Origin of the sequence: Pseudomonas sp. SAR267 (genome assembly GCF_052077595.1) — a bacterium.
In the GTDB taxonomy this organism is placed as follows: domain Bacteria; phylum Pseudomonadota; class Gammaproteobacteria; order Pseudomonadales; family Pseudomonadaceae; genus Aquipseudomonas; species Aquipseudomonas vlassakiae.
In genome coordinates this window covers 1453257-1564361 of the sequence record NZ_JBQIHU010000001.1, presented here as the reverse complement: position 1 = coordinate 1564361, position 111105 = coordinate 1453257, and the positions used below count along the sequence as shown (strand labels likewise).

107 protein-coding genes, 4 tRNA genes, 1 pseudogene and 1 riboswitch (2 of these 113 running past the window's edge) are annotated in these 111105 nt (G+C 63.5%); of the genes and pseudogenes, 60 read left to right on the top strand and 52 right to left on the bottom strand.

The annotated features are described in order from the left end of the window. Positions 1 to 459: the 5' portion of a Yip1 family protein gene (locus ACTORR_RS07630; protein ID WP_054885573.1), read on the bottom strand. 141 nt of this gene lie to the left of the window's left edge; only the first 459 of its 600 coding nucleotides appear in the window; the start codon lies at positions 457 to 459; its stop codon lies beyond the left edge, outside the window. Between the two features lie 263 nt (positions 460 to 722). Between ACTORR_RS07630 and ttcA the strand changes: the two genes are divergently transcribed. Together ttcA and ACTORR_RS07620 are read left to right on the top strand one after the other, a co-directional pair. Continuing rightward, the gene (gene ttcA / locus ACTORR_RS07625) at positions 723 to 1547 is read left to right on the top strand and encodes a tRNA 2-thiocytidine(32) synthetase TtcA (RefSeq protein WP_054885572.1); all 825 of its coding nucleotides are present in this window, start codon (positions 723 to 725) and stop codon (positions 1545 to 1547) included. A gap of 4 nt (positions 1548 to 1551) precedes the next feature. Continuing rightward, positions 1552 to 2223, top strand: a complete 672-nt coding sequence (locus ACTORR_RS07620) for a DNA-3-methyladenine glycosylase I (RefSeq protein ID WP_054885571.1) — start codon at positions 1552 to 1554, stop codon at positions 2221 to 2223. A gap of 84 nt (positions 2224 to 2307) precedes the next feature. Here ACTORR_RS07620 and ACTORR_RS07615 read toward each other — a convergent pair whose 3' ends face one another. The 3 genes from ACTORR_RS07615 to arsC are packed head-to-tail and all read right to left on the bottom strand — an operon-like array spanning position 2308 to position 3669. Further along, positions 2308 to 2721, bottom strand: coding sequence for a DUF2069 domain-containing protein (locus ACTORR_RS07615; protein ID WP_313364999.1), 414 nt, complete (start codon positions 2719 to 2721; stop codon positions 2308 to 2310). Next, a complete protein-coding gene (gene wrbA, locus ACTORR_RS07610; protein WP_054885569.1) occupies positions 2714 to 3319 on the bottom strand; it encodes an NAD(P)H:quinone oxidoreductase in 606 nt (201 codons plus the stop codon). Before wrbA ends, ACTORR_RS07615 begins: the two co-directional genes overlap by 8 nt. Continuing rightward, complete coding sequence (gene arsC / locus ACTORR_RS07605) at positions 3316 to 3669, bottom strand: arsenate reductase (glutaredoxin) (protein WP_262109538.1); 354 nt, start codon at positions 3667 to 3669, stop codon at positions 3316 to 3318. Before arsC ends, wrbA begins: the two co-directional genes overlap by 4 nt. A gap of 85 nt (positions 3670 to 3754) precedes the next feature. Here arsC and ACTORR_RS07600 point away from each other — a divergent pair, with 85 nt between their 5' ends. Further along, complete coding sequence (locus tag ACTORR_RS07600) at positions 3755 to 4219, top strand: TlpA disulfide reductase family protein (protein WP_054885567.1); 465 nt, start codon at positions 3755 to 3757, stop codon at positions 4217 to 4219. Positions 4220 to 4336: 117 nt separating this feature from the next. On the opposite strand, the gene ACTORR_RS07595 is transcribed toward ACTORR_RS07600, so the two are convergent. The 4 genes from ACTORR_RS07595 to ACTORR_RS07580 all read right to left on the bottom strand — a co-directional run bounded on the left by ACTORR_RS07595 (position 4337) and on the right by ACTORR_RS07580 (position 9027). Continuing rightward, positions 4337 to 4741: an META domain-containing protein gene (locus ACTORR_RS07595; RefSeq protein WP_054885566.1), complete on the bottom strand. Its 405-nt coding sequence runs from the start codon at positions 4739 to 4741 to the stop codon at positions 4337 to 4339. Next, positions 4738 to 5175 (bottom strand): hypothetical protein, encoded by a 438-nt coding sequence (locus ACTORR_RS07590; protein WP_054885565.1) that lies wholly within the window; start codon positions 5173 to 5175, stop codon positions 4738 to 4740. The genes ACTORR_RS07595 and ACTORR_RS07590 overlap by 4 nt, the downstream gene beginning before the upstream one ends. A gap of 31 nt (positions 5176 to 5206) precedes the next feature. Next, entirely contained in the window at positions 5207 to 6196 is a 990-nt protein-coding gene (locus ACTORR_RS07585; protein ID WP_054885564.1) for a 2-hydroxyacid dehydrogenase, read from the bottom strand. A 71-nt stretch (positions 6197 to 6267) separates the two neighbouring features. Continuing rightward, positions 6268 to 9027, bottom strand: a complete 2760-nt coding sequence (locus ACTORR_RS07580) for a response regulator (RefSeq protein ID WP_313365000.1) — start codon at positions 9025 to 9027, stop codon at positions 6268 to 6270. 191 nt (positions 9028 to 9218) lie between these two features. Here ACTORR_RS07580 and ACTORR_RS07575 point away from each other — a divergent pair, with 191 nt between their 5' ends. The 7 genes from ACTORR_RS07575 to ACTORR_RS07545 all read left to right on the top strand — a co-directional run bounded on the left by ACTORR_RS07575 (position 9219) and on the right by ACTORR_RS07545 (position 17521). Next, positions 9219 to 9935: a response regulator transcription factor gene (locus ACTORR_RS07575; RefSeq protein WP_441343604.1), complete on the top strand. Its 717-nt coding sequence runs from the start codon at positions 9219 to 9221 to the stop codon at positions 9933 to 9935. Positions 9936 to 9938: 3 nt separating this feature from the next. Further along, positions 9939 to 11306 carry a sensor histidine kinase gene (locus ACTORR_RS07570; RefSeq protein ID WP_313365777.1) on the top strand — a complete coding sequence of 456 codons (1368 nt, stop codon included), beginning with the start codon at positions 9939 to 9941 and terminating at the stop codon, positions 11304 to 11306. Between the two features lie 94 nt (positions 11307 to 11400). Further along, positions 11401 to 12300, top strand: coding sequence for a cysteine synthase CysM (cysM, locus tag ACTORR_RS07565; protein ID WP_054885560.1), 900 nt, complete (start codon positions 11401 to 11403; stop codon positions 12298 to 12300). Continuing rightward, the gene (rlmD, locus tag ACTORR_RS07560; protein WP_313365778.1) at positions 12301 to 13659 is read left to right on the top strand and encodes a 23S rRNA (uracil(1939)-C(5))-methyltransferase RlmD; all 1359 of its coding nucleotides are present in this window, start codon (positions 12301 to 12303) and stop codon (positions 13657 to 13659) included. It begins immediately after the preceding gene. A 96-nt stretch (positions 13660 to 13755) separates the two neighbouring features. Continuing rightward, positions 13756 to 15996, top strand: coding sequence for a GTP diphosphokinase (gene relA / locus ACTORR_RS07555; protein WP_054885558.1), 2241 nt, complete (start codon positions 13756 to 13758; stop codon positions 15994 to 15996). 125 nt (positions 15997 to 16121) lie between these two features. Beyond that, positions 16122 to 16955: a nucleoside triphosphate pyrophosphohydrolase gene (gene mazG / locus ACTORR_RS07550; RefSeq protein ID WP_313365912.1), complete on the top strand. Its 834-nt coding sequence runs from the start codon at positions 16122 to 16124 to the stop codon at positions 16953 to 16955. A 26-nt stretch (positions 16956 to 16981) separates the two neighbouring features. Then, complete coding sequence (locus ACTORR_RS07545) at positions 16982 to 17521, top strand: DUF2058 domain-containing protein (RefSeq protein WP_054885556.1); 540 nt, start codon at positions 16982 to 16984, stop codon at positions 17519 to 17521. 45 nt (positions 17522 to 17566) lie between these two features. Here ACTORR_RS07545 and ACTORR_RS07540 read toward each other — a convergent pair whose 3' ends face one another. The 4 genes from ACTORR_RS07540 to purM form a co-directional block, all read right to left on the bottom strand. Next, positions 17567 to 17749: a hypothetical protein gene (locus ACTORR_RS07540; protein ID WP_054885555.1), complete on the bottom strand. Its 183-nt coding sequence runs from the start codon at positions 17747 to 17749 to the stop codon at positions 17567 to 17569. A gap of 169 nt (positions 17750 to 17918) precedes the next feature. Then, positions 17919 to 18629: a DUF3108 domain-containing protein gene (locus tag ACTORR_RS07535; protein ID WP_054885554.1), complete on the bottom strand. Its 711-nt coding sequence runs from the start codon at positions 18627 to 18629 to the stop codon at positions 17919 to 17921. A gap of 8 nt (positions 18630 to 18637) precedes the next feature. Beyond that, a complete protein-coding gene (gene purN, locus ACTORR_RS07530; protein ID WP_186602157.1) occupies positions 18638 to 19291 on the bottom strand; it encodes a phosphoribosylglycinamide formyltransferase in 654 nt (217 codons plus the stop codon). After that, positions 19291 to 20349 carry a phosphoribosylformylglycinamidine cyclo-ligase gene (gene purM, locus ACTORR_RS07525; RefSeq protein WP_054885552.1) on the bottom strand — a complete coding sequence of 353 codons (1059 nt, stop codon included), beginning with the start codon at positions 20347 to 20349 and terminating at the stop codon, positions 19291 to 19293. The genes purN and purM overlap by 1 nt, the downstream gene beginning before the upstream one ends. 255 nt (positions 20350 to 20604) lie before the next feature. Between purM and ACTORR_RS07520 the strand changes: the two genes are divergently transcribed. From ACTORR_RS07520 to ACTORR_RS07500, 5 genes are all read left to right on the top strand, one after another. Then, positions 20605 to 21675, top strand: coding sequence for a DUF2066 domain-containing protein (locus ACTORR_RS07520; protein ID WP_262109545.1), 1071 nt, complete (start codon positions 20605 to 20607; stop codon positions 21673 to 21675). 12 nt (positions 21676 to 21687) lie between these two features. Beyond that, the gene (locus ACTORR_RS07515) at positions 21688 to 22761 is read left to right on the top strand and encodes an AI-2E family transporter (protein WP_054885550.1); all 1074 of its coding nucleotides are present in this window, start codon (positions 21688 to 21690) and stop codon (positions 22759 to 22761) included. Between the two features lie 153 nt (positions 22762 to 22914). After that, positions 22915 to 23622, top strand: a complete 708-nt coding sequence (hda, locus tag ACTORR_RS07510) for a DnaA regulatory inactivator Hda (protein WP_008092169.1) — start codon at positions 22915 to 22917, stop codon at positions 23620 to 23622. 127 nt (positions 23623 to 23749) lie between these two features. Next, a complete protein-coding gene (locus ACTORR_RS07505) occupies positions 23750 to 24388 on the top strand; it encodes a C40 family peptidase (protein ID WP_054885549.1) in 639 nt (212 codons plus the stop codon). 136 nt (positions 24389 to 24524) lie between these two features. Next, the gene (locus ACTORR_RS07500) at positions 24525 to 25058 is read left to right on the top strand and encodes a C40 family peptidase (RefSeq protein ID WP_054885548.1); all 534 of its coding nucleotides are present in this window, start codon (positions 24525 to 24527) and stop codon (positions 25056 to 25058) included. Positions 25059 to 25097: 39 nt separating this feature from the next. On the opposite strand, the gene ACTORR_RS07495 is transcribed toward ACTORR_RS07500, so the two are convergent. Then, a complete protein-coding gene (locus ACTORR_RS07495) occupies positions 25098 to 25676 on the bottom strand; it encodes a hypothetical protein (RefSeq protein WP_054885547.1) in 579 nt (192 codons plus the stop codon). 166 nt (positions 25677 to 25842) lie between these two features. Beyond that, positions 25843 to 26061, top strand: a riboswitch (cobalamin riboswitch). A 118-nt stretch (positions 26062 to 26179) separates the two neighbouring features. Here ACTORR_RS07495 and cobO point away from each other — a divergent pair. The 15 genes from cobO (at position 26180) to ACTORR_RS07420 (ending at position 38685) form a co-directional block, all read left to right on the top strand. Then, on the top strand, positions 26180 to 26791 hold the full coding sequence (gene cobO, locus ACTORR_RS07490; protein ID WP_099815818.1) for a cob(I)yrinic acid a,c-diamide adenosyltransferase: 612 nt from the start codon (positions 26180 to 26182) through the stop codon (positions 26789 to 26791). Continuing rightward, positions 26788 to 28083, top strand: coding sequence for a cobyrinate a,c-diamide synthase (locus ACTORR_RS07485; protein ID WP_313365037.1), 1296 nt, complete (start codon positions 26788 to 26790; stop codon positions 28081 to 28083). The genes cobO and ACTORR_RS07485 overlap by 4 nt, the downstream gene beginning before the upstream one ends. Continuing rightward, positions 28080 to 28730: a 5,6-dimethylbenzimidazole synthase gene (gene bluB, locus ACTORR_RS07480; RefSeq protein ID WP_054885544.1), complete on the top strand. Its 651-nt coding sequence runs from the start codon at positions 28080 to 28082 to the stop codon at positions 28728 to 28730. The genes ACTORR_RS07485 and bluB overlap by 4 nt, the downstream gene beginning before the upstream one ends. Next, entirely contained in the window at positions 28727 to 29635 is a 909-nt protein-coding gene (gene cbiB / locus ACTORR_RS07475; RefSeq protein WP_054885543.1) for an adenosylcobinamide-phosphate synthase CbiB, read from the top strand. Before bluB ends, cbiB begins: the two co-directional genes overlap by 4 nt. Next, entirely contained in the window at positions 29628 to 30620 is a 993-nt protein-coding gene (cobD, locus tag ACTORR_RS07470; RefSeq protein WP_099815820.1) for a threonine-phosphate decarboxylase CobD, read from the top strand. Before cbiB ends, cobD begins: the two co-directional genes overlap by 8 nt. Further along, entirely contained in the window at positions 30617 to 32071 is a 1455-nt protein-coding gene (locus ACTORR_RS07465; protein WP_262109547.1) for a cobyric acid synthase, read from the top strand. Before cobD ends, ACTORR_RS07465 begins: the two co-directional genes overlap by 4 nt. Before the next feature lies 1 nt (position 32072). Next, positions 32073 to 32594 (top strand): bifunctional adenosylcobinamide kinase/adenosylcobinamide-phosphate guanylyltransferase, encoded by a 522-nt coding sequence (gene cobU / locus ACTORR_RS07460; RefSeq protein WP_054885540.1) that lies wholly within the window; start codon positions 32073 to 32075, stop codon positions 32592 to 32594. Beyond that, entirely contained in the window at positions 32591 to 33646 is a 1056-nt protein-coding gene (cobT, locus tag ACTORR_RS07455) for a nicotinate-nucleotide--dimethylbenzimidazole phosphoribosyltransferase (RefSeq protein WP_054885539.1), read from the top strand. Before cobU ends, cobT begins: the two co-directional genes overlap by 4 nt. Next, a complete protein-coding gene (gene cobC / locus ACTORR_RS07450) occupies positions 33643 to 34200 on the top strand; it encodes an alpha-ribazole phosphatase family protein (protein ID WP_313365039.1) in 558 nt (185 codons plus the stop codon). The genes cobT and cobC overlap by 4 nt, the downstream gene beginning before the upstream one ends. A 1-nt stretch (position 34201) precedes the next feature. Further along, the gene (locus tag ACTORR_RS07445; protein ID WP_262109548.1) at positions 34202 to 34930 is read left to right on the top strand and encodes an adenosylcobinamide-GDP ribazoletransferase; all 729 of its coding nucleotides are present in this window, start codon (positions 34202 to 34204) and stop codon (positions 34928 to 34930) included. A gap of 212 nt (positions 34931 to 35142) precedes the next feature. Next, on the top strand, positions 35143 to 36255 hold the full coding sequence (locus tag ACTORR_RS07440) for a glycoside hydrolase family 5 protein (RefSeq protein WP_313365041.1): 1113 nt from the start codon (positions 35143 to 35145) through the stop codon (positions 36253 to 36255). Positions 36256 to 36297: 42 nt separating this feature from the next. Next, entirely contained in the window at positions 36298 to 36702 is a 405-nt protein-coding gene (locus ACTORR_RS07435; RefSeq protein ID WP_054885535.1) for a MarR family winged helix-turn-helix transcriptional regulator, read from the top strand. 63 nt (positions 36703 to 36765) lie between these two features. Continuing rightward, positions 36766 to 37968 carry an MFS transporter gene (locus tag ACTORR_RS07430; RefSeq protein ID WP_054885534.1) on the top strand — a complete coding sequence of 401 codons (1203 nt, stop codon included), beginning with the start codon at positions 36766 to 36768 and terminating at the stop codon, positions 37966 to 37968. Next, entirely contained in the window at positions 37965 to 38087 is a 123-nt protein-coding gene (locus tag ACTORR_RS07425) for a hypothetical protein (RefSeq protein WP_256218651.1), read from the top strand. The genes ACTORR_RS07430 and ACTORR_RS07425 overlap by 4 nt, the downstream gene beginning before the upstream one ends. A 46-nt stretch (positions 38088 to 38133) precedes the next feature. Further along, entirely contained in the window at positions 38134 to 38685 is a 552-nt protein-coding gene (locus tag ACTORR_RS07420) for a glutathione peroxidase (RefSeq protein ID WP_054885533.1), read from the top strand. Between the two features lie 588 nt (positions 38686 to 39273). Here ACTORR_RS07420 and ACTORR_RS07415 read toward each other — a convergent pair. After that, positions 39274 to 40227, bottom strand: a complete 954-nt coding sequence (locus tag ACTORR_RS07415; protein WP_441343603.1) for an IS110 family transposase — start codon at positions 40225 to 40227, stop codon at positions 39274 to 39276. A gap of 315 nt (positions 40228 to 40542) precedes the next feature. Further along, entirely contained in the window at positions 40543 to 40803 is a 261-nt protein-coding gene (locus ACTORR_RS07410; RefSeq protein ID WP_054887048.1) for a DUF2798 domain-containing protein, read from the bottom strand. A 114-nt stretch (positions 40804 to 40917) separates the two neighbouring features. Between ACTORR_RS07410 and ACTORR_RS07405 the strand changes: the two genes are divergently transcribed. Further along, positions 40918 to 41847 (top strand): LysR family transcriptional regulator, encoded by a 930-nt coding sequence (locus ACTORR_RS07405; RefSeq protein WP_054887047.1) that lies wholly within the window; start codon positions 40918 to 40920, stop codon positions 41845 to 41847. 43 nt (positions 41848 to 41890) lie between these two features. Here ACTORR_RS07405 and ACTORR_RS07400 read toward each other — a convergent pair whose 3' ends face one another. The 3 genes from ACTORR_RS07400 to ACTORR_RS07390 all read right to left on the bottom strand — a co-directional run bounded on the left by ACTORR_RS07400 (position 41891) and on the right by ACTORR_RS07390 (position 44259). Then, positions 41891 to 43156, bottom strand: coding sequence for an OmpP1/FadL family transporter (locus tag ACTORR_RS07400; RefSeq protein WP_054887046.1), 1266 nt, complete (start codon positions 43154 to 43156; stop codon positions 41891 to 41893). 146 nt (positions 43157 to 43302) lie between these two features. Next, positions 43303 to 43785 carry a hypothetical protein gene (locus tag ACTORR_RS07395; RefSeq protein WP_054887045.1) on the bottom strand — a complete coding sequence of 161 codons (483 nt, stop codon included), beginning with the start codon at positions 43783 to 43785 and terminating at the stop codon, positions 43303 to 43305. A 249-nt stretch (positions 43786 to 44034) separates the two neighbouring features. After that, complete coding sequence (locus ACTORR_RS07390; RefSeq protein WP_054887044.1) at positions 44035 to 44259, bottom strand: hypothetical protein; 225 nt, start codon at positions 44257 to 44259, stop codon at positions 44035 to 44037. A gap of 954 nt (positions 44260 to 45213) precedes the next feature. Between ACTORR_RS07390 and ACTORR_RS07385 the strand changes: the two genes are divergently transcribed. Together ACTORR_RS07385 and rmuC are read left to right on the top strand one after the other, a co-directional pair. Then, complete coding sequence (locus ACTORR_RS07385; protein ID WP_054887050.1) at positions 45214 to 45576, top strand: sel1 repeat family protein; 363 nt, start codon at positions 45214 to 45216, stop codon at positions 45574 to 45576. 151 nt (positions 45577 to 45727) lie between these two features. Further along, positions 45728 to 47101: a DNA recombination protein RmuC gene (rmuC, locus tag ACTORR_RS07380; RefSeq protein ID WP_262109553.1), complete on the top strand. Its 1374-nt coding sequence runs from the start codon at positions 45728 to 45730 to the stop codon at positions 47099 to 47101. Here rmuC and ACTORR_RS07375 read toward each other — a convergent pair. Both ACTORR_RS07375 and ACTORR_RS07370 read right to left on the bottom strand, forming a co-directional pair. Then, complete coding sequence (locus ACTORR_RS07375; RefSeq protein ID WP_054887042.1) at positions 47073 to 50549, bottom strand: hybrid sensor histidine kinase/response regulator; 3477 nt, start codon at positions 50547 to 50549, stop codon at positions 47073 to 47075. The two genes, rmuC and ACTORR_RS07375, sit on opposite strands and share 29 nt — an antisense overlap. Positions 50550 to 50719: 170 nt before the next feature. Beyond that, positions 50720 to 51898 carry an MFS transporter gene (locus ACTORR_RS07370; RefSeq protein WP_262109550.1) on the bottom strand — a complete coding sequence of 393 codons (1179 nt, stop codon included), beginning with the start codon at positions 51896 to 51898 and terminating at the stop codon, positions 50720 to 50722. Between the two features lie 149 nt (positions 51899 to 52047). Here ACTORR_RS07370 and ACTORR_RS07365 point away from each other — a divergent pair, with 149 nt between their 5' ends. The 3 genes from ACTORR_RS07365 to ACTORR_RS07355 all read left to right on the top strand — a co-directional run bounded on the left by ACTORR_RS07365 (position 52048) and on the right by ACTORR_RS07355 (position 55048). After that, a complete protein-coding gene (locus tag ACTORR_RS07365) occupies positions 52048 to 52779 on the top strand; it encodes a GntR family transcriptional regulator (RefSeq protein WP_054887040.1) in 732 nt (243 codons plus the stop codon). A gap of 139 nt (positions 52780 to 52918) precedes the next feature. Continuing rightward, positions 52919 to 54193: an MFS transporter gene (locus ACTORR_RS07360; RefSeq protein WP_054887039.1), complete on the top strand. Its 1275-nt coding sequence runs from the start codon at positions 52919 to 52921 to the stop codon at positions 54191 to 54193. A 21-nt stretch (positions 54194 to 54214) separates the two neighbouring features. Next, positions 54215 to 55048, top strand: a complete 834-nt coding sequence (locus ACTORR_RS07355) for an amidohydrolase family protein (protein ID WP_099815961.1) — start codon at positions 54215 to 54217, stop codon at positions 55046 to 55048. Between the two features lie 120 nt (positions 55049 to 55168). Here the strand turns inward: ACTORR_RS07355 and ACTORR_RS07350 are convergent, their stop codons facing one another. After that, positions 55169 to 56032 carry a methyl-accepting chemotaxis protein gene (locus tag ACTORR_RS07350; protein ID WP_371263270.1) on the bottom strand — a complete coding sequence of 288 codons (864 nt, stop codon included), beginning with the start codon at positions 56030 to 56032 and terminating at the stop codon, positions 55169 to 55171. Further along, positions 56024 to 57088 (bottom strand): annotated as a pseudogene (locus ACTORR_RS07345) (methyl-accepting chemotaxis protein); the annotation flags it as partial. The gene ACTORR_RS07350 and the pseudogene ACTORR_RS07345, both read right to left, overlap by 9 nt. A 266-nt stretch (positions 57089 to 57354) precedes the next feature. On the opposite strand from ACTORR_RS07345, the gene ACTORR_RS07340 reads away from it, so the two are divergent. Continuing rightward, on the top strand, positions 57355 to 59232 hold the full coding sequence (locus ACTORR_RS07340) for an MFS transporter (RefSeq protein WP_054887037.1): 1878 nt from the start codon (positions 57355 to 57357) through the stop codon (positions 59230 to 59232). Positions 59233 to 59241: 9 nt separating this feature from the next. On the opposite strand, the gene sugE is transcribed toward ACTORR_RS07340, so the two are convergent. From sugE to rdgC, 3 genes are all read right to left on the bottom strand, one after another. Beyond that, complete coding sequence (gene sugE, locus ACTORR_RS07335; protein ID WP_054887036.1) at positions 59242 to 59559, bottom strand: quaternary ammonium compound efflux SMR transporter SugE; 318 nt, start codon at positions 59557 to 59559, stop codon at positions 59242 to 59244. A 95-nt stretch (positions 59560 to 59654) separates the two neighbouring features. Further along, a complete protein-coding gene (locus ACTORR_RS07330; protein WP_054887035.1) occupies positions 59655 to 60620 on the bottom strand; it encodes a bile acid:sodium symporter family protein in 966 nt (321 codons plus the stop codon). A 183-nt stretch (positions 60621 to 60803) separates the two neighbouring features. Continuing rightward, positions 60804 to 61724, bottom strand: a complete 921-nt coding sequence (rdgC, locus tag ACTORR_RS07325) for a recombination-associated protein RdgC (RefSeq protein WP_099815954.1) — start codon at positions 61722 to 61724, stop codon at positions 60804 to 60806. A 215-nt stretch (positions 61725 to 61939) separates the two neighbouring features. Between rdgC and ACTORR_RS07320 the strand changes: the two genes are divergently transcribed. The 4 genes from ACTORR_RS07320 (at position 61940) to ACTORR_RS07305 (ending at position 62440) form a co-directional block, all read left to right on the top strand. After that, positions 61940 to 62015 (top strand) — tRNA-Val (locus ACTORR_RS07320). 13 nt (positions 62016 to 62028) lie between these two features. Then, positions 62029 to 62105: transfer RNA gene (locus ACTORR_RS07315), tRNA-Asp, on the top strand. A gap of 169 nt (positions 62106 to 62274) precedes the next feature. Then, positions 62275 to 62350: transfer RNA gene (locus ACTORR_RS07310), tRNA-Val, on the top strand. 13 nt (positions 62351 to 62363) lie between these two features. Next, positions 62364 to 62440, top strand: a tRNA-Asp gene (locus ACTORR_RS07305). 78 nt (positions 62441 to 62518) lie between these two features. Here ACTORR_RS07305 and map read toward each other — a convergent pair. Then, positions 62519 to 63295 (bottom strand): type I methionyl aminopeptidase, encoded by a 777-nt coding sequence (map, locus tag ACTORR_RS07300; RefSeq protein ID WP_212632729.1) that lies wholly within the window; start codon positions 63293 to 63295, stop codon positions 62519 to 62521. A 339-nt stretch (positions 63296 to 63634) separates the two neighbouring features. Between map and ACTORR_RS07295 the strand changes: the two genes are divergently transcribed. The 3 genes from ACTORR_RS07295 (at position 63635) to nirD (ending at position 70651) form a co-directional block, all read left to right on the top strand. Beyond that, complete coding sequence (locus ACTORR_RS07295) at positions 63635 to 67435, top strand: bifunctional nitrate reductase/sulfite reductase flavoprotein subunit alpha (protein ID WP_054887166.1); 3801 nt, start codon at positions 63635 to 63637, stop codon at positions 67433 to 67435. Positions 67436 to 67739: 304 nt separating this feature from the next. Continuing rightward, positions 67740 to 70289 carry a nitrite reductase large subunit NirB gene (gene nirB / locus ACTORR_RS07290; protein ID WP_262110264.1) on the top strand — a complete coding sequence of 850 codons (2550 nt, stop codon included), beginning with the start codon at positions 67740 to 67742 and terminating at the stop codon, positions 70287 to 70289. Further along, positions 70289 to 70651, top strand: coding sequence for a nitrite reductase small subunit NirD (gene nirD / locus ACTORR_RS07285; protein ID WP_212632689.1), 363 nt, complete (start codon positions 70289 to 70291; stop codon positions 70649 to 70651). Before nirB ends, nirD begins: the two co-directional genes overlap by 1 nt. Before the next feature lie 127 nt (positions 70652 to 70778). Here nirD and ACTORR_RS07280 read toward each other — a convergent pair whose 3' ends face one another. From ACTORR_RS07280 to ACTORR_RS07265, 4 genes are all read right to left on the bottom strand, one after another. Then, positions 70779 to 71729, bottom strand: coding sequence for a 2-hydroxyacid dehydrogenase (locus tag ACTORR_RS07280; RefSeq protein WP_212632688.1), 951 nt, complete (start codon positions 71727 to 71729; stop codon positions 70779 to 70781). A 25-nt stretch (positions 71730 to 71754) separates the two neighbouring features. Then, entirely contained in the window at positions 71755 to 72513 is a 759-nt protein-coding gene (locus ACTORR_RS07275) for an SDR family oxidoreductase (protein WP_313365538.1), read from the bottom strand. Positions 72514 to 72530: 17 nt separating this feature from the next. Next, positions 72531 to 73241, bottom strand: coding sequence for a fumarylacetoacetate hydrolase family protein (locus ACTORR_RS07270; protein WP_313365537.1), 711 nt, complete (start codon positions 73239 to 73241; stop codon positions 72531 to 72533). 219 nt (positions 73242 to 73460) lie between these two features. Next, positions 73461 to 74801 (bottom strand): MFS transporter, encoded by a 1341-nt coding sequence (locus ACTORR_RS07265; protein ID WP_054887256.1) that lies wholly within the window; start codon positions 74799 to 74801, stop codon positions 73461 to 73463. Between the two features lie 294 nt (positions 74802 to 75095). On the opposite strand from ACTORR_RS07265, the gene ACTORR_RS07260 reads away from it, so the two are divergent. The 6 genes from ACTORR_RS07260 to ACTORR_RS07235 all read left to right on the top strand — a co-directional run bounded on the left by ACTORR_RS07260 (position 75096) and on the right by ACTORR_RS07235 (position 79624). Beyond that, positions 75096 to 76025 carry a helix-turn-helix transcriptional regulator gene (locus ACTORR_RS07260; RefSeq protein ID WP_441343602.1) on the top strand — a complete coding sequence of 310 codons (930 nt, stop codon included), beginning with the start codon at positions 75096 to 75098 and terminating at the stop codon, positions 76023 to 76025. Positions 76026 to 76035: 10 nt separating this feature from the next. Further along, complete coding sequence (gene pcaQ, locus ACTORR_RS07255; protein WP_054887254.1) at positions 76036 to 76968, top strand: pca operon transcription factor PcaQ; 933 nt, start codon at positions 76036 to 76038, stop codon at positions 76966 to 76968. 375 nt (positions 76969 to 77343) lie between these two features. Continuing rightward, the gene (locus ACTORR_RS07250) at positions 77344 to 78099 is read left to right on the top strand and encodes an FKBP-type peptidyl-prolyl cis-trans isomerase (protein ID WP_027918134.1); all 756 of its coding nucleotides are present in this window, start codon (positions 77344 to 77346) and stop codon (positions 78097 to 78099) included. A 279-nt stretch (positions 78100 to 78378) separates the two neighbouring features. Beyond that, a complete protein-coding gene (locus ACTORR_RS07245; RefSeq protein ID WP_054886433.1) occupies positions 78379 to 78819 on the top strand; it encodes a YkvA family protein in 441 nt (146 codons plus the stop codon). Positions 78820 to 78920: 101 nt separating this feature from the next. Then, positions 78921 to 79259 (top strand): helix-turn-helix domain-containing protein, encoded by a 339-nt coding sequence (locus ACTORR_RS07240; protein WP_054886432.1) that lies wholly within the window; start codon positions 78921 to 78923, stop codon positions 79257 to 79259. Beyond that, a complete protein-coding gene (locus tag ACTORR_RS07235) occupies positions 79256 to 79624 on the top strand; it encodes a hypothetical protein (RefSeq protein ID WP_054886431.1) in 369 nt (122 codons plus the stop codon). The genes ACTORR_RS07240 and ACTORR_RS07235 overlap by 4 nt, the downstream gene beginning before the upstream one ends. On the opposite strand, the gene ACTORR_RS07230 is transcribed toward ACTORR_RS07235, so the two are convergent. Then, positions 79606 to 80601, bottom strand: coding sequence for an EAL domain-containing protein (locus ACTORR_RS07230; protein ID WP_313365187.1), 996 nt, complete (start codon positions 80599 to 80601; stop codon positions 79606 to 79608). The genes ACTORR_RS07235 and ACTORR_RS07230 overlap by 19 nt on opposite strands. A gap of 113 nt (positions 80602 to 80714) precedes the next feature. Further along, complete coding sequence (locus ACTORR_RS07225; protein ID WP_441343601.1) at positions 80715 to 82796, bottom strand: carboxy terminal-processing peptidase; 2082 nt, start codon at positions 82794 to 82796, stop codon at positions 80715 to 80717. A gap of 144 nt (positions 82797 to 82940) precedes the next feature. Between ACTORR_RS07225 and ACTORR_RS07220 the strand changes: the two genes are divergently transcribed. Continuing rightward, on the top strand, positions 82941 to 83903 hold the full coding sequence (locus tag ACTORR_RS07220; RefSeq protein WP_054886428.1) for an NAD(P)H-quinone oxidoreductase: 963 nt from the start codon (positions 82941 to 82943) through the stop codon (positions 83901 to 83903). Positions 83904 to 84016: 113 nt separating this feature from the next. Here ACTORR_RS07220 and ACTORR_RS07215 read toward each other — a convergent pair whose 3' ends face one another. The 6 genes from ACTORR_RS07215 to ACTORR_RS07190 all read right to left on the bottom strand — a co-directional run bounded on the left by ACTORR_RS07215 (position 84017) and on the right by ACTORR_RS07190 (position 89303). Next, positions 84017 to 84670: an HAD family hydrolase gene (locus tag ACTORR_RS07215; protein ID WP_313365185.1), complete on the bottom strand. Its 654-nt coding sequence runs from the start codon at positions 84668 to 84670 to the stop codon at positions 84017 to 84019. A 14-nt stretch (positions 84671 to 84684) separates the two neighbouring features. Continuing rightward, complete coding sequence (locus ACTORR_RS07210) at positions 84685 to 85674, bottom strand: ABC transporter ATP-binding protein (protein WP_054886426.1); 990 nt, start codon at positions 85672 to 85674, stop codon at positions 84685 to 84687. A gap of 1 nt (position 85675) precedes the next feature. Beyond that, positions 85676 to 86470 (bottom strand): ABC transporter permease, encoded by a 795-nt coding sequence (locus ACTORR_RS07205; protein WP_313365184.1) that lies wholly within the window; start codon positions 86468 to 86470, stop codon positions 85676 to 85678. Further along, positions 86460 to 87290 carry an ABC transporter permease gene (locus tag ACTORR_RS07200; RefSeq protein ID WP_054886424.1) on the bottom strand — a complete coding sequence of 277 codons (831 nt, stop codon included), beginning with the start codon at positions 87288 to 87290 and terminating at the stop codon, positions 86460 to 86462. The genes ACTORR_RS07205 and ACTORR_RS07200 overlap by 11 nt, the downstream gene beginning before the upstream one ends. Then, complete coding sequence (locus tag ACTORR_RS07195; protein ID WP_054886423.1) at positions 87287 to 88093, bottom strand: alkaline phosphatase family protein; 807 nt, start codon at positions 88091 to 88093, stop codon at positions 87287 to 87289. Before ACTORR_RS07195 ends, ACTORR_RS07200 begins: the two co-directional genes overlap by 4 nt. Before the next feature lie 145 nt (positions 88094 to 88238). Next, on the bottom strand, positions 88239 to 89303 hold the full coding sequence (locus ACTORR_RS07190) for an ABC transporter substrate-binding protein (RefSeq protein WP_054886422.1): 1065 nt from the start codon (positions 89301 to 89303) through the stop codon (positions 88239 to 88241). Between the two features lie 318 nt (positions 89304 to 89621). Here ACTORR_RS07190 and ACTORR_RS07185 point away from each other — a divergent pair, with 318 nt between their 5' ends. Continuing rightward, entirely contained in the window at positions 89622 to 90335 is a 714-nt protein-coding gene (locus ACTORR_RS07185) for a UTRA domain-containing protein (protein WP_054886421.1), read from the top strand. A gap of 100 nt (positions 90336 to 90435) precedes the next feature. Here the strand turns inward: ACTORR_RS07185 and ACTORR_RS07180 are convergent, their stop codons facing one another. From ACTORR_RS07180 to minC, 8 genes are all read right to left on the bottom strand, one after another. Next, complete coding sequence (locus ACTORR_RS07180) at positions 90436 to 92589, bottom strand: mechanosensitive ion channel family protein (RefSeq protein ID WP_054886420.1); 2154 nt, start codon at positions 92587 to 92589, stop codon at positions 90436 to 90438. A gap of 44 nt (positions 92590 to 92633) precedes the next feature. Then, the gene (locus ACTORR_RS07175) at positions 92634 to 92801 is read right to left on the bottom strand and encodes a hypothetical protein (RefSeq protein WP_165837385.1); all 168 of its coding nucleotides are present in this window, start codon (positions 92799 to 92801) and stop codon (positions 92634 to 92636) included. Positions 92802 to 92984: 183 nt separating this feature from the next. Beyond that, positions 92985 to 94339, bottom strand: a protein-coding gene (locus tag ACTORR_RS07170; RefSeq protein WP_441343600.1) for an IS3 family transposase whose coding sequence is annotated in 2 segments (ribosomal slippage) — positions 92985 to 93863 and positions 93866 to 94339 — 1353 coding nt in all. Because the reading frame shifts where the segments join, the coding sequence is not laid out codon by codon here. 101 nt (positions 94340 to 94440) lie between these two features. Continuing rightward, positions 94441 to 95730 carry a M18 family aminopeptidase gene (locus tag ACTORR_RS07165; RefSeq protein ID WP_441343599.1) on the bottom strand — a complete coding sequence of 430 codons (1290 nt, stop codon included), beginning with the start codon at positions 95728 to 95730 and terminating at the stop codon, positions 94441 to 94443. 168 nt (positions 95731 to 95898) lie between these two features. Beyond that, positions 95899 to 96534 (bottom strand): RluA family pseudouridine synthase, encoded by a 636-nt coding sequence (locus ACTORR_RS07160; protein ID WP_019472567.1) that lies wholly within the window; start codon positions 96532 to 96534, stop codon positions 95899 to 95901. A gap of 84 nt (positions 96535 to 96618) precedes the next feature. After that, positions 96619 to 96873: a cell division topological specificity factor MinE gene (gene minE / locus ACTORR_RS07155; RefSeq protein ID WP_003252572.1), complete on the bottom strand. Its 255-nt coding sequence runs from the start codon at positions 96871 to 96873 to the stop codon at positions 96619 to 96621. 3 nt (positions 96874 to 96876) lie between these two features. Further along, on the bottom strand, positions 96877 to 97689 hold the full coding sequence (gene minD, locus ACTORR_RS07150) for a septum site-determining protein MinD (RefSeq protein ID WP_054886417.1): 813 nt from the start codon (positions 97687 to 97689) through the stop codon (positions 96877 to 96879). A 100-nt stretch (positions 97690 to 97789) separates the two neighbouring features. After that, positions 97790 to 98554: a septum site-determining protein MinC gene (gene minC, locus ACTORR_RS07145; RefSeq protein WP_054886416.1), complete on the bottom strand. Its 765-nt coding sequence runs from the start codon at positions 98552 to 98554 to the stop codon at positions 97790 to 97792. Between the two features lie 111 nt (positions 98555 to 98665). Between minC and ACTORR_RS07140 the strand changes: the two genes are divergently transcribed. Then, on the top strand, positions 98666 to 99601 hold the full coding sequence (locus ACTORR_RS07140; protein WP_099814777.1) for a lipid A biosynthesis lauroyl acyltransferase: 936 nt from the start codon (positions 98666 to 98668) through the stop codon (positions 99599 to 99601). A gap of 128 nt (positions 99602 to 99729) precedes the next feature. Beyond that, on the top strand, positions 99730 to 100878 hold the full coding sequence (locus ACTORR_RS07135; RefSeq protein WP_099814776.1) for a patatin-like phospholipase family protein: 1149 nt from the start codon (positions 99730 to 99732) through the stop codon (positions 100876 to 100878). A gap of 115 nt (positions 100879 to 100993) precedes the next feature. Here ACTORR_RS07135 and ACTORR_RS07130 read toward each other — a convergent pair whose 3' ends face one another. Next, positions 100994 to 101737: an MlaA family lipoprotein gene (locus ACTORR_RS07130; RefSeq protein WP_371858381.1), complete on the bottom strand. Its 744-nt coding sequence runs from the start codon at positions 101735 to 101737 to the stop codon at positions 100994 to 100996. A gap of 76 nt (positions 101738 to 101813) precedes the next feature. Then, positions 101814 to 103112 (bottom strand): serine/threonine protein kinase, encoded by a 1299-nt coding sequence (locus ACTORR_RS07125; RefSeq protein WP_054886413.1) that lies wholly within the window; start codon positions 103110 to 103112, stop codon positions 101814 to 101816. Positions 103113 to 103301: 189 nt separating this feature from the next. On the opposite strand from ACTORR_RS07125, the gene ACTORR_RS07120 reads away from it, so the two are divergent. Beyond that, entirely contained in the window at positions 103302 to 103667 is a 366-nt protein-coding gene (locus ACTORR_RS07120) for a hypothetical protein (RefSeq protein ID WP_441343598.1), read from the top strand. Positions 103668 to 103805: 138 nt separating this feature from the next. On the opposite strand, the gene ACTORR_RS07115 is transcribed toward ACTORR_RS07120, so the two are convergent. Beyond that, a complete protein-coding gene (locus tag ACTORR_RS07115) occupies positions 103806 to 105371 on the bottom strand; it encodes a glycoside hydrolase family 17 protein (protein ID WP_313365761.1) in 1566 nt (521 codons plus the stop codon). A 196-nt stretch (positions 105372 to 105567) separates the two neighbouring features. Here ACTORR_RS07115 and ACTORR_RS07110 point away from each other — a divergent pair, with 196 nt between their 5' ends. The 3 genes from ACTORR_RS07110 (at position 105568) to ACTORR_RS07100 (ending at position 108642) form a co-directional block, all read left to right on the top strand. Continuing rightward, positions 105568 to 106428, top strand: coding sequence for a glycine betaine ABC transporter substrate-binding protein (locus ACTORR_RS07110; protein ID WP_054886410.1), 861 nt, complete (start codon positions 105568 to 105570; stop codon positions 106426 to 106428). A gap of 241 nt (positions 106429 to 106669) precedes the next feature. After that, entirely contained in the window at positions 106670 to 106981 is a 312-nt protein-coding gene (locus ACTORR_RS07105) for a DUF485 domain-containing protein (RefSeq protein WP_054886409.1), read from the top strand. Continuing rightward, complete coding sequence (locus ACTORR_RS07100) at positions 106978 to 108642, top strand: cation acetate symporter (protein WP_054886408.1); 1665 nt, start codon at positions 106978 to 106980, stop codon at positions 108640 to 108642. Before ACTORR_RS07105 ends, ACTORR_RS07100 begins: the two co-directional genes overlap by 4 nt. Positions 108643 to 108695: 53 nt before the next feature. Here the strand turns inward: ACTORR_RS07100 and ACTORR_RS07095 are convergent, their stop codons facing one another. Further along, positions 108696 to 108848, bottom strand: coding sequence for a DUF3309 family protein (locus ACTORR_RS07095; protein ID WP_012271016.1), 153 nt, complete (start codon positions 108846 to 108848; stop codon positions 108696 to 108698). A 271-nt stretch (positions 108849 to 109119) separates the two neighbouring features. Between ACTORR_RS07095 and ACTORR_RS07090 the strand changes: the two genes are divergently transcribed. Further along, a complete protein-coding gene (locus ACTORR_RS07090; protein ID WP_212632679.1) occupies positions 109120 to 109929 on the top strand; it encodes an SDR family oxidoreductase in 810 nt (269 codons plus the stop codon). A gap of 128 nt (positions 109930 to 110057) precedes the next feature. Continuing rightward, positions 110058 to 110240 carry a carbon storage regulator CsrA gene (gene csrA, locus ACTORR_RS07085; RefSeq protein ID WP_099814771.1) on the top strand — a complete coding sequence of 61 codons (183 nt, stop codon included), beginning with the start codon at positions 110058 to 110060 and terminating at the stop codon, positions 110238 to 110240. A 153-nt stretch (positions 110241 to 110393) separates the two neighbouring features. Here the strand turns inward: csrA and ACTORR_RS07080 are convergent, their stop codons facing one another. Both ACTORR_RS07080 and ACTORR_RS07075 read right to left on the bottom strand, forming a co-directional pair. Further along, entirely contained in the window at positions 110394 to 110621 is a 228-nt protein-coding gene (locus ACTORR_RS07080; protein WP_313365554.1) for a YheU family protein, read from the bottom strand. A gap of 55 nt (positions 110622 to 110676) precedes the next feature. Continuing rightward, positions 110677 to 111105, bottom strand: the 3' end of a protein-coding gene (locus tag ACTORR_RS07075) for an osmoprotectant NAGGN system M42 family peptidase (protein WP_054886404.1). 756 nt of this gene lie beyond the right edge of the window; 429 of the gene's 1185 nt are visible here — the last part of the coding sequence; the start codon falls outside the window, past its right edge — the gene reads right to left on this strand; its stop codon occupies positions 110677 to 110679.

Genomic DNA, 111105 nt, shown 5'->3' with positions numbered 1-111105 from the left:
CGGCAAGCCGACATACAGCAGGTACACGGTGTAGCAAATGGCAGCGGTCCCCACCAGCATGCCCAACCACAAGTGCGGATAGAGCGCCGCCAGGCCGCCGAGGAACAGCGGAGTGGCGGTGTAGGTGGCAAAGGCGATGCATTGCGCCATGGACGGGTTGGCGTCGTAGGTGCGGGCCATCCAGTGAATGAACGCCCCCATCACCGCAACCCCGGCGAGCATCGCCACGTATGACATGATGCTCATCCAGATCGCGCTATCCATGGTCAGCATCACCGCTGGCCGGCCACCGATCACCCAGCCCACCTGGGTTGTGCCGATAAAGGCGGAAATGGCGGGAATCGCCGCCAGGATGAGGGTATGGGTCAGGTACATGTGGCTGATGCTTTCTTCTTCGCCACGAATCTCCCGCCATTCCTGGTCGGGATGGGTAAACAGCCCCACAACGTGATGAATCATGCCGGTCACTCCTCTCAATGTTGCCAATCGCCCCCCACGTGGAGCGCAAGCGGCCCGAGGCCAAGGCACCGAAGCAGAACGGTAATGTGGCCTTATGTCGCAGTATAGGAAGTCAATTCCTGCACAAACCCTGCTTTTTAGAGCAAATTGCGCTGTCGAGGCCGCTGTTGATTACCTTGAAGTCTTTATCGGAATCCCTACAGGTGCGCGTGGTTTGTGCGTAAAATAGCCGGCTTTTGTCACACCTCGCGGATCCAAGCGCTATGGGCACCCTCTCGGTCAACCAGAACAAACTGCAAAAACGCCTGCGTCGCCTCGCCGGCGAAGCCATCACCGACTACAACATGATCGAAGATGGCGACAAGGTCATGGTCTGCCTGTCTGGCGGCAAGGACAGCTACACCATGCTCGACGTTCTGTTGCACCTGCAGAAGGTGGCACCGATCAAGTTCGAGATCGTCGCGGTGAACATGGACCAGAAGCAGCCAGGCTTCCCCGAGCATGTGCTGCCGGCGTACCTCAAGGAGTTGGGCGTCGAGTACCACATCGTCGAGAAGGACACCTACTCGGTGGTCAAGGAACTGGTCCCCGAGGGCAAGACCACCTGCTCGCTGTGCTCGCGCCTGCGCCGTGGCACGCTGTATACCTTCGCCGATGAGATCGGGGCGACCAAGATGGCCTTGGGGCACCACCGCGACGACATCGTCGAAACCTTCTTCCTCAATATGTTCTTCAACGGCGCGCTCAAGGGCATGCCGCCGAAGCTGCGTGCCGACGACGGCCGCAACGTGGTGATCCGCCCGCTGGCCTACTGCAGCGAGAAGGACATCCAGGCCTACTCCGACATGAAGCAATTCCCGATCATCCCGTGCAACCTCTGCGGCTCGCAAGAGAACCTGCAGCGTCAGGTGGTCAAGGACATGCTGGTGGAGTGGGAGCGCAAGCACCCGGGCCGGACCGAGAGCATCTTCCGCGCCCTGCAGAACGTGGCGCCGTCGCAGCTGGCCGACCGTAACCTGTTCGACTTCACCAGCCTGAAGATCGACGAGAACGCCACCCCGCGTTTCCTCGACGTGGTGAACATCTGAAGCCATGCGCGATTACCAGTGGCTGCACGAGTACTGCCTGAACCGCTTCGGCTCGGCCCAGGCGCTGGAGGCCTACCTGCCGCAGCCGCGCACGCCTGCGCAGTTGCGCGACATCGCTGACGACCGCTACCTGTCGACTCTGGCCCTGCGTGTGTTTCGCGCGGGGCTCAAGCACAGCCTGGTAGATGCCAAGTGGCCCGCGTTCGAACAGGTGTTCTTCGGCTTCGACCCGGAGAAGGTCGTGCTGATGGGGGCCGAACACCTGGAGCGCTTGATGCACGACGAACGCATCATCCGCCACCTGGGCAAGCTCAAGAGCGTGCCGCGCAATGCGCAGATGATCCTCGATGTGGCAAAGGAGAAGGGCAGCTTCGGCGCGTTCATCGCCGAATGGCCAGAGACCGACATCATCGGGCTGTGGAAGTACCTGGCCAGGCACGGTAACCAGTTGGGCGGGTTGTCGGCGCCGCGCTTCCTGCGCATGGTCGGCAAGGACACCTTTATCCCCACCGACGACATGTCGGCGGCGCTGATCGCGCAGAAAGTTATCGACAAGCAGCCGACCAGTCAGCGCGATCTGGCCCTGGTGCAGCAGGCGTTCAATCAATGGCACGCAGAGAGCGGGCGACCGCTGTGCCAGCTGTCAGTGATGCTGGCGCATACCGTCAACCATTGAGTTTTGTGTAGCCTTCTTCGCGGGCACGCCCGCTCCCACAAGGTCAGCGCGGTCCCTGTGGGAGCGGGCGTGCCCGCGAAGAAGCTAACGCCCTTCGCCCGCCATGCGCCGCTCGAACTGAAACTTCCAGCGCACATACAGCAGCCCGGCAATGAACAACCCCAGGCTCGCCAGCACTTCCACCCAGCCAAACACCGCCCGCGCCGGGTCGAACGCTGCCAGCACGCCCTTGATGAAGTAGATATTCACCACGAAGCAGGTCCAGGCATGCGCCCGGGCACTGCCCATCAGCATGCCCGGCAGCAGCAGTAACAGCGGCACCAGTTCGATTGCCAGGATCACTTCGACCCGCGCCCCATGCAGGTTGGCGAACCACAAGTTGTTCACCACCAGCAGCGCCATCAGGCCGAAGAACGACGCGAGGCTCAACGCCCGCGTCAGGCGCAGGCGCGGCGCCAGCCACTCGAGCGGCGGCAACACCTTGGGCTTTCTAGCCACGCGCGGCCTCCAGGGCCTTGGCCGTGGTCGCCAGGCGTTGGCCAAGGGCACGGCACAAGGCGATCTCGTGTGGGTCCAGTTCACGTTTGCCATCGGCGCCGGCGTGGTGGCTGGCCCCATAAGGCGTGCCGCCACCGCGGGTCTCCAGCAGCGCCGACTCGCTGTACGGCAGGCCCATCACCAGCATGCCGTGGTGCATCAGTGGCAGCATCATCGACAGCAAGGTGGTTTCCTGGCCGCCGTGCAAACTGGCGGTGGAGGTGAACACGCCGGCCGGCTTGCCGACCAGCTCGCCACCCAGCCACAGGCTGCTGGTGCCATCGAGGAAGTACTTCAGCGGTGCGGCCATGTTGCCGAAGCGGGTCGGGCTGCCCAGCACCAGGCCAGCGCAGTGGCGCAGGTCGTCGAGGGTGGCGTACAGCGCGCCGCTGGCAGGGATGTCCGGGGCTACCGCTTCGCATTCGGTGGAAATCGCCGGCACCGTGCGCAGGCGTGCTTCCATGCCGGCCAGCTCGATGCCGCGGGCGATGTGCCGGGCCATCTCACTGGTCGAGCCGTGGCGGCTGTAATACAGCACCAGGATGTACGGCGCACTCACGGCAGGATCTCCAGGACTTTCTCCGGCGGTCGGCCGATCATGGCCTTGTCACCGGCGACCAGGATCGGGCGTTCGATCAGCTTGGGGTGGTTGACCATGGCGTCGATCAGCTGCGCGTCGCTCAGTGCCGGGTTTGCCAGGTCGAGGGATTTGTATTCGTCTTCACCGCTGCGCAGCAACTGACGTGGGGCGATGCCCAGCTTGCCGAGCAGGGCCTTGAGGGTGGCGGCATCGGGCGGGGTTTCCAGGTAGCGCACGATGGTCGGTGCCAGGCCGCGTTGTTCAAGCAGTTCCAGCGCGCCGCGGGATTTCGAGCAGCGCGGGTTATGATAGAGCGTCAAGTCAGTCATGTCGGGTCGCATCCAGCTGGGTGTGGCAGCTATTCTAACCGCAGCGACTGACCTATTTGCTTGAAACTTCGAGAAGGATTGACCCATGGCAAGGCGTCTGGCAGCAGTACTGGCCATCACCGCGAGCCTTTTGCTCGGTGGTTGCGGTGCCGATTATGGCGTGGACCAAGATGGCAAGACGGTAAAGGCGGAACAGATCGACGGGCACTGGGTAGTGCTCAATTACTGGGCCGAATGGTGTGGCCCGTGCCGAACCGAGGTACCTGAACTGAACCAGGCGGCCAAGCAGTGGGCTGCCGATGGCATCAAGGTGGTCGGGGTGAATTTCGATGGCCTGCAAGGGCCTGAGCTGAAGCAGGCAGCCGAGGCCTTGGGCATCGGCTTCACCGTGCTGGCCCAGGACCCGGCCGAGCGTTATGACCTGCCACGCAGCGAGGCGCTGCCGGTGACCTACATCATCGATGACAAGGGCAAGGTGCGTGAACAACTGATGGGCGAGCAGACCCTGGAAGGGCTGCAGGCCAAGATCAAGGCCCTGAAAGGCGCCTGATGCCCTGGGGCCGCTTTGCGGCCCTATCGCGACACAAGGCCGCTGCCACAGGCGGTCGCGTTACTTGTAGGAGCGGCCTTGTGTCGCGAAAGGGCTGCAAAGCAGCCGCGGCAATCTTCAGCCTTCCTCGGGCCAGAAGCGCAGTGGTTTGCCTTCTTCAGGCCAGAAGCGCAACTGCTCGATAGGCGACACATCCCAGCGCTGTACCGTCTCCAGCGCCTGCAGGAAGCGCTTTTCCTGCTCCATCAACGCCGGGGCACACAGTTTGCGGGTCTTGCCGACCTTGCCGAAGCTCAGGTGCTCACCGTCCAGCGTGTACGGCGCAAACCAGTGGTTGCAGCCGGCATTGCCGTAGGCGCGGCCATCGCTGGCCAGGGTCAGGGTCAGGTGGCTGTAGTCGATCAGCGGACGTTCGCCGATCCACTCCAGCACGTAGCTGCGCTCCTGCTGCAGCTTCGAAGGTTCGGCAGCACAGCCGAGCAGGCCGGTGGCAATCAGCACGCCGGTCAGCAGATTCTTCACTCGGCGCTCTCCTGGCAACGCGGGCACAGGTGCTTGTCGCCACGGCTGGCCCAGCCCAGCTCGGCAACACGGGCGCTGGCAGCCGGCTGACGGGCCGCCTTGCCGAGTTTGGCGTCGACGGCGAACTCGAAGTCCAGCACCGCGTCGCAGCTGTCGCACTCGACCTTCCAGGTGAGGATTTCCAGCTCGTTGAACACCGGGCCGCTGGCCACGGCGACCCATTGGCCACGTGGGTTGATCAGGTGGCGCACGCTCTCGACGGTAAGGCGCATGGCCAGGTCCTTGCTGCCCTTGAGGGTCACGATCAGGACGTCGCCTTTGTGCATCGAGCCACCGTTGCCGGTCACCTGATAGCGGCCCGGAACCAGGGCGCGGCACTCGATCAGGGTGTGTTGCGGGTTGAAAAGGGTATAGCGGAAATCGTGCTCGACCATGGGTCCTCCAGAAATGCCGCGTATCCTAGCATCAACCGCTGACCAGATTCTGCGGATTACCCGCCGCCCAGCGGATGATGTTGTCCAGGGTGGTGGCGGCGATCGCGTCCAGGGCCTCGCGGGTCAGGAATGCCTGGTGCGCGGTGATGATCACGTTGGGGAAGGTCAGCAGCCGTGCCAGCACATCATCCTGCAGCGGCAGGTCGGAGCGGTCCTCGAAGAACAGCTGGGCTTCCTCTTCGTAGACGTCCAGGCCCAGGTAGCCGAGCTGGCCGCTTTTCAGGGCGTCGATCAGTGCCGGTGTGTCGACCAGCGCGCCACGCCCGGTGTTGATCAGCATGGCGCCCGGCTGCAGCTGGCCCAGGCTTTGCGCATTGATCAGGTGCCGGGTGTGCTCGGTCAGCGGGCAGTGCAGGCTGATGACCTGCGCCTCGCGCAGCAGGTCGGGCAATGCCATGTAGCGCGCGCCAAGGGCCAGCAGTTCCGGGTTGGGGTAGGGGTCATACGCCAGTAACTGGCATCCGAAACCGGCCATGATGCGGGCAAAGGCGCTGCCGATCTGGCCAGTGCCGACAACACCGACGGTCTTGCCATGCAGGTCGAAGCCGGTCAGCCCGTGCAGGGTGAAGTCACCTTCGCGGGTGCGGTTGTAGGCCCGGTGAAGGCGGCGGTTGAGCGCCAGGATCAAGGCCACGGCATGCTCGGCCACGGCATGTGGCGAATAGGCCGGCACGCGCACCACGGCCAGGCCAAGGCGCTGCGCCGCGGCCAGGTCGACGTGGTTGTAGCCGGCCGAGCGCAGGGCGATCAGCCGCGTACCACCCGCGGCCAGGCGCTGCAGCACCTGGGCGTCGAGCTCGTCGTTGATGAAGGCGCAGACGACCTCGTAGCCCTGGGCCAGCGGGGCGGTGTCGAGGGTCAGGCGGGTGGGCTGGAAGTGCAGGTCCAGGGCGCTGTCACGGACGGCCTGGGTGAAGCTTTCCTGGTCGTAGTGCTGGCTGCTGAACAACAGAACGCGCATGGTATGGGTCCTTTGCAGTGTATGTCTTGGGTTTTGTGGCGCCTGGGAGACCGAGCGCCGACTCTATCCAGTCAGGCACTAAGGCGCGCCTGCGCCACCAACCGATTGATCGCCGCGTCCAGCTCATCCAGCGCCTGCTGGGCCTGCGGGCTGTCCTGCTTGAGCAGTGTCTCGCTGCGCTGACACGCCGCCCGCAACTGCGGCACACCGCAGTAACGCGAGGCACCATTGAGCCGGTGCACCTGCTCGATCAGCGTCGTGCTGTCAGCTGCCTCGCGAGCGGAGCGAATCGCCTGGCGGTCGGTTTCCAGCGACGCCAGCAGCATGGCCAGCATGTCGGCTGCCAGGTCTGGCTTGCCGGCAGCCAGGCGCAAGCCTTCGTCCGGGTCCAGCACAGGTAGCTCATGGCCGTCACCCAGTGGCTCGCTGGCATGCTCCAGTGGCGACGCACCGAGGCTCAGCCCGGTCCACTTCAGCACTACCTGGGCCAACTGCCGCTCGCTGATCGGCTTGGTCAGGTAATCGTCCATGCCGCTGTGCAACAGAGCGCGTTTCTCGTTGGCCATGGCATGCGCGGTCAGGGCGACGATCGGCAGCGGGTTGCCGCTCTGGGTCTTTTCCCACAGACGGATCTGCTCGGTGCAGGCGCGGCCGTCCATGCCGGGCATCTGCACGTCCATCAGCACCAGGTCGAAAGGCTCAGCCTGGACCGCCTGCACGGCGGCAAGGCCGTTGTCTACCGCCAGCACTTCGGCGCCCAGGTCCTCGAGCAGCGTCTGTACCAGCAACAGATTGGCGGCATTGTCGTCGACGCACAGAATCTTCGCCCGGCGCTGGCCGCTGCCGGGCAACCCCGGTTCGGCCTGCAGCCGTCGCGGTTGTACCAATTCCAGCAACAGGCGGCGTAACTTGCGCGTGCAGGTCGGCTTGGACAGCAGTTGGCCATGGCCGTTGGGCAGGAAGGGGTGATACAGCGCCTGCTCGGTGGTCGGGCACAGCACCACGCACTGGCAGTGCAGGCGCTCCAGTTGCTGGTTGTACTGGCCGAGCTGTTCCGGTGAAAGCGTACCGAGGTTGGCACCGAGCACCGCGAACTCGAAGGGCATGCCGGCCTGGAAGCCGGCCTTCACGCCTTGCAGCAGCTGGTCGTAGGACGCGAACAGGCTGACGCTCAGGCCGCAATCCTCGAGCTGGTGCTCCAGGGCCTGGCGCGCCAGCTCATGGCCGTCGACGATGGCCACTCTGCGTCCCAGCAGCGGTTGCAGCGGCTGCTCCTCGATGTCGTCGTGTGCCTTGGGCAGGCTCAGGCTGATCCAGAACTGCGAACCCTCGCCCGGCGTGCTGTCGACACCGATTTCGCCGCCCATCTGCTCGATCAGGCGCTTGGAAATCACCAGCCCCAGGCCGGTACCGCCGGGTTGACGAGCCAGTGAATTGTCCGCCTGGCTGAAGGCCTGGAACAGCGTGCGCACGTCCTGTGGTGACAGGCCGATGCCAGTGTCCTGCACGCTGATGCGCAGCTGGGCGCTGTCTTCGTGTTCGTCGTCGAGCATCGCCCGGACGACGATGGTGCCTTCGCGGGTGAACTTGATCGCGTTGCTCACCAGGTTGGTGAGGATCTGTTTCAGCCGCAAGGGGTCGCCGATCAGCGAAATCGGCGTATCGCGGTAGATCAGGCTGAGCAGTTCGAGCTGCTTGGCGTGGGCGGCAGGGGCGAGGATCGTCAAGGTGTCCTGGACCAGGTCGCGCAGGTTGAACGGGATGCTGTCGAGCACCAGCTTGCCCGCTTCGATCTTGGAGAAGTCGAGGATCTCGTTGATGATCCCCAGCAGGTTGTCGGCGGACTTTTCGATGGTGTTCAGGTAGTCCAGCTGCCGCGGGGTCATCTCGCTCTTCTGCAGCAGGTGGGTGAAGCCCAGGATGCCATTGAGCGGGGTGCGGATTTCGTGGCTCATGTTGGCCAGGAATTCCGATTTGATGCGGCTGGCCTCCAGGGCCTCCTTGCGCGCCATGTCCAGCTCGATGTTCTGGATCTCGATGGTTTCCAGGTTCTGGCGTACGTCCTCGGTCGCCTGGTCGATGCTGTGCTGCAGCTCTTCGTGGGCGCCGTGCAAGGTCTCGGCCATGCGGTTGATGCCGCGGGCCAGTTCGTCCAGCTCATGGCTGCCCATGGCCGGCAGGCGTTCGTCGAGGTGGCCGTCCTTGAGCAGGTTGACCGTCTGCTTGATGCGTGCGATCGGGTCATTGATGGTACGGCTCATGCGCATCGCCAGCAGGCCACTGAGGGCCAGGCAGGCGAGGATCAGCAGCACACTGGTGAACAGGTTGCGGTAGCCACGCAGCAGCGTGCCGTCGTGGGACAGCTCGATCTCGACCCAGCCGAGCAGGCGCTCGGCTTCGGCCGGTACGGCATCGGTGGCCAGATCGCGGTGGTGGCCGAACACCGGCATCAGGTAACGGGTGGCGTCGTTGCCGGTACGCTGCAGCAACTGCGTGCCGGTACCGCCGCTGGGCGCCTGGTTGATCATGCTCGGGCCGGCATGGGCCAGGCGGCTGCGGTCGGGGGCGAGGAAGGCCACGGCACGTACGTCGGCCTGCTCCAGGGTCTGCGCGGCAATGCGCTCCAGCTGGGCAGGCGCCTGGCGTGCCAGGGCCGGTGCGGCCAGCGGGGCCAGTTGCTCGGCGAGCATCTTGCCGCGCTGCAGCAACTGGGTGCGCAACTGGTCTTGCTGCAGCCAGGTGAAATAGCTGCCCAGCACCAGTGCCATCAGGCTGGCAGGCAGCAATGCCAGCAGCAGCACCCGGCTTCTGATTCCCAAACGATCGAGCACACTCGCCTCCTGTGATGTGCCTGGATGCCGTCGTCGCTGCGGCGGCACAAAGCGGAAAGTTACTCCGCTGGCTGCGCTATTGCACTCTTTGAATGTCATTTCGTGGCGGGCCAAGGCACTGGTCGCAGGCAGTTGCCTGAAAGGAGAGCATGCACAATAATCGCGCAATTGAGAATGTATGGCAGTTGCCAATGAATCCTGTAACTAATTGCGCCTCGCGCATCCTGGCGATCGAGGACGATCCTGTGCTGGGGGCGTACCTGCACGAAGAACTGCAGCGTGGCGGCTTCCAGGTCACCTGGTGCCGCAATGGCCTGGATGGCCTGGAAGCAGCCGGGCGCCAAGCGTTCGACGTGGTCCTGCTGGACATCCTGCTGCCCGGCCTCAATGGCCTGGATGCCCTTGCCCGGCTGCGCCAGCGCAGCGCCACGCCGGTGATCCTGATGTCGGCACTGGGCGCCGAGGCCGACCGCATCAGCGGTTTCCAGCGCGGCGCCGACGACTACTTGCCCAAGCCCTTCAGCATCGCCGAACTGCAGGTGCGGATCGAGGCGATCCTGCGCCGGGTCGCTCTTGAGCGGCGTCATCAGCCGCAGCAGGCGGTGGCCGCAAGCGAGTTGTACTTCGACGAAAGCCGGTGTGATGTCAGCCTGAATGGCCAGCACGCCGGCATGACGCCGAGCGAATACCGCCTGCTCGATATCCTTCATCGCAATGTCGATGAAGTACTGAGCAAGCCCTTCCTTTACCAGCAGGTGCTCCAGCGCGGCTACTCGCGGCACGACCGTAGCCTCGACATGCATATCAGCCAGATCCGCCGCAAACTCAAGGGTATCGATTACCACGCCTGGCAGATCCGCACGGTGTGGGGCAAGGGCTACGTGCTCAGTGCCGGCGAAGCGGACTAAGTCATGCTTGATCGCCATTCACTGTTCTGGAAGCTGGCCACCCTGCTGGTGGGTTTCTGCCTGTTGATGATCGGCCTCAGCTACACCTGGGGCCGTCATATGGAAACCCGCAACGCCTTTCTCGACCCGCCGGCCCGCCAGGTGCTGCGCGACTATGCCAGCGACGCCGAAAGGGCCTGGCGCACCGGGGGACGCGAAGGGCTGGACCGCTGGGTGGCGGCGATGCACCAGCGTGAGCATGGCTGGATCGGTGTGCTCGACCTGAACCTGCGTCCCCTGGACAGCGCCATTCCTGGCCCTGAGATCATGCAGCGGCTGACCCGCCTGCGTGGGGTCGACTGGCCCATGAGCCGGCGCAGCGTCGACCAACCCTGGTTGCGCATTCCGTTCCCCGGTGCGCCGCAGCAGGGCATGCTGGTGATCGAGCTGCCGCAACGTTTCAACCCCGGCCAGTACCGCGTGTTCTGGCAGGTCGTCACCAACGGCATCATCCCTGGCCTGTTCACCTTGCTGCTGTGTGTCGGCTTGTACCGCATGCTGATCGTCCCGCTCAACCAGTTGCGCGAGCAGGCCAATGCCTGGCGTGCCGACCAGCTTTCGGCACGGCTGGATTCACGCACCACGGCCCGCCACGACGAACTGGGTGAACTGGCCCGAGCCTTTGATCAGATGGCCGAGCGCCTGCAAGGTACCGTGGCGATGCAGCAGCAACTGCTGCGCGACCTTTCCCACGAAATGCGCACCCCGCTGAGCCGCCTGCGCGTCGCCTGCGATGGCGAGACTGACTTCGCGCGCCTGCGTGAGCGCCTGGGCCGTGAAGTCGACTGCATGCAGCAGTTGGTCGAGAACACGCTGCAACTGGCCTGGCAGGATGCCGAACGTGCGCCGATGAACCTTAAGCCGATCCAGGTTCAGGCGCTCTGGGAGCTGCTGGCCGAGGACGCCAGCTACGAAAGCGGCTGGTCGCCCGGGCGCTTGCGCTGTGAACTGCCGGGCAATTGCTGGGTGCAGGGTAACCTCAACCACTTGGCCCAGGCCTTGGAGAACATGCTGCGCAATGCCATCCGCCATTCGCCGGAAAACGGCTTGGTACGGTTGGGCGGGCAGCGCGAAGGTGGCTACTGGCGTCTGTGGCTGGAAGATGAAGGCGGCGGTGTCGCCGATGAGGATCTGGAGCGCATCTTTGCGCCGTTTTCCCGGCTCGATGGTTCGCGGCCTGGGGACGGCGGTTTCGGCCTGGGGTTGAGCATTGCCCGCAGTGCCATTCAGCGCCAGGGTGGGACCTTGTGGGCCGAAAATGGCACGTCAGGGCTCCGGCTGTGCATGCGGCTGCCGTTTCATGTGCCGGCCTCTTCGGTGGCGCCGTTATAGCTGGTAGCTATAGCGTCCACAGATTGCGTGATATGGCCGGGAAAGGTTTGCCGGTATGATAGGCACCCCTGCCGTCCGGATTGTGAAATACACCATGACCTTGCAGTACCCAACCATCGCCGATTGCGTCGGCAATACGCCCCTGGTTCGCCTGCAGCGTATCGCTGGCGAAACCAGCAATACCCTCCTGCTCAAGCTCGAAGGTAACAATCCCGCCGGCTCGGTGAAGGACCGCCCGGCACTGTCGATGATCACCCGCGCCGAACTGCGCGGCCAGATCAAGCCAGGCGACACCCTGATCGAAGCCACCTCCGGCAATACCGGCATCGCCCTGGCGATGGCGGCGGCGATCAAGGGTTACAAGATGATCCTGATCATGCCCGACAATTCCACCGCCGAACGCAAGGCCGCCATGACCGCTTACGGCGCCGAGCTGATCCTGGTGACCAAGGAAGAGGGCATGGAAGGCGCCCGCGACCTCGCCGAGAAGTTGCAGGCCGAAGGCCGCGGCCTGGTCCTCGACCAGTTTGCCAACGGCGACAACCCGATCGCCCATTACACCAGCACCGGCCCGGAGATCTGGCAGCAGACCCAGGGCAGCATCACCCATTTCGTCAGCTCCATGGGTACCACCGGTACCATCATGGGATGCTCTCAGTACCTCAAGGAACAGAACCCCAACGTGCAGATCGTCGGCTTGCAGCCGATGGAAGGCTCGGCCATTCCGGGTATCCGCCGCTGGCCCGAGGAGTACCTGCCGAAGATATTCGATGCCACCCGCGTCGACCGCGTGATGGATATGTCCCAGCAGGAGGCCGAGGACACCACTCGCCGCCTCGCGCGCGAAGAGGGCATTTTCTGCGGCGTGTCTTCCGGTGGTGCGGTGGCAGCCATGCTGCGCCTGTCCCGCGAAGTGGAAAACGCCGTGATGGTCGCGATCATCTGTGACCGCGGCGACCGTTACCTGTCCACCGGCCTGTTCGACCCGAGCTAAATGTCCAAGAAAAAAAGCAACAGCGGCCTGCGCTTCCAGCCAGCCGGCGGCAACCGCACGCCCCAGGTCCCCGTGGGCAAGAAGCAGCGCCTGGCTATCGAGCGCCTGGCCGGTGACGGCCGCGGCATCGCCTTCCTGGAAGGGCGTACCTGGTTCGTCAGCGGCGCACTGGCCGGTGAAGCGGTCGAAGCGCGGGTGCTCAACGCCCGCGGCAAGGTCGTCGAGGCGCGTCTGGAGCGTGTGCTGCAAGCCAGCCCTGAACGCCGCCAGGCGCCCTGCCGCCACTACCAGCGTTGCGGCGGTTGCAACCTGCAACATCTGCCCCACGATGCACAGCTGGCGCTCAAGCAGCGCACCTTGGCCGAACAACTGCAACGGGTGGCCGGCGTGCAGCCCGAAGAATGGGCCGCGCCCCTGAGCGGGCCGGAATTCGGCTACCGCCGCCGCGCGCGAGTAGCCGTGCGCTGGGACGTGAAGGCCAAGCACCTGGATGTCGGTTTCCGCGCCGAGGCCAGCCAGGAAATTGTGTCCATCGATGACTGCGCCGTGCTGGTACAGCCTTTGCAATCTATTCTTCGCCACTTGCCGACCGTATTGCGCTCGCTGGGCAAGCCGCAGGCGATCGGCCATGTGGAACTGTTCAGCGGTACCGCCGAGGCCGTGCTGGTGCGTCACGTGGCGCCGTTGCCTGCGGACGACCTGGCGCGCCTGCAGGCATTCTGTGATGAGGCCAAGGCGCAGCTGTGGCTGCAGGGTGAAGGCGAGCCGGCAGCGGTGGATGCCGAGGCGAAACTGGGCTTTGCCCTGGAGCCCTGGCAGCTGGAACTGGCCTGGCGCCCGGGCGATTTTGTCCAGGTCAACGCCCAGGTCAACACGGCGATGATCGAGCAGGCCATGGCCTGGCTCGCTCCGCAGGCTGACGAGCGTGTGCTGGACCTGTTCTGCGGCCTCGGCAACTTTGCCCTGCCGCTGGCGCGCCAGGCACGTGAAGTGGTGGCAGTTGAAGGTGTACAGGCCATGGTCGATCGGGCCGCGGCCAATGCCCGGAACAACGATGTGCATAACGCCGCGTTTTTTCAGGCCGATTTATCGCAGCCTTTGGCAGGCGCCGAATGGGCCGCCGAGGGCTTTTCTGCGGTACTCTTGGATCCACCGCGCGACGGTGCATACGAGGTGGTGCAAGACATCGCCCGCCTCAAGGCCAAGCGCTTGGTGTATGTATCGTGCAACCCGGCCACGCTGGCGAGAGACGCCCAGGTGCTGGTCGGCCAGGGGTACCGGTTAAAAAGGGCCGGGATTATCGACATGTTTCCTCAGACGGCGCATGTCGAAGCCATGGCGTTATTCGAAGCGGGCTAGCGAGCTGGCCCCTTGGTGCGGCTTCCACGGAAGCGAAGCTGCACGGTGATAGCCAGTGCACCCGTGTGGTGCGCTGTATGGAAAGGTAAAACAAAGATGGTACAGGTGAGAGTGCACCAGCCGGTCAACACAGACGGCAGTATCAATCTCGAAGCATGGCTGGATCATGTGGTTAGCGTCGATTCGGCTCTGGATCGCGTGGCGCTTAAAGAAGCCTGCGAGTTCGCCCAGGAAATCGAAAAGAAGGGCAACCCGGCCAAGCATTCGTGGGCCGATGGTACGTCCAGTTATCAGGCTGGCCTGGAAATCGCTGAAATCCTTGCCGACCTCAAACTCGATCAGGATTCGTTGGTCGCGGCGGTGATCTATCGCTCGGTTCGTGAAGGCAAGGTGACCTTGGCCGAAGTCGGCCAGCGCTTTGGCCCGGTGGTGTCCAAGCTGATCGACGGCGTGCTGCGCATGGCCGCCATCAGTGCCAGCCTCAGCCCGCGCCAGTCGCTGGTGCTGGGGTCGCAGGCGCAGGTCGAGAACCTGCGCAAGATGCTCGTGGCCATGGTCGACGACGTGCGCGTGGCGCTGATCAAGCTGGCCGAGCGTACCTGCGCGATCCGTGCGGTGAAGTCCGCCGATGACGAAAAACGCCTGCGCGTGGCGCGCGAGGTGTTCGACATCTATGCGCCACTGGCCCACCGCCTGGGCATCGGCCACATCAAATGGGAGCTGGAAGACCTGTCCTTCCGCTACCTGGAGCCCGACCAGTACAAGCAGATCGCCAAGCTGTTGCACGAGCGCCGGCTGGACCGGGAGCGCTTCATCAGCGATGTGATGAACCAGCTGCAGAACGAGCTGTTGGCGACCGGTGTCAAGGCTGACATCAGCGGCCGGGCAAAACACATCTATTCGATCTGGCGCAAGATGCAGCGCAAGGGCCTCGAGTTCAGCCAGATCTACGACGTGCGTGCGGTCCGCGTGCTGGTGCCGGAGGTCCGCGATTGCTACACCGCGTTGGGCATCGTGCACACCCTGTGGCGGCATATTCCCAAGGAATTCGACGACTACATCGCCAACCCCAAGGAAAACGGCTATCGCTCGCTGCACACTGCGGTGATCGGCCCCGAGGGCAAGGTGCTGGAAGTGCAGATCCGTACCCACGGCATGCACGAAGAAGCCGAACTCGGCGTCTGCGCCCACTGGCGCTACAAGGGCACCGACGTCAAGCCGAGCTCCAACCACTACGAAGAGAAGATTTCCTGGCTGCGCCAGGTGCTCGAATGGCATGAAGAGCTGGGCGATATCGGTGGCCTGGCCGAGCAGCTGCGGGTCGATATCGAGCCTGACCGGGTCTACGTGTTCACCCCGGATGGCCACGCCATCGACCTGCCGAAGGGGGCCACCCCGCTGGACTTCGCCTACCGGGTGCACACCGAGATCGGCCACAACTGCCGTGGCGCCAAGATCAACGGGCGCATCGTGCCGCTCAACTACAGCCTGCAGACCGGCGAGCAGGTGGAGATCATCACCAGCAAGCACGGCAACCCGAGCCGCGACTGGCTGAACTCCAACCTGGGCTACGTCACCACCTCGCGGGCGCGGGCCAAGATCGTCCACTGGTTCAAGCTGCAGGCGCGTGACCAGAACGTCGCTGCCGGCAAGACCTTGCTCGAACGCGAGCTCAGCCGCCTGGGCCTGCCGCAGGTGGACTTCGAGCGCCTGGCCGAGAAGACCAACGTCAAGACCGCCGAAGACATGTTCGCCTCGCTGGGGGCCGGCGACCTGCGCCTGGCGCACCTGGTCAACGCCGCCCAGCAATTGCTCGAGCCCGAGCGCATCGAGCAGATCGAGCTGGTGCCGCGCAAGCCCACCGGGCCGCGTACCGGCAAGCGTGGCGATATCCAGATCCAGGGCGTCGGCAACTTGCTCACGCAGATGGCCGGCTGCTGCCAGCCGCTGCCGGGCGACGCCATCGTCGGTTATATCACCCAGGGCCGCGGCGTCAGCATCCACCGCCAGGACTGCGCCTCGGCGCTGCAACTGGCCGGGCGCGAGCCGGAGCGGATGATCCAGGTAAGCTGGGGGCCGATCCCGGTGCAGACCTATCCGGTCGACATCGTCATCCGCGCCTATGACCGCCCAGGCTTGTTGCGCGACGTGTCGCAGGTACTGCTGAACGAGAAGATCAACGTGCTGGCGGTCAACACCCGCTCGAACAAGGAAGACAACACCGCGCTGATGTCGCTGACCATCGAGATTCCGGGCCTGGATGCGCTTGGGCGCCTCCTGGGCAGGATTTCGCAGTTGCCGAACATCATCGAGACGCGGCGTAATCGTACCCCTTGAGACTGCGGCGCCTGCTTCGCGGGCACGCCCGCTCCCACAGGTAGAGTGCACATCTTGGAAATTGCACAATACCCTGTGGGAGCGGGCTTGCCCGCGAAGAAGTTGTCACTGAAGGACCTGCTTGAATGACCTACACCCTCGAAGACCTGCTGCACCTCATGGCCCGCCTGCGCGACCCGCAGTACGGCTGCCCATGGGACCTGAAGCAGAACTATGCGAGCATCGTGCAGCACACCATCGAAGAGGCCTACGAAGTCGCCGACACGATCGAGCGCGGCGATTTCGAACACCTGCAGGGCGAGCTCGGCGACCTGTTGTTCCAAGTGGTGTACTACAGCCAGCTGGCCCGGGAGGAGGGGCGTTTCGAGTTCGATGGCGTGGTCGATAGCATCACCCGCAAGCTGATCCGTCGTCACCCGCACGTCTTCCCGACCGGCGAACTGTACGCACCGCTCGACACCCCCAGCCTTGACGAGGCCCAGGTCAAGTCACGCTGGGAAGAGATCAAGGCCGAGGAACGCGCCGAGAAAATCACCCCTGAACAACTGTCGCTGCTCGATGACGTACCAACGGCATTGCCGGCGCTGTCGCGGGCGGCCAAACTGCAGAAACGCGCTGCCACTGTCGGTTTCGACTGGCCAGCGGCATTGCCGGTGCTGGACAAGGTGCGCGAGGAGCTCGACGAAGTGTTGCAGGCCATGGCCGACAACGACGCCGATGCCCTCGAGGATGAGGTCGGCGACCTGCTGTTTGCCGCCGTGAACCTGGCCCGGCACCTCAAGCAAGACCCGGAAAACGCCCTGCGCCGCGCCAACCGCAAGTTCGAGCGGCGTTTCCGCTTTATCGAACAGGCATTGCGCGACAGCGGTCGGCCGATTGAACATTGTAACCTTGACGAGCTGGATGCCCTCTGGGGTGAAGCCAAACGTCAGGAAAAGAACCTGCCCAGCTGCGGCTGAGCTGTTGCATAAGTGAGTGAACATTCATGAGCCTTTCCCTTCGCGACCAATTGCTCAAAGCCGGTCTGGTCAACCAGAAACAGGTCTCACAGACCAACAAAGCCGAAAAGAAACAGAAGCGCATGGAGCACAAGGGCCAGGTCGAAGTCGACGACAGCCAGCAGCGTATGGCCAAGGAAGCCATGGCCGAGAAGGCCAGGCGTGACCAGGAACTCAATCGCCAGCAACAGGAAAAGGCCGAGCAGAAGGCCCGTGTGGCGCAGATCAAGCAATTGATCGAAGCCACCCGCCTGCCCAAGCTGACCACCGAGGACTACTACAACTTCGTCGACGACAAGAAGGTCAAGCGCATTGCCGTCAACGCCCTGATGCGCACCCGCCTGAGTAACGGTGCCCTGGCCATCGTGTCGCATGCCGGTGGCTATGAAGTGATCCCGCGCGAGGCGGCGGTGAAGATTCAGGAGCGCGACGCGAGCCGCATCCTGCTGCTCAATACCCATGTCGAGGAGGCGGACGAAGACGATCCGTACGCGGCCTACAAGATCCCGGATGATCTGATGTGGTGATGCGAAAAACCCCGCCGCGGCGGGGTTTTTTATTGGAAGACCGGGTCATTGCGTGGTGCGCTGGTTTTCCAGGGCTTCGAGCTCGGCCCGATACTGGTGAGCTTCATGTTCCTGGTGGAACATGCCTACCAGCTGGCCTTGCTGGTGCACATCCCAGATCCGCACGCCAGCGGCCAGGCCTTCGTGGGACATTTTCGATTCGTCGCGTTCGGTTACTTGGACTGTCATCGGTAAACTCCACTGCTTGAGTTGGCTGCGACACTGTGTCGCACAACCCCTTTATAGAGTTTGTTAGCAGGCTAAGTAAATAAAACGGGCATGAAACAAGTTTCATGAAAGCCAGGCAAAAAGAAGCCCCGCACAAGGCGGGGCTCCGGATGCTGCGGGCTGTGGCGGATCAGTTACCCTTCACCGTCTTGCCATCGACCGTGCCATCCTGCAGCACGATCACGTACTCCTTGCCATCGGTCTCGACCTGGCGCAGTTGTACCAGCAGGTAATCCCAATCCTTGGCGAACCACAGCTCGGTGATGCGCTTGCTCTGGCTGGGGTCGCGCACGCGCTCGACTTTTACCGCCTCGACCTGGCCAGTCTTGGTGGTGACCTTCTCGGTGCCGAGTACGCGGAAGTCATAAGCGTCGATCTCGTCGCCATCGACCACCTGATAGGTCATGCTCTTCTTGCCGGCAGCCACATCGTGCTGCAGGGCCAGTTGATAGGACGACTTGTCCAGCACGCCGCGGTTGAGCGGCAGGTTGATGGCGTCCTTGCGGTCGGTACCGGTGATTTTCTTGGCGTTCCAGTCGAAGGTCAGGTCGACGGTCTTGGCCTTGCCCAGGCCGCCGCGCTCGAAGTGGTACTTTTGCGGCAGCAGGGTGTCGTTGTCCAGGCGCAGGGTACTTTGCTCGGTCAGGCTGGCGATCATCATGGAGGCCTTGAAATCAAGGTCCCAGCTGCCGTCCTTGTTCTTGACCAGGCTGCGCTCGGCGGTGCCGCTCATGGGCAGTTGCTTCCAGTCGGCGGTGTAGCTTGCCGAGAACGGCTTCAGGTCAGCTGCCTGGAGGGGCAGGGCGAGCACGGCGAGAGCCAATAGCAGGGCGCGACGCATAAATTCTCCTAGGGTCGGATCAAGTGACCACTGGCCGGCAGCGGTTGGTCATCCAGTAAGGCACCCTGTTCACCCAGGCGCAAGCGCCCTTGGGCAAACCAGTGCACCGCCAGCGGGTAGATCTGGTGTTCCTGATGGTGAACCCTTTGGGCCAGGCTTTCCACCGTGTCATCAGGCAGAACCGGTACTACAGCCTGTACGACCAGAGGCCCGCCATCGAGTTCCTCGGTGACGAAGTGTACGCTGCAGCCATGTTCGGCGTCGCCTGCTTCCAGTGCCCGACGGTGAGTATGCAGGCCCTTGTAGCGGGGCAGCAGCGACGGGTGGATGTTGAGCAGGCGACCGTGGTAGTGGCGCACGAAGCCGCCACTGAGGATGCGCATGAAGCCAGCCAGCACCACCAGGTCCGGGGTGAAACCGTCGATGTGCGCCATCAGCGCGGCATCGAAGGCTTCACGGCCGTCGAACTGGGTGTGGTCGAGCACCACGGTGTCGATACCGACTGCCTGGGCCCGCTGCAAACCATAGGCATCGGCACGGTTGGAGACCACCGCGGCGATGCGTACCTGGCTGTCCTGCGTGCGGCAGCTGTCGATCAAGGCTTGCAGGTTGCTGCCGGAACCCGACAGCAGTACCACTACATTGCAGGGCTTGCTCGGCATCAGTGTGCCTTGAGGTTCTGCAGTTCGACCTGAGCGGCGCCTTCGGTGGCCTCGGCGATATGGCCGATGACCCAAGGCTGTTCACCGGCGGCCCGCAGTTCGTTCAGGGCTGCGTCGACCTGATCCTGGGCCACGCAGATGACCATGCCGACGCCGCAGTTCAGGACGCGGTGCATTTCGTGCTCGTCGACGTTGCCTTTTTCCTGCAGGAAGTCGAACACTGCCGGGCGCTGCCAGCTGGCCACGTCAACCACGGCCTGGGCGTTCTTCGGCAGTACACGCGGGATGTTGTCGAGCAGGCCGCCACCGGTGATGTGGGCCATGGCCTTGACTGCGCCGGTGTTCTTGATCAGCTGCAGCAGTGGTTTGACGTAGATGCGGGTCGGCGCCATCAGCAGGTCGGTCAGCGGCTTGCCGTCGAGCTGGGTGTTTTCGATGTCGGTGCCGGACACTTCGAGGATCTTGCGGATCAACGAATAGCCGTTGGAGTGTGGGCCGGAGGACGGCAGGGCGATCAGCGCGTCGCCGGTGGCAACCTTGGAACCGTCGATGATCTCGGCCTTTTCCACCACGCCGACACAGAAGCCTGCCAGGTCGTAGTCTTCGCCTTCGTACATGCCCGGCATTTCGGCGGTTTCGCCGCCGACCAGCGAGCAGCCAGCCAGTTCACAGCCGGCGCCGATGCCGGTGACCACGGTGGCGGCCACGTCGACGTTCAGCTTGCCGGTGGCATAGTAGTCGAGGAAGAACAGCGGCTCGGCGCCGCAGACCACCAGGTCGTTGACGCACATGGCGACCAGGTCCTGGCCGATGCTGTCGTGCTTGTTCAGGTTCAGTGCCAGGCGCAGCTTGGTGCCGACGCCGTCGGTGCCGGAGACCAGCACCGGCTGCTTGTAGCCGGCCGGGATCTCGCAGAGGGCGCCGAAGCCGCCCAGGCCACCCATGACTTCAGGGCGTGCGGTGCGTTTTGCCACGCCCTTGATGCGTTCGACCAGTGCTTCGCCGGCGTCGATGTCTACACCGGCGTCCTTGTAGCTCAGGGAGGGTTGCTTGCTCATTGATCCAGGCCTTTAAGAGGGAGGGATTCGTAGAAACGACCATGACGGCCAAGGCCGGCTGGGAAGCGGCGGCTGCCTGAAACGTCTGTGGTCTGTGAAGGCGCGCGATTTTATCAGGGTTGCCGGGCAGCGGCCATCCTCAGGCCGACGGGCAGGGCGGTAAATTGCTGAAAAAGGTCTGCGGGTGGTTGATGAGCCACCTTCTGTATAAGCTGCAAGCCACAAGCTTCAAGCGCAATCGGACAGGAATACCCCATGCGACTATTCAATTATCTGGCAGCAGGGTGCCTTGCACTGGCCTGCATCACTGCGCAGGCTGAAACTGTCTCCGGGCTCTATCAGGTGCGCGAGCCGCTCGAAGGGCAGGGCGCCGAAGCGCGCAGCGCCGCCACTGGCAAGGCCTTCGATACCTTGGTGCTGCGCCTGACCGGCGACGCCAAGGCGGTGCAGAGCCCGGCGCTGGCCGCGTTGCGCAAGGATCCGCAACAGATCATCAACCAGGTCGGTACCGAGGCCGGGCCGCCAGAATCGGTGTTGGTCGAGTTCGACCCCGGCAGCACCGAACGGGCCTTGCGCAAGGCCGGGCTGGCGCTGTGGGGCAGTAACCGGCCCTCCATCCTCGGCTGGTGGCTCAACGACAGTGCCGAAGGCAGCAACCTGGTCGGCGACGGCCAGGCCAGTGCCCAGCCGCTGCGCCGGGCAGCCCAGCACCGCGGCCTGCCGCTGCGGCTGCCGCTGGCCGATCTGCAAGAGCAGCTGGTGGCCAATGCCCAGCAGCTCGAAGGCACTGATCCGGCCCCGCTGCGACAAGCCTCCGAGCGCTACGGCGCCGATGCCATGTTGGCGGTGCATGCCCACGAGGCCGATGGCAAATGGCAAGGTAAATGGCAGCTGTGGCTGGGCGACCAGCGTGAGCAGGGCAATGTCGAGGGCGCTGACCAGGCGGCCCTGGCGGACGCTGTCATGCTGGCGGTGAGCAGCCACCTGGCGCCGCGCTATGTGGTCAAGCCCGGCGCCAGCAGCCAGTTGCAGCTGCAGGTGCAAGGCATGAATCTGCAACGCTATGCCGAGCTGAGCCGTGTCCTCGAGCCATATGGCCCGCGCCTTGAGCTGGCCGAAGGCGGTACCTTGACCTATTCGGTCAGCGGTAACCGTGAGCAGCTGCGTGCCCAGCTGGGCCTGGCCAGGTTGCAGGAGGTGCCACCCGAGCAGGCACCGCCGACCCCGGCCACACCGGCGCCGACTCCGGGCGCGGCGCCTGACCAGCCAGGCACGCCCGCAGCCATCCCCGCCAAGCCGTTCGACGGCCTGCGATTCCGTTGGTAAGGGGCGCTATCGATGACTGACGTGCGTCGCTGGATCGGTTGGGGTGCTGCGCTACTGATCGCCGTGCTTCTATATAGCCTGCACAACATTCTCACACCGTTCCTGGTTGGCATCTTGCTGGCCTACCTGGCCGATCCTCTGGTCGACCGCCTGGAGCGCGTGGGCCTGTCGCGTACCTGGGGGGTGGTGGTGGTGTTCGGCCTCTTCACCTTGCTGCTGATGGCCTTGCTGCTAGTGCTGGTGCCGCTGCTGGCCAAACAGCTGCTGCGCCTGTACGAGCTGGCGCCGCAGATGCTCGATTGGCTCGAACATGTGGCGCTGCCCTGGGTGCAGGGTCGCCTGGGCCTGGCCGACGGTTTCTGGAAGTTCGACAAGATCAAGGCCGCCATCGGCGCGCACATGGGCCAGACCACCGATATCGTCGGTATGCTGCTGTCCCATGCCACCGCGTCGAGCCTGGCGCTGATCGCCTGGTTGGCCAACATGGTGCTGATCCCGGTGGTGGGCTTCTACCTTTTGCGCGACTGGGACCTGATGATGGCCAAACTGCGCGGCCTGCTGCCGCGTCAACGCGAGCCGCAGGTGGTCAGCCTGGCCGGTGAATGCCATGAGGTACTGGGTGCCTTCGTTCGTGGGCAGTTGATGGTGATGCTCGCGCTTGGCGTCATCTACTCGGCCGGCCTGATGCTGGTCGGGCTGGAACTGGGCCTGCTGATCGGCATGCTCGCGGGGCTGGCGGCCATCGTGCCTTACATGGGCTTCATCATTGGCATCGGCGCAGCGTTGGTGGCCGGTGTGTTCCAGTTTGGCGGTGACCTGTATCCGATGCTTGGCATCGTCGCCGTGTTCATGGTCGGGCAAGCCCTCGAAGGCATGGTACTCACGCCACTGCTGGTCGGTGACCGTATCGGCCTGCACCCGGTGGCGGTGATCTTCGCCATCCTTGCCGGTGGCGAACTGTTCGGTTTCACCGGCGTGTTGCTGGCGTTGCCAGTGGCGGCGGTGATCATGGTCCTGCTCCGCCATGTGCACGACTTGTACAAGGAATCTGACATGTACGCCGGCGATGTCGACCCGGATCTATGACCGCCAGCCTTGGTTGCGTCGCCCCGAAGTGGCGCAACTCGTTGATTTTGCTTGTGCAATCCGCCTGCACGATTGTGCGCTCTGCAATGCGGGTATAGACTTTGCAGATTGTTCACCAAAGGCCCCCCGCGGTCCTGCCGACCGCCCGCGAGCATGAAACCACCGATCCAGTTGCCCCTGGGTGTGCGCCTGCGCGATGACGCCACCTTCATCAACTACTATCCGGGCGCCAATGCTGCGGCGTTAGGCTATGTCGAGCGGCTGTGCGAAGCCGACGCCGGCTGGACCGAAAGCCTCATCTACCTGTGGGGCAAGCAGGGCGTCGGGCGCAGCCACCTGTTGCAGGCAGCCACCCATCGCTTCCAGCAACGCGGCGAACCGGCGGTATACCTGCCACTGGCGCAATTGCTCGATCGCGGCGTTGAACTGCTCGATTACCTGGCCCAGTACGAACTGGTGTGCATCGACGACCTGCATGTGATCGCCGGCAAGGCGGACTGGGAAGAAGCGATGTTCCACCTGTTCAACCGCCTGCGTGACAGCGGCCGCCGCCTGCTGCTGGCGGCCTCGGCTTCGCCCCGTGAACTGCCGATCAAGCTGCCAGACCTCAAGTCTCGCCTGACCCTCGCGCTGGTCTTCCAGATGCGTGGCCTGTCCGATGAAGACAAACTGCGTGCCCTGCAATTGCGCGCCTCGCGCCGTGGTTTGCACCTGACCGACGAGGTCGGCCATTTCATTCTCACGCGCGGTACGCGCAGCATGAGCGCGCTGTTCGACCTGCTCGAACGTCTCGACCAGGCCTCCCTGCAGGCCCAGCGCAAGCTGACGATCCCTTTCCTGAAGGAAACCCTCGGCTGGTAACGCCCGTAAACACTGGGCTCCGAGGCGCAAAACGAAAAAGTCACATCTTTTTCGATAAAATTTGCAAATGGCCATGATAGAGGGCATAGTTTCACCCTTCTAAAGGATTACAGACACGGTCGTGCCCATGCTCAAGCGCTTCGCACCCCTCGTGCCACTCGCACTCGTGACCCTGTTGTTTGGCTGCGCGGCCCACGGCCCGGCTTCCCAGCCCCAGGATCACACCCCGATTGCCTCGCAATCGGTCAACAATGCCAAAGCTTCGCCTTCGTCCGTTTTCGGCGAAGAAGAGCAGGCCACTGAAGATGACCTGGAGGCCTTCTCCAGCAGCAAGCCCTATCAGCTCCCGGTGCTGGCCGACAGCATCCTCGAGCGCGGCATGTCGCTGATCGGCACCCGCTACCGTTTCGGCGGTACCTCGGAAGCCTCCGGTTTCGACTGCAGCGGCTTCATCGGCTACCTGTTCCGCGAAGAGGCCGGCATGAACCTGCCGCGCTCGACCCGCGAAATGATCAACGTCGATGCGCCAAAGGTGGCTCGCAACAAGCTCAAGCCAGGCGACCTGCTGTTCTTCAGCACCAATGGCCGTGGCCGTGTCAGCCACGCCGGCATCTACCTGGGTGACAACCAGTTCATCCACTCCAGCAGCCGCCGCAGCGGTGGTGTGCGCATCGATAGCCTCGGTGATCGCTACTGGAGCAAGACCTTCATCGAAGCCAAGCGTGCCTTGGCCATGGCGCCGACCACCAATATCGCGCGCAATTGATATCAAAATGATATATCCTGCCACGGCGGCGTAGCTTAAAAAGCTCGCCGCCGTGCGCATTTACAGAAAGCGTCTAATCTAATTTCTCAACTCTTTTCGGCTGCGGCCGTTCGGTTTCAGACAGGAAGTTCTGGCCATGGCGATGATGGCGCGCTTCGCACTCCTTTCCCTGGTGGCACTGCTGGCCGCCTGCTCCAGCCGTGCCCCGGCACCGGCCCCTGTGGTGCAGCCACAGATCACCTACAACCAGCCCGAAGCCTCGCCGCTCGCCGACGACGTGTTGATGCGTGCGATCGGCCTGGTGGGTACACCGTATCGGTGGGGCGGCAACACACCGGATTCCGGGTTCGACTGCAGCGGCCTGATCGGTTATGTGTACCGCGATGCGGCGGGCATCAGCCTGCCACGTTCGACGCGCGAAATGCTCGTCATGCGCGCGCCCACCGTGGATATCAACTCGCTGCAGTCTGGTGACCTGGTGTTCTTCGCCACCGGTGGTGGTTCGCAGGTCAGCCATGCGGGTATCTACGTGGGCGAGGGGCGCTTCGTGCACGCGCCTCGCACGGGCGGTACGGTACGCCTGGATTACCTGTCCAACAGCTACTGGTCGAAGGCTTATTTGCAGGCCAAGCGGGTCATTGCGCAAGGTAACCTGGCGCAAAACCGTTGAGGCGAGCCGGGCATCCCTGCACCGGCTGCACCATCAGGCTCAGGCTTGCTTGAGCAGCAAGGCCACCCCTGGGTAGTACTGGCCCAGTTCGTTGTGCAACTTGCGATAGGCATACGGGAAGTACCAGGCGATGGCGCAGGCCGTATGCTTTTGCAGGTCATCGACCAGGTCCTGCAGTTGCTCCGGGCTGGCGTGTTGGCCTGCCTTCCAGGGCGTGACGAACAGCGCCCCGGCTTTCAGTTGGCTGGGGTAGGCCACGTGGCGGGCGAGGCTGGCGGCTTGCTGCAGGGCCGCTGCCATGTCCAGCTGGGCGATGCTTGGCCAGCGCTGGCTCACGCTCAGGTAGAGCACCTCGTCGGCGCTGCAGATCGACAGGTCGCAGCGCCCTTCCTGTTCACCTTCGTCACGCTGTTTCTTGCTGGCAAACTGTGGCAGCGCTGCCAGTTCCGCCTGCCAGGCGGCTGCGGCAAGCATGCCGATATTGGCCTGCGTACCATGCCAGTACGGCGCTTCGGCATCGCCGTTGAACTGGTTGAAGCGGTCGATGCAGTCGACCCAGCGTTCCAGAACCGGGCGGAGGAATTCCAGGCGCGGATTGTTGATGATCTGGCCTTGCATGCTGCGCACTCCTGTTGTCGTTGTAATGGCGTTCGGCGCGAAGTAGTGGCTATGTGATATCACCGCCTTCAGTGTGGCACAACCTGGCGGATCGGCCATTGACCCAGGCCAGTTTGCCAACGCCAATCGACGGCGTTCGATTGACGCTCCCAGTGCAACCCTCTAACCTTCGCGGCGTGTTTCAGGTGCCCTGCCAGCCTCGACTGGGCAGGGTGAAACTGGGAAGCCGGTGGTCGCCAGCATGGCGCGATTCCGGCGCTGCCCCCGCAACGGTAGGTGAGTAGCGGCCGCGCAGGGCCACTGGGTACGAACCCGGGAAGGCGCGCAGGCCAGGGCCGATTGCCCGCTCACGAGCCCGGAGACCGGCCTGAAACTGCCAACGGCATCACGGAGGGTGATGCGCGGTGCACCGTGGCTGCGGCCATGGCCCCTGCGCGTTCTCCGTTTGCCCGCCTATTACCTGTCGTCGCTTTCCTGCGGCGACAGCCTGCGGAGAACCCTTCATGAGCGAATCCACCGAACGCGACGAACGCCACCTGGCGCGCATGCAGCGCAAGAAGGCGGTCATCGACGAGCGTATTGCCAACTCCCCTAATGAATGCGGCCTGCTGCTGGTGCTCACCGGCAACGGCAAGGGCAAGAGCAGCTCGGCGTTCGGCATGCTCGCGCGCGCGCTGGGCCATGGCATGCAGTGCGGCGTGGTGCAGTTCATCAAGGGCCGCAACAGCACCGGTGAGGAACTGTTCTTCCGCCGCTTCCCCGAGCATGTGCGTTACCACGTGATGGGCGAGGGCTTCACCTGGGAGACCCAGGACCGCCAGCGCGACATCGCTGCTGCCGAAGCCGCGTGGGCGGTGTCGCGTCAACTGCTGCAAGACCCGGGTGTGCAGTTCGTGGTGCTCGATGAGCTGAACATCGCCCTCAAGCACGGCTACCTCGACCTCGACCAGGTGCTGAGTGACATTCAGGCTCGGCCGCCGATGCAGCATGTGATTGTCACCGGCCGTGCGGCCAAGCCCGAAATGATCGAACTGGCCGATACGGTTACCGAGATGGGCATGCTCAAGCATGCGTTCCAGGCCGGTATTCGCGCGCAGAAGGGCGTCGAACTGTGAGTGCAACGCGCAGCTGCCCGGCGGTGCTGATCGCAGCACCTGCCTCCGGTCAGGGCAAGACCACCGTGACGGCAGCCCTGGCCCGCCTGCACCGCAACCTTGGGCGAAAGGTCAGGGTGTTCAAGTGCGGCCCGGATTTCCTCGACCCGATGATCCTGGAGCGGGCCAGTGGCGCGCCGGTGTACCAGCTCGACCTGTGGATGATCGGTGCCGAAGAAAGCCGTCGCCTGTTGTGGCAAGCCGCAGAAGCGGCCGACCTGATTCTGATCGAAGGGGTGATGGGCCTGTTCGACGGCACGCCGTCAAGTGCCGATCTGGCTCGCCACTTTGGCGTGCCGGTACTGGCGGTGATCGACGGCACGGCCATGGCCCAGACGTTTGGCGCCCTGGCGCTGGGCCTGGCACGTTATCAGGCCGACCTGCCGTTCGCCGGTGTGCTGGCCAACCGGGTCGGTAGCTTGCGCCATGCGCAACTGCTCGAAGGCAGCCTGACCGAGGGCCTGCGCTGGTATGGCGGCCTGTCGCGGGAGCGCGGCATCGAGCTGCCCAGCCGCCACTTGGGACTGGTCCAGGCCAGCGAACTGAACGATTTGGATGCCCGCCTGGATGCGGCTGCCGAAGCGCTCGGCGCCAGCTGCGATGCTGCTTTGCCGCCGCCCGTGGTGTTTGCCGCGCCTGCATCGCAGCCGTGCGCCGGCTCGCTGAGTGGCGTGCGCATCGGCGTGGCGCGTGACGAAGCGTTCGCCTTCACCTATGGCGCCAACCTCGATCTGTTGCGCGACCTGGGGGCGCAGCTGTCGTTTTTCTCGCCCTTGCACGATTGTGAACTGCCGGCAGTGGACAGCCTGTACCTGCCCGGGGGGTATCCGGAGCTGCATCACCACGCGCTGGCCGCCAATGCGCCGATGTGCGAGGCGATCCGTGCCCATCACGCCCAAGGCAAACCCTTGCTGGCCGAGTGTGGCGGCATGCTGTATCTGCTCGAGGCGCTGACCGATGTCGCTGGCGAGCGTGCCGAGCTGCTCGGCCTGCTGCCCGGCGAGGCGACCATGCAGAAGCGCTTGGCGGCCCTGGCCCTGCAGGCCGTGGAACTGCCGGAAGGCACCCTGCGCGGGCACACCTATCACCACTCGCTGACCAGCACCGGGCTGGAACCAATTGCCCGCGGCCTGAGCCCCAACGGCGGGCGCGGCAACGAAGCGGTGTATCGGCTGGGCCGGCTGACCGCCTCCTACGTGCACTTCTACTTCCCGTCCAACCCTGACGCGGCGGCGGCGCTGTTGCGACCATGACTGATCACGCCTACAGCGCCGCCGAGCGCGCCGCGATCTACCGGGCGATCGGTGAACGCCGCGACATGCGCCACTTTGCCGGTGGCTCGGTCGCGCCTGAGCTGCTCGGCCGTCTGCTGGCCGCTGCGCACCGGGCGCCCAGTGTCGGCCTGATGCAGCCTTGGCGGTTCATCCGCATCAGCCAACGCGAGCTGCGCGGGCGCATTCAGGGCCTGGTCGAGGAGGAGCGGGTGCGTACTGCCCAAGCCTTGGGCCAACGCTCCGATGATTTCATGAAGCTCAAGGTCGAGGGCATCAGCGACTGTGCCGAAGTGCTGGTGGCGGCCTTGATGGATAACCGTGAGCCGCACATTTTCGGCCGCCGTACCCTGCCGGAAATGGACCTGGCCTCACTGGCCTGCGCGATCCAGAACCTGTGGCTGGCCGCCCGCGCCGAGGGCCTGGGGTTGGGTTGGGTGTCCCTGTTCGACCCGCAAGCCCTGGCCGCACTGCTGGGCATGCCCGCAGGCGCCAAGCCGGTGGCCGTGTTGTGCCTGGGGCCGGTCAGCGAATTCTACGCACAGCCCATGTTGGTCCAGGAAAACTGGGCCGAGGAACGCCCTTTGAGTGAAATGCTGTTCGAGAACCAATGGGGAGAACGCCCATGAGCGTGGCCTTGCTGACGGTGGCCGCCGTGGCCCTCGATGCACTGCTGGGCGAGCCCAAGCGCCGGCACCCACTGGTGGGCTTCGGTAACCTGGCGTCGAGCCTGGAGCGCCGCCTGAATGCTGGCGGACGCGGCTGGCGCAGCCACGGCGTGAGCGCCTGGTTCCTGGCCGTGGTGCCCTTGACCCTGGTGGCGCTGATCCTGTCCTGGCTGCCCTGTATCGGTTGGCTGGTGGATGTGCTGGCGCTGTATTGCGCCCTCGGCTTGCGCAGCCTCGGCGAGCATGTATTGCCGGTGGCCAATGCCTTGCGCCAAGGTGATCTGGAAGAGGCGCGGCGTCGTGTCGGCTATCTGGTCAGTCGGGAAACCCGCGAGCTTGATGAGCCCGCCGTGGCGCGCGCGGCCACCGAGTCGGTGCTGGAAAACGGCAGCGATGCGGTGTTCGCCGCGCTGTTCTGGTTTGTCGTCGCCGGTGCGCCGGGGGTAGTGCTGTACCGCTTGAGCAATACCCTGGATGCGATGTGGGGGTACCGCAATGAGCGCTTCGAGCGTTTCGGCTGGTGCGCCGCGCGCATCGACGATGTGCTGAACTACATTCCCGCCAGGTTGGTGGCGCTGACCTACGCACTGCTGGGCAGGACGCGCCTGGCCCTGGCCTGCTGGCGCAAGCAGGCGCCGCTGTGGGACAGCCCCAATGCCGGGCCGGTGATGGCCTCGGGTGCCGGTGCGCTGGGTGTGGAACTGGGTGGCCCGGCGGTGTACCACGGCGAACTGCACGAGCGCCCGCGCCTGGGTGAAGGGCCCATGGCCGATGCCGATGCCATCGAGCGCGGCTGGAGCCTGGTGCAGCGTGGTGTCTGGTTGTGGGTACTGCTGATTTGCCTGGGAGCCTATCTGAATGCTTGAACACGGTGGCCGCCTGCTGCGGGCAGTGCGGCAATACGGGATTGCCCGCGAGGACTGGCTCGACCTGTCCAGCGGCATTGCCCCTTGGCCTTACCCGATTCCCGCCATTGCGCCAGAAGCCTGGGCACGCCTGCCGGAGACCGACGACGGTCTGGAGGATGCTGCGCGGCACTACTACGGTGTGCGGCAACTGCTGCCCGTGGCAGGCTCCCAGGCAGCAATCCAGGCCTTGCCCCTGCTGCGCCCGCTGGGGCGCGTTGGTGTGCTGACGCCGTGCTACGCCGAGCACCCGCATGCCTGGCAGCGAGCCGGGCATCAGCTGATCGAGCTGGAGGAAAGCCAGGTCGAAGCGCAACTCGATCAGCTCGACGTGCTGGTGCTGGTCAACCCGAACAACCCGACCGGGCGGCTCGTGCCGCGCGAACGGCTGCTGGCCTGGCATGCGCGTCTTGCCGAGCGCGGTGGCTGGCTGCTGGTGGACGAAGCGTTCATGGACAACTCACCGCCACACAGCGTGGCGGATTGCGCCGAGCGCCCGGGCCTGATCGTGCTGCGTTCGTTCGGCAAGTTCTTCGGCCTGGCCGGTGTGCGGCTGGGCTGTGTAGTGGCTGAACCCTCCTTGTTGCGGCGCCTTGACGAATGGCTCGGGCCGTGGACCGTCAGCGGCCCGACCCGGGTGCTGGCGCAAGCCTGCTTTGCCGACCACGCGGCGCATCGGGCCCAGCTCGAACGCTGTGCCCTGGCCAGCCAGCGCCTGGCTGCACTGCTGCAGGGCTGCGGCCTGGCGCCCAGCGGCGGCTGCGACCTGTTTCAGTACGTACGCAGCACGCGAGCAGCCCAGTTGCATGACTTTCTCGCCCGCCGCGGCATCCTCGTGCGCCTGTTCGAGCAGCCCGCTGCCGTACGCCTTGGCCTGCCGGCAACTGCCGCCGACGAGCAGCGCCTGGCCCAGGCCCTGACTGATTACCAGAAGGAAACGGCATGACCACCCTCATGGTGCAAGGCACCACTTCCGATGCCGGCAAGAGCACGCTGGTCACCGCCTTGTGCCGTTGGCTGTTGCGCCAGGGCGTCGGCGTGGTGCCGTTCAAGCCGCAGAACATGGCGCTCAACAGCGCGGTGACCGCCGACGGCGGCGAAATCGGCCGCGCCCAGGCGGTGCAGGCCCAGGCCTGCCGACTGGCACCGCACATCGACATGAACCCGGTGCTGCTCAAGCCCAACAGCGACACGGGCGCCCAGGTGATCATCCACGGGCGTGCAGTCACCAGCATGAATGCGGTGGCCTATCACGACTACAAAGCCATTGCCATGCAGGCGGTGATGGCCTCGCATCAGCGCCTCAGCGCCGCCTATCCGGTGGTGATGGTCGAGGGGGCTGGCTCGCCGGCCGAGATCAACCTGCGTGCCGGCGACATCGCCAACATGGGCTTTGCCGAAGCGGTCGACTGCCCGGTGATCCTGGTGGCCGACATCAACCGTGGCGGGGTGTTCGCCCACCTCGTCGGCACCCTCGAACTGCTGTCACCGAGTGAGCAGGCGCGGGTCAAGGGCTTTGTCATCAACCGCTTCCGTGGCGACATCGCGCTGCTGCAGCCGGGCCTGGACTGGCTGGAGCAACGCACCGGCAAACCGGTGCTGGGTGTGCTGCCCTACGTCACCGACCTGCACCTGGAAGCCGAGGATGGCATCGACATCCGTCAGGGCGCCAAGCAGGCGCGCGTGCTCAAGGTAATCGTCCCGGTGTTGCCGCGCATCAGCAACCACACCGACTTCGACCCGCTGCGCCTGCACCCGCAGGTCGACCTGCAGTTCATCGGCCCGGGCCAGCCGATCCCGGCCGCTGACCTGATCATCCTGCCCGGCTCGAAGAGCGTACGTGGCGACTTGGCGCAACTGCGCGAACGTGGGTGGGACAAGGCCATCGAGCGCCACCTGCGCTATGGCGGCAAGCTGATCGGGATCTGTGGTGGCCTGCAGATGCTTGGCCGCGAGGTACAGGACCCGCTCGGCCTTGAGGGCGCCGCCGGTTCGAGTCCCGGGCTCGGCCTGTTCGACTACGTGACGGTGCTTGAAGCCGACAAGCAACTGCGTAACGTTGCCGGGACCCTGAGCCTTGAAGATGCGCCGGTCGCCGGCTATGAAATTCATGCCGGGGTCACTGCCGGGCCTGCCTTGGAGCAGCCGGCGGTGCAGCTCGCCGATGGCCGTTGTGACGGTGCCGTGAGTGCCGATGGCCAGATCCTCGCCACCTACCTGCATGGCCTGTTCGAGGGCAGCCAGTCGTGTGCCGCGCTGCTGCGCTGGGCGGGGCTGGAGCATGTGCAGACCATCGACTACGAGGCCCTGCGCGAACGTGACATCGAGCGCCTGGCCGATCTGGTTGAACAGCACCTGGATACCGCTCACCTGCGAACGCTTTGTGGAGTCGCCTGACATGCGCAACCTGATTCTCGGCGGCGCCCGCTCGGGCAAGAGCCGCCTGGCCGAGCAACTGGCCAGCAACTGCGGCCTGCCGGTTACCTACATCGCCACCAGCGAGCCGCTCGATGGCGAAATGAACGAGCGCGTGCGCCTGCACCGCCAGCGCCGGCCTGATGACTGGGGGCTGATCGAAGAACCCTTGGCCCTGGCTGCCGTGCTGCGCGCAGAAGCCGCCGCAGGCCGATGCCTGCTGGTGGACTGCCTGACCTTGTGGCTGACCAACCTGCTGATGCTCGAAGATCCGCAGCGGCTGGCCGCGGAGCGCGATGCGCTGCTCGACTGCCTGGAGCAGTTGCCTGGCACAATCATTCTGGTCAGCAACGAAACCGGCCTGGGCGTGGTGCCCATGGGCGAGCTGACCCGCCGTTACGTCGACCTGGCCGGCTGGCTGCACCAGGCCGTTGCCGAACGCTGCCAACGCGTGGTGCTGACCGTGGCCGGCCTACCTCTCATGCTCAAAGGACCCGCTCTATGAACCAAGCCTGGTGGCGTGATGCCTGCCAACCTCTCGACAATGCCGCCATGGACCAGGCCCGCGCCCGCCAGCAGCAGCTGACCAAACCTGCCGGCTCGCTCGGCCAGCTGGAGGGCTTGGCCGTGCAATTGGCTGGCCTGCAAGGCTGCGAGCGGCCTGTTCTGGATCAGGTCGCCATCAGCCTCTTTGCGGGCGACCACGGCGTGGTCGAAGAGGGCATTTCGGCCTACCCACAGGCAGTCACCGGGCAGATGCTGCGCAACTTCGTGGAGGGGGGCGCGGCGATCAGCGTGCTGGCCCGCCAACTGCAGGCCAGCCTTGACGTGGTCGACCTGGGCACGATCGATCCTGAGCTGGAACTGCCAGGGGTGCTGCACCTGCGCCTGGGCGCCGGCACCGCCAACTTCGCCCGCCAGCCGGCGATGACCGATGCCCAGCTGCAGGCTGCTTTGCAGGCAGGTCGTGACAGCGCCTTGCGTGCAGCGGCCAAGGGCGCTCAGTTGTTCATCGGCGGCGAGATGGGCATTGGCAACACCTCTGCCGCAGCCGCCCTGGCCAGCACGTTGCTGGCCTGCCCGGCACATGAGTTGAGCGGGCCGGGTACCGGCCTGGACAGCGCTGGTGTTCGCCATAAGGCCGACGTAATCGAGCGCGCCTTGGCGCTGCACGGCCTGCGCGCCGACGAGCCGCTGCGGGCGCTGGCCTGTGTCGGTGGCTTCGAGATCGCTGCGCTGACCGGTGCCTACCTGGCCTGCGCCCAGCAAGGTATCGCCGTGCTGGTGGATGGCTTCATCTGCAGCGTCGCGGCATTGCTGGCGGTGCGCCTCAATCCGCAGAGCCGTGACTGGTTGCTGTTTGCGCACCAAGGTGCCGAACCTGGGCACCAGGCCTTGCTCGCGGCGCTGCAGGCCCAGCCATTGCTGGCGCTGGGCCTGCGCCTGGGCGAGGGCAGTGGCGCCGCCCTGGCAGTGCCACTGATGCGCCTGGCCTGCGCCCTGCACGGGCAGATGGCGACCTTCGCCGAAGCGGCGGTGGCGGACCGCCCGGCATGATCCTCGACCTGCTGCGCCACGGTGAAACCGAACAGGGCGGCGGCCTGCGTGGCAGTCTGGACGATGCCTTGACCGTTAAAGGCTGGGGCCAGATGCGCGCAGCGCTGGCAGGCGCTGGCCCCTGGGATGTGCTGGTCAGTTCGCCATTGCAGCGCTGTGCGCGGTTTGCCGAGCAACTGGGCATGCCGGTTCAGCTCGAAGCCGATTTGCAAGAGCTGCATTTCGGCGAGTGGGAAGGGCGCAGTGCTTTGCAGATCATGCAAACGCAGGCCGACGAGCTTGGCCGTTTCTGGGCCGACCCGTACAGCTACACGCCGCCTGCAGGGGAGCCCGTTGCGGCCTTTGCCGAGCGTGTGCTGGCTGCGGTCGGGCGCCTGCATCAACAGCATGCCGGCAAGCGCGTGCTGCTGGTCACCCATGGTGGCGTCATGCGGCTGCTGTTGGCGCGTGCCCGTGGGCTGCCGAGGGCGCAATTGCTGCAGGTCGAGGTGGGTCATGGCGCTCTGATGCGTCTGGCGGTGGATGAACATGGCGCGATGCTCGAGGTGCTTTGACATGTTGCCGTTCTGGATTGCCCTGCAGTTTCTCAGCAGCTTGCCAGTGCGTTTGCCGGGGATGCCCGAACCGCGAGAAATGGGCCGGTCGTTGTTGTATTACCCGCTCGTAGGGTTGCTGTTCGGCCTGTTGCTGTGGCTGGCCAGCCATCTGCTGCAAGGTACTGCGGCGCCGTTGCACGCGGCGCTGTTGCTGACGCTGTGGGTGTCGCTCAGTGGCGCGCTGCACCTGGATGGCCTGGCTGACAGCGCCGATGCCTGGCTGGGTGGCTTTGGTGACCGGGAGCGCACGCTGCAGATCATGAAAGATCCGCGCAGCGGGCCGATAGCGGTGGTCACGCTGGTGCTGGTATTGCTGCTGAAATTCTGTGCGCTCTGGGTACTGGTGGAGCAGGGCGCGGGCATGGCATTGCTGCTGGCGCCGATTGTGGGACGGGCGGCGATGCTCGGATTGTTCCTCAGCACACCTTACGTGCGTCGCGGGGGCCTGGGGCAGGCACTCGCCGAGCACTTGCCGCGGCGTACGGCCGTGTGGGTTCTGCTGGCCAGTCTGCTGTCGTGTTTGCTGGCGGGGGGCACGCGTGTGATCTTGCCGATGCTGGTGGCGATCGCAGCATTCATCGCATTGCGCCGGCTGATGTGCAAGCGGCTGGGTGGGACCACGGGTGATACCGCAGGCGCCCTGTTGGAGGTTCTTGAATTGACTGTATTGCTGGGCTTGGCAATTTGAGAACAGTCCTGCAGATATCAGGGATATTTCTTACGGATAAAACGTGCCGTCATTTTTCGGAAAACTGCTGAAAAAATTCAGGAAATGACGCTTTTTATGCGGCTATCTATCCTCGCGGTTTCTCTTCCGCTGCGAAGGCATGGACAATGCGACGACTCCTGCTGGCCTTGTTACTGGTCACCGCTAGCGCCCCCGTTACGGCGGCCGACCTGATCGACTTCTGGAATACCCCGCGCCACGGCGGCAACAGCTTCAATCGCTTGCCGCCGGATCAGGCCTATTTCGATGCACTGCGTGCGTACGGTGCGAGCTGGGTACGGCTGTCCTACGACAAGTGGAAGCCGGCGCAGCGTGACTTCCTCCTGGGCAATGCGGACCGGTACGAGCAGCTGCCTGCCGCCGATCTCAAGCAACTGCGCGATACCCTGGATCGCGCGCACCGGGCGGGGCTCAAGGTGGTCATTGCACCGCTGTCGCTGCCTGGAATGCGCTGGTCACAGAATAACCAGGGGCAGTTCGATGACCGTCTTTGGCAAGGCAACGGTTACGCCCGGCAAGCGGTCAGTTTCTGGCGGGACCTGGCCCGGGCCCTTGAAGACCATCCTGCCATCGCCGCCTACAACCTGGTCAACGAGCCTGCCCCGGAGAAATTTGGCGGCCTGGCGGAGCACGCTTCGGCTGAGCGCATGCAGCAATGGTATGCCCACGCACGGAGTGGGGTGCGTGACCTGCCTGCGCTCTACACGCAGTTGATAGCGGCTATACGCGAAGTGGATGCCAAGACCCCGATAATGGTCGACGCGGGCTGGTACGCCAGCGCCGACGCTTTTGGTTACTGGCAAGTGCCCCTGCAAGATGATCGCGTGCTCTACAGCGTCCACATGTATGAGCCCTATTCGGCCACCAGTGCGCCGAACCTGTCGCGCAAGGTCCCAATCGATTACCCCGGCTTGGCGCCTTTCGCGGGTGAAATCCAGCAATGGGATGCCGAACGGGTTCGTCAGTATCTGGAGCTGCCGTTGGCCTGGATGGAGCGCATGAAGCTGCCACGTTCCCGGCTGGTCGTGGGGGAGTTCGGCTGCATGCGCCGGCTGCCCGGTTGCAGTGAGTATCTGGAAGATGTCCTCTCGGTCATGGACCGGCATCGGTTGCACTGGGCGTTCTACAGCTTCCGCGAAGACAACTGGGATGGCATGGACTACGAACTGGGATCGGCAAAGGTGCCGTGGCGGTATTGGCAAGCGATCGAGCAAGGTGCTCCCGACCCGTTGCCACGCAAGGCCACAGTGGAGTTCGAGCCGATTCGGCGGCGTTTGGCAAACTGAAACTTCTTGCAACAACCCTGGTGCGGGTATATACACCTATTGATGTTGACCAGTGAATGCATCTGCACCCATCTGCGTCGCGCCGCCCGCGGGGTGAGCCGGCATTACGACGAAGCCCTTGCTGGCTTCGGCATCAATGTCGCCCAGTTTTCCCTGTTGCGTCACTTACAGCGCCTTGATCGCCCCAGTATCACCACGCTGGCCGAGGCCATGGGCCTGGAGCGCAGTACCTTGGGCCGTAACCTGCGCGTGCTGGAGGCCGAAGGCCTGGTAGCCCTCGCCGATGGCGATGACCAGCGCAACCGCATGGTGTTGCTGACCGAGGCGGGGGCTGCACGTTTACAAGCGGCCCATCCTGCCTGGGAGCGGGCGCAATCGATGCTGGTCGGGCAGTTGGGTGAGGGGCAGCGTGACGAGCTGATACGTTTGCTGGAGCTGCTTGCCTGATTCATCACGATTAGAAGCGGGTATATACCCGTACAACCTTGCGATGTGCTGGAGATAACGACAATGACTTCGGTGTGGCGAACCAGCGGGTGGGTACTTGCGGGGGCGGCCTTTATCCTGGCGCTGTCCTTGGGTGTGCGGCACGGTTTCGGCCTGTTCCTGGCGCCGATGAGCGGCGAATTTGGCTGGGGCCGCGGGGTATTCGCCTTTGCCATTGCCTTGCAGAACCTGGTCTGGGGTCTGGCGCAGCCGTTTGCCGGTGCGTTGGCCGACCGCCTCGGTGCGGCGCGGGTCGTCATCATAGGGGGCATCCTCTATGCCGCTGGCCTGTTGTTGATGAGTACTGCCGATTCGGCCTGGTCGCTGTCGCTCAGCGCGGGCCTGCTGATCGGTATCGGCCTGTCTGGCACCTCTTTCTCGGTGATCCTCGGTGTGGTCGGCCGCGCCGTTCCAGCGGAAAAACGCAGCATGGCCATGGGCATTGCCAGTGCTGCCGGTTCCTTTGGCCAGTTCGCCATGCTCCCCGGTACCCTTGGCCTGATCGAATGGCTGGGTTGGTCGTCGGCGCTGCTGGTGCTTGGCTTGCTGGTGGCGCTGATCGTGCCCTTTGTCGGCCTGCTGCGTGATCGCCCGCTGGCCAGTCAGGGTGCGGAGCAGACATTGAGCGAGGCCCTGCGCGAGGCGTGTTCGCACTCCGGCTTCTGGCTGCTTGCGCTGGGCTTCTTCGTCTGTGGCTTCCAGGTGGTCTTCATTGGCGTACACCTGCCGGCCTACCTGGTAGACCAGCACCTGCCGGCAACCACCGGCACCACGGTGCTGGCACTGGTCGGGTTGTTCAATATCGTGGGTACCTACACCGCTGGCTGGCTGGGTGGGCGCATGTCCAAGCCACGCTTGCTGACGGCTTTGTATTTGCTGCGTGCCGTGGTGATTGCGCTGTTCCTTTGGGTGCCGGTGACTCAGTTCAGTGCCTACCTGTTCGGTATCGCCATGGGCCTGCTTTGGCTGTCCACGGTGCCGTTGACCAATGGCACCGTTGCCACTGTATTTGGCGTGCGCAACCTGTCGATGCTTGGCGGCATCGTCTTCCTGTTCCACCAGATGGGCGCTTTCCTTGGTGGCTGGCTGGGGGGCGTCGTCTACGACCAGACCGGCAACTATGACGTGGTGTGGCAGATTTCGATTCTGCTCAGTGTGCTAGCTGCGGGGCTTAACTGGCCGGTGCGAGAGCGGCCGGTCGCCCGCCTGCAGGTGCAGGCGGTATGAGCCGTTATCTGGCCCGCGGGCTGTTGCTGGCGGCGGCTGCGCTGCTGCTGGCGCTGGTGTGGTGGGGCTGGCAGCGGGGCGGAATGGCGTTGATGCAGTTGGGCATGAGCGTTTGTTAAGCGCTACCCTGCAAGTTCAAGGATTGTCTTGCAGGAGGAATGAATCATGCGTGCCCAATGGTTGACGATGCCGCTGCTAGCTTTGCTGGCAGCCAGTTCCAGCTGGGCTGCCGATTGCCCGGCGCTGTTGCAGGGGAGTTTGCCTGAGTTGCGTGGCAAGGGGCAGGTCGACCTGTGCCAGCGCTTCGGCGGCAAGCCGCTGGTGGTGGTCAATACGGCCAGTTACTGCGGGTTTGCGCCGCAGTTCGAAGGGCTGGAGGCGACCTACAAGGAGTACCACGAGCAGGGCCTGGAAATGCTTGGTGTGCCGTCCAATGACTTCAAGCAGGAAGACGCCGATAGCGAGAAGACGGCCAAGGTCTGTTACGCCAACTACGGTGTGACCTTTACCATGACCAAGACCCAGGCGGTTCGCGGTCAGGATGCGATACCGCTGTTTGCCGAGCTGGCGAGCCAGAGTAGCGCGCCGAAGTGGAATTTCTACAAGTACGTGGTGGATCGTCAGGGCAAGGTGATCGGCAACTTCTCGAGCTTGACCAAGCCCGATGATCCCGCCTTCAGGGCCGCGATCGAGAAGGCGATAGCCTCGCATCCCTAAGTGATGCTTTGTAAGGGGGAGGTGTTCGCGTGGAGGCTGGCAGGGGGTCGCCGATAATCATGCAGCGCCTGTGAGATCGAGCGCCGCCCGCGCGGCGCATCGCGGGCAAGCCCGCTCCCACATTTGTTTCGGGCCAATCACTCCTGTGCCGCCAACAGGGACCGCCTTGTTGGCATGGCGATGCAGCTCGGTGGAAGCTGACAGGGTCTGGCGATCCATCTCGGTGGAAGCTGACAGGGTCTGGCGATCCATCTCGGTGGAAGCTGACAGGGTTGGCGATGCATCTCGGTGGAAGCTGACAGGGTCTGGCGATCCATCTCGGTGGAAGCTGCCAGGGTCTGGCGATCCATCTCGGTGGAAGCTGACAGGGTCTGGCGATCCATCTCGGTGGAAGCTGACAGGGTCTGGCGATGCATCTCGGTGGAAGCTGACAGGGCCTGGCGATGCATCTCGGTGGAAGCTGACAGAGTCTGGCGATCCATCTCGGTGGGCGCTGATGCGACACAACCTGTCTCATGCACCAAGGCGGTCCCTGTTGGCTTCACAGGAGTGACTGGCCCGAAACAGATGTGGGAGATTCTATGGTTTTCAGCAAGCCAGTTTCCCACCTTTGGTGACGTATTCGTCCTGATTTTTCATCAGGGCGAATGCCACCCGCGCGAGCTTTCTAGCCAGGATTACCAGAGCTTGAGTTGTTCCTTTACCAGATTTCCGGTGCTGTTCATAAAGCCCTTTCCAAGCGGCCGATCTGCTGGCTGCCATCGCAGCGTTATGCAATAAGCGACGAATCTCTGAAAAACCTCGCTTGGTGAGACGACGCCGTCCATTTTTCTGTACAGAATCACTAACCCGTAAATCCATTCCCAAAAAGGCGATGTACGAGTCGCTACTTTTGAATTCGCCCCTCATAAAAGCCATCACCAATGCTGCGGCGGTGAGAAAACCAATGCCCTCTACTGCCTGACAGCGAGCGACTTGCTCCTGCAGCCCAGCTTCTCGCAACACTTCCTTGATCTTCTGTTGGATCAACTTGTCCAGCCGATCTATTGATTTCACAAAGGTTTCGAAGGCGGCTTGCAATAGGCTTTCATTAGCCCAGCTCTGGGTCATCGCAGTGCGAGCAGTCACCAAGGCGGCTCTGCGTCGCAGAAGGCTCTGAAGCTTGCCGTAGACCGCTGGAGGGGGGCTCCAAGGGCGAAGGTCCTCGCCTTCATTTTTCAGAAAACGGGACAGCAATCGAGCATCGGAAGGGTCAGTTTTAACCCGGCCTCCAACGCTTTTTCGGTAGTTGCTCAGTTGAAAGCCATCAATGACATAAACCTCGAAACCCAGGCTATGGGCCTGCTCAACCAAGTCCAGGTGGTAGACATTGGTCGCCTCAACAGCAATTGCAGTATTGAGGGGCTGCTGTTTCAGCCAGCGTTTGATTTCGGGTTTGGAGTTTTTCAGTCTGATAATTTCATCGCGATCATCGTGGTGGATAACCAGCTCAGCTTTCGCGACATCCGCACCCACGATCAACTTACCTGCCTGCATTGCCATGGGCGGCTCCTTACGTTATGGTTTTTCGGCTTGAAGGGGTTTCACCAAGAGGCGCTGGCTTGCTTCTATCGTCGCTTGCAAACGATGCATTCTTTATCGGCGCTTTGGTGGAAGGGGTGGGGCGATGTCTCCCACGGTCTGTACTGCTGCTAACAGTCAGAATCGGGCATTTAGTCCCACCACCCCTTCAAGTCTAACCATACAAGCGGGCTTGCCCGCGATGCGCCGCGCGGGCGGCGCTCGATCTCGCAGGCGCTGCAAGACTGTCGACGAGCACCTTTCAGCCCTCACCCAATTGCATTGCGGCTGCCTTTGTCAGTGTGGATGCACAGTAATCGCCACCAGCTTCACCACCACCGGCCTCACCATCAGCACGCACACAAATGCCACTGGCATCGCCAATTGGTAAGCCTTCAGCACATTGCTCAGGTAGTCCGGGTTCACCCCGGCATTCGCCGCCGTGATCACGAAGCACATCAGCAGCGCCATGATCGATGACATGTAAAACGCGAACACGTACGGCGTAGCGCTCGGGCGTAGTTTGCGCCGGCTGCGCGTGTGGGACAGATTGCTCATGCGATCTCCTGAAGGTTGACTGAGGGCGCAGGTTAGCAATGCCCCCGGCAGCGGCTGTAGACCCGCTGGATTGAGTTCTTTATAAAGAGATTCTTACGAATCGAAGAGCTTGCCATGGATCTGCTCAACGCCATCCGCAGCTTCATCAAAGTGGTCGAAGCCGGCAGCATCGCCGCCGGCGCCCGTAACCTCGGCCTCAGCCCGGCAGCGGTCAGCCAGAACCTGGCGCGCCTGGAAGGGCACCTGCACGTGCGCCTGCTCAGCCGTACCACCCGCAGCATGGCGCTGACGCCTGCCGGTAGCCAGTATTACGAACGGGTCAGGCACATCGAGCGCGACCTGGCCCTTGCCGAACAGGCGGTCACCACACCCGACAGTGAGCCACAAGGGCGCCTGTGCATCGCCTCGACTTCCGCTTTTGGTCGCCATGTGCTGGCGCCTCTGATCCCGGCCTTCAGCGCCCGCTATCCACTGCTTTCGATAGAATTGATAACGACTGATCGCAAGGTCAATCACGCCCGCGAAGATGTCGATGTCAGCCTGCGCATCACCCCGCAACTGGAAGACCAGCTGCTGGCGCGGCACATCGCCCGCATCCCGTTCATCTGCTGCGCGTCACCGGGTTACCTCGCCAGCGCCGGTTTGCCGACCAGTCCCGAGGTGCTGCGGGATCACCGCTGCCTGGTCTTCCGTTATCCGGTGGACGGCCGCTTCCTGCGTTGGGGCTTTGTGCGTGACGGCATGCGTTTCGAGGCGGAGTTCGGCAGCGTGTTGATCAGCGACGACATCGATGCCCTGACCCAGATGGCCCTCAACGATGGCGGCATCACCCGATTGGCCGAGTTCATCGTCAGGCCGCATCTGGCCTCGGGGGCACTGGTGCCGCTGTTCGAATACAGCGAAAGCGGCCAGGCCTACGCCCAGACCGAGCCAATGGATATCTACCTGTGCGTGGCCGATCGTTTCGCCATGACCGCAAAAGTGCGTGCGTTCATGGACTACCTGCGTGAGTCGTTGGGGGATGGCTGGCAAGTGCAGGCATGAAAAAACCGCCACGAGGGCGGTTTCTTGATGGGGCGGGTACGAATCAGAAGCGGTAGGTGAGCGAGGCACCGATACCGTGGGCGCTGTTCTCGTACTTGGCCTGGTAGCGACCCTTGGTGGGGCTGGCCAGGTTGACCTTGGTGTCCTCTTCCCACAGGTAGGAGTAGGCCACGTCGATGGTCATGTCGTCGGTTGGGCTGTAACCGGCACCGATGCTGATTGCCTTGCGATCACCCGTTGGGATGCGCGGCGAGCGGTCGGTGTTGTTGGTTGGCGACTGGTCGACAGAGAAGCCGGTACGCAGCACCCACTCCTTGTTCACCTTGTAGGAGGCGCCAATGGCGTGAGCCCAGGTATCGTGCCAGTTCTGCTCTTCGGTGATGGTGCCGAACTGGGCTCTCAGCGGTGCCGGGACGTCGTTGTTGACGGTGATGTTTTCCAGGCGGCTCCAGCGGGTCCAGGTGCTGCCGGCATACAGGGTCCACTGGTCGTCCAGTTCGTGGGTGACCGAGAAGTCCACGGACTCAGGTGTCTTGATCTTCAGCGTGGCGTCGAACTTGCTGCCGCTGAAAGGCCCGATCAGGGCGTTGTTGATCTTGGTGTCGCCTTCGAGTTTGTAGTCGACCATCGAGTGGTAGGTCAGGCCGACGCGGGTGCGGTCGGTGGCCTGCACCAGGATGCCGATGTTGTAACCGACGGCAGTGTCGTCACCCTTGATCTTCACTTCGCCATCGTTCACGCCTGGGGAGCGCGGGTTGATGGTGTTCGAGCCCAGCTCGCCCTTGATGCGGTTGATGGTCGGGCCGAAACCGATCGACACCTTGTCGTTGAAGGCGTAGCTGACGGTAGGCTGGAAGGTGATGACCTCGACGTGGCTCTTCTTGCCCCAGTAGCGAGCGGCGTCGCCGCTGCCATAATCGGTTACCAGGCCGTATGGCACGTAAACACCAAAGCCGACGCTCCAATGCTCATCGATCGGTTTCACGTAGTAGCCCATCGGGACGCCAACGGTCGGCACCATGTCACCATCGGTTTCGCCTGGCAGCGGGCGGCTGCCTGGGCCGGAAATGTCAGTCTTGGCGATTACGGCAGCTCCGCCCACGGTGACTTCCTGGCGTTTGAGGCGCGACATGCCTGCAGGGTTGCCGTACACCGTGCTGGCGTCCTCGGCAGAAGAAGAACGACCTGCAAAACCGGTACCCATGCCGCTGATGCTTTGTTCGTTAAGTGCGAAGCCGGCAGCGAACAGTTGGCTGGATGCCAGGGCAACGGCTACGCCGAGGGAGGTTTTGAGCATTGCTTTTTTCATTATTAGAAACTCCTTGTGATCTCCGGGGCGAAAAGCTACCAACAAATCACGCGCCGCGCTATAGCCTGAATTAAAGGAGATCGCGCTGTTTTGTAGGACAATCCGACCAAAATTCCATTTTTTCTAACAAAGATGTAGGACGCTTCTTAAGATGCCTGTGGCAATTTCTGCTCAACGCATAAATGCCAAGCCTGGGTAAAGTCGCGCAGGCGACCTTGGGGGTGGAAAATCTGCCGCCAGATTCGAGCCAGGCCGAGCAAGTCATCGGCCGCTGGCAGCGGCGTGGCTTGCTCTTCGACGAGCATCCAGGCGATAGCTGTGGAGTATCGCAGGTTCACCGTGAGTTCCAGGTGCGGCCCGCCGAGAAAGGCGTGCTGGCTGGCCAGGCCGCGAACCAGGCTGGCCAGCTCCGGGTCACGGGCAAGGAAATGATCCCAGATGGCTTGGTGCCGGCTTTCGCCAATGCGGTAGAGGCCGTGGCCACGGCGATCGTGCAAAGCCGAACCGAGTGCCGACTGGCTGGCCGCGATACCGAGCAGAAGGGCTTCGGCGCTGGCGCAATGGCGATTCAGATAGACCAGGGTAGGTCGGATCACATACTGACACAATTCATTCGCCGCGATACCCATGATGCCCTCGAGCAGTAAAGGGCCGACGGGCGCTGGAGCTTGGCAGCTGGTGATTTGGTCAGGCCCGCCGGAAGCGGTAAAGACCGCTCGAGTTGAAGTGTAGTGTGATAATCGTGGTGTAAAGGGCTGTTTTTAAATCGATTGCTGCCTGCCGCCCGTTGCCATATGCCTGGCGGCAATTAGCATCAGAACGATCAGGCAGCTTGCGACAGGCGCCATTCAGCTTGTGAATGCCCCGATATTCGCCGCTCACGCGGTGAGCGATTGACGGGTGCGGGCGATTACCGCCTGCAGGGGTTCCGAGTGGCTGTACTGTTCAGGGTACAGGCGTTCGGTGTGGCAGGCGATACCGTGCTCGTCCACCAGGGTGAAGCTGAAGCTGCCCTTGCGTGGGGCAACGATAAGGCACTTCAACGGCGAGAAAGCTTGGGAGAGGGTGCCAATGGCAGCCTGAATTTGATGATGAGTTTGCATGTTATTGGAGGTTCCTGCTTTAAACACGGGGATTATGATCCGTGCATGATAGAAACGTTCCAGTGACGCCTTTATTAAGGGACGAACGAACCTGACTGGAACAGGGCAGCCAGAGAGAGCGCAATCAAAGTGTGGGCGCTTGGGCTGACTGGTAGGTACTTCAGAAGGCAGGCAGCACACCGGGGCCAAGGTTCTAGGCCGTCGGGGTGGGATCCTGATCAATCTTCCGGTTGATTCGTGCTTGAACAGCGCTGGGCTGGCGAGAGAATCATCGAGGGGGCCGGTCCTGGTTTCAGCAGCGATCGTTCGGGAGAGCGATGGGCTGCAAGGACGCTTCTGGCCAGAATTGACTTTCAGCTTGGGTACTAACGTGCCGCACCTTAACGAAAATACGCGGCCTTTGCAAGCATTGCGTGTTTCTTCAGGCTAGCCGCGCAGTATGGCGTGTCTTCCTCCTTATGGGAAGAGGGGCCAACCGGCCTCCAACCGGCCCGATGGGCCAATTTCGTGCATCCAAACGCAGGCTTTCAGTGCACTTGTTCACATTCGAAGCATGACTTGTAACACGCGGGCAACAGCCCTCCTCATGCTCGCCAATGACTTGACTGGACCCTTAAGTCAATGAAAAAAAACACTAATTTTTGCTGGTGAAAAAATCGTCAGTTTGAGCGAAAGCCCCATTTTTCGGGGGTTTGCGGCCTCATTGGAGGGGTTGTCCACCGAGTTATCCACAGGAACTGTGGATTGTCCCGAGCGCTTGCTCTAGGACGGGCGTGCCAGCACCTCCGAGAACTGTCCGACAATCGTAAGGCACCTGCCGACCAGCCAGTCATCCACTCGGAAACGTCAAGAAAAAATCATCGAAAAAAATTGCAATCCGCCGGAAATCGACAGGCCATGCACAAAAAAAAGGAGTAGAGTTGCGCGCCCTTCGAATTGCCATCCCTGTCGGTCATGAAGTTTCGCGGTAAACCCCTCGCCAGCCCCGTTGTCGCCTCATCAGCCCCTTCGCCCAAACGCTTTTCCCTGAAAGTGGCCCTCTGGCTGCTCGACAGCCCGAGGCTGGGTGACAAGCCTCAGATCAAACACATTGCCGGGCACCTGCTCAAGCAGCCCGCGCGCGAAGGTGTGGTGGTGGCGCAGAGCCGCTTGGGGCAAATGCTCTGCCGTGATTGCGGCAATGCCCGGGACCGTCGCATCGGCCATGAACTGCTGCGTCAGGCGGCACGGGCCGGGGACCAACGGGCGCAGCAGGAGTATGCGCGGCTGCTCGAGGCCGATGCGGCGAAACAGGCGCCCGACGGGGCAGGCTGGTAAGCTGCACTCAACTCGCAATGGTGTGATCGGGGTACGCATGACAGTGGATCTGGCCAGCATTCTGCTGGGCTTGGTGGCAGGGGCTTTGCCTTGCCTGGGGTGGGTCATGCACGTGCAGCGCCGTCAGGCTGCGCGCCACGGCGAGCAGGCCCTGCTCGAGGAGCGCCTGAGCAGTGCGCAGTTGGCGCAGGCTGGCCTGCAGGCGCAACTGGATGCCAGCCGCGACGAAGTCAGCGACCTCAGTGAAGCCAACGCCGTCAAGCAGGCCCAGCTGGCCGCCCAGGGCCGTGAACTGGAACTGCTGCAGATCGACCGCGACAACGCCCGCGATGCGGCCCACGCCTGGCACATCGAACGCGCCACTCGCGAAGCAGAACTGCGTCGTCTGGAGGCCCAGGCCGCGCGCCTGGAGGCCGAGCTGCGCGAACAGCAGGACAGTCACCAGCAGCGCCTCGAAGACCTCCAGGAGGCCCGTGACACCCTGCGCGCCCAGTTTGCCGACCTGGCCACGAAAATCTTCGACGAGCGCGAACAGCGCTTCGCCCAGACCAGCCAGCAGCACCTGGGCCAGTTGCTCGACCCGCTCAAGGAGCGTATCCAGGCGTTCGAAAAACGTGTCGAGGAAAGCTACCAGCAAGAGGCCCGCGAGCGCTTCTCGCTGGGCAAGGAGCTGGAGCGTCTGCAACAACTCAACCTGCGACTGTCAGACGAAGCCACCAACCTCACACAGGCACTCAAGGGCCAGAAGACCCAAGGTAACTGGGGTGAGCTCATTCTTGAACGGGTGCTGGAACATGCCGGCCTGGAGAAAGGCCGCGAATACCAGACCCAGGTCAGCCTGAAGAGTGCCGATGGCGAGCGCTTTCAGCCTGACGTGCTGATCATGCTGCCCGGTGACAAGCAGGTGGTGGTCGACGCCAAGGTCAGCCTTACCGCCTACCAGCAATTTGTCGGCAGCAACGACGAAGCTGCCCTCAGGCAGCACGTGCAGTCGCTGCGCAACCACGTCAAAGGCCTGTCGAGCAAGGACTACAATCGCCTCGAAGGCCTGCACAGCCTGGACTTCGTGCTGTTGTTCGTGCCGATCGAGGCAGCCTTCTCGGCGGCGCTGCAGGCCGAACCCAACCTGTTCCAGGAAGCGTTCGACCGGCAGATCGTGATCGTCAGCCCGACCACCTTGCTGGCCACCCTGCGGGTCATCGACAGCCTGTGGAAACAGGAGCGCCAGGGCCAGAACGCCCGAGAGATCGCCGAGCGCGCCGGGTGGCTGTATGACAAGTTCGTGCTGTTCATCCAGGACCTGGACGAGCTGGGCAACCGCCTGCAGCAGGTCGACAAGGCCTACGCCGCCGCTCGCAACAAGCTGTGTGAAGGGCGCGGCAACCTGGTCAGCCGCAGCGAACAGCTCAAGCTGCTCGGTGCCCGCGCCAGCAAGAGCCTGCCGGCCGAGCTGCTCGAACGGGCCCTGTCAGACGAAGCGCTGGCCGACGAGGCGGTTACTGAACCAGGCTCAGATGGCGATTGAGCAGGGCGCGCAAGGCCGCCGGCTTCACCGGTTTGGCCAGGTAGTCCAGGCCTGCGGCATGCACGGTGGCCAGGGTTTCCTTGCTGCCGTCGGCGCTGATCACCACGCCGGGCACCGGCTCGCCCAGGCGTGCACGTAACCAGCCCATCAGCCCGGTGCCGGTTTCGCCGTCATCCAGGTGAAAGTCCACCAAGGCCAGGTGCGGGCGCATGCCCTTGGCCAGCAACGCTTCGCACTCGGCGCGGTTGCGCGCAGTCCATACCTGGCAGCCCCAGCGGCTGAGCAGGCTGTTCATGCCGATCAGGATGCTGTCTTCATTGTCCACGCACAGCACCTGCAAGCCCGCCAGCGGCTGGCTCGCGGTTTCTACCGGGGCGCTCGGCGCCGCTGCGGCCTGATGGGCAATCGGCACGTGGACGCGAAACACCGTGCCCTTGCCGGGCCAGGAGCGCACCTGCAAGCTGTGGCCAAGCACCCGGCACAGGCCGTCGGCGATCGCCAGGCCAAGGCCGAGGCCTTTTTCGGCGCGGGTCTGGTGGCTGTCCAGGCGCTTGAACTCCTGGAAAATCACCTGCAGCTTGTCGTCGGCGATACCCGGGCCTCGGTCCCAGACCTCCAGCCACAGGTGCTCGCCCTGGCGGCGTACACCCAGCAGGATCGGGCTTTTGCCGTAGCGCAAGGCATTGGTGAGGAAGTTCTGCAGCACCCGGCGCAGCAGTTTCATGTCGCTGTTGACCCGCAGGCGGCTGCCGCGCAAGCGGAACTCCAGGCCCTTCTCGGCGGCCAGCACCTTGAACTCGGCGCCAAGGGTGTCGAACAGTTCATTGAGGGCGAAGGGTTTGGCGTCGGGGGTGATCTTGCCGTTTTCCAGGCGCGAGATGTCCAGCAGGTCGCTGATCAGCTCTTCGGCCGAGCGCAGCGAGCTGTCCATGTGCTGCACCAGCTGCTGGGCCTCTTCGTTCATGCCTTCGGCCTGCTGCGACAGGGCGGCGGAGAACAGTCGCGCAGCGTTCAGCGGCTGCATCAGGTCATGGCTGACCGCAGCGAGGAAGCGGGTCTTGGACTTGCTCACCGCTTCGGCCTGGCTCTTGGCTTCCGACAGGGCCTGGTTGAGTTGCGACAGCTCGTGAGTGCGTTCGGCCACGCGCTGCTCCAGGCGTTCGTTGGCGTCGCGCAACGCCTGTTCGGCTTCGCGGAACGGCGTGATGTCGGTGAAGCTCATCACAAAGCCCCCACCGGGCATCGGGTTGCCGATCAGTTCGATGACCCGGCCATTGGGAAACAACCGCTCGGAAGAGTGGGCGCGGCCTTGGCGCATCCAGTGCAGGCGCCGCGCCACGTGGACTTGCGCCTCGCCCGGGCCGCACAGGCCGCGCTCGGCGTTGTAGCGGATGATGTCGGCGATCGGCCGGCCGACGCTGATCAGCCCCTCGGGGTAGTTGAAGAGCTCCAGGTAACGGCGGTTCCATGCCACCAGATGCAGGTTCTGGTCGACCACGCTGATGCCCTGGTTGATGTTCTCGATGGCACCCTGCAGCAACGCGCGGTTGAACTGCAGTACTTCGCTGGCTTCGTCGGCGATGCGCACCACGTCTTCAAGCTGCATGTCGCGGCCTTCGATGGCGGCCTTGACCACGGCACGGGTCGAGGAGGTGCCGAGCACACCGGCCAGCAGGCGTTCGGTGTGTTCGATCCAGTCGCCATCGGCGTTCTGGTTGGGGTTGAAACCCTTGCCCTGGCGGTAGGCGAAGCGGATGAAGCTTTGCCGCGCGCGCTCCTCGCCGACGAAACGCGAGGCGAGGGTGAGCAGGTCTTCGATCTGCACGGCCAGCAACGGTTTGCTGCTGGGCCGGGCGCTGGTCTGCTGGCCGATGAAGCGGCCTGCCTGCCAGTGCTCAGACACGCGGGTGCGCGACAACATCGACACCCATACAAACAGCGTGAAGTTGCCCGCCAGCGACAGCACTACCCCCTGGGTCAAGGGGCTGATCGGCAGGTCGAGCGGGTTGCCATGCAGCCAGGCCAGGCCCGGGAACAGACCCAGCGACAGGCCCAGGCTATGGGCGATGATCGGCAGCACCAGGGTGTAGAACCACAGGAAGATGCCCGCCGCCAGGCCGGCGAACACTCCACGGCGGTTGGCCTGCTTCCAGTACAGCGCGCCGAGCATGGCCGGGGTCAGCTGGGTGACGGCGGCGAAGGCGATCTGGCCGATGGTCGCCAGGCTTGCGGTGGAGCCGAGCAGGCGGTAGCTGACATAGGCCAGCAGCAAGATCACCACGATGGTCACCCGGCGTACCGAGAGCATCCAGTGGCGGAACGCTTCGAACGGCCGCTCGGCATTGTTGCGGCGCAGCAGCCAGGGCAGCAGCATGTCGTTGGAGACCATGGTCGACAGCGCTACCGCCTCGACGATGACCATGCCGGTAGCGGCCGAAGCGCCGCCGATGAAAGCCAGCAGGGCCAGGCTGGGGTGGGCTTCGGCCAGCGGCAGGCTGATGACGAAGGAGTCGGATATCACCGTGCCCGGCAGCAGCATCTGCCCGGCCAGCGCGATCGGCACCACGAACAGTGCAGCCAGCGCCAGGTACAGCGGGAACACCCAGCGCGCCAGGCGCATGTCCTGGGGTTCGATGTTCTCCACCACGGTGACATGGAACTGCCGCGGCAGGCAGATGATCGCCATCATCGCCACGGCGGTTTGCACCACCATCGACGGCCAGTTGATGGTTTCCTGCCAATAGCTGTCCAGTTGCACCGACTGGCGCGCCTGGCTGAGCAGGTCGTCGAAGCCGTCATACAGGTTGAACACCACGAACACGCCCACCGCGAGGAATGCCAGCAGCTTGATCAGCGACTCGAAGGCGATCGCCAGGACCATGCCGCGGTGGTGCTCGGTGACGTCCAGGCTGCGGGTGCCGAAGACGATGGCGAACAGCGCCAGCACCAGCGACACCACCAACGCGGTGTCCTGCACCCGGGTACCGGTGGCGTCGGCATTGGCGCCGATCAGCAGGTTGACGCCGAGCACGATGCCCTTGAGTTGCAGGGCGATATAAGGCAGCACGCCAACCAGGCAGATCAGCGCCACCACCACCGCCAGCGACTGCGACTTGCCATAGCGAGCGGCAATGAAGTCGGCGATCGAGGTGATGTTCTGCTGCTTGCTGATCAGCACCATCTTCTGCAGCACCCACGGCGCGAAAATCAGCAGCAGGATCGGCCCGAGGTAGATCGGCAGGAACGCCCACAGCTGTTCCGCGGCCTGGCCGACCGCGCCGAAGAACGTCCAGCTGGTGCAGTACACCGCCAGCGACAGGCTGTAGACCCAGGCACGCAGGCGCGGCGGCAACGGCGTGCTGCGGCGGTCGCCGTAGAAGGCGATGGCGAACATGACGGCCATATAGGCCAGGGCGACCACGGCGATCAGCCCGCTGGACAACGACATGAAAACTCCGGAGCAAGAAAGATAACGCGGTCCCGATCAATCAGTCTGGCACGCAGGCGGCGGTTCGTCAGCGCAGACGATGGTCGCAGCGGCGAGTCGTCGCAGGCTCATCGTTTGCCTGTACTGGCCTCTTCGCGGGCGTGCCCGCGAAGAGGCCAGTACAGGCAACATCATCCCCGACGAGTGCCCAGCCAGTAGAACACTCCCGCCAGTATCACCGACATCACCAGCAGGTAGAAGATCACCCCCGGCCACCACCGCCCCAGGGCAAACCCCACCAGCACCGGCCCCAGCGCTGCCCCGAGGTTGGACAGGTTCTGCGCCCCGTAATACACCCCGCGCAGGTGCTCCGGGGCAATCAGGTCGATGAACATGTACTCGGCGGGTATGACGATGATTTCACCGAGGGTGAACACCAGCATCGCCAGGCACCAGGCCACTATCGACCCGGCCATGGCAAAGCCGAGCAGCCCGGCGATGAACAGCGCCATGCCGGCCATCAGCCAGGGCATCAGCTGCTGGCGGCCGATGCGTCGACCGATCAGGTACTGCAGGGCTATCACCGTCACCGCGTTGGTGGTTACCAGGTAACCGACCAAGCGTGCCGCCTCGCTGGCGCTGCTGGTCACCACCAGGTACTGCGACAAGTAGGCGGTGAACTGGCCGAACACCACCGCGCTCAGCACGCCGCCCAGGGTAAAGCACACCAGCCGGCGGTCACGCGCCAGCCCCAGCGCAACCTGGCTGAATCCGACGCTCGGCTGCTCCTGGGCACTGGCCTGCAGCCCACGGTCGCCGAGCCGCCAGTAGGCCATGCACATGCCCAGGCCGGTCAGCGCCGAGGCAATGAAAGGCAGGTGGTTGTCCAGCTCCAGCATGGCCACGCCAAGCAACGGGCCGACGGCATAACCGACGTTGCTCAGGGTGTACTTGATGGCGAACACCTCGGCCCGTTGTTCCACCGGCAGCAGCGCGCAGAAGCCGGCCTTGGCGGCGATGTCGACCACCGCCAGGGCCAGGTTGATCAGCACCAGGCAGGTGAAGAACAGCCATACCGAACGGCTGGCGACGGCGACCATGAAGGCGAGAGCGAAGGCCAGCGTGCTGGCGCTGACCAGAGTGTGGTTGCGCACGGTGTCGACCAGGTGTCCGCCGTACAGGCTCAGCAGCGAAGCAACGATCAGCGCGCCACCGATCAGCAGGCCGATCTGGCCGACCGGCAGCTGGAAGTTGTCGGCCAGGTAGACCACCAAGTAGGGCAGGGTGAGGGCACGGGCCACCGTCAGGGTGAACGTTGTGGTCAGCAGCAGGCGGACGCTGGCGGGATAGCCTTTCAGGGCAGCGAGCATTACCACATCCTTGTCATGGGGATTTTCCGATGGTGAGGATAAGGGAGGCCAGCAGCGGCGACCAGCGGAGGATTGACAGCTCGGACCCCACGGGGAATACTCTCGGAAAATTCATATATATGTTTACATAACAAGACGAGAGCCGACCCATGCACCCACTGTCCGGTGATGCTCGACTACCCCGCTATCAACAACTGCGCGATCACCTGATCGAGCAGATTGCCAACAATCGCTGGCGCCCGGGCGAGGCCATTCCCACCGAAGCCGCCCTGGCCACCGAGTTCGACATGTCTGTCGGCACCGTGCGCAAGGCCGTCGACGTGCTGGTCGCCGAAGGCGTGCTAGAGCGTCAGCAGGGCCGCGGCACGTTCATCCGCCGCCCACAGTTCCAGTCTTCGCTGTTCCGCTTCTTCCGCTTCGAGAGCGCCACCGGCGAGCGGCTGATGCCGGAAAGCCGCATTCTCTCGATCGAGCCGGTATTGGCACCGTCGGCCGTTGCCCAGGCCTTGGGCCTGGCCGTCGAAGCCGAGGTCATCCGCATTGTCCGTACCCGTCTGCTCGGCGCACAGCCGGTGCTTGCCGAGGAAATCTGGCTGCCGCGCCAGACGTTCCAGCCACTGCTTGACGTCGAACTGGATAGCAAAGGCCCGCTGCTCTACCCCATCTACGAGGAGCTGTGCGGCCAGGTGGTCGCCTACGCCGAAGAGACCCTGACCGCCGAAGCGGTCGATGCTGCCCATGGCCGCTTGTTGCAGCTACCGGCCAACAGCCCGGTGGTGGTGATCGAGCGCCTGGCCCGCGATTACGCCGGCAAACCGCTGGAATGGCGCCGCTCGCGCGGCCACGCGCAACACTTCCGCTACCGCGTCGACATTCGCTGAGCCGTTAAACCGGCTGCTTCGCCCGTTACCCGTCTGCGCCGTTCTGCCACGGCGCAGTGGCTTCGCCTGCCCGGTCGCCAGCCTGCCAGAGCTTCGGCACGCCCGGCCGTAACACACACGACTAAGAAGGATAACAACCATGTTCAGCTGGTATCGCCAGATCACTTCACGGGAACGCAAGACGTTCTGGGCCTGTTTCGGTGGCTGGTCGCTCGATGCGCTGGAAGTGCAGATGTTCGGCCTGGCCATTCCCGCGCTGATCGCCGCGTTCTCGCTGACCAAGGGCGATGCTGGCCTGATCAGCGGAGTGACCCTGGTGACCTCGGCGCTCGGTGGTTGGCTCGGTGGCACCCTGTCGGACCGTTATGGCCGCGTGCGCACCCTGCAGTGGATGATCCTCTGGTTCTCCTTCTTCACCTTCCTTTCGGCGTTCGTCACCGGCTTCTACCCGTTGCTGTTCGTCAAGGCCATGCAGGGCTTCGGCATCGGTGGCGAGTGGGCGGCCGGTGCGGTGCTGATGGCCGAGACCATCAACCCGAAATACCGCGGCAAGGTCATGGGCACGGTGCAAAGCGCCTGGGCTGTAGGCTGGGGCCTGGCGGTGGGGCTGTTCACCCTGATCTATTCGCTGGTACCGGCCGAGTACGCCTGGCGAGTGATGTTCTTCGTCGGCCTGCTGCCGTCGCTGCTGATCATCTGGGTACGCCGCAACGTGCCGGAGCCAGACAGCTTCCAGCGCCTGCAGAAGGAGAAGGCCATTCCAGGCAGCTTCTTCAAGTCGATGTCCGGCATCTTCCGCCCGGAGCTGCTGCGCGTGACCTTGCTCGGCGGCCTGCTGGGCCTGGGCGCCCACGGCGGTTACCACGCGGTGATGACTTGGCTGCCGACCTTCCTCAAGACCGAACGCAACCTGTCGGTGCTGAACTCCGGTGGCTACCTGGCGGTGATCATATTCGCCTTCTGGTGTGGTTGCGTGGTCAGCGGCCTGCTGATCGACCGCATCGGCCGGCGCAAGAACATCCTGCTGTTCGCGCTGTGCTGCGTGCTCACGGTGCAGGCCTATGTGTTCTTCCCGCTGAGCAATACCCAGATGCTGTTCCTCGGCTTCCCGCTGGGCTTCTTCGCCGCTGGCATCCCGGCCAGCCTGGGGGCGTTCTTCAACGAACTGTACCCGGCCGACGTGCGCGGTGCCGGGGTCGGCTTCTGCTACAACTTCGGCCGCGTGCTGTCGGCGGTGTTCCCGTTCCTGGTCGGCCACATGAGCGAATCCATGTCGCTGGGTAGTGCGATCGGTATCGATGCCGGCATCGCCTACGGCGTGGCCATGCTCGCCGCGCTGTGCCTGCCGGAAACCCGTGGCCGCAACCTTGAGACCACGCCAGCGCCAGAAATGGCTGGCGCTGTCGCCAAGTAACCTGACTGTCCTGTGATGACCATGCCCGACGTTCCTGTTTCACACCTCACCGCCATCGACAGCCATGCCCACGTGTTCAGCCGTGGGCTGAACCTGGCCAGCGAGCGGCGTTACGCGCCCAGCTACGATGCGCCGCTGGGCGACTACCTGGGCCAGTTGCTGGCCCATGGTTTCAGCCATGGCGTACTGGTGCAGCCCAGTTTCCTGGGCACCGACAACCGCTACCTGCTCAGCGCCCTGCAAACCGCGCCGGGGCAACTGCGCGGGGTGGTGATGCTTGACCGGGACGTCGAGCGCGAGACGATGCAGGAAATGGATCGGCTTGGGGTCAGGGGCGTGCGTCTGAACCTCATGGGCCAGGGCCTCCCAGACCTGACGGGCGCCGAATGGCGACCCCTGCTGGAACGCATTGGTGAACAGGGCTGGCATCTGGAGCTGCACCGCCATGTCGCGGACACCCCTGCGCTGTTGCGGGCCCTGGAGCCTTATGGTCTGAACATTGTGGTCGACCATTTCGGTCGGCCCGATGCCCGTCTGGGGCTTGGGCAACCGGGCTTTGCCGAGCTGTTGACGCTGGGCGGCAAGGGCAAGGTGTGGGTCAAGGTGTCCGGCATTTATCGACTGGAAGGTACGCCGGAGCAGAATCTGGCGTTTGCACGTCAGGCCCTGTGTGCTCTGGAGGCCCATTACGGTGCTGAACGACTGATGTGGGGCAGCGACTGGCCGCATACCCAGCATGAGTCAGCGGTGAGCTTTACCACGGCGGTCGAGCAGTTCGAGGCCTTGGGCTGCTCGGCTGAATTGCGCCGGGCGCTGCTGGTGGATACTGCTCAGGCGTTGTTCGGGTTCGAGTGATGTAGCGACTGTGCCGGCCTCTTCGCGGGCGCGCCCGCTTCCACAGGATCACCGCAGTCTTGAAGACTGCGCAGTACCTGTGGGAGCGGGCAAGCCCGCGAAGAGGCCAGCACAGGAAAATCAGAACCGGAACCGGCTGATCATCTGCTGCAACTGCCCACCCAGCCGCGCCAGCTCCACACTGGACGCCGAAGTTTGCTGACTGGCCTCGGCGGTCTGTTCGGAAATATCCCGCACTGTCACCACGCTGCGGCTGATCTCTTCAGCCACCGCACTCTGCTGCTCCGAAGCCGCGGCAATCTGCTGGTTCATCAGCTCAATCGCCGATACCCGCTGGGTAATCCCCTCCAACGCCACCCCGGCCTCACGCACCAGCGCCACGCTGCTTTCGGTCAGGCTCTGGCTCTGCTCCATCAGCTCGCTCACCGAGCGGGTACCTTGCTCAAGGCTGCCGATCGCCGATTCGATCTCCAGTGTCGATGCCTGGGTACGCTGTGCCAGGCTGCGCACTTCATCTGCCACCACGGCGAAACCACGGCCCGCTTCACCGGCCCGGGCCGCTTCGATGGCAGCATTGAGCGCCAGCAGGTTGGTCTGTTCGGCCACGGCCTTGATCACGTCCATGACCTTGCCGATACGCTGGCTCTCGGTGCGCAGCGCGCCCATGGCTTCGCCAGTAGCGTCCACCTGGCTGGCCAGGCGGCTGATCTGGGCCACGGCGCGGTTGACCACGCTGTCACCTTCACGGGCTTCCTCGTCGGTGGCGCTGGCGGCGCTAGAGGCTTCGCCGGCATTGCGGGCGACTTCGTGGACGGTGGCAGCCATTTCCTGCATGGCCGTCGCCACCTGGTCGGTTTCCACCTTCTGGTTGTTGGCACCGGCACTGGTCTGCTCGGTGATCGCCGAAAGCTCCTCGGTAGCGCTGGCAATCTGCGAAATGCCATCGCGCACCTGGGCGATCAGCTCACGCAGGTTGCGGGTCATGCCCTGCAGGGCGTTCTGCAGTTGGCCGACTTCGTCGCGGCGGCGGCTGGCCGGTTGTTCGCTGAGGTCACCGGCAGCCACCTGTTCCATGGTTTTCAGTGCCTGGCGCAGCGGCTGGCTGATCTGCCGGGCGATGACCATGGCAGCCAGGGCGCCGAGCAGCAAGGCGAGCAGGGTGGTGGCGATCTGCAGGGTGCGGGCGAAGTGGCTGTCCTTGGCGACCAGCACCGCCTGGTCGTCCAGCAGTTGGCCAATGACACCGTTGAGGGTTTCGATATCGTTGGCCATGGCGGCGCGGTAGTCCACCAGGTGGCTGACCTCGCCACGGAACGCCTCCACGGCCTTCGCATAGGCCTGCACCTGCTGCTCCAGTTGCTGGAACTGCTGCGGGAAATTGCCGTTGAAGCGGGCGACCAGCCCCGGCAGATCGTTCACCGTGGTGGCGATCTGGCTGTTCATCAGTTTCTCGGTCTCGGCATTGGTATTACCGGTATAACCACGAACGTGGTAGCGCAGCAGGATCAGGTTTTCGCGTATCTGGTTGATGGCCTCGATGCGCACGAAACGCTGCTCGGCATCGGGCAAAGCGCGGACCTGATTGCGAATCTGCTCGATGCTGGCGAACGACTGGGTGGCCAGGGCGCCCATTTCCTTTTGCGCCGCGCGCATCTTTTCATAGGAGCGGAAACTGGCGGCCTGGTTGCCGCTGTAGCTCTGCAGTGCCTGGTCGGCGGTATTGATCAGCGCATGGGACTGCGCCCTGATCATCACCTCGCGCAGCTTTGCCAGTGTCGGCTTGAAGGCGTCCAGCGCAACTTGCAGCTGTTTGCTCTCGGCGGGGGCGCCGTTGGCCATGGCATGGCGCAAGCGCGCTTCGCGCAGGTCGCCGAGGGCGTCGTTGAGGCGCGATACGTCGCTGACGACCTCACTACGGCGTACCAGGCTGCCCAGGCCATCCCAGCTGATCAGCGACTGCACAAGTGTCAGGCACAGCACCAGGCCGAAACCGAGAAAGAGTTTGTGGGCGATCCTGAGGTCGCCAAACCAGGTAAACATTACTGCCGAGCTCCTTTTCTTATGCGTTGGAGGAGACCTGAGGTCTGTTCCTTCTGTCAGATATAGTCATCTATATGAATTATCGGCATGGGTAACAAAGTCTGAACAGTGGCTGGCGAAAAATTAATATCACTGTGATATCGAATTGTGAGCGGGTTCCTGAATTGTCCGGTGTTCCTTGCCAGGCGGTTGCTTTCCCATGCAGATTTGTGGCTTGCAGCGCTTCGCGTGCCTCCAATGACAAAAGACACTCAGGAACAAGGACGATGAGTCATCCCTCGCAATTCACCTTGCTCGGCAAGCGGCGTTTCCTGCCGTTCTTCGTCACCCAGTTACTGGGTGCCTTCAACGACAACCTGTTCAAGCAGTCGTTGATCCTGGCCATTCTGTTCAAGCTCAGCTTGGGCGACGGCGATCGATCGATCTGGGTCAACCTCTGCGCGCTGCTGTTCATCCTGCCGTTCTTTCTGTTCTCGGCGCTGGGCGGGCAGTTTGGCGAGAAGTTCGCCAAGGACGCGCTGATCCGCGCGATCAAGCTGGCCGAGATCGTCATCATGGCGGTCGGCGCCATCGGCTTCGTCACCAACCACCTCACGCTGATGCTGGTGGCGCTGTTCGGCATGGGCACCCACTCGGCGCTGTTCGGCCCGGTGAAATACTCGATCCTGCCCCAGGCCCTGCGTGAAGAAGAGCTGGTGGGGGGCAACGGCCTGGTGGAGATGGGCACCTTCCTCGCCATCCTGGTCGGCACCATTGGCGCCGGGGTAATGATGGCCAATGACAGCTATGCCACGGTGGTGGCCGGTGGCGTGGTCGGCACCGCCGTGCTCGGCTACCTGGCCAGCCGCTGGATTCCCCGGGCTGCGGCAGCGTCGCCGCAGATGGCGCTGGACTGGAACATCTTCAAGCAGTCGTGGGTGATCCTGCGCATGGGCCTGGGGCAGACCCCGGCAGTGTCGCGCTCGATCGTCGGCAACTCGTGGTTCTGGTTCGTCGGCGCCATCTACCTGACGCAGATCCCGACTTACGCCCAGGAGTGGCTGCACGGCGACGAGACTGCCGTGACCCTGGTGCTGACCTTGTTCTCGGTCGGTATCGCCGTCGGCTCGCTACTGTGCGAACGCCTCAGTGGGCGCAAGGTGGAAATCGGCCTGGTGCCGTTCGGCTCGTTTGGGTTGACCTTGTTCGGCCTGCTCTGGTGGTGGCATTCAGGTGACGTACCGGCCGGCGCCCAGCCGCACGACTGGCTGGCGCTGCTGGGCATGCACCAGGCCTGGTGGATCCTGGTGTCGATCGTTGGCCTCGGCGTGTTCGGCGGCTTCTACATCGTGCCGCTGTACGCGCTGATCCAGGCGCGCACTGCCGAAGACCAGCGGGCACGGGTAATAGCCTCCAACAACATTCTCAATGCGCTGTTCATGGTGGTCTCGGCGATCTTCACCATTGTCCTGCTGAGCGTGCTCAAGCTGAGCATCCCGCAGCTGTTCCTGGTGGTGTCGCTGCTGAACGTGCTGGTCAATGCCTACATCTTCAGGATCGTGCCCGAGTTCACCATGCGCTTCCTGATCTGGATGCTCAGCCATTCGATGTACCGCGTGCAGCACCGCGACCTTGAACGCATCCCCGATGAAGGCGCAGCGCTGCTGGTGTGCAACCATGTGTCGTTCGTCGATGCACTGCTGCTGGGCGGGGCGATCCGTCGGCCGATCCGCTTCGTCATGTATTACAAGATCTACAACCTGCCGGTGCTCAACTTCGTGTTCCGCACGGCGGGTGCCATTCCGATTGCCGGGCGCAACGAAGACCAGGCCACTTATGATCGGGCCTTTGCGCGTATCGCCGAGTACCTGGCAGACGGTGAGCTGGTGTGTATCTTCCCGGAAGGCAAATTGACCGGAGATGGCGAAATCGACGTGTTCAAGGGAGGCGTCAGCCGCATCCTCGAAGAAACCCCGGTGCCGGTGATTCCGCTGGCGCTGCAGGGCCTGTGGGGGAGTTTCTTCAGTCGCGACCCGGCCAAGGGCTTCTTCAAGCGCCTGTGGTCGCGGGTGACCATCGTGGCTGGCGCCGCCATCCCGGTGGAGGCGGCGCAGCCAGAGGCCTTGCGTGAGCAGGTCAGCCGCTTGCGCGGTGGCCTGCGCTGAGCAGGGTTATCAGCTGGCGCTGACTTTCAGGCCGATCAGGCCGGTAATGATCAGCGCCACGCTGACCAGCCGTACCAGGGCCATCGACTCGCCGAACAGGATGATCCCGGCGATCACCGTGCCGACGGCGCCGACGCCGGTCCAGATGGCATAGGCGGTGCCCAGCGGCAGTTCCTTCATGGCAAGGCCCAGCAGGCCCAGGCTGATGGCCATGGCGGCGACGGTGAGTACGGTCGGGAGCGGTTTGCTGAAGCCGTCGGTGTACTTCAGGCCGACGGCCCAGCCGACCTCGAACAGGCCGGCGAAGAACAGGATGATCCAGGACATGATGCTTCTCCATCGTTGCGAATGATGGGGCCGTCCCCGGAATGGTCACGCGGTGCGTCGTGAGGTCGTCCTCACAGTGGCCATCAGGGTACACATCAATGCCTGGCTGGCTCAACCTCTGCAGCCTCGGCCGAAGGTTCTTCCATCCGCCGGAAGCAGGTCGACAGCAGTGCTCCGGAGATGTTGTGCCAGACGCTGAACAGCGCGCTCGGCACCGCTGCCAGCGGCGAGAAATGCGCTGCCGCCAGCGCCGCGCCCAGCCCCGAGTTCTGCATGCCCACCTCCAGCGCCAGCGACTTGCGCTGGGCCAGCGGCAAGTTGCAGAGCCGGCCGGTGAGGTAGCCCAGCAGATAACCAAAGGTGTTGTGCAGCACCACGACCGCCATGATCAGCAAACCGGATTCGGCGATCTTGGCCTGGCTGGCCGCCACCACCGCACAGACGATCATCACGATGCTCACCACCGACACCAGCGGCAGCACCTGCACCGCCATCTGCACCCGCGCACCCAGCAAGCGCTGCGCCAGCACGCCGAGGACGATCGGCAGCATCACCAGCTGCAGGATCGACCAGAACATGTCCATGAAGGACACTGGCAGCCAGGCCGAGGCCAGGAACCAGATCAGTGCCGGGGTCAGCAGCGGGGCGAGGAGGGTGGTTACCGCGGCGATCGCCACTGCCAGCGCCAGGTCGCCCTTGGACAGCCAGACCATCACGTTCGACGCCGTGCCGCTCGGGCAGCAGCCGACCAGGATCACGCCCACGGCGATTTCCGCCGGCAGGTGGAACAACTGGCACAGCAGCCAGGCCATGCCCGGCATGATCACGAAGTGCGCCACCACGCCCAGGGCCACACGCCAGGGCTGGCGGGCGAGGGCGGCGAAGTCGTCGAGCTTGAGGGTCAGCCCCATGCCGAACATCACCAGGCCCAGCAGCGGCACGATGGCGACCTTGAGGGCGATGAACCACTGGGGCATCAGGAAGGCCAGCACGGCGAACACCAGCACCCACAGGGCAAAGGTGTTGCCGACGAAGCGGCTGAGAGCGGCGAGGGCACGCATGGGGCAATTCCTTTTCTATTTATAGCTTTATGAATTTCATGGGGCCTCTTCGCGGGCACGCCCGCTCCCACAGGTACGCCACAGAATCTGAAAACTGTGGCGTACCTGTGGGAGCGGGCGTGCCCGCGAAGAGGCCGGTCCTGGCCACAACAAAACCAGCCAGCACCGGTATTTCAAACCGAATCAGACCCCTTGAGGAATCTCCTCGCCACCGAGCACTTCGAACAGCGCCGGCAGGAATTCGGCAAAGGTCATCATCATCAGCTGGAAGCTGGCATCGAACTGCTGCGCGGCCTCTTCGCCACCGTCCTGTTCGGCCTGTTCCTGCAGCAGCTCTTCGAACTTCAGGCGCTTGATCACCATCTTGTCGTCAAGCACGAACGACAGCTTGTCCTGCCATGCCAGGGCAAGCTGGGTAACCACCTTGCCGGTGCTCAGGTGCAGCTGGATCTCCTCGCTGGTCAGGTCCTGGCGCTTGCAGCGCACGATGCCGCCGTCTTCGGCGGTGTCCCGCAGTTCGCACTCGTCCAGCACGTAGAAGCCTTCGGCAGCCTGTTGCGACTTGACCCAGTCGGTCATGGTCGCAGTGGGTGCGATCTTCACGGTCACCGGGCGCACCGGCAGCGAGCCCATCACTTCGCGCAGGGTCGACAGCAGGTCTTCGGCGCGCTTGGCGCTGGCCGAGTTGACCAGGATCATCCCCAGGCGCGGGGCGATGGCGGCGAAGATCATCGAGCGGCGGATGAACGCGCGCGGCAGGAAGGCCTGGATGATCTCGTCCTTGATCTGGTCGCGCTCTTTCTTGTAGACCTTGCGCATTTGCTCGGTCTCGATCTCTTCGACCTTCTCTTTCACGGCATCGTTGACCACGCTGCTCGGCAGGATGCGTTCTTCCTTGCGCGCGGCAACCAGCAGGAATTCGCCGCTGACGTGCACCAGGGGAGCATCTTCACCCTTGCCGAACGGCGCGATGAAACCGTAGGTGGTCAGCTCCTGGCTGGCGCAGGCGCGGGCTGGCTTGGTGGCCAGCGCGGCTTCCAGCGCTTCAGGCTCGAACGGTACTTCCTGGGTCAGGCGGTAGGACAGCAGGTTCTTGAACCACATGGGGGGCAATCTCTCCTTAATGCATAAGGCGGGCATTATTCTCCGAGCAGTGCTCCGAGGCCAACCCTGTCAGAGGGCCAGCAGGCCCGATAACGGAGGAAAAGCCCCGGCTGCGCTAGGTCTTTGAAAGGCTTGGAGTTTTTTTTGAAAAAAAATAAAAAAATGCTTGCCAGGGTAACAGCCCCTCCGTAGAATGCGCGCCACACCGAGACGAAGGGTGATTAGCTCAGCCGGGAGAGCATCTGCCTTACAAGCAGAGGGTCGGCGGTTCGATCCCGTCATCACCCACCACTCGATGTATAGCGCAGCGGTAGTTCAGTCGGTTAGAATACCGGCCTGTCACGCCGGGGGTCGCGGGTTCGAGTCCCGTCCGCTGCGCCATATTCCACTTCCTGGGCCCACTGAACACCCGGAAGTAACAAACAAAGCGACCTTAGGGTCGCTTTTTTTGTGCCTGAAATTTGCGCTGGGTGATTTTGCAAAAAAGTTGCTTCAATGGCTTGCCAGGCTGCTGGTTCATCCGTAGAATGCGCGCCTCACCGAGACGAATGGGTGATTAGCTCAGCCGGGAGAGCATCTGCCTTACAAGCAGAGGGTCGGCGGTTCGATCCCGTCATCACCCACCACTCGTTGATTAGCGCAGCGGTAGTTCAGTCGGTTAGAATACCGGCCTGTCACGCCGGGGGTCGCGGGTTCGAGTCCCGTCCGCTGCGCCATATTCCGCTTCCAGGGCCCACTGAACACCCGGAAGCCACAAAAAAAGCGACCTTAGGTCGCTTTTTTTGTTTGAGCGCTTACCGGCTACGCTCTTCATCCCGCAATGTCAGCACCTCGACCCCATCCTCAGTCACCGCCACCGTATGTTCCCACTGTGCCGACAGGCAGTGGTCGCGGGTGATCACCGTCCAGCCATCTTTCAGCGTCCGCGTCCCGCGCCCACCTTGGTTGATCATCGGCTCGATGGTGAACACCATGCCCGGTTGCAACTTCATGCCCATGCCACGCAGGCCGAAATGCAGCACCTCGGGCCCTTCATGCATCTGCTGGCCAATGCCATGGCCGCAGTATTCACGTACCACGCTGTAGCCAGCCGCTTCGGCATGAGCCTGGATGGCATGGCCGATGTCACCCAGCGTCGCCCCAGGGCGTACCTGCCCGATGCCTTCCCATAGCGCCTCATAGGTAATGTCGACCAACCGCTGTGCGTCTTCGCTGATTGGCCCGATGCTGTACATCTTCGACGAGTCGGCAATGTAACCGCCCTGTTCGAGGGTGATGTCGACATTGATGATCGAGCCTTCCTTCAGCACTTCATCGACTTTGGGGATGCCATGGCAGACCACATGGTCCACCGAGGTGTTGAGCGAGTAGGGGAAGCCGTACTGGCCCTTGCTCGCCGGGCGTGCCTTGAGGGTATCGACGATGAATGCCTCGGCGCGGTCGTTGATCTGCATCGTCGTCACGCCGGGGCGGATGAAGCTGTCGAGTTCGGCGAACACCTGGGCCAACAGCCGGCCGGCATTGCGCATCAGTTCGAGTTGGGCAGGGGTCTTGAGGATCACCTTGGACATGGAATGCGGGCTGTAGCTCTTGCTGGTAAGTGCCCCAGCATAGCGCCATGGGCCTTGTTGCTGCCACCGCATGGTGCGGTTGCCTGTACCGGCCTCTTCGCGGGCACGCCTGCTCCCACAGGACCTCCACAGGTTTGAAGACTGCGCAGTACCTGTGGGAGCGGGCGTGCCCGCGAAAGGGCCGGTACAGCTGGCCCACAAATTGCTGACTGACTGCTATCCAGGGCTATCAACGTCGACAGCCCAGAAACCTCACGACAAAGGCGCCGTGTTGCCCCGCTTGCTTTGCAAGCCCGGGCAGCCGGCGCCTTTTTGCGTTCCAGAAAGGGGAGACCGCCCATGGCCACAAGCGAAGTACGCAGCGTATGCCCCTACTGTGGCGTCGGTTGCGGCATCGTCATGAGCATCAAGGACGGCAAGGTCAGCAAGATCAGCGGCGACAAGCAGCACCCGAGCAACTTCGGCCGCCTGTGTACCAAAGGCCTCACCGCACACCTGCCACTGACCGCCGCCGGGCGCATGGAGCACGCCTTCGTCCGCCAGCAACGCAGCCAGCAGCCGGCGCGCAGCAGCATGGACCAGGCCATTGCCCAGGCCGGCGAGCGCCTGCGCGCTATCATCGACCAACACGGTGCGGACGCCGTGGCGCTGTATGTGTCCGGGCAGATGTCGCTGGAAGCCCAGTACCTGGCCAACAAGCTGGCCAAGGGCTTTATCCGCACGCGACATATCGAGTCCAACTCACGGCTGTGCATGGCCAGTGCCGGCAGCGGCTACAAGTTGTCGCTCGGCGCCGACGGCCCGCCCGGCAGCTACCAGGATTTCGAACGTGCCGAGGTGTTCCTGATGATCGGCGCGAACATGGCTGACTGCCATCCGGTGCTGTTCCTGCGCCTGCTGGACCGGCTCAAGGCCGGGGCCAGACTCATCGTGGTGGATCCACGGCGCACCGCCACGGCCGACAAGGCCGACCTGTTCCTGCAACTGCGCCCCGGCAGTGACATGGCGCTGCTCAACGGCCTGCTGCACCTGCTGCACCACAACGGCCACACCGACCCCGCGTTCATCGCCCGTTACACCGAAGGCTGGGACGAGCTGCCGGCCTTCCTCGACGATTACACCCCGGCGCGGGTAGCCGCCATCACTGGCTTGAGCGAAGCCGACATCCGCCGGGCTGCAGAATGGATCGGCACCGCCGGGGAGTGGATGAGCTGCTGGACCATGGGCCTCAACCAGAGCGTCCACGGCACCTGGCACAGCAACGCCTTGTGTAACTTGCACCTGGCCACCGGCGCCATCTGCCGCCCCGGCAGCGGGCCTTTTTCGCTGACCGGCCAACCCAATGCCATGGGCGGCCGCGAAATGGGCTACATGGGCCCGGGCCTGCCGGGCCAGCGTTCGGCGCTGGTGGCGGCGGACCGCGCCTTCGTCGAGCAGCAATGGCGCCTGCAACCGGGCAGCCTGCGCAGCGAAGCGGGTGAGGGCACGATCGCGCTGTTCGAGCAGATGAAGGCCGGCGAGGTGAAAGCCTGCTGGGTGATCTGCAGCAATCCGGTGGCCAGCGTCGCCAACCGGCAACAAGTGATCGACGGCCTGCGCCAGGCCGAGCTGGTAATCACCCAGGACGCTTTTCTCGACACCGAAACCAACCGCTACGCCGATATCCTCCTGCCCGCCGCGCTGTGGGCCGAAGGCGAGGGCGTGATGATCAATAGCGAACGCAACCTGACGCTGATGCCTCAGGCAGTTCAGGCGCCCGGCCAAAGCCTGGCGGACTGGCAGATCATTGCCCGGGTCGCCTGCGCCATGGGCTACGCCGAGGCCTTCGATTACCCGGATGCCGAGGCGGTATACGAAGAGATTCGGCGTTTCTGGAACCCGGCAACCGGCTATGACCTGCGCGGCATCGGCTATGAGCAGTTGCGCCAAAGCCCACGGCAATGGCCCTGTGCACCGGGTTGCGAAGATGACCGCAGCCCGCTGCGTTACCTCAACGACGGCAGCAGCCAGCCTCTGTTGCGCGATGCGCAAGGCAATGCGCCTGCCCTGGCATTCCCCACCGCCAGCGGCAAGGCGCGCTTCTTCACCCGGCCCTGGCTGCCGGCGCCCGAACTGCCCGACGCCGACTACCCGCTGGTGCTCAATACCGGCCGCGTGCAGCATCAGTGGCACACCCTGACCAAGACTGGCAAGGTGCCGGCGCTGAACAGGCTGGAGCCTGGGCCCTTCGTTGAAATCCATCCTGATGATGCCGCCCGCCTGGGCATCGTAGACAAGGATCAGGTCGCCATTCGCTCACGTCGCGGCCAGGCCGTGCTGCCGGCGCGCATCAGCGACCGGGTCATGCCCGGCAACTGCTTTGCGCCGTTCCACTGGAACGACCTGATCGGCGAGCAGCTGGCGATCAATGCCGTTACTTGCGATGCAGTCGATCCACTGTCGCTTCAGCCGGCATTCAAACATTGCGCCGTGGCCCTGGAGCGGGTCGCCAGTGCGCGCATCGATGCCCTGGAGCTGAACGGCGCTGTTATGCAGCCCGCCCAGCCAGTCGCAACGCCAGGCCTCGGCGGGCCGCGCCACCAGTTGCTGTGGGCTTCGCAGACGGGCACTGGCGAAGCGCTTGCCGAGCGCTGTGCCGAGCACCTGCGTGGTGCTGGCCTGGCGGTGCAGCTCAGTTGCATGGCAGCGGTCGACCCCCGGCAGCTGCAAGGCGCCGCCAGTGTGGTGCTGATCACCAGCACCTTCGGTGACGGTGATGCGCCCGACAGCGCCACGGCGTTCTGGCAGGCCCTGCAAGGTGAGCAGGGCGCTTGCTGCGCGGAGCTGCCGTATGCCGTGCTGGCCTTGGGTGATTCCAGCTACGAGCAGTTCTGTGGATTTGGCCGCAAGCTCGACCAGCGCCTGGCCGAACTGGGCGGGCGCCGCTTGTTGCAGCGGGTCGATTGCGAACCGGATTTCGATGAGGCCTTCGCCGCTTGGCTCGAAGCCCTGCTGGCGGAGCTCGGTTGCGCCAGCTCGCCACCACCGGCCAGCCAGTCGGCGCCAGTCGCGGGTTACAACAAGCAGCAACCGTGGTTGGCCCCGCTGCTGGAAAATCAGCTGCTCAACGGTCCGGGTGCCAGCAAGGAAACCCGCCAACTGGTGTTCGACCTGTCCGGCAGCGGTTTGACCTATGCCGCCGGCGATGCCCTGGGCGTGTGGCCGCGCAACTGTCCGGCACTGGTCGACGAACTGCTGGCGCTGACGCAGCTCGATGGCCAGGCGGTGGTGGAACTGAAGGGGCAGCCGCTGATGCCACTGGTCGAGGCTCTGGAAACCCGTCTGGAGATTGCCAAGGTCACGCCGCAGCAACTGCAGGTTTTCAGCGCGCATTACGCCGAGCTGCAGCACCTGCTGCAACCCGAGTGCAAGGCGCAACTGCAGGATTGGCTGTGGGGCCGGCAGTTGGTCGACGTGCTGCGGGCGTTCCCTCAGCAGTTGCCGCTGGCCACCTGGCTCGATCTGCTCAAGCCGCTGCAGCCGCGCCTGTATTCGATCAGCTCAAGCCCATTGGCTCATCCGGACCAGGTACACCTGACCGTTTCCACGGTGCGCTATGGCGAGCGCAAGGGTGTGTGCTCCACCTTCCTCGCCGATCGGGCGCAGTCACTGAAGGTGGCGATCTTCCCGCAGGTATCGAAGCACTTCCGCCTTCCCGAGGACAACGACGTGCCAGTGATCATGGTCGGTCCCGGCACCGGCATCGCGCCGTTCCGTGCCTTCCTCGAAGAACGTGAGGCACAGGGTGCCAAAGGCGGGAACTGGCTGTTCTTCGGCGAACAGTATGCGGCCACGGATTTCTACTATCAGGAGCAGCTTCAGGCCTGGCAGGCGAGCGGGCATCTGCGCCTGGACACGGCGTTCTCGCGGGACCAGGCCGAGAAGGTCTATGTGCAGCAGCGCATGCTCGAACAGGGTGCGCAGCTGTGGCAGTGGCTGGAGGCGGGGGCGTACTTCTATGTGTGTGGCGATGCGCAGCGCATGGCCAAGGATGTGGATGCGGCCTTGCGTGAAGTCATTGCCGTGCACGGAGGGGTGGATGCCGATGCTTATGTCGAGGCGTTGAGCAAGGCCAAGCGGTACCGGCGCGATGTGTATTGATGTGCTCCAGGATGGGGAGTGCTGCACTTGAAATGTGCATTGGCTGTGCTGGCCTCTTCGCGGGCAAGCCCGCTCCCCCAGGTTCACCTCGCTGCTGAACCCTGTGCGGTCCCTGTAGGAGCGGGCTTGCCCGCGAAGAGGCCAGTACAGGCAACCCAATTGGCACAGTCCCTGCTTTATCCCTGATACAACAAAGCCCACTGATCAACGGCGATCAACCCGGGCCACCCACCGTGATGAATACAGGCAAAGGCGCCTGGAGCTTCGGCTCCAGGCGCTTTTTTTTTTGATCGAGGATCGGCTTATGAAGGCAACAGCGAGCAGGCAACGAGAGCGACTGGTCATCGTCGGCAACGGCATGGTCGGCCACCACTGCGTGCAGCAGCTGGTCGAACGCGGCGCCCTTGAGCGGTTCGAGCTGCACGTGTTCGGTGAAGAACGTCAACGTGCCTACGACCGCGTGCACCTGTCGGAGTACTTCGCCGGCAGCTGTGCCGAGACCCTGGCCCTGTGCGGGCCGGACTACTACGGCAACAGCGGCGTGCACCTGCACCTGGGCGAAGCGGTGCTGGAGATCGACCGCGAACGCTGCGAGGTGGTGACTGCCGAGGGCCGCTACGGTTATGACCAGTTGGTCCTGGCCACCGGTTCCTACCCGTTCGTGCCGCCGATCGAAGGCTCCAGCGGCAACGCCCGCCTGGTCTACCGCACCCTCGACGACCTCGATGCCATTCGCGCCGCTGCCGGCCAGGCGCGCCGCGGCGTGGTGGTCGGTGGCGGCCTGCTCGGTCTGGAAGCCGCCAACGCGCTGAAGTCCCTCGGCCTGGAAGCACACGTGGTGGAGTTTGCCCCCCGGCTGATGCCGGTGCAGCTGGACGGCGAGGGCGGCGCCGCGCTCAAGGCGCAGATCGAAGCGCTGGGTGTGGGCGTGCACCTGTCGCGTGCCACCCAGTCGATCAGCGCGGGAGAAGCCTACCGCTACCGCATGAATTTCGATGGCGGCGAGCACCTGGAAACCGACCTGATCGTGTTCTCTGCCGGCATCCGCCCACAGGATGCCCTCGGCCGAGCCTGCGGCCTGGAGATCGCTGCACGCGGTGGCGTGGTGATCGACAACCACTGCCGCAGCAGCGACCCACGCATCTTCGCCATAGGCGAATGCGCCTCGTGGAACGGCAGCGTGTTCGGCCTGGTCGCCCCAGGCTACAGCATGGCGCGCAACCTGGCGGCGTTGCTGATGGGCGAAGCTGCCAACGCATTCACTGGCGCCGACATGTCGACCAAGCTCAAGCTGCTGGGCGTGGATGTCGGCTCCATCGGCGATGCCCACGGCGCCACGCCGGGTTCGCGCAGCTACCGCTTCATCGACGAGGCCAACAGCGCCTATCGCCGGCTGGTGGTGGATGCCAGCGGCAAGCACGTGCTCGGCGCAGTGCTGGTGGGCGACAACAGTTACTACGACACTTTGCTGCAATACGCCCAGAACGGCATTGCCCTGCCGGCCGACCCGGCAGCGCTGATCCTGCCGCAGAGTGGCGGTGCGCCTGCGCTCGGTGCCGACGCGCTGCCAGACAGCGCGACCATCTGCTCGTGCCACAACGTCAGCAAGGGTGCAGTGTGCGCGGCCATCGACAGTGGCTGCGGCGACCTGGCTGCGGTCAAGGGCTGCACCAAGGCGGCCACTGGCTGCGGTGGCTGCGCAGCGTTGCTCAAGCAGGTGTTCGAGCACGAACTCACTGCCCGCGGCGTGACCGTCGACAAGAGCCTGTGCGAACACTTCGCCTACACCCGTCAGGAGCTTTACGGGCTGGTGCGCGTGGAGGGTATCCGCACCTTCAACGAACTGCTCGAACGCCACGGCAAGGGCCATGTCGGCTGCGACATCTGCAAGCCCGCAGTGGGCTCGATCCTCGCCTCGTGCTGGAACCAGCCGATCATGGACCCGGCGCTGGTGCCGCTGCAGGACACCAACGACACCTTCATGGCCAACATGCAGAAGAACGGCACCTATTCGGTGGTGCCGCGCATTCCGGGCGGCGAGATCACCCCCGACAAGCTGATCGTGATCGGCCAGGTGGCGAAAAAGTACGACCTCTACACCAAGATCACCGGCGGCCAGCGCATCGACCTGTTCGGCGCCCAGCTGCACGAGCTGCCATTGATCTGGGGCGAACTCATCGAAGCCGGCTTCGAGACCGGTCACGCCTACGGCAAATCGACGCGCACGGTGAAATCGTGCGTGGGCAACACCTGGTGCCGTTACGGCGTGCAGGACAGTGTCGGCATGGCCCTGCGCCTGGAAGACCGCTACAAGGGCCTGCGCAGCCCGCACAAACTCAAGTTTGCCGTCTCCGGCTGCACCCGCGAGTGCGCCGAGGCGCAGAGCAAGGACATCGGCGTGATCGCCACTGACAAGGGCTGGAACCTGTACATCTGCGGCAACGGCGGCATGCGCCCGCGCCACGCCGAACTGTTCGCCACCGACCTGGACGACGAAACCCTGGTGCGCCTGATCGACCGCGTGCTGATGTTCTACATTCGCACCGCCGACAAACTGCAGCGCACCTCGGTCTGGCGCGAAAGCCTGGAAGGCGGCCTGGACTACCTCAAGCAGGTGATCCTCGACGACAGCCTGTGCCTGGCTGCCGAGCTGGAGGCGCAGATGCAGCATGTGGTCGACCAGTATGAATGCGAATGGGCCAACGCCCTCAACGACCCCGAGAAGCTCAAGCGCTTCCGCACCTTCGTCAACGACAAGCGTGCCGACCCGGACGTGCACTTCGTGCGCGAGCGTGAACAACGCCGGCCGGCTGCAGCGCTGCACCTGATTCCAACTGTCGAGGAAGCTGTCTGATGAACCTGTCCGATGCTGCTGTGAAAACCCAGGAGAACTGGCAGACGGTGTGCCGGGCCGATGACCTGGTGGCCGACTCCGGCGTGGTGGTGTGGCTCGATGGCGCGCAGGTGGCGCTGTTCTACCTGCCCGAGCTGGAGCAGAGCCTTTACGCGGTGGACAACCGTGATCCGCGGTCGGGGGCCAATATCATCGGTCGCGGGCTGGTGGGTAGCTTGCAGGGCGAACTGGTGGTGGCGGCGCCGTTGTACAAGCAGCACTTCAGCCTTGAAAGTGGGGCGTGCCTGGAAGATGCAGGGCAGCGGCTGCGGGTGTGGCCGGTGCGCTTGAATGGCGGGGCGGTGGAACTGGCGCTGGCCTGACATGCTTGCATCGCCATTACCGGCCCTTTCGCGGGCCCGCCCGCTCCCACAGGTACTGCGCAACCCTTAGGCATTGTGCGATCCCTGTGGGAGCGGGCGAGCCCGCGAAGAGGCCGGTACAGACCACTTAAATGACCAACCCCTGCGGCTTACGCCCGGCAAACACATCCACCAGGCTGGCCACCACCATCTCACCCATGCGCGTGCGGGTCTGCACCGTGGCACTGGCGCGATGCGGCTGCAGTACAACATCCTCGCGTTCGAACAACGCTTCGGGCGCCCGTGGCTCATCGGCAAACACATCCAGCGCCGCCCCCGCGATCTCGCCGGCCTCCAGCGCCGCAATCAACGCCGGTTCATCCACCAGCTTGCCGCGCGCGATGTTGATCAGATACCCCTCGGCGCCCAATGCCTGCAGCACTTCGCGGTTGACCAGCGCCTCGCCCTTGTCGGCCGCCGCCGCCAGGATCAGCGCATCGCTGTCCTTGGCCAGCTGCACCAGATCCGCCTCGAAACCATAAGGCACCTCCAGCGCCTGCAGATCGGTGTAGCGAATCGGGCAACCGAACGCCGCCGCCCGCTGCGCCACGGCGCGGCCGACTCGGCCCATGCCGACGATGCCCACGCGCATGCCCGACACCTGGCGAGCCAGCGGCAACGGTGCCAGCGGTGTCGCGCTGGTGGCCCAATGGCCAGCGCGGACGAAGCGGTCACCCGTGCAGATGCCACGGCACACGCCGATCAGCAGGCCCATGGCGAGGTCGGCGACATCCTCGGTGAGGGCGCCGATGGTCGCCGTCACCTGGATGCCACGGTCGCGGGCATAGGCCAGGTCCACCGCGTCGGTGCCGACGCCATTGACCGCTATCACTTCGAGGTTGGGCAGGCGCGCCATCAGCGCCTGGCTGATGCCGGTGTGGCCACCGGTGATCACGCCGCGGATGTTGTCGGCATGCTGGCTGACATAGGCGTCCTTGTCGGCCTGTTCGTAGTAGCGGTGCACGGTGAACAGCTGTTCCAGGCGCTCACGGATTTGCGGGATGAGGATCGGGCTCAGTTGCAGGACTTCAGGTTTCATCGGTCACTCCATCAGGAACAGGGGGTCAGCCGCGGCCAACGAAGGGCATGCTGCTGGCCATCACGGTCATGTTCAGTACGTTGGCGTCCAGCGGCAGCGCGGCGATGTAGCGCACTGCATCGGCCACATGGCGCACGTCGAGCATCGGTTCGGCGGCGATCTCGCCATTGGCCTGGCGTACACCACGGGTCATGCGCTCGGACAGTTCGGTCAGGGCGTTGCCGATGTCCAACTGGCTGCAGACGATGTCGTAGGGGCGGCCGTCCAGCGCCAGCGCCTTGGTCAGGCCCAGCACCGCGTGCTTGCTGGCGGTGTAGGGCGCGGTGAACGGGCGTGGGGTGTGCGCCGAGATCGAGCCGTTGTTGATGATTCGCCCGCCTTGCGGCTGCTGGCGGCGCATCAGGCCGAAGGCGGCACGGGCGCACAGGAACACACCGTCGACGTTGGTGGCGATGACGTTGCGCCAGTTCTCCAGCGGCAGCTCGTCGACCGGTACGGCGGGCGCATTGATGCCCGCGTTGTTGAAGATCACATCGAGGCGCCCATGTACCTCTTCGATGGTGGCGAACAGCTGTGCGACGCTCTGTTCATCGCGTACGTCGGTGGGTACGGCCAGGGCTTCACCACCCGCTGCCAGCGCTTGTTCGACGACGGCTTGCAGTGGCTCGGCGCGGCGCCCGGCGAGGACCAGGCTGAAGCCGTCTTCCAGCAGGGCGAGGGCAACAGCGCGGCCGATGCCGCTACCAGCGCCGGTGACCAGGGCGACTTTCTTGTTTTGGCTCATGTGGTGCTCCAGTAGATTCAGGCGGCGTTGGCCGCTTGCCTGGCAGGGCGAGGGCCGACGCGCAGGTGCAGTTCGCCGATGCCATCGATGCCGGCGTGGATCGTGTCGCCCGGGTTCAGCGGCGCCACGCCGGGCGGGCTGCCGGTCATGATCAGGTCGCCGGGGCGCAGCGGCAGCTGGCGCGACAGTCGGCTGATCACCTCGGCCAAGGCCCAGGTCTGCTGGCTCAGGTGGGCACGCTGACGCTCCTGGCCGTTCACCTGCAGCCACAGCGATGCGTCCAGCGGCAAGGCGCATTCGTTGGCAGGGACGATGGCGGTCATCGGTGCCGAGGCTTCGAACACCTTGGCGCCTTCCCACGGCAGGCCCTCGGCCTTGGCCTTGCGTTGGTGGTCGCGACGGGTCATGTCGAGGCCGGCGGCAAAGCCGAACACGTGTTCCAGGGCATGCTCCGGGGCAATGTCGGCGCCGCCCTTGGCGATGGCCGCGACCAGCTCGATTTCGTGGCAGAACTCATTGGTCTGGGGCGGGAAGGGCAGCTCGCCCAGCGCCTCGACCACGTTGCTCGCCGGTTTCATGAAGAACACAGGTTCTTGTGGGGCCGGGCCGTAGGACTCCGGCCAGGGGTAGTTGCGGCCCAGGCAGAACACCCGGCCGACCGGAAAGCGCGCAGCGCTGCCGCGGATCGGCAGGCTGACGATGGCCGGCGGGTTGAACAGGTAGGTCATGGATGGATCCTCCGTACTAAAGTGGCCAGCGTAAGCCAGGGGCTGGCCGGCAAAGTTGGACGAAAGCGGGGTCGGCTTGGACTATCCAAGTAACCTGTGCCGGCCCTTTCGCGGCTGAAGCCGCTCCCACAGGTACAGCGCTGCCCTCAGGTTTGGCACTCTCTCTGTGGGAGCGGCTTCAGCCGCGAAGAGGCCGGTACAGCCCATGCATTCCTCGAATCAGGCGGCAGTCTTCAGCTCGATCCGATACAGCTTCCCGAGCAGCAGCGAGTAGGACAGGGTGCCCATCAGCGCCACCCCGCCGATGAACCAGAACGCCATGGCGAACGAGCCGCTGGCATGCACGATCGCGCCAATCACGATCGGCGTGACGATGCCGCCGATGTTCGCCGCCAGGCTGGTGATCCCGCCGGTCAAGCCGATCAGTTCCTTGGGCGCGACTTCCGACACCGCCGCCCACGACGCCGAGGCGATGCCCTGGGCGAAGAAAGCCAGGGTGAGGATGGCGATGCACAGCACATTGGAATCGGTGAAGTTCACCAGCACGATCGACATGCCCAGCATCGAACCCACCACCAGCGGCAGCTTGCGGGCGAACGACAGCGAGTAGCCCTTGCGGATCAGCAGGTCGGAAACGATCCCCGCGAGGAGGATGCCGACCGTGGCACCAATGAAGGGCATGACCGCGAAGATGCCGACCTTGATCAAGGTCAGCTGGCGCTCTTCGATCAGGTAGGTGGGGAACCAGGTGAGGAAGAAATACAGCGCCGAGGTGCTGGCGAACTTGCCCAGGCAAATGGCCCAGATCTGGCGGTAGCGGAACAGCTGGGCGATTTGGCGCCAGTCGAAGCGGGTACGTTCCTGGCTGCTTTTGACCAGGCCGCCGCCTTGTTCGATGTAGGCCAGTTCCTCCTTGCTGACCTTCTTGCAGTTCAGCGGGTCGCGGTACAGCCACAGCCACACCACGCCGAACAGGATGCCGACCAGACCAGTGCTGTAGAACACATGGCGCCAGTCATAGGTGGTCGCCAGCCACAGCAGTGCGCCGGTGAATAGCGCGGTGCCCAGATACTGGCCACATACGTAGATACTGCTGGCCATACCGCGTTCGCGGGCGGGGAACCACACCGTGACCGCACGGCTGTTGGCCGGGAAAGCCGGGGCTTCCATGGCGCCCACCGCCAGGCGCAGGCCGAACAGCGAGGCGAAGCCGCTGGCCAGGCCCTGGGCCACGGTGACCGCCGACCAACTGATCAGCGACACGCCGTAGGTCAGGCGCGAGCCGAAGCGGTCGGCGATGAAGCCGGCGGGTACCAGGGCCAGGGCGTAGGTCCAGGCGAAGGCGGAGAAGATCAGGCCCATCTCGACCTTGTCCAGGGCCAGATCCTTGGCCATGAACGGCGCTGCGATGGAGATGTTCACCCGGTCGACGTAGTTGATGATGGTCGCCACCAGCAGCAGCGACAACATGAACCAGCGGCGGCGGGTGGGCAGGCGCTGGGCAGGGGCCGCGTCCAGCGCGTATGACGACGCGGCGCGGGGGGTAGGCGTGCTCGACATGAGTCGACCTCGTTTGTTGTTGTTGGTAGAGGTTGGGCTGCAGTCCCTTTTCTAAGGTGGTCGTACAACGAGTCGAATGCAATGGCGGTTTTAGACCGTTTTTTTTACAGAGGATGGGGTAGGTTGGTGCTGTCCAAGAAAATCCACTGTCAGGGTTTTGCCCGCAGTCCTTGCTGAATACCGCGTTTTTGGCGGGCTCTGTAGATTTGCTGTTGCGCAGGTTTTTGCAGAAGGGGTTAAATTGCAGAGTTTGGACATCGTACAACTAAAAGCCCTGCTACCCGGAGATTGCCCATGCCCCCCAAGCGCGAGGTCCCGACCTACGTCATGCAGCAGCGCAGCGAGCTGATGGATTTCTACATCCGCGACCAGCGCGGCCGCCCCGCCGAGACCGCGCCGCATCGTCACGAGTACTTCCAGATTCAGGTCAACTTCGGTGGCGACACGGTGCAGCACATCGGCAGCGTGCAGCGCCCCTTCAAGCGCAACACCTTGGCCTTCATCCTGCCGCACCGGGTGCATGTGATCCCGCATCCGGCCGACAGCGACTTCGTGGTGATCAATTTCTCCCAGACGTTCCTGCTGCCGCACCTGGCCTGCGACCCGATGGACCTGGAGGAGGTGTCGATCCTGCAGGCGCCGGAGCTGTCACCGTTCCGCTTCCAGGAGCACCTCGACTTCTGCCTCGACGAAGCCGACTTCGCCGAGGTACGGCAGATCCTCGATCGGATGCGCACGCTGGATGCCAATCGCCGCTTTGGTAGCCGCGAAATGCTCAAGGGCCTGCTGCTGCAGCTGATCGGCCAGGTCTGCGGCCTGTATGCCGAGCCGCTGCGCGAACTGGCCGACAGCAATGCCGCCCAGCTCAGCCGCCGCGCTGCGCTGGGGCGCATGAGCGAGTACTTGCGCCGGCATATCGATGACCCCGACTTGAACCTGCAGAAAGTGGCCGCCGCCACCTACATGTCGCCGACCTACCTGACCCACTGGCTGCGCAAGGAAATCGGCAAGACCTTCAGCGAGCTGGTGCTGGAGCGGCGGATGCACACTGCACGCAATTACCTGCTCAATGGCAGCCGCCCGGTGGGCGAGGTTGCGCGGCTTTGTGGCTTTGCCGATGAGGCCTACTTCTCGCGGCGCTTCCGCCAGATCCATGGCCTGCCGCCAGGGCAGTTCCGCCGCCAGCAGCGCGACCCGGATACGCCGCAGGTGGCGATGCGGTAAGCTTGCCGGCATGAACCTCGACACCCGTATCAAGTACCGTCACCTGCTGTGTTTCCTGGAGATTGCCCGGCAGGGCAGCCTGGCCAGGGCTGCGGATATCCTGGCGATCAGCCAGCCGGCGATCTCCAAGACCCTCAAGGAGCTCGAGGACCTGCTCGAAGCGCGCCTGTTCGAACGCAGCCGCCAGGGCGTCGAGCTGACCCCGGCCGGCACGCGGTTCATGCGTTACGCCGGGCCTAGCGTGCAGGCGCTGCGTGATGGCGTCAGCAGCTTGCGCGGTGAGGCGCGGGCACCGTCGCAGGTGCGCATCGGCGTGCTGTCGACGGTCGAGGGGCTGCTCATGCCCGAAGTGCTGTGCCGCCTGCATCAGCGCCACGAGGCCTTGGTGATCAGCGTGGTCACCGGGGTCAGTGCGCAGTTGCTTGGGCAACTGCACCTGGGTGAACTGGAACTGGTGGTCGGGCGCATGACCGAAAGCCCGCAGATCCAGGGGCTGTCATTCGAGCACCTGTACAGCGAGTCCATGGCCCTGGTGGTGCGCCCCGGCCATCCTTTGCTGGCAAGTGCACCAGTGGAGCGGCAGCGGGTCGGGCAGTACCCCTTGGTGCTGCCACCGCCGGGCACCACCATTCGCCAGCATGCCGACAGCCTGTTCGTGCAGTGCGGCATCCAGATGCCGGCGCAGCGCCTGGAGACCTTGTCGTTGGCGTTGAGCCGGCGTTACCTGCTGGGTAGCGATGCGTTGTGGGTGGCGCCGCGGGATGCGGTGCTGCTGGATTTGCGCCGGGGTGAGCTGGCCGAACTGGATCTCGGTGTGCGGGAGCCGGGCGGTTCGGTGGGTATCTGCCGGAATGCGGCATTGCCACTGAGCCTGCCGGGGCAGTGGGTGTGCGAGGTGCTGCGCGAGCTCGCTGAGCAGTATCGGGAGGGGCGGTATCCTTGAGGTGCATGCCGCAAGATTTTCAGCGCCTGTGAGATCGAGCGCCGCGCGGGCGGCGCTCGATCTCACAGGCGCTGAAGCTGTCGAGGCAGGCACTTGGTAGCCCTGGCACAAATTTAAATCCTGCCATCCTCAGCCTCCCAAACTCACCACTCGCCACCTCAGAACCCGCCGAAATAAAAAGCCACAAAAACCAGGAAAACCCAACACAAAGGGTCAATACTGGCAAATGGCTGTAAAGCTTCCATGAAGAAGCTTTTACCTACTGAACTTCCTTACGAAAACCCGCTCCTATGCCGGTAGCCATTGGTGATGGCCGCCTGATAAGCTCGCGGCTTTACCCTGATTGCCCTTATGGCGCATGAACAAGGAAATAGCATGAAACAGCATCGTCTGGCGGCTGCGGTTGCCCTGGTAGGCCTGGTACTGGCTGGCTGTGATCAACAAGCCAGCAGCCCCGAGCTGAAAACTCCGGCACAGAAAGCCTCCTACGGTATCGGCCTGAACATGGGCAAGAGCCTGGCCCAGGAAGGCATGGAAGACCTGGATTCGAAAGCGGTCGCTCTCGGCATCGAAGACGCTGTCGGCAAGAAAGAGCAACGCATCAAGGACGAAGAGCTGGTAGAAGCCTTCACCGCGCTGCAGAAGCGCGCCGAAGAGCGCCTGGCCAAGGCCAGCGAAGAAGCTGCCAGTGCTGGCAAGAAATTCCTCGAAGAGAACGCCAAGAAGCCTGGTGTGGTTACCACCGCCTCTGGCCTGCAGTATGAAGTCGTGAAGAAGGCCGACGGCCCGCAGCCAAAGCCGACCGACGTAGTCACCGTTCACTACGAAGGCAAGCTGATCGATGGCAAGGTATTCGACAGCTCGGTCGAGCGTGGCAGCCCGATCGACCTGCCCGTCAGCGGTGTGATCCCTGGCTGGGTCGAAGGCCTGCAGCTGATGCACGTTGGCGAGAAGTACAAACTGTTCATCCCGGCCGAACTGGCCTACGGCGCCCAAAGCCCGAGCCCGCTGATCCCGGCCAATTCGGTGCTGGTGTTCGACCTGGAACTGATCGCCATCAAGGACCCGGCCCAGCTGCAGGGTGGCGAAGCACCCGAAGCTGAAGCCCCGGCCGAAGCACCTGCCAAGTAACAACGGCTGGTACTTGCACAACGCCCCGTCCTGACGGGGCGTTGTCGTTTGTGAAGGCTCATTCGGCGAACCTCGTGCGGCGGCTATTGTCCGAGCAAGTGCAGTGTGAAGAAGCCGGAAGCTTCTGACGCATATCGTTTGCAGATCTGAAACGGCTGCGTAAAAAACGCCCGATCTGAGCGGGACCCTTGCCTTGTGGGCGCCCGCCGTCACAAACTTCGCCCTGTTCACAAGGTTATCCACAATAAATGTGGATAACCTTTACCTGCTGGAGGCTCCATGAGCGCACCCTGGAATTTCGCCCGTTTCCTGCCTCTGGCCGAGCGCCTGCTCAGCCGTGGCCGCTTGCCGGCCTTGCTGTTCGCAGTAGCCCGCAAAGGCCCGCGCATCGGCCAGCTGCGCGACGACGTCAAGTTGCTGCAGTCGCTGTGCCTGGCCTGGTGGCGGGGTGAATACCGCGCCATCAGTCCCAAGGCACTGGTGACCATCGTCGCCGGCCTGCTGTACTTCGTCAGCCCCATCGACGCCATTCCCGACTGGATTCTGGGTGTCGGTTTTCTCGATGACATCGCTGTGCTCGGCTGGGTCCTGAAGACCGTGGCTGATGAGCTGGCGCGCTTCAAGGCCTGGCGCGACAGCCAGGCGCCCGAGCGCCTGCGGGTAGTCGAACGCCTGCCCGACACCCCGGAAGCACTGCGGCTGGAGCGTAATACGCACTGAAATCGAGCAAGTCCCCACAGACTCCCGCGCTTGGTAATATAATTGGCATAAGCGTTATGCCTACGGATTACATGCGGTAATCCTTACGTAAGGGGGTTGTAATGGGTATTCAGGTTATTAGCCGGGACGGTCAACCCGAGTATGCCGTCGTGCCCTGGGAGCAGTACCAGGCCTTGCTCAAGGCAGCCGGGGAAGCGCCCGCCGAGGCGGTTGCCGAATCAGCGCAGCAAAGCGCGCCTGCAGCCAGCCTGCCAGCGTTCAGCGAAGTGGCGCAACTGCGCCAGGCCAAAGGCATCGCCCCTGAGCAACTGGCGCGTAATGTCGGGGTCAGCCCGGCTTACCTGGCCATGATCGAATCGGGTGAGCGCCAGCCGGATGCCGCGATCCGCCGCGCCCTGGCCTGGCATCTGGGGGTAGCCGGCTGGAGCGAGCCGTCATGAGCCAGGTCAGGATCAGCCGACAGCAATGGCAGAGCCTGCTGGACGAGCTTGACCTGGCCCGCCGTCAACGCCATCTGCTCACCTACCGTGCACTGATCGAGCGCCTGCAATTGCCCAGCCCGGCCATGCAGACCCTCACCGCTGCGCTGGAATACCTGGCGGTGCTCGATGCCCGTGCTGAGCAGCCCTTGCGCAGCTCGCTGGTGATCAGCCAGGGTGCCAGCCGTCTGCCGCGAACCGGCTTCTTCGAGTGTGTGGAGCGCCTGGGGCGTTTCGCGGGGCCTGTGGATGGCATGGAGGCGGCGTCCTGGCATGCCTCCGAGGTCGTTCGGGTGTTTGAGTACAGTTATCCCGAGCATGCCTGAACAGTGTGGGCTCCCTGTGCTGGCCTCTGCGAGACGTCGAACCGCCGCGAAGACGCCAGCACAGACAGAGCATCTCGATGGATCACGCCGCAAGGGTTGCCATCGGCATCCCGTACATCCAGTTCCTTCAGGTCACCATAGCGGCCAAACAAATCCATGACCTGGCCAAGCGTGGCATTCAGCCCCACCGTTGGCTGTTCGACCAAGGCCGCCGGCAGCACTTGAGCCATTAGCTGATCTTCTCGCACCCCCATATCCTGCGGCCGTCCCATCAGGTACCCCTGTACCAGGTCCACGCCCATCTCGGTCAATACCGCCAGCTCTTCCGGCAACTCGATCCCTTCGGCGATCACTTGCGCCTTCGAGGCCCTGGCAATCTGCAGGATGGAGCCGACGAATTCGCGCTTGAGCGGGTCGCGGTGGATGCCATCGATGAAGTGGCGGTCGATCTTCACGTACTCGGGACGCAGCTCCGACCACAGGCGCAGGCTCGAATAACCGGCGCCGAGGTCGTCCAGGGCGATGGAAAAGCCCATGTCGCGATAATGGTGCAAGGCGTTGGACAACAGCTGGAAATCGTCGGCAGGGGTCTGCTCGGTAAGCTCGATCACCACCCGACTGGGCGGCAACCCCACTTGTTCGAGGAGCTTGAGGGTGCGCCCGGAAGGATAGTGCGGTTCCAGCAGCGATTCGGGCGAGATGTTCAGAAACAGCTTGCCGTCGAGCCCCTGTTCGCTGAAGCGTCGGCACGCACTTTCACGGCACGCGGCCTCCAGTTCGGTCAGTCGACCGGCCTGGCGGGCGATGGCGAACAGGTTCAAGGGCGAATGCAGCGGGCTGTTGGAGGGGCCACGGCTCAATGCTTCATGGCCGAAGACCCGCCGTTCGCCGAGGCAGACGATCGGTTGGAACAAGCTGTGAATGCTGCGCTGAGCCAGAATTACACTCAATGCACTGAGCTGTTCGGCGATGGTCATGACGGTATCCTGAAAATGAAAGGGCCGGGCATTTGCATGCCCGGCCCCTCTATTTCACGAAAGTGCCATGACTGTTTGATGACGGATCACATTAATCTGCCATCATTGGTCGGTTACTTCTTGGCCATCTTGGTGCTTTCGCTCAGGTAGTCGATAAGGATGCGACCGGTCTCGGCCAGGTACGCATCATCTTCCGGCTTGGTCTTGTCATCCTCTTCCGGCAGGGCGTCCTCGTCGACTTTCTTCAGCTCCTTGAGTGGCTCCTCGCCCTTGGCCTTGCGACGAATGTTCTCCATGGCCAGCTGCTTGGCTTCGACCTCATCGTGGCGGGCACGTCGTTCTTGCTCGTTGAGGCTGACGGTCTTCTCGTCCATCAGCTTCTGGGTCAGGGCCAGGCGGTCACGGATGTAGGTGAACTCGGCGTCCTTGGCGCTGCGAGCGTCATGTTTGGCCTTGAGGTCGGCCAGGAACGGCTTGAATGGGTCGACTGCGGGCTTGACCACCGGGCGGATGGTGTCCCACGGCATCGCTTCCGGCAGGGCGCTCTCGCCGATTTCCTTGGTGTCGATGATCGATGGGTAGTCGATGTCCGGGAGCACGCCCTGATGCTGGGTGCTCTGCCCGGAAACGCGGTAGAACTTGGCCAGGGTCAGCTTCAGCTCGCCATGGTTGAGAGGCTGGATGGTCTGCACGGTGCCTTTGCCGAAGGTCTGGCCACCGATGATCAGCGCACGGTGGTAGTCCTGCATGGCGCCGGCGAAGATCTCCGAGGCCGAGGCTGACAGGCGGTTGACCAGCAGCGCCATCGGGCCTTTGTAGAAGGCGCCCGGGTTTTCATCCTCGAGCACATCGACGCGGCCGTCGCTGTTGCGGACCAGCACGGTCGGGCCTTTCTCGATGAACAGGCTGGTCAGCTCGGTGGCTTCCTGCAGGGAGCCGCCGCCGTTGTTGCGCAGGTCGATCACCACGCCGTCGACTTTCTCCTTCTGCAGCTCGGTGAGCAGTTTCTTCACGTCGCGCGTGGTGCTCTTGTACTCTGGGTCACCGGCGCGGTAAGCCTTGAAGTCCAGGTAGAAGGCCGGGATCTCGATGATGCCGAGTTTGTACTCACGCCCGTCCTGCTTGAGCTTGAGCACCGACTTCTTCGCAGCCTGTTCTTCGAGCTTCACCGCTTCGCGGGTGATCGAGACGATCTTGCTGGTCTGGTCGCTTGGCGCATTGCTGGCCGGGATGACTTCCAGGCGCACCACCGAGCCTTTCGGGCCACGGATCAGCTTGACCACTTCGTCCAGGCGCCAGCCGACCACGTCGACCATCTCCTTGTTGCCCTGGGCGACGCCGATGATCTTGTCGGCCGGTGCCACCTGCTTGGTCTTGGCGGCCGGGCCTGCCGGCACCAGGCGTACGATCTTGACCTGGTCGTTGTCGCTCTGCAGCACCGCGCCGATGCCTTCGAGCGACAGGCTCATGTTGATGTCGAAGTTCTCGGCGTTGTCTGGCGACAGGTAGTTGGTGTGCGGGTCGTAGGACTGGGCGAAGGTATTGATGTAGGCCTGGAAAATGTCTTCGGCCCGGGTCTGGTCAAGGCGCGCCAGCTGGTTCTTGTAGCGCTTGGTCAGGGTTTCCTGGATCTGCTTCGGCTCTTTGCCGGCGATCTTCTGGCGTAGCACCTCGTCCTTGACGCGTTTGCGCCACAGCTCGTCGAGCGCGGCCTGGTCCTTCTCCCACGGGGCATCCTTGCGGTCGATCAGCAAGGTTTCGCGGGTGGTGAAGTCGATCTTGTCGACGCCCTTGGCCAGCTCGGCCAGGGCGAAGTCCAGGCGCTGCTTGACGCGGTCGAGGTAGCGCTTGTAGATGGTGAAGCCGGGGTCGAGGTTGCCGCTCTTGAGGAAGTCGTCGAACTGCGTCTTCCACTTGTCGAATTCAGCGATGTCGGCTGCGGTGAAGTAGCTGCGGGCCGGGTCGAGCAGCTTGATATAGCTGTCGTAGATGATCACCGAGCGGGCGTCATCGAGCGGCGGCTTGCTGTAGTGGTGACGCTTGAGCAGCTCCACCACATTGAGGCTGGCGACGATTTCGTCGCGGTCCGGCTGCAGGCTGTCCCACTTGTTGGCGGCCGCCGCATTGCCGCCGAGCGTGAGGCTGCCCAGGCCAACCATCAGGGCCAGGGCGGTGCTGGGAAGGAAATGCTTCATGCTGATTCGACGTGGAGGCAATTGATCACGCATAGTAGGCCGTCTTATCCGTTCGCCGGTTCCATCAGAGCCGGGCAAATACTGCAAAAAAGCCTGAGGAGCGGGCTCCTCAGGCTCAGTCTGTGAATCAACTATGGAGGCACTGTGAAGGCATTGCAAGGCGTTGACGGACATGTGGCCTGGGTCGAGGCCGAACGCCCGGCCTGTGACGCGGGCCAAGTGCGCATTCGTGTGGCTGCAGCGGGGCTGAACCGCGCCGATCTGTTGCAGATGAAAGGGCTGTATCCACCGCCGCCAGGCGCGAGCCCATACATGGGCCTGGAGTGCGCCGGGGTGATCGAGGAGGTCGGTGCCGGCGCTGACTGGCGGGTGGGCGACCGCGTCTGCGCGCTGCTGGCCAGCGGTGCCATGGCGCAAGAAGTGGTGGTCGATGCGCGCCATGTGTTGCCGGTGCCAGAGGGCCTGAGCCTGCATGAAGCGGCGGCACTGCCGGAGGTGTATGCCACGGCGTGGCTGAACATCTTCCAGCTGGGCAAGGTGAAGGCCGGTGAGAAGGTGCTGGTGCATGCAGGCGCCAGCGGTGTGGGCTCGGCGGCGATTCAGCTGTGCAAGGCCTTTGGCAGCCCGATCTGGGTCAGTGTCGGTTCCCAGGACCGCCTGGACTACTGTGAGGCGCTGGGCGCAGCGGGTGGCGTGGTGCGCAACCAGAACCTCGACGCGCTGGAAGGCATTGGGCCGTTCGACGTGATTCTGGACCCGGTGGGTGCCAGCTACGGTGAGCTGAACCTCAAGCTGCTGGCGCGTGACGGGCGTTGGGTGATCATTGGCCTGATGGGCGGGCGCACGTTCGAGCTGGACCTGGCACAGGTGCTGGGCAAACGCCTGGAGATCACCGGCTCGACCCTGCGCAACCGCGATGATGGCTTCAAGGCCGAGCTGCTGCGTGAATTGCAGCAGCAGGTGTGGCCGCTGTTTGCCGAAGGGCGCCTGTCGCCGCAACTGGTCGATACCTACCCGGTGGAGTTTGCCCAGGCGGCTTATGCCGAGCTTGAGAGCAACCAGGTGTCCGGCAAGCTGGTGATGGTCATCGACCCGAGCCTGGCGTAAGCAGGCCAGGCCTTTTCGCGGGCACGCCCGCTCCCACAGGGATCACCACAAGTCCGAAAACTGTGGGGTGCCTGGGGGAGCGGGCGTGCCCGCGAAGAGGTCCACAGTAATCTTCAGGACCAGCTCAGGATTGGCCAGCCATTCTTCTCGGCATGCTCGCGCAATACCGCATCCGGGTTCACCACATGCGGATGATCCACCTTCAACAACAGCGGCAGGTCATTGCGCGAATCGGAATAGAAACTCGCCCCTTCTAGGTTCTCCTGCTCCTGATCCAGCCATTCAAGCAACCGGGTGATCTTGCCCTCGCGGTAGGTCAACACCCCATGGGTGTTGCCGGTATACACCCCGTTGACTGCCTCCAGTTCGATCGCCAGGTACTCATCAACCCCCAGCCGCGCCGCAATCGGCCCCACCAGGTGCGTGCCTGAGGCGGAAATGATCAGGACCCGGTCGCCTCGCTGGCGGTGCTCGGCAATGCAGCGGCAGGCGTCGCCGTAGATGATCGGCTCGATCACCTCCTCGACCCACGGCTCCACCAAGTGCTTCACCTCTTCCAGCGTGCGCCCGGCAATCGGCTCCAGGCTGAAGGCCATGTAGTCTTCCATGCGCAGGTGGCCCTTGCCGTAGGCCTCCATCAGTTCATGGTCGCGGCGCAGGAACGCCTTGCTGTCGACCCAGCCCAGCCGGGCCATCTGTTCGCTCCACAGCGACGCACAGTCGCCGTGGATCAGGGTTTCGTCCAGATCGAAAATTGCCAGTGCCATCTTGCTGATTCTCCTTAAGCCACTTCGCGCAACGCCGTGGGGTCGATCGACAGGGAGACCCGCTGGCCGTCTGCATGCAGGTCCTGTGGCGAGCGGTTGAGCACGTCGACCACCAGTTCCACCTCACGCACGTATACCCGGTAGCGGATGACGTTGCCGAGCAGGCTGTGACTGCGCACCTCGGCGTCCAGTTCACCGTCCAGGCCCAGGGTTATCGATTCGGGCCGGATTGCCAGGCGACCGGCCACCGGCCGTTGCAGCAGGCGGCTGGCGCTGTCGGCGTCGAGCAGGTTGTAGTTGCCGATGAAACCGGCGGCGAACAGGTCCACCGGCGCGGTGTAGAGGGTTTCGGCATCGCCGCTCTGGACGATGCGCCCCTGGTTCATCAGGAAAATGCGGTCAGACATCGTCAGCGCCTCCTCCTGATCGTGAGTGACGAAGATGGTGGTCAGCCCCAGTTCGCGCTGGATCGTGCGGATCTGCTCACGCAGGTGTTTGCGAATGCGCGCATCCAGCGCCGACAAGGGTTCGTCGAGCAGCAGCAGGCGCGGGCGAGTGACCAGCGAACGGGCCAGGGCCACACGCTGACACTGGCCACCGGACAGTTGATGCGGGTAACGCCCGGCGAAGCTGCCCAGCTCCACCAGCTCCAGTGCTTCGCGCACGCGCTGCTGGCTTTCATCGGCCTTGACCTTCTGCATGCGCAGGCCAAAGGCAACGTTCTGCTCCACGGTCATGTTGGGGAACAGCGCATAGCTCTGGAACACCATGCCGATGCCGCGCTTCTGCGGGCTTAGCGGCACGATGTCGTGGCCGTCGAGGAGGATCTTGCCGCCGTCTACCGGGGTCAGCCCGGCGATGCAACGCAACAGTGTGGATTTGCCGCAGCCGGAGGGGCCAAGCAGGGTGACGAACTCGCCGCGTTCGATCTGGCAGTCGATGTGCTCGAACACCGGGCTGCCGGCATAGCTTTTTTGCAGGTTCTGTACGCTGACGAAGCTCATGTCAGGTTTTGTCCTTGTTCAGGCGGTTGGCGACCCACGTCAGCACCAGCACGAAGGCGAAATACGAAATCACCAGCGCGCTGTTGAAGTGGCCACTGCTGTTGCGCATGTTGTTCAGGTACACCTGCAAGGTCTCATAGCGAGTGCCGACCAGCAGGTTGGCGAACACGAATTCGCCGAACAGGAACGAGAACGACAGCAGCAGCGCCACCAGCAGGCCTTTGCGCAGGTTCGGCAGCACCACCAGCAGGGCGGCCTGGCAGGTGCTGGCGCCGAGCAGTTGGGCGGCGTCCATCAGGTCGCGCAGGTTGATTGCCTGCAGGTTGTTGGTGATTGCCCGGTACATGAACGGCAAGGCGATGGTGAAGTAGCAGCCGATCAGGATCCACGGCGTGCCGACCATCGCCAGTGGGCCGCTGCCGTAGAGCTGCAGCAGGCCCACCGAGGACACCACCGGCGGTACCGCAAAGGGCAGCAGGATAAGGATGTTCATCAGTGCGTCGAGTTTCGGGAAGTGGTAGTGCACCACGAACAGCAGCGGCAGGATCAGCACCACCGACAGCAGCAACGCGCCCACGCACACCAGCAGCGACTGGCCGAACGCGGCCAGGAAGCGTGGCTCGCTCCACAGCGCGACATACCACTTGAAAGTCAGGCCGCTGGGCAGCAGGCTTGCCGACCAGCTGGTGGCCAACGAGTAGAGCAGGGTGCCGGCCAGCGGTAGCAGCAGGATCAGGAACAGCAGGTACGCCACCAGCCGATGGTAGAGCCCGGCGGAGGTTTTTTCAGCGCGCATGGTAGCTCCTCTTGAGCAGCCATTGATGAACCACCGTCACCAGCGTCATCAGCCCCACCAGCACCATCGCCAGGGCGCTGGCCAGGTTCGGGTCGAGGCTGATATCACCAGCCACCAGGCCGGCGATGCGGATCGGCAGTACGTTGAAGTTGCCGGTGGTCAGGGCGTACACGGTGGCGTAGGCGCCGAGGGCGTTGGCCAGCAGGATGACGAAGGTGCCGAGCAGCGCCGGGGTCAGTACCGGCAGGCCGATATGCCGCCAGAACTGCCAGTGGCTGGCACCGAGCAGCGCGGCCGACTCGCGCCAGTCTTCGCGCAGGGCGTCGAAGGCGGGGTAGAGCAGCAGTACGCCAAGCGGGATCTGGAAATAGGTGTAGACCAGGATCAGCCCGCTCTTGGAGTAGATGCTGAAGTCCTCCAGCAGGCCGATCTGTTTCAGCAGCAGGGTCAGCGCGCCGTTGAAGCCGAGCAGGATGATGAAGGCGAAGGCCAGCGGCACCCCGGCGAAGTTGCTGGTCATGTTGGCGAAGGCGCTGACGAAGTCGCGCAGCTTCGAGTCGACCTGGCGCAGCGAATAGGCGCCGAGGGTGGCGATGACGATACCGAACAGGCTCGACCAGAAGCTGATCTCCAGGCTGCGCTGCAGCGCTTGCAGGTAGAACTTCGAGGCGAACACCTTGCTGAAGTTGTCCATGCCCCAGCCTGCTTCCGATTGCAGGCTGTTGATCGCCACCCAGGCCAGCGGGGCGATCTGGAAGATCACGAAGAACACGGCGAACGGCAGCAGGCAGAGCAGGGCCAGGTAGCGGCCACGGTTCACTTGAGCAACTCCCGGCAAACCGACTTGTCGTGCGCCGCCCCGAGCAGCTCGCAGATGGTCCCGCACAGTTCGGTCTGCAGCGGTTTGGCAGCCGGGTCGAGGCTGAAGGCGTCGCCGAACACGAACAGCGGCACTTCACGCTCTTCGGCCAGCAAGCCGTTGTGCGAGCGGTCGTTGTTCATGCCATGGTCGGCGGTTACCAGCACCTGGTAGCCCTCTTCCAGCCAGAGCGGCAGGTAGTCGGACAACAGGATATCGGCGCTGCGCGCGGCATTACGGTACTGGCTGCTGTCCAGGCCATGGCGGTGGCCGACGTCGTCGATGCTCATCGGATGCACCAGCAGGAAATTCGGCGCATGGCGGCGGCGCAGGTATTCGCCGTCGGCCAGCAAGTGTGAGTCGGGATAGCGGTCGTCCCAGTAGAACAGGCCGTGCTGGATCGGCAGCTTCGGCGCGTGGGTGTGGCGGTCGCGCTGGGGGTCGAAGGGCGAGCGGTTGTACAGCTCGCTCATCCAGTGATAGGCCGCCGCGGCAGTCCCCAGATTGGCTTCGCGGGCGTAGTGGAACACGCTGCGCTGGTTGGACAGGCGGTTGACGTTGTTGTGCACGATGCCGCTGTCGATCGGTGCGACACCGGTGAGAATGCACTCGTACAGCGGCCGTGACAGCGACGGCAATTCGCATTCCATACGGTACAGCGCGGCGCGGTCGGCCTCGACGTAGGCGTGCAGGTGGCCCATGGCATGGTGCGCGACCTGGTAGTTGAGGCCGTCGAGCAGGACCAGAATGACGTTGTGTTGCATGGTGGCTCCAGTCAAATCCGCGTTGGCTTCTTCGCGGGCAAGTCCGCTCCCACAGGTACAGCACAGCTTTCAAGGCATGTGCAATCCCTGTGGGAGCGGGCGTGCCCGCGAAAGGGCCAGATCAGGTACTACAAAAGCTAGCCCTTTATTCCATCTCGATGATCACTTGCTCCTGCCACATCTGTGGCAGCTTCTTCGAAGTCGCTTCCCACACTTCGGCATTCTTGATCGGCTGCGCGGCCTTGTATTGCTCGTTGGGCAGCAGCTTGGCCTGCACATCCTCCGGCAGTTTCAGGTGCTCGGCACGGATCGGCCGCGCATGGCCCTTGGCCAGGTTGATCTGCCCGGCGTCGCTGAAGATGTACTCACGTGCAAGCTTGGCCGCGTTCGGGTGCTTGGCGTATTTGTTGATGATGGTGGTGTAGCCCGAGATCACCGTACCGTCCGATGGGATCAACACTTCGAAACGCTTGGGGTCGATCTGCTCGCGGTAGCTCAGGCCGTTGAAATCCCAGACCACGCCGACCTCGACCTCGCCCTTCTCGATGGTCTGGATGGTCGGGTTGGCCAGCGACAGGCGCTTCTGCTGGGCCAGCTTGGTAAACAACTGCAGGCCCGGGGCCAGGTTGCCTTCATCGCCCTTGTAGGCGATGGCCGCAGCCAGCACGCCATTGGCAGCCTGGGCGGCGGTGCTGACGTCACCGATGGCGACCTTGTACTTGCCTTTTTCAAGGTCGTGCCAAGTGGTCGGGCGATCGCCTTCCTTGACCAGGTCCTTGTTGATGATGAAGGCGATGGTGCCGGTATAGGCCAGCGCCCAATGGCCGTCCTTGTCCTTGGCCCACTCCGGCACCTGGTCCCAGGTACTTGGCTTGTAGGGTTGGGTCACGCCCTTGCTGGCGGCGATCGGGCCGAAGGCGGCACCGACGTCGCCGATGTCGGCGCTGGCGTTGTCCTTCTCGGCTTCGAACTTGGCGATTTCCTGGGCCGAACTCATGTCCGTGTCGCTGTGCTTCAGGCCGTATTTGCTGGCCAGGTCTTCCCAGGTGCCCTTCCAGTTGGCCCAGGCATCCGGCATGCCCACGCTGTTGACGTTGCCTTCCTTGCGGGCGGCGTCTTCCAGGGCTTTGAGGTCGGGGCCTGCGGCCATCGCCGAGGTGCACAGGGTAATGGCCGAACCGAGCAGTGACGCCATGAACAACTTTTTCATCCGAAGCTCCTTGGGTGGGTGCCTTTAGCGATCGTTGTTATGAGTGAAGCGGTTTTTGCTGACCGTTGGTCTAGGTCAGCAAAGCTTGAGCCAAGGTAGGCCGCTTGCATGACAGTTTGATGTAGGGCAAAGCCTGCACAAGGCCTTGACGCTACAGCGTAGACCACCCGATGGCCCCGGATATGCTGGCCTGGCGCGTTTCTGGCAGTACCCGGCCGAGGCCTTTGTCACAGGATGTTCATCAGCCCTGCCTAGGCTTGCACTATTCTCCAGAGGCCTCGTTATGGGGCTGGACTAGTCCAGATAGGTAACCTTTTGATGCAGTCGACGCCCCCGCGCGCGGTAACAGCCATCTGCCATGCCCTGCAGGAGCAGATCGAGCACGGCCTGCTGGCACCGGGCGGCAAGCTGCCGGCCGAACGCAAGCTCAGCGAGGTGTTCGCCACCACGCGCATCACCCTGCGCGAGGCGCTGGTGCAGCTGGAAGCCCAGGGCCTGATCTACCGCGAAGAACGGCGCGGCTGGTTCGTCGCACCGCAACGTCTGACCTACGACCTGATCGAGCGTAGCCACTTTCATGCGATGGTGCGGGACCAGGGGCGGGAGGCCAGCACCGAGCTGCTCTCGGCGCGTCTGCAGCCGGCTTCGGCGGCAATCTGCGCGCGCCTGCAACTGCCGGCGCTGTCCAGCGTGGTGCGAATATGCCGGTTACGGCGCATCGATGGGCGGGCGGTGCTGTACGCCGAGCATTACCTGAACCCGAGGTATTTTCCCGGGATCCTCGAGCAGGACCTGGCGCAGTCGCTGACCGAGATCTACGGGCGGGTGTACGGCATCCGCTACGGGCAGGTGTGCTTCGAGATCCTGCCGACCGCCTTGCCGGTGGAAGCGGCTGCTGCCCTCAAGGTCTCTACGGGAAGCCCCGGGTTGCATATCACCCGGGTCAACAGCGACCAGCATGGGCGCCTGATCGACTGTGACCTTGAATACTGGCGGCACGATGCCATTCGCATCCGCGCGCAGGCGGGCTGAGGTGTTGGATTCTTCGCGGGCTTGCCCGCTCCCACAGGTAACGCGCAGGTTTCAATACCAGTGAGCACCCTGTGGGAGCGGGCGAGCCCGCGAAAGGGACTTAGCTGGAAGAACCGGATTCCGCCATTTGGCCACCTCCGGCAGTCACCACCTGCACCGACAGCCGCGGCGTGGCCAGGTCCAGCCCGGCTTCATCGAGCTGGCGCTTGAGCGCCAGGTTGAACGCCCGCGACACTTCCCACTGCTTGATCGGCGCGGTCTTGAAGCGTGCCCGCAGGATCGCCGAGCCTGACTCGAAACTCTCCACCCCCTGCAGCTCCAGCGGCGACCAGATATTGCGGCGCATCAGCGGGTCGTTACGCAGTTTCTGCCCCACTTCGCGGATCAGCGTGATGGCCTGGTCGATGTTCATGCTGTGCGGGATGGCGACGCGGAAGATCGCGTAGCCGAACTCACGTGAGTAGTTCTTGATGCTCTTGATCTCGCTGAACGGGATGGTGTGCACGATGCCGTCGATATCGCGCAGGCGTACGGTACGGATGGTCAGGCCCTCGACCGTGCCCAGGTGGCCGCCGACATCGACATAATCGTCGATCGCCAGCGAGTCTTCGATGATGATGAACAGGCCGGTGATCAGGTCGGCTACCAGCGACTGCGCGCCAAAACCGATGGCCAGGCCGATCACGCCGGCACCAGCCAGCAGCGGCGTGACGTTCATGCCCATGTTGGCCAGGGCGACTATCACCGCAATGATGAAGATCACCACGAACATCACGTTGCGGATCAGCGGCATCATGGTCTGCGCACGGGCGTTGGCCAGGCCCCGGCGCGAGCGGACCAGGGCATGGTGTACGGCGGTGTCGGCAAGGATCCATACCAGCCAGGCGACAATCAGCGTGCCGGCCAGGCCCAGCAGGCGCAGGCTCACTTCATGGCCTTCGCCCTCGGCGAAGCCGATCATCGACAGGCCCCATACGCGCAAGCCCAGTTCGATGAATACCAGCCAGATGAACAGGTGCACCAGCAGGTAGGCAAAATTGCGCAGGCGCTCGGCGTACACCGCCTGGCGCTTGTTGGCGCGTTTGGGGTTGGCGGCGTGGCGGCGGACCAGCCCGTTGAGCACCATGCATACCACCACCAGCACGGTGCACATCAATGACTGGCGCAGGGCAGTGCTGGTGTCACCGGCGGAAATGAAGGTGGCGAACAGCGAAATGGCGACCAGGATCAGTGCCGGCACGAACCAGAAGCTGCCGAGGATCTCGATGGTGTCGCTCAGGGTGCGTCGGGTCAGGCGCCGGGCCAGGGGCTGGTTGCGGATCAGGTGGGCGATCGGCCGGCGGAAGCGCAGGATGAACAGGCCCGACGACAGCGCCGCGATGACATTGGCCAGGGTCGCCAGGGCGTGGGCCAGGTGGGTACCGAGTGCGACCTGCATGCGCGGGTCGCTCATGGCCTCGCCAAAGGCGGCGAAGCTGCCGATCAGCCACAGCGGGCGGAAGGCCTGGTGGCGCAGGATGTGCAGGGCGCGGTGGCGATGGGGGCCGTCGAGCAGCGAGAAGGCAATCACGCAGATGGCCGAGAAACAGGTACCGACCACCAGTGCATAGGCCAGCACCATCGCCAGCGATTTGCCCAGCGACGGGGGCAGGGCAAAGCTCAGGTACACAGTGAAGATCAGCGCCACCATCCACGGCCCCAACTTGCGCAGGGCGAAGCGCACCAGGTCCCAGGTACGGGGGTGTTGCGGCAGCTCCTCGGTCAGGCCGAAACGCACCCGCACGCGGTGGCCAATCCAGTTGAAGGCATAGGCCAGCAAGCTCCACACCGCGATCACCGCGGCAAAGCCGAACAGGATGGCCGGCCACTGATGCACCGGTACGATCAGTTCGGCCAGTTCGGCCTGGGCCTGTTCGATTTCCTGCGACCAGCGGTAGAACGGGCTGGAGTCACCGCTGAACTGCTTCTCGAAGTCGTGCAGGGCGCCGCCGATCAGGCCCAGGACGCCCTGTTCGACGGTAGGTTGCGATTGCCTGGTGGCGTCGCGCAGCTTCTTCAGGTCGGCCAGCAGCTTGGTGCGTTGCTGGTCGTTTTCGAGGTTCTTGATCACCTCGTCCAGTGAATTGGCCAGCGGCTCGGTGGCCTCCGGCTGAGCGGGGGCGCTGGAGCCCAGCAAGCTGGGCAGGCCGGCCGCGTGGGCCGGGGACAGGAAGATGAATAGCAGCAGGGCTAGGCAACGAAGGAAGGCTGGCACCGGGAAATCTACCTCAGGTCAAACGATTGACCGAGTGTAGAGGTTTATGTGGGCAGTTTCTCCAGGATCGTCCAGCAGGTGAGGCCAAAGATGCCCAAGGTGCCGATCCACATCATCAGTACGCCGATATTGCGCTCGCGCATGCTGAAACCGATGGTCAGCAGCATCAGGAACAGGAATACCGGCACGAACAGTGAAAGAAAGGGGGACATGTGCAGCGGTCCTTCTGCTTAAGGGGCTATACAACAATCATAGCGGGTTGGACAGAAGGGGGATTGATCCTGGGCATCTGTTTGCAGGCCCGGCCTCTTCGCGGGCACGCCCGCTCCCACAGGTATCGCACAGGATTTGAATCTTGTGGAGGACTTGGACTGCCCCCTAAAAGTTGGACAGTTCTATGCTGCAGCCTGAGCCCTGTACTCAACAGGGCTCAGGCCATTGAGCTTCAGTTTGATGCGGTCATGGTTGTAGTAGCGGATGTACTCGTCCAGGCCCGCTTTCAACTCATCGACACTCTCAAAGCGCTTCAGGTAGAAAAATTCAGACTTGAGCGTACCGAAGAAGCTTTCCATGGCCGCGTTGTCCAGGCAATTGCCCTTGCGCGACATGCTCTGTTTCACGCCTCGCCCACGGAGCTTGTGACGATACTGAGCCTGCTGGTAATGCCATCCCTGATCTGAATGCAGCACAAGCTTCGGCTTCTCTCCCAAGCAGTCGAGGGCCTTGTCGAGCATGTTCCCAACCAGGCTGTAGCAAGGACGTTTGGCCGTTTCGTACGCCACGATTTCACCGTTGTACAAATCCATAACCGGCGAGAGATAGAGCTTCTGTTGCGCCACCTTGAATTCAGTCACGTCGGTCACCCACTTCTGATTAGGTCGTTGGGCAACAAAATTTCGCTCTAGCAAATTCGCCGCCACCTTGCCGACAACACCACGATAGGAACGGTATTTCTTAGGCCGTACCACTGACTTCAACCCTTGCTCAGCCATCAGTCGTTCAACGACCTTCTTGTTCACCAGCTTGTCCTTTCTTATCACGAGCGCAACGCGGCGATAGCCGTACAGCCCTTTGTGCTCGTGATAGACACGATGTACCAGTTCTTTGAGCGCCGCATGCCTGTCCGGCTTCTGCTGAGCCTTGAGCTGATAGTAGAAGGTGCTGCGCGCCAGCCCGACTACCCGCAGGAGGTCAGGCAAAGGAAATCTGCGCTTGAGTTTGGCGACGATTAAGACTTTTTCGTCCGTGTTCGCTCCTGTTCCTCGCGCATGGCCTTGAGCTCCTTTAGGACAGCGTTCTCCATGCGCAGGTACTCAAGCTCAGCCATCAGCTGCTCTCGAGGCTTTTGCGCATCGTCGGTATTGGTGGGCTTGGCTGGCTTGATTTTTTTCGACACGTTGATTGGCTTTCTTTGCTTGATGACAGTAGGCGAGACAGGACTGCCACTGTAGTACTGCCGCTGCCAAATGCCTATCTGAGATGATTGTCCCAGGTCAAAGTGCGCAGCAGTTTGGCGCAGGGAAAGGCGATGCTCATGCATGTAACTCAGCACCTGCCGCTTGAAGTCCTCGGTATAGCGCCGTGCATGTGAGCCTGGGCTGATGCTGCGTCTCAACTGGTAGCTGGCAACCCAGCGTCGCAACAGGCTGAAATCGATGCCAAAGTTTCGAGCTACCGTACGGAAACCGTTGCTGCCATCCAAATAGGCAGTGATTGCTGTGAGCTTGAACTGCTCAGTGTACTTGGCCATGAATCCCCCAAGGGTTGGATTGGTGTCCAACTTCTTGGGGGCAGTCCAGACTTGTGGGAGCGGGCTTGCCCGCGAAGAGGCCGGACCTGCCTACATCAATCTCAGGGCAGCTCGCGGCTACGGTAGAAGGCCGAAAGCACTTTCACCAGGTGCGCCAGGTCATGGCTGCCACACAGCTCGCGGATCGAGTGCATGGCAAAGGTCGGCAAACCGATATCCACCGTGCGCACCCCCAGATGGCTGGCGGCGATCGGCCCGATGGTCGAACCACAGCCCATGTCGCTGCGCACCACGAAGCTCTGCACCGGCACTTCCTCGGCCATGCACAGGTGCCGGAAGAACCCGGCGGTTTCGCTGTTGGTGGCGTAGCGCTGGTTGTTGTTGACCTTGATCACCGGCCCGGCGTTGAGCTTGGGCCCGTGGTTGCCGTCGTGCTTGTCGGCATAGTTGGGGTGCACGCCGTGGGCGTTGTCGGCCGAGACCATCAGCGAGCGCTGGATGGTGCGCACATAGGCATCGCCATCCGGCAGCAGGCGCTGCAGGGTCTGTTCGAGCATCGGGCCATCGGCGCCACAGGCCGAGCAGCTGCCGACTTCTTCATGATCGTTGCACACCAGCACGCAGATCTCGTCGCTGTCGGCACCCAGCAGCGCCTGCAGGCCGGCATAGCACGACAGCAGGTTGTCCAGGCGGGCGCCAGCGATGAAGTCGCCATTGAGGCCGATCAGCGCAGCGTCCTGGGTATCGTAGAAGCTCAGCTCGTAATCCAGCACCACGTCGGCGTTGAGGTCGTGCTCGCGGGCCAGTTGCTCGGTGAGCACGGCGCGGAAGTCGATGCGCTCGTCACCGGCCACCTGGGCGAGAATCGGCGGCAGTTCATTCTGCGGATTGATCTGCCAGCCTTCGTTGGCGGTGCGGTTCAGGTGGATCGCCAGGTTGGGGATGATCGCGATCGGCAGCTTGAAGTCGATCAGCTGGCTTTCTACCTTGCCGTCACGGCGGAAGGTGACGCGCCCGGCCAGCGACAGGTCGCGGTCGAACCACGGCGCCAGCAACGCGCCGCCGTACACTTCCACGCCCAGTTGCAGGAAGCCCTGGCGCTGCAACTCAGGCTGCGGCTTGACCCGCAGGCAAGGGCTGTCGGTGTGCGCGCCGACCATGCGGATGCCGTTGTGCAGCGGCGACTGCTTGCCCAGCTTGATCGCGATGATCGAGGAGTCATTGCGGGTAAGGAAGTAACGGCCACCGGGCACCGTAGCCCAGCTGTCACGCTCGTCCAGGCGCTGGTAGCCGGCCGCCTCCAGGCGCTGGGCCAGGCTGGCGGTGGCATGGAAGGGCGTCGGGGAGGCCTTGAGGAATTCGATCAGGCCGGTATTCAGTGCTTCGCGCATAACTCACTCCAGACAGCAGTGGCGCGAGTTTAGCCTATTGAGTCGATAATTTGTGTCTGCCTCTTCGCGGCTAAAGCCGCTCCCAAGGGATATCACAGGCCTTGCGGCTGGCACCGTCCCTGTGGGAGCGGCTTTAGCCGCGAAGAGGCCGGTACAGGCCCTGCAGCATCAGAAGGGGGCAGGGCACTCGAACTTCAAGCGCTCGCCGCTGACCGGGTGGGTGAAGCTCAACATCGAGGCATGCAGGCACAGCCGTTCATGGGCCGCCAGCGCCTCGGGGTTGGCATACAGGCGGTCGCCCAGCAACGGGTGGCCGATCGACAGCATGTGCACGCGCAACTGGTGCGAGCGCCCGGTGATCGGGGTCAGCTCGACCCGGCAGTGATCCCCGCATCGCTCGACGATGCGCCAGAACGTCAGTGCATGCTTGCCCTGTTCATGGTCCACCACATGCCGTGGCTTGGTTGGCGGGTCGTAGCGCAGGGGCAGGTCGATGCTGCCGCTGTCCAGCGCCGGCTGGCCCCAGCACAACGCGGTGTAGGCCTTTTCGGTTTCGCGATCATGGAACTGGCGCGACAACTCGCGGTGGCTGTCGGCATCGCGGGCCAGCAGGATGATGCCAGAGGTTTCCCAATCCAGGCGGTGCACGATCAGCGCGTCCGGGTAGCCGTTTTCCTGCAGGCGGGTGATCAGGCAGTCCTTGTTGTCCTCGGCACGGCCGGGCACCGACAGCAGCAGGGTCGGTTTGTTGATCACCAGGATGGCGGCGTCTTCATGGAGGATCTGGATGTTCGACAGCGGCATTGCGGGTTCTCTGTGAAAATGACAAAAACCACTGGGGCTGCAGTGCAGCCCCAGTGGTTTTCGCCTGTGCCTGAAACGCCTGAATCAGCGATCAGGCAAGGTGATGTTCAGTTCCAGAATCGAGCAGCTGCCCTGGTTTTCCAGCTCGATGTGCACATCATCGTTGCCGATGTTCACATACTTGCGGATCACTTCCAGCAGTTCTTTCTGCAGCGCCGGCAGGTAGTCCGGTTCGCTGCGCTGGCCGCGCTCATGCGCCACGATGATCTGTAGACGCTCTTTCGCTACCGACGCGCTGGTCTGTTTCTGTCTGCCACGAAAGAAGTCAAAAAGGTTCATGGTTTACTTGCCTCCAAACAGGCGCGCGAAGAATCCTTGCTTCGGCACTTCGACGAAACGCAGGGGTTTCTCTTTGCCCAGGAGGCGGTCGACGGTGTCGCTGTACGCCTGGCCGGCATCGCTCTGGTCGTCGAGGATGACCGGGATACCCTGGTTGGAGGCCTTGAGCACGGCCTGCGACTCGGGGATCACACCCTTGAGCTTGATCGCCAGGATCTCTTCGACGTCGGCGATGCTGAGCATTTCGCCCTTTTCCACGCGCTCGGGGTGGTAACGGGTGATCAGCAGGTGTTCCTTGATCGGCTCTTCGCCGTTCTCGGAGCGGCGCGACTTGCTCGACAGGATGCCCAGCATGCGGTCCGAGTCACGCACCGAGGACACTTCAGGGTTGGTCACGACAATGGCTTCGTCGGCGAAGTACATCGCCAGGTGCGCGCCTTTCTCGATACCGGCCGGGGAATCGCAGATGACGTAATCGAACTGTTCTTTCAGCTCCATCAGCACCTTTTCCACGCCTTCCTGGGTCAGCGCGTCCTTGTCGCGGGTCTGGCTGGCGGCCAGCACGAACAGGTTCTCCAGGCGCTTGTCCTTGATCAGGGCCTGCTGCAGGTTGGCTTCGCCGTTGACTACGTTGACGAAGTCGTACACCACACGGCGCTCGCAGCCCATGATCAGGTCGAGGTTACGCAGGCCCACGTCGAAGTCGACGATGACAGTCTTGTGGCCGCGCAGTGCGAGGCCGGTGCCGATGGCGGCGCTGGTGGTGGTCTTGCCCACACCCCCCTTGCCGGAAGTAACGACGAGAATCTTGGCCAAGGTGTTTCACCCCTAAATAAGTCGGGACAGGTGTCCCAGCAATATGCAAATAAACGGCAACAGATGAAAAAGTTGCTCTAAAAATGACGGCAAGTATCCGTTAAAGACGGGTGATGTTCAACACGTCACCGGACAGGCTGACTTGCACGCCAGCGCCCCACAGCGGGTCGCGGCGCAGGTCTTCGCACACTTTGTACTGGCCGGCGATCGAGACCATTTCAGCGGTCATCTGCTGGCAGAAGATACGCGCCTTGGTATTGCCTTTGATCCCTGCCAGGGCGCGGCCGCGCATGGCGCCGTACACATGGATGTTGCCATCGGCGAGAAGTTCCGCACCCGGGCTGACCGAGGCGGTGACCACCAGGTCGCCACCCTGGGCATAGATCTGCTGGCCGCCGCGCACGGGGGCGGTGATGATGCGGGTCGGGCGCACCTCTGGCACAGGCGCAGGCTCTGCTGCCGGGGCAGGTGCAGGCTCGGCCTTTTTTACCTCGGGTTCGGGCTCCAGCGGCCGCTCACGGGCGCCGGACGGCGGCAGTACCGGCAGGTCGATGGCGATCGCCGCCGCGATGTCCTCGATGCGGTTGGCGCGGATCGCCAGGGTACGCAGGCCATGATGGCGGCAGATACGCATCAGCCCGGGCAGGTCGATTGCCCCTTCGTTGGCGGGCAGCTTGTCCAGCGCCAGCACCAGCGGCGTGTTGCTGAAGAAATTCGGCGCCTGGGCCACTTTCGCCGCCAGCTGGCGGTCCAGGGCTTCCAGGTCGTTACGCCCCAGTTCCAGCACAGTGATGGCGAGCATGCTGCCCTTGAGCTGGAACACGGAGGCGGTGTCGGGTGTGGGGTTTGGGCTCATGGTCTGCATAGACGGCTTGTTGCGAAAAAAGTGCCCTGACTTATAACGATAAGACCGGTTGGCCGCAACCGGTGCCGATCCGATGTAGAATGCTCGGCCTTTGTCTTGCCGGAAGCTTCAATGGAACGCCCGCGTTTTCGACCCTATTTCCTCCACCCGCGATTCTGGGGCCTGTGGCTGGGCCTGGGCCTGCTGTGGCTGGTGGTGCAGTTGCCCTACCGTGCCCTGCTATGGCTCGGCGCTGCCCTGGGCGCGCTGATGTATCGCGTGGCCGGTGAGCGCCGGCGCATTGCCGCGCGCAACCTCGAGCTGTGCTTCCCGGAGCTGTCCGACGACGAACGGCAGCGCCTGCTCAAGGCCAACTTTGCCTCGACCGGTATCGCCTTCTTCGAAATGGCCATGAGCTGGTGGTGGCCCAAGGCTCGCCTGGCGCGCCTGGCCCACATCGAAGGCCTCGAGCACCTGCAGGCTGCGCAGCAGGCCGGGCAGGGCGCGATTCTGATGGCGGTGCACTTCACCACCCTGGAGATCGGCGCCGCGTTGCTTGGCCAGGCGCATACCATCGACGGCATGTACCGCGAGCACGGCAACCCGCTGTTCGACTTCATCCAGCGCAGTGGCCGTGAGCGGCACAACCTCGATTCGCTGGCCGTGGAGCGTGATGACGTGCGTGGCATGCTCAAGCTGCTGCGCTCGGGCCGGGCGATCTGGTATGCACCGGACCAGGACTACGGCGCCAAGCAGAGCATCTTCGTGCCGTTGTTCGGTATTCCGGCAGCCACGGTCACCGCGACCACCAAGTTCGCCCGCTTGGGCAAGGCGCAGGTGATTCCCTTCACCCAGAAGCGCCTGGAGGACGGCAGCGGCTATCGTCTGGTGATCCACCCGCCGCTGGAGAACTTCCCCGGTGAAAGCGAAGAAGCGGATTGCCTGCGTATCAACCAGTGGGTCGAGGGTGTGCTGCGCGAGTGCCCGGAGCAGTACCTGTGGGCGCACCGGCGCTTCAAGTCGCGGCCTGAGGGCGCGCCACGGCTGTACGACAAGAAAAAACGCTAGACCGTTTGTTGCCTGTGCCGGCCTCTTCGCGGGCACGCCCGCTCCCACAGGGATTGCATAACCCGTGGGAGCGGGCGTGCCCGCGAAGAGGACAGGCCTGAAAGCACATCAACCCCAGGAAGGAATCCATGGCACCACCCCCGGTAACTGGTCTGATCCTCTCTGGCGGCGGTGCCCGCGCCGCCTATCAGGTCGGCGTCCTTGCCGGCATCGCCGAACTGCTGCCGCCCGGCGCACATAACCCGTTCCCGGTCATCGTCGGCACCTCGGCCGGTGCCATCAACGCCGTTACCCTGGCCAGTGGCGCCACCCGCTTCAACGATGCGGTGCAGCGCCTCACCACGTTCTGGCAGAACTTCCGCAGCCGCCTGGTGATCCGCAGCGATTGGCCCGGCGTCGTGCGCCAGGCCAGCCGCTTCGTTGGCCATAGCCTGCTGGGCCTGGGCGGCCAGGTGCCGGTGGCCTTGCTCGACAGCAGCCCGCTGCGGGGCCTGTTGCAGTCGCACCTGGACCTGGATGGCATCGGCCATTCCATCGCCGCCGAACAGCTACGGGCAGTCGCCGTGACCGCCTTCGGCTACGAAAGCGGCCAAGCGGTGACCTTCTACCAGGGGCGCGGCACCATCGATGCCTGGCTGCGCCACCGCCGTATCGGCGTGCCCACACCGTTGACCATCGATCACTTGCTGGCCAGCGCGGCGATCCCGCTGCTGTTCGCCCCGGTGCGCCTGGGTGACGAGTACTACGGTGACGGCGCGGTGCGCCAGTCGGCACCGATCAGTCCAGCCCTGCACCTGGGCGCCAGCCGGGTGCTGGTGGTCGGGGTCAGCGGCAACCCGCAGCGCCCGGCTGCGCCGTTGCCGACCCAGCGCGTGTTCAGCGGCCAGCAGCCGAGCCTGGCGCAGATTGGCGCGCACATGCTCAACAGCACGTTCATCGACAGCCTGGAAGACGATATCGAGCTGCTGCAGCGGCTCAACCACCTCAGCCGGCTGCTGCCGGCGCACCTGGATGCACGGCGCCTGGGGCTGGCGCCGATCGAGGTGCTGGTGGTAGCGCCCAGCCAACCGCTGGACGAGATTGCGGCGCGGCACCGGCGCGAGTTGCCGGCGGCGTTGCGCCTGTTCCTGCGCGGCCCGGGGGCGACCCGGACAAGCGGAGCAGGGGTGCTGAGCTATCTGCTGTTCGAGGCCAGTTATTGCAGCGAACTGATCGAACTGGGGCGGCGCGATGCCCTGGCGAAGAAGCGCGAGCTGTGCCAGTTCCTGGGGATTTGATGTTGCCTGTACCGGCCTCTTCGCGGCTAAAGCCGCTCCCACAGCGATCACCTCAGGCCTGAGACCTGCACAGTACCTGTGGGAGCGGCTTTAGCCGCAAAGAGGCCGGGCCTGCCTACTCGGCGATCTGCAGCTTGCGCGCCTGGGTGTACACATAACGCACCTTCTCATACTCGAACGGCGAGTTGAGCTGCCCATAGCGGAATTTGGTGGTGTAGCGCTTGTCCACCACGCGCAAGGCGAAGATCTCCGGGTGATGCTCGCTGGCTTCGGCCACGTTCAGGTAATTGACCGCCTGCTCGCCGGCATAGTCCACCACCAGTCCGGTCGTGTCGCGCAGGTTCGACGGGCCAAGTACCGGCAGCATCAGGTACGGCCCCTCCGGCACGCCATAGAAGCCCAGGGTCTGGCCAAAGTCCTCGCTCTGGCGCGGCAGGCCCATGCTGGTGGCCGGGTCCCACAAGCCGCCCACGCCGATGATGGTGTTGAACATCAGCCGCGCGGTGATTTCCGCCGAGCGCTTGGCCTTGAGCTGCAGCACGCTGTTGAACAGGTTCGGCACGTCACCCAGGTTGTTGAAGAAGTTGCTCACCCCGGTGCGCACGAAGCTGGGCGTGACGTACTGGTAACCGCTGACCAGCGGCAGCAGCACCCATTGGTCAAGGCGGTAGTTGAAGTGGTAGATGCGCCGGTTCACCGACTCCAGCGGGTCGTACACGTTCAGCGCTTCCAGGGTCGAGCGTTCGAATTCGCGCTGGTCCAGCCCTGGGTTGAATTTCAATTCGCGCAGCGGGTCGATGAAGCCGTCGGCCTCTGGTGTCAGCGGCGCCTGGGTGACTTGCGGGTCGGCTTCGACCACGCTGGCCCGTGGTGCGGTTTCGGCTGCCAGGGCATTGCCGGCGGCGACGAGCAGCGCGGTGGCGAGGAGGAATTGGTTAGCCACGGAAGAACTCCAGCATGGCGTCGCTGTTGACGCGGTAATTGAGGTTGCCGCAATGGCCGCCATGGGGGTAAAGGGTCAGCCGGTCGCCGAACACCTTGCGCAGGAAACCGATATCGCCGGGGCCGAGGATGACGTCGTCGGCGTTGTGCATCACGGCGATCTTGTCACTGTTGCGCAGGTAGTCTTCCAGCGCATACAGGCTGACCTGGTTGACCAGTTGCAGGATGCTGTTGCCATCGGTACGCGCGCGCCACATCGGGATCACCTGTTCGGTCATGTAGCAGTCGAAGTCGCATTGCAGCGCCCGTTTGAAGAACGGCGTCAGGCTGCTGCCCTCGGTGATCGGGAACTTCGGCGGAATGATCAGGCCGCGGCGGTTGATCAGGTCGGAAGTGAAGGCGATGTCGGCCGCCGAGAAGCGGAACGAGGTACCGATGAGCATGGCCATCTGTTCATTGGACAGGTGCTGTTTCGACTGCTGGAAGTCGTACAGCAGGGCGTCGTTGAGGTCGATGTAGCCCTTGTCCTGGAAATAGCGGGTGAGCTTCGCCAGCATCAGTTCGTAGAAGGTGGTGCTGCGGTCGATGCCCTTGACCTGGGTCTGCACCAGTTTGTCCAGGTTGTTGATCGAGGTGTACAGATTGACCGGCGGGTTGAGCAGCAGCACGCGCTTGAAGTTGAAACTGCGGCGGGTTTCGTCGAGGTGGCTGACGAAGGCAGCGTCCAGCGCGCCCAGGCTGTAGCCGCTCAGGTAGTACTCGCTGACCGGCAGGCGCGGGTGTTGGGCACGCACGGCCTGCATCACCCGGTACAAGTCCTCGGCGTCCTCCTGGCTGACCCCGGGGGTGGCGAAGCGCGAGGCGGCGCTCATGAAGTCGTAGCTGGTCGGCGACGATAGTTGCACCACGTGGTAGCCGGCCTGGTAGAACAACTTCTTGAGGTACTCGTTGATGCTGCTGGAGTAGGGCGCACCGGTACCGGCGATGAGGAAGATCAGCGGTGCCTCGTGGTCCTGGCGGGCCAGGCGGTACTTGAGCTTCTTCACTGCCCAGAAGTTGTCGGGCAGGGTGAACTCGCGCTCGGGGCGCAGGTTCAGGCTGTAGTCGGACTGGTCGATGTCATCGTCGCTGGGCAGGGTCGGGCGCTGCTCCGGCGGCGTGGTGGCGATGGTCGCCTCGAACGGGTTGGTCAAGGGGTAGCCGTAGCTGGCGGCGTCGATATCCCGCGCCGAAGCGGCCGCAGCCATGAGCAGGCCGCCAAGAAGGGCGGCAAGGCGCCAAGATCGAAGCATGTGTTCCCCCAGAAGGATCAAGGTCGTGCAGTACGCAGGCTAGGACCACGGTTGCCTGGGCAAAGTTGCCGAGCGCGGTGGCCTTTGGTGCGCTTGTTATCTGCAACATAGCTGCAGGGTTGTGATTTTGCCTTACAACAGGGCTTGGGCGATCATGGATGATTTCGATTACCGCTATTGGAGAACGGGATGTCTCGAACGCTGCCGGGCGCTCTACTGCTGATGTTTCTGGCCATCTGGCTTGCCGCCAGTTATGGCGTGCGCTATGGCTTGATGGAAGATGGACAGTGGGTGGGGCTGTGCGCAGTGCCGGGCGACCACTGGCAGTGCCAGGTACGTTCGTTGTTGGGGCTGGGCATTCACTTTCAGGTGATGGCCTGGGCCGGGTTGGGGCTGGCGTTGCTTGCCCAGGTCATTACCAGTCGTGGCGGTTGGTGGCTGGCGGTGTTGGCGCTGGTGTTCGGCGTTCCCGCCCTGGTGTTGTATACCGCCAGCATCGCGGTGTTCGTGGTGGTGCTGGCGGGCTTGCGCCTGGTACGGCAACGTGCAGCCTGAAAAACTACACGGTCTGTGTAGGAGCGGCCTTGCGTCGCGAAAGGGCTGCGTAGCGGCCCCAAGATTTCAGCATTCTGCCGAGATTGCTGGGGCCGCTACGCGGCCCTTTCGCGACGCAAGGCCGCTCCTACAAAAAGCTTATCGCCTTATAGTAATTCGCAGGCTTCGCCACAGGGCTGCGGTCATCAGCACGCTGACTACCGCCCAGCTCCAAGCCTGCTGGTTCTCCCAACCTTCCCGAAACAGTTGCGGCAACACCCCGGCGCCGACGATGAAGGCCAGCAACGCCACCTCCGCTCGCCGCGCCGCCACGGGCCTGAGCAGGTACACCAGCGCCGGCAATGCCAGCGCCACGCTGGGGAAGCTGCGGTAGCGCGGGTCGAACACCATCGCCAGCATGCTCACCGCCGCTGCAAAACCGGCCGCGAGCAACAGCCAACCGGCCCGAGCCTGCATATAGTCGAACAGCCGCCGACGCCAGCCGTCGCGGCGTGCCAGGGCAAGGGCCGCATGCATCAGCACCAGCAGGTTCAACCCAGCAAGCACCACCGCCCACACCCACTCCCCGGCAAACCGCGCATGGGTGCGCATCAACTCGCCCCACAAGCCCAGGCAGCCCGCAGCGAACGCGGCCAGCACTGGCAACAGCAGGGCTGCCAGCGGTGTCGCGGGTCGCCCGGCCATCAGCAGCGTGGCCGCCATCAACAGCGCGCTCGCCAGCAACCACTGCGGCCAGTAATGCAAGTTGCTGACCGGCCCTTCGAGCACGCCTTTGTCCTGCCGGTCGGCATCGTACAGCCCCCAATAGCCGCCCACGGCACCTTCACTGGCTCGCTTCCACGGCTGGTCGAAGGCTTCGATCAGGTTGTAGTGCCAGCCATTGGCCTCGGCCATGCTGACGAAACCACGTATGAAGCGCGCCTCGTTGGCCCGGCTGGGCACTGCGGTCTCGCGTTGGCGACCTTCGCTGGGCCACCCGGTTTCGCCGATGAAGATGTCTTTGGGCGCGAATCGGTTGCCGAACACTTGGCGCACATCGGCAACATGGGCCAGGGCATCGTCGATGCCGCGTGGGTCGTCTTCCCAGTAGGGCAGCAGGTGGATGGTCAGGAAGTCCACGGCCGGCGCCACCTGCGGGTGCTGCAACCAGAACTCCCAGACATCGGCATAGGTCACCGGCACACTGACCTGGCTTTTCACCTTTGCGATCAGCGCGGCCAGCTGCTCGCCGGTCACTTCCTTGCGCAACAGCGCCTCGTTGCCGACGATGACTGCGCTGACCACGTCCGGGTTGGCATTGGCAGCGGCAATCAGCGCGTCCACTTCCTTGCCGGTGTCGACCGGGTTGGCGTTGACCCAGGCGCCAAGCATCACCTTCAGCCCATGCTTGCGCGCCAACGCCGGGATTGCCTCAAGGCCGGTCATCGAATAGGTGCGGATGCACTGGAATCGCTCGGCCAGCAACGCCAGGTCGGCGTCCATGCGCGCCGGGCGCAGTCGGAAAGGCTGGTCGAAGGGCGACTGGTCCTTGTCGAACGGGGTGTACGACGCACACTGCAATTTATGCGTGGGGCTGGCCGCGTCGGGCAACTGCACCGGCTTGCCCAGCCCGTACCAGAGCGCTCCCAGCCCGAGCAGGGCGAGCAGGCAGGCGAGCAGGTACAACGGCAGCGGGCGGGAGGCATCGGGCATCGGGCGGTCCATCGTCAGGCGCAAAACGTTAGATAGTAGCCTGACGCCAAACCTTTGGCATGCAAGGATCGCGCAGGGCGCTGTAGCTCGATGCCGCTAATGGCACAGTGCTGTCGCCTATGGAGTGGTACAGGTCGCAGTGGGAGCAGGTCGCGCTTTGTTGCAGGAAGATGATGCAATCTCCAAGACCTGACGAGGGGATGCTTTGATGGCTACTTTTACAAGAATGCGCCGTTTCCTGGGGGTGGGCACCGCCCTGGTATTGGCCATGAGCGCTGCACAGGCCATGGCCAAAGAAGTCAGCATCGGTTACGTGGATGGTTGGGCTGACAGCGTGGCGACCACCAACGTCGCCGCAGAGGTGATCAAGCAGAAACTCGGTTACGACGTGAAGCTGCAGGCCGTGGCCACCGGCATCATGTGGCAGGGTGTGGCCACCGGCAAGCTCGACGCGATGCTCTCGGCCTGGCTGCCGGTCACCCACGGTGAGTACTGGACCAAGAACAAGGACAACGTGGTCGACTACGGCCCGAACTTCAAGGATGCCAAGATTGGCCTGATCGTTCCCGAGTACGTCAAGGCGGTGAGCATTGCCGACCTCAAGACCGATACCAGCTTCAAGCAGAAGATCGTCGGTATCGATGCAGGTTCGGGGGTGATGCTCAAGACCGACCAGGCCATCAAAGACTACGACCTGACCGGCTACAAGTTGCAGGCCAGCTCCGGCGCGGCCATGACCGCCGAACTGGGCCGCGCGTATGCCAAGCAGCAGTCGATTGCAGTGACCGGCTGGGTGCCGCACTGGATGTTCGCCAAGTGGAAGCTGAAATTCCTCGAAGACCCGAAAGGCGTATATGGCGCGGCTGAGACCGTGAACAGCATCGGCAGCAAGGAACTGGGCACCAAGGCGCCGGAAGTGGCGGAGTTCCTGAAGAAATTCCAGTGGCAGTCCAAGGATGAGATTGGCGAGGTGATGCTGGCCATTCAGGAAGGGGCCAAGCCTGAGGCAGCGGCCAAGGACTGGGTGGCCAAGCACCCTGACCGCGTTAAAGAGTGGACTGGCAAGTAATTTTTAGAGCATGGGGCTGCTCTGCAGCCCTTTCGCGACACAAGGCCGCTCCTACAGATGTGTGCGATCTCCTGTAGGAGCGGCCTTGTGTCGCGAAAGGGCCGCAAAGCGGCCCCGCTTTTTTGCAGATTCTGTAAAACACCGTTGCATCTAAGACTAAGGTCGTCTGGTTGGCGTCCAACAGCTGCATAAAGTAAGGGTGTGGGTTCCATCCCCTACCTGTGCTGCTAGGACAAAAACAATGAACGACAGCATTTACCTCTCGATACAAAACAGCCCGCGCTTCAAGGAGCTGGTCAGCAAACGTGAACGGTTCGCCTGGATTCTCTCGGCGATCATGCTCGGCCTCTACTGCGCCTTCATCCTCCTGATCGCCTACGGTCCGCAGATTCTGGGCACCAAGCTCAGCCCTGGCTCGTCGATTACCTGGGGCATTCCCCTGGGCGTCGGCCTGATCGTTTCGGCATTCGTCCTGACCGCCATCTACGTGCGCCGCGCCAACGGTGAATTCGATGAGCTGAACAAGGCCATCCTGAAGGAGGCGCAACAATGATTCGCCACGCCAAAGCCCTGGCCATCATGGCCTGCGGAGCCTTTGCACCCGCCGTGTGGGCCGCCGATGCCCTGACCGGCGAGGTGCAGAAACAACCGCTGAACGTGCCGGCGATCGCCATGTTCGTGGCCTTCGTCGCCTTCACCCTCGGTATCACCTACTGGGCCTCCAAGCGCAACAAGTCGGCGGCTGACTACTACGCCGCCGGTGGCAAGATCACCGGCTTCCAGAACGGCCTGGCGATTGCCGGCGACTACATGTCGGCGGCCTCGTTCCTGGGTATTTCGGCCCTGGTGTTCACCTCTGGCTACGATGGCCTGATCTACTCGATCGGCTTCCTGGTCGGCTGGCCGATCATCCTCTTCCTGATCGCCGAACGCCTGCGCAACCTCGGCAAGTACACCTTCGCCGACGTTGCCTCGTACCGCCTCGGGCAAAAGGAGATCCGCACGCTGTCGGCCTCCGGTTCGCTGGTGGTGGTGGCGTTCTACCTGATCGCGCAGATGGTCGGCGCGGGCAAGTTGATCGAGCTGCTGTTTGGCCTTGATTACCACGTCGCGGTGATCCTGGTGGGTATCCTGATGTGCCTGTATGTGCTGTTCGGCGGCATGCTGGCTACCACCTGGGTGCAGATCATCAAGGCCGTGTTGCTGCTGTCCGGTGCCAGCTTCATGGCGCTGATGGTGATGAAACACGTCGGCTTCGACTTCAATACGCTGTTCTCCGAAGCGATCAAGGTGCACGCCAAGGGCGAGGCGATCATGAGCCCGGGTGGCCTGGTGAAAGACCCGATCTCGGCGTTCTCCCTGGGCCTGGCGCTGATGTTCGGTACCGCTGGCCTGCCGCATATCCTGATGCGCTTCTTCACCGTCAGTGACGCCAAGGAAGCCCGCAAGAGCGTGCTGTACGCCACCGGCTTCATCGGCTACTTCTACATCCTGACCTTCATCATCGGCTTTGGCGCGATCCTGCTGGTCAGCACCAATCCGGACTTCAAGGACGCCGCTGGCGCCCTGATCGGCGGCAACAACATGGCGGCGGTGCACCTGGCCGATGCCGTGGGCGGCAGCGTGTTCCTCGGCTTCATCTCGGCCGTGGCCTTCGCCACCATCCTGGCGGTGGTTGCCGGCCTGACCCTGGCCGGTGCCTCGGCGGTTTCCCACGACCTTTATGCCAGCGTCTGGCGCAAGGGCAAGGCCAACGACAAGGACGAGATCCGCGTGTCGAAGATCACCACCATTGCCCTTGGCGTGCTGGCGATCGGCCTGGGTATCCTGTTCGAGAAGCAGAACATCGCCTTCATGGTTGGCCTTGCGTTTTCCATTGCCGCCAGCTGCAACTTCCCGGTACTGCTGCTCTCGATGTACTGGAAGAAGCTGACCACCCGCGGCGCCATGATCGGCGGCTGGCTGGGCCTGGTGAGCGCGGTGACGCTGATGATCCTCGGCCCGACCATCTGGGTGCAGATCCTTGGTCATGAGAAAGCCATCTACCCGTACGAGTACCCGGCGCTGTTCTCGATGATCATCGCCTTCATCGGGATCTGGTTCTTCTCGATCACCGACAAGTCCAAGGCAGCGGATGACGAACGTGCCAAGTTCTTCCCGCAGTTCGTTCGCTCGCAGACCGGCCTGGGCGCTTCCGGCGCGGTTTCGCACTGATCCACCGGCCATGAAAAAACCGCGCCTTGGCGCGGTTTTTTCATGGGCTGCGGCTAGATCATGCCTAGCAGCAATAGCACCAACAGAATCACCAGCACCACGCCAACGATGCCGGACGGGCCGTAGCCCCAGCTGCGCGAGTGCGGGAAGACCGGTAAGCCACCAATCAGCAGAAGGATCAGGATGATGATGAGAATCGTGGTCATGACGGAGTCCTTGCATGGTTGAAGGTCAAGGGCCTCGGACTGCTGGCCTCTTGTAAATTCGGACCGGTGCCGCTTGCCAAAGATTCCATTTGAATACTACCTGTGCTGGCCTCAGGCCTTAGGTGATCCCTGTGGCAGCGGCTTTAGCCGCGAAGAGGCTGGCACTGACTACACAGACATGCCCGCCCATTCACTACCCTGATGGATCCTGCCCCCGGCCGAAGCCTTGATTAGACTCGCTGCACAACCTGTCAGAACAAGGCGTGCCACCATGCAAAACCGCATCATGATCACTGGCGCCGGCTCCGGCCTTGGCCGCGAGATCGCCCTGCGCTGGGCGCGTGAGGGCTGGCACCTGGCGCTGGCCGATGTCAACGAAGCGGGCCTGCGCGAAACCTTGGCGCTGGTGCGGGACGCAGGGGGCGAGGGCTTCGTCCAGCGCTGCGACGTGCGCGACTACAGCCAGCTCACCGCCCTGGCCCAGGCCTGCGAAGAAAAGTTCGGCGGCATCGATGTGATCGTCAACAATGCCGGCGTCGCCTCGGGTGGCTTCTTCGCCGAGCTGTCGCTGGAAGACTGGGACTGGCAGATTGCGGTCAACCTGATGGGCGTGGTCAAGGGGTGCAAGGCGTTCCTGCCGCAGCTGGAGCGCAGCAAGGGCCGCATCATCAACGTCGCGTCCATGGCGGCGCTGATGCAGGGGCCTGGCATGAGCAACTACAACGTGGCCAAGGCCGGCGTGCTGGCGCTTTCGGAGAGCCTGTTGGTGGAGCTGCGCCAGCTCGAGGTGGCGGTGCACTGCGTGTGCCCGTCGTTCTTCCAGACCAACCTGCTGGACTCGTTCCGTGGGCCCAACCCGGCGATGAAAGCCCAGGTCGGCAAGCTGCTGGAAGGCTCGCCGATCAGCGCGGCGGATATCGCCGACTACATCCACCAGCACGTCGCGGCGGGTGAGTTCCTGATCCTCCCCCATACCGCCGGGCGCGAGGCTTGGCAGCTCAAACGCCAGGCGCCGGAGCGGCTGTACGATGCGATGGCGGACATGGCGGTAAAGATGCGGGCCAAGGCGCAGCCGCGTTGATTGTAGGAATTGTCTGTAGGAGAAATTACCTGCCTGCGTAGGCTCGTTCTGAATTGCAGGCGAAGTATTGTCCAGAGGAATATCCCTGAGCACTCTGCGGTCTTTTCCTGTTGCGAGAGGGCCGGGACATGTTGGTGATCACGCGTGAAATCGGTGAAGTCATCACCATTGGTGACGATATTCGGATCAAGGTAGTGGAAACGCGCAATGGCGTGGTGCGCTTTGGTGTGGATGCGCCGCGCAAGGTGCCGGTGCACCGGGCCGAAGTCTATCGGCGGATCAAGGCTGCGCTGGCGCGCAAGGCTGATTGACCGGCACCGGCCTCTGTGGGAGCGGCCTTGCGTCGCGAAAGGGCCGCAAAGCGGCCCCAGGATATCAGCGACTGCGCCGAGATTGCTGGGGCTGCTCTGCAGCCCTTTCGCGACGCAAGGCCGCTCCCACAGGACCCGCGACAAGGCACGATGTCACTCGAGCAGCTCGCGGGGCACGTCATGCCTGGCCAGCAGTTGGCACTGCTGGCTCTCCGGGTCGAACAGGATGAACGCCTGGCCCCTGGCCAACGCCTGGCGCACCCGCAGCACACGGGTCTCCAGCGGGGTATCGTCGCCGTTATCGGTACCGTCACGGGTGACGAAGTCTTCGATAAGGCGGGTCAGGGTTTCGGCTTGCAGTTGGTCGTAGGGGATCAGCATGGGCAGTGCACGGTCTTGTTCATGAATCCCTGCATGCTACGCGATTCCATGGCCATCAGCTTTTGTTTCCTACCAGGCTGTCCACGGCCGGTACCCGGGTATCGCTTTCCATCTGCGCATCGTGCTCCAGCTGGTGGCTGAAGCGCTCGAGCGAGGCATTGGCCGGTTGCGAGTCGCTGGCAAACACGGGTGGGCTGAGCAGGTATGCCGAAAGCAGGCGGCTGAGCGCGGCCAGGCTGTCGATATGGGTACGTTCGTAGCCATGGGTGGCATCGCAGCCGAACGCCACCAGCGCGGTGCGGATGTCATGCCCGGCGGTCACGGCCGAGTGGGCATCGCTGAAGTAGTAGCGGAACAGGTCGCGGCGCACTGGCACGTCCTGGTCGCCGGCCAGCTTCAGCAGGTGGCGTGACAGGTGGTAATCGTATGGCCCGGACGAGTCCTGCATGGCCACGCTCACCGCATGCTCGCTGGAGGCCTGGCC

What these genes read in the sequence shown, in the direction of transcription:
- ttcA (WP_054885572.1), top strand. Translation starts at nt 723, where the DNA reads ATGGGCACCCTCTCGGTCAACCAGAACAAACTGCAAAAACGCCTGCGT.
- ACTORR_RS07620 (WP_054885571.1), top strand. Translation starts at nt 1,552, where the DNA reads ATGCGCGATTACCAGTGGCTGCACGAGTACTGCCTGAACCGCTTCGGC.
- arsC (WP_262109538.1), bottom strand. Translation starts at nt 3,669, where the DNA reads ATGACTGACTTGACGCTCTATCATAACCCGCGCTGCTCGAAATCCCGC.
- ACTORR_RS07600 (WP_054885567.1), top strand. Translation starts at nt 3,755, where the DNA reads ATGGCAAGGCGTCTGGCAGCAGTACTGGCCATCACCGCGAGCCTTTTG.
- ACTORR_RS07590 (WP_054885565.1), bottom strand. Translation starts at nt 5,175, where the DNA reads ATGGTCGAGCACGATTTCCGCTATACCCTTTTCAACCCGCAACACACC.
- ACTORR_RS07585 (WP_054885564.1), bottom strand. Translation starts at nt 6,196, where the DNA reads ATGCGCGTTCTGTTGTTCAGCAGCCAGCACTACGACCAGGAAAGCTTC.
- ACTORR_RS07575 (WP_441343604.1), top strand. Translation starts at nt 9,219, where the DNA reads ATGAATCCTGTAACTAATTGCGCCTCGCGCATCCTGGCGATCGAGGAC.
- ACTORR_RS07570 (WP_313365777.1), top strand. Translation starts at nt 9,939, where the DNA reads ATGCTTGATCGCCATTCACTGTTCTGGAAGCTGGCCACCCTGCTGGTG.
- cysM (WP_054885560.1), top strand. Translation starts at nt 11,401, where the DNA reads ATGACCTTGCAGTACCCAACCATCGCCGATTGCGTCGGCAATACGCCC.
- rlmD (WP_313365778.1), top strand. Translation starts at nt 12,301, where the DNA reads ATGTCCAAGAAAAAAAGCAACAGCGGCCTGCGCTTCCAGCCAGCCGGC.
- relA (WP_054885558.1), top strand. Translation starts at nt 13,756, where the DNA reads ATGGTACAGGTGAGAGTGCACCAGCCGGTCAACACAGACGGCAGTATC.
- mazG (WP_313365912.1), top strand. Translation starts at nt 16,122, where the DNA reads ATGACCTACACCCTCGAAGACCTGCTGCACCTCATGGCCCGCCTGCGC.
- ACTORR_RS07545 (WP_054885556.1), top strand. Translation starts at nt 16,982, where the DNA reads ATGAGCCTTTCCCTTCGCGACCAATTGCTCAAAGCCGGTCTGGTCAAC.
- ACTORR_RS07540 (WP_054885555.1), bottom strand. Translation starts at nt 17,749, where the DNA reads ATGACAGTCCAAGTAACCGAACGCGACGAATCGAAAATGTCCCACGAA.
- ACTORR_RS07535 (WP_054885554.1), bottom strand. Translation starts at nt 18,629, where the DNA reads ATGCGTCGCGCCCTGCTATTGGCTCTCGCCGTGCTCGCCCTGCCCCTC.
- purN (WP_186602157.1), bottom strand. Translation starts at nt 19,291, where the DNA reads ATGCCGAGCAAGCCCTGCAATGTAGTGGTACTGCTGTCGGGTTCCGGC.
- purM (WP_054885552.1), bottom strand. Translation starts at nt 20,349, where the DNA reads ATGAGCAAGCAACCCTCCCTGAGCTACAAGGACGCCGGTGTAGACATC.
- ACTORR_RS07520 (WP_262109545.1), top strand. Translation starts at nt 20,605, where the DNA reads ATGCGACTATTCAATTATCTGGCAGCAGGGTGCCTTGCACTGGCCTGC.
- ACTORR_RS07515 (WP_054885550.1), top strand. Translation starts at nt 21,688, where the DNA reads ATGACTGACGTGCGTCGCTGGATCGGTTGGGGTGCTGCGCTACTGATC.
- hda (WP_008092169.1), top strand. Translation starts at nt 22,915, where the DNA reads ATGAAACCACCGATCCAGTTGCCCCTGGGTGTGCGCCTGCGCGATGAC.
- ACTORR_RS07505 (WP_054885549.1), top strand. Translation starts at nt 23,750, where the DNA reads ATGCTCAAGCGCTTCGCACCCCTCGTGCCACTCGCACTCGTGACCCTG.
- ACTORR_RS07500 (WP_054885548.1), top strand. Translation starts at nt 24,525, where the DNA reads ATGGCGATGATGGCGCGCTTCGCACTCCTTTCCCTGGTGGCACTGCTG.
- ACTORR_RS07495 (WP_054885547.1), bottom strand. Translation starts at nt 25,676, where the DNA reads ATGCAAGGCCAGATCATCAACAATCCGCGCCTGGAATTCCTCCGCCCG.
- cobO (WP_099815818.1), top strand. Translation starts at nt 26,180, where the DNA reads ATGAGCGAATCCACCGAACGCGACGAACGCCACCTGGCGCGCATGCAG.
- bluB (WP_054885544.1), top strand. Translation starts at nt 28,080, where the DNA reads ATGACTGATCACGCCTACAGCGCCGCCGAGCGCGCCGCGATCTACCGG.
- cbiB (WP_054885543.1), top strand. Translation starts at nt 28,727, where the DNA reads ATGAGCGTGGCCTTGCTGACGGTGGCCGCCGTGGCCCTCGATGCACTG.
- cobD (WP_099815820.1), top strand. Translation starts at nt 29,628, where the DNA reads ATGCTTGAACACGGTGGCCGCCTGCTGCGGGCAGTGCGGCAATACGGG.
- ACTORR_RS07465 (WP_262109547.1), top strand. Translation starts at nt 30,617, where the DNA reads ATGACCACCCTCATGGTGCAAGGCACCACTTCCGATGCCGGCAAGAGC.
- cobU (WP_054885540.1), top strand. Translation starts at nt 32,073, where the DNA reads ATGCGCAACCTGATTCTCGGCGGCGCCCGCTCGGGCAAGAGCCGCCTG.
- cobT (WP_054885539.1), top strand. Translation starts at nt 32,591, where the DNA reads ATGAACCAAGCCTGGTGGCGTGATGCCTGCCAACCTCTCGACAATGCC.
- cobC (WP_313365039.1), top strand. Translation starts at nt 33,643, where the DNA reads ATGATCCTCGACCTGCTGCGCCACGGTGAAACCGAACAGGGCGGCGGC.
- ACTORR_RS07445 (WP_262109548.1), top strand. Translation starts at nt 34,202, where the DNA reads ATGTTGCCGTTCTGGATTGCCCTGCAGTTTCTCAGCAGCTTGCCAGTG.
- ACTORR_RS07435 (WP_054885535.1), top strand. Translation starts at nt 36,298, where the DNA reads ATGTTGACCAGTGAATGCATCTGCACCCATCTGCGTCGCGCCGCCCGC.
- ACTORR_RS07430 (WP_054885534.1), top strand. Translation starts at nt 36,766, where the DNA reads ATGACTTCGGTGTGGCGAACCAGCGGGTGGGTACTTGCGGGGGCGGCC.
- ACTORR_RS07425 (WP_256218651.1), top strand. Translation starts at nt 37,965, where the DNA reads ATGAGCCGTTATCTGGCCCGCGGGCTGTTGCTGGCGGCGGCTGCGCTG.
- ACTORR_RS07420 (WP_054885533.1), top strand. Translation starts at nt 38,134, where the DNA reads ATGCGTGCCCAATGGTTGACGATGCCGCTGCTAGCTTTGCTGGCAGCC.
- ACTORR_RS07415 (WP_441343603.1), bottom strand. Translation starts at nt 40,227, where the DNA reads ATGGCAATGCAGGCAGGTAAGTTGATCGTGGGTGCGGATGTCGCGAAA.
- ACTORR_RS07410 (WP_054887048.1), bottom strand. Translation starts at nt 40,803, where the DNA reads ATGAGCAATCTGTCCCACACGCGCAGCCGGCGCAAACTACGCCCGAGC.
- ACTORR_RS07405 (WP_054887047.1), top strand. Translation starts at nt 40,918, where the DNA reads ATGGATCTGCTCAACGCCATCCGCAGCTTCATCAAAGTGGTCGAAGCC.
- ACTORR_RS07400 (WP_054887046.1), bottom strand. Translation starts at nt 43,156, where the DNA reads ATGAAAAAAGCAATGCTCAAAACCTCCCTCGGCGTAGCCGTTGCCCTG.
- ACTORR_RS07395 (WP_054887045.1), bottom strand. Translation starts at nt 43,785, where the DNA reads ATGGGTATCGCGGCGAATGAATTGTGTCAGTATGTGATCCGACCTACC.
- ACTORR_RS07390 (WP_054887044.1), bottom strand. Translation starts at nt 44,259, where the DNA reads ATGCAAACTCATCATCAAATTCAGGCTGCCATTGGCACCCTCTCCCAA.
- ACTORR_RS07385 (WP_054887050.1), top strand. Translation starts at nt 45,214, where the DNA reads ATGAAGTTTCGCGGTAAACCCCTCGCCAGCCCCGTTGTCGCCTCATCA.
- ACTORR_RS07375 (WP_054887042.1), bottom strand. Translation starts at nt 50,549, where the DNA reads ATGTCGTTGTCCAGCGGGCTGATCGCCGTGGTCGCCCTGGCCTATATG.
- ACTORR_RS07370 (WP_262109550.1), bottom strand. Translation starts at nt 51,898, where the DNA reads ATGCTCGCTGCCCTGAAAGGCTATCCCGCCAGCGTCCGCCTGCTGCTG.
- ACTORR_RS07365 (WP_054887040.1), top strand. Translation starts at nt 52,048, where the DNA reads ATGCACCCACTGTCCGGTGATGCTCGACTACCCCGCTATCAACAACTG.
- ACTORR_RS07360 (WP_054887039.1), top strand. Translation starts at nt 52,919, where the DNA reads ATGTTCAGCTGGTATCGCCAGATCACTTCACGGGAACGCAAGACGTTC.
- ACTORR_RS07355 (WP_099815961.1), top strand. Translation starts at nt 54,215, where the DNA reads ATGCCCGACGTTCCTGTTTCACACCTCACCGCCATCGACAGCCATGCC.
- ACTORR_RS07350 (WP_371263270.1), bottom strand. Translation starts at nt 56,032, where the DNA reads ATGACCCGCAACCTGCGTGAGCTGATCGCCCAGGTGCGCGATGGCATT.
- ACTORR_RS07340 (WP_054887037.1), top strand. Translation starts at nt 57,355, where the DNA reads ATGAGTCATCCCTCGCAATTCACCTTGCTCGGCAAGCGGCGTTTCCTG.
- sugE (WP_054887036.1), bottom strand. Translation starts at nt 59,559, where the DNA reads ATGTCCTGGATCATCCTGTTCTTCGCCGGCCTGTTCGAGGTCGGCTGG.
- ACTORR_RS07330 (WP_054887035.1), bottom strand. Translation starts at nt 60,620, where the DNA reads ATGCGTGCCCTCGCCGCTCTCAGCCGCTTCGTCGGCAACACCTTTGCC.
- rdgC (WP_099815954.1), bottom strand. Translation starts at nt 61,724, where the DNA reads ATGTGGTTCAAGAACCTGCTGTCCTACCGCCTGACCCAGGAAGTACCG.
- map (WP_212632729.1), bottom strand. Translation starts at nt 63,295, where the DNA reads ATGTCCAAGGTGATCCTCAAGACCCCTGCCCAACTCGAACTGATGCGC.
- ACTORR_RS07295 (WP_054887166.1), top strand. Translation starts at nt 63,635, where the DNA reads ATGGCCACAAGCGAAGTACGCAGCGTATGCCCCTACTGTGGCGTCGGT.
- nirB (WP_262110264.1), top strand. Translation starts at nt 67,740, where the DNA reads ATGAAGGCAACAGCGAGCAGGCAACGAGAGCGACTGGTCATCGTCGGC.
- nirD (WP_212632689.1), top strand. Translation starts at nt 70,289, where the DNA reads ATGAACCTGTCCGATGCTGCTGTGAAAACCCAGGAGAACTGGCAGACG.
- ACTORR_RS07280 (WP_212632688.1), bottom strand. Translation starts at nt 71,729, where the DNA reads ATGAAACCTGAAGTCCTGCAACTGAGCCCGATCCTCATCCCGCAAATC.
- ACTORR_RS07275 (WP_313365538.1), bottom strand. Translation starts at nt 72,513, where the DNA reads ATGAGCCAAAACAAGAAAGTCGCCCTGGTCACCGGCGCTGGTAGCGGC.
- ACTORR_RS07270 (WP_313365537.1), bottom strand. Translation starts at nt 73,241, where the DNA reads ATGACCTACCTGTTCAACCCGCCGGCCATCGTCAGCCTGCCGATCCGC.
- ACTORR_RS07265 (WP_054887256.1), bottom strand. Translation starts at nt 74,801, where the DNA reads ATGTCGAGCACGCCTACCCCCCGCGCCGCGTCGTCATACGCGCTGGAC.
- ACTORR_RS07260 (WP_441343602.1), top strand. Translation starts at nt 75,096, where the DNA reads ATGCCCCCCAAGCGCGAGGTCCCGACCTACGTCATGCAGCAGCGCAGC.
- pcaQ (WP_054887254.1), top strand. Translation starts at nt 76,036, where the DNA reads ATGAACCTCGACACCCGTATCAAGTACCGTCACCTGCTGTGTTTCCTG.
- ACTORR_RS07250 (WP_027918134.1), top strand. Translation starts at nt 77,344, where the DNA reads ATGAAACAGCATCGTCTGGCGGCTGCGGTTGCCCTGGTAGGCCTGGTA.
- ACTORR_RS07245 (WP_054886433.1), top strand. Translation starts at nt 78,379, where the DNA reads ATGAGCGCACCCTGGAATTTCGCCCGTTTCCTGCCTCTGGCCGAGCGC.
- ACTORR_RS07240 (WP_054886432.1), top strand. Translation starts at nt 78,921, where the DNA reads ATGGGTATTCAGGTTATTAGCCGGGACGGTCAACCCGAGTATGCCGTC.
- ACTORR_RS07235 (WP_054886431.1), top strand. Translation starts at nt 79,256, where the DNA reads ATGAGCCAGGTCAGGATCAGCCGACAGCAATGGCAGAGCCTGCTGGAC.
- ACTORR_RS07230 (WP_313365187.1), bottom strand. Translation starts at nt 80,601, where the DNA reads ATGACCATCGCCGAACAGCTCAGTGCATTGAGTGTAATTCTGGCTCAG.
- ACTORR_RS07225 (WP_441343601.1), bottom strand. Translation starts at nt 82,796, where the DNA reads ATGAAGCATTTCCTTCCCAGCACCGCCCTGGCCCTGATGGTTGGCCTG.
- ACTORR_RS07215 (WP_313365185.1), bottom strand. Translation starts at nt 84,670, where the DNA reads ATGGCACTGGCAATTTTCGATCTGGACGAAACCCTGATCCACGGCGAC.
- ACTORR_RS07210 (WP_054886426.1), bottom strand. Translation starts at nt 85,674, where the DNA reads ATGAGCTTCGTCAGCGTACAGAACCTGCAAAAAAGCTATGCCGGCAGC.
- ACTORR_RS07205 (WP_313365184.1), bottom strand. Translation starts at nt 86,470, where the DNA reads ATGCGCGCTGAAAAAACCTCCGCCGGGCTCTACCATCGGCTGGTGGCG.
- ACTORR_RS07195 (WP_054886423.1), bottom strand. Translation starts at nt 88,093, where the DNA reads ATGCAACACAACGTCATTCTGGTCCTGCTCGACGGCCTCAACTACCAG.
- ACTORR_RS07190 (WP_054886422.1), bottom strand. Translation starts at nt 89,303, where the DNA reads ATGAAAAAGTTGTTCATGGCGTCACTGCTCGGTTCGGCCATTACCCTG.
- ACTORR_RS07185 (WP_054886421.1), top strand. Translation starts at nt 89,622, where the DNA reads ATGCAGTCGACGCCCCCGCGCGCGGTAACAGCCATCTGCCATGCCCTG.
- ACTORR_RS07175 (WP_165837385.1), bottom strand. Translation starts at nt 92,801, where the DNA reads ATGTCCCCCTTTCTTTCACTGTTCGTGCCGGTATTCCTGTTCCTGATG.
- ACTORR_RS07165 (WP_441343599.1), bottom strand. Translation starts at nt 95,730, where the DNA reads ATGCGCGAAGCACTGAATACCGGCCTGATCGAATTCCTCAAGGCCTCC.
- ACTORR_RS07160 (WP_019472567.1), bottom strand. Translation starts at nt 96,534, where the DNA reads ATGCCGCTGTCGAACATCCAGATCCTCCATGAAGACGCCGCCATCCTG.
- minE (WP_003252572.1), bottom strand. Translation starts at nt 96,873, where the DNA reads ATGAACCTTTTTGACTTCTTTCGTGGCAGACAGAAACAGACCAGCGCG.
- minC (WP_054886416.1), bottom strand. Translation starts at nt 98,554, where the DNA reads ATGCAGACCATGAGCCCAAACCCCACACCCGACACCGCCTCCGTGTTC.
- ACTORR_RS07140 (WP_099814777.1), top strand. Translation starts at nt 98,666, where the DNA reads ATGGAACGCCCGCGTTTTCGACCCTATTTCCTCCACCCGCGATTCTGG.
- ACTORR_RS07135 (WP_099814776.1), top strand. Translation starts at nt 99,730, where the DNA reads ATGGCACCACCCCCGGTAACTGGTCTGATCCTCTCTGGCGGCGGTGCC.
- ACTORR_RS07125 (WP_054886413.1), bottom strand. Translation starts at nt 103,112, where the DNA reads ATGCTTCGATCTTGGCGCCTTGCCGCCCTTCTTGGCGGCCTGCTCATG.
- ACTORR_RS07120 (WP_441343598.1), top strand. Translation starts at nt 103,302, where the DNA reads ATGTCTCGAACGCTGCCGGGCGCTCTACTGCTGATGTTTCTGGCCATC.
- ACTORR_RS07115 (WP_313365761.1), bottom strand. Translation starts at nt 105,371, where the DNA reads ATGGACCGCCCGATGCCCGATGCCTCCCGCCCGCTGCCGTTGTACCTG.
- ACTORR_RS07110 (WP_054886410.1), top strand. Translation starts at nt 105,568, where the DNA reads ATGGCTACTTTTACAAGAATGCGCCGTTTCCTGGGGGTGGGCACCGCC.
- ACTORR_RS07105 (WP_054886409.1), top strand. Translation starts at nt 106,670, where the DNA reads ATGAACGACAGCATTTACCTCTCGATACAAAACAGCCCGCGCTTCAAG.
- ACTORR_RS07100 (WP_054886408.1), top strand. Translation starts at nt 106,978, where the DNA reads ATGATTCGCCACGCCAAAGCCCTGGCCATCATGGCCTGCGGAGCCTTT.
- ACTORR_RS07095 (WP_012271016.1), bottom strand. Translation starts at nt 108,848, where the DNA reads ATGACCACGATTCTCATCATCATCCTGATCCTTCTGCTGATTGGTGGC.
- ACTORR_RS07090 (WP_212632679.1), top strand. Translation starts at nt 109,120, where the DNA reads ATGCAAAACCGCATCATGATCACTGGCGCCGGCTCCGGCCTTGGCCGC.
- csrA (WP_099814771.1), top strand. Translation starts at nt 110,058, where the DNA reads ATGTTGGTGATCACGCGTGAAATCGGTGAAGTCATCACCATTGGTGAC.
- ACTORR_RS07080 (WP_313365554.1), bottom strand. Translation starts at nt 110,621, where the DNA reads ATGCTGATCCCCTACGACCAACTGCAAGCCGAAACCCTGACCCGCCTT.